Source organism: Rothia nasimurium, assembly GCF_004569295.1.
GTDB classification, from domain to species: domain Bacteria; phylum Actinomycetota; class Actinomycetes; order Actinomycetales; family Micrococcaceae; genus Rothia; species Rothia nasimurium_B.
In genome coordinates, this window is the sequence record NZ_SPQC01000004.1 from 1 (window position 1) to 89,407 (window position 89,407).

The window sequence follows — 89,407 nt, forward strand, 5'->3', positions numbered from 1 at the left end:
GCAGACCGCACAGCACAGCAAGAGATTATCGACATTGCCAAGGCACTATCGGGCGTAGGAGGACTACAAGCGTGCGGAATCGTTATTTAGGACAGCATCGAACCCAGCGAACTCTCTCTTACATAGCTATGATTTTGGCAGGAATAGCTCTTATACAGGGTGAAGGTCTCCAAAATTTTCAACTTCTAGGAGTTGCACTAGGACTCGGGGGTATCGCAGGGATTATTTCAGAAATCCGTGACACCATTCTCCACCAACACCCTAACCGTGGGGCTGACGCCGCCCCCCCCGCGCAAGCTCCGCGCTTGACCGGCTGCCGCACAAAACCCCCGCCCTCTTTGACGCGCAGAGCGCGACAAAGAGGGCGGGGGTTTGCTTGCCCCAGGACCCCGTGGGCAAGTGAGGCAGTGATTGGGTAAAGGGCTACAGTTCTAGAGATGCAGGACAGGGCAGCGTGTGCCGACCTAGACCACAAGTAAGAGGTCTACCACCGCAGAAAATCTAGATACTCCAGCGCCCTGGACCCTTACCATCACGTACCTGCACCCAACGAAAGAAGATAAGCACCACCGCATAGAGCACAAACGCGAAAAACTGGTACTGAGTTACCTTTTCAAAGAAGGGCACCAGAAACGAGCTGCCAATACTAGCAGAGAACCGCATTGCCAGCACTACCAGACCTGCAAAGGAAACAGCCCAAGGAATAAAAATTCGGGTAACGAACCAGATGAGATGGTCAGCTAGTGTCAGCTGCCCAGTAGCAGGAACCTGCCCCACACCAGATGGTAGTGACTGGGACACTGAGGCAGCAGGGTCTTGACTCTCTTCAGGCTTAACACCATTGCGGTAGTCCTCAAGGGACTTCCTAAAAACGCTGACCTCTTGATTCTTGTCCTGTTCATTCACGATTAAATCTCTTCCTACTCTTTACTTAATTACTCAACACCACCAGCAGGAACACTTCAGGAAAGCTACTATGCTCCACCTTGTTATCCGCCCTGATACCAGGTGCTGGTTTTAGTGTCTTATCTACAAAAATCTCTATCTGTGATAAAAATACCGTATTACTGCGTGAGGTCGTTACCAGCTTCAAGCACGGTTTTTGCTACTGCGCATAGACGCTCAAACCTAGCCACCGCGTGCCGTACTGTCACCGGAGCATATCCAGTTGCCTCCGCCACTTTCTGAACCAAAGTATCACGCTCTACAGCAAAAGCCCCCACACCCATCACCGCCAAAGGAATAATCCGCAACCACGTACGCTCCATATCATTCTCACCATCCTGCGGGAAACAAGCCAGAACCTCCCTCACCGTCACCGGCGCGTCCTTATCCACCCGCTCATAATGCCCTTTCAAGGCCCGGTCTACCACCCGCGCTATCTCCTGAACATTCCGATGAGACTCCCTCAAGGCTGCAACTTCCAACCCCATACGAGAAGCAGCCACCGAAGCCTGCCCCTCATAATCACGAATCAAACTCAACGACCGGGCATAGAGCTGAGGCTCAACAGCCAGCTTGACCACCTTCAAAACATGAGAAATATTAACGGCAGTATCTAGCCGGGCAATCACACCATCAGCAATATCATCAGCCACGGTATGCATGTAACTCGATACCACCTGGGAGTCCCCGTAGGCCTTGTACTCCAAAAGAGTCTGACGGTTCTTCTGCCTCAGATATGCCCGAGCTTGACGCTGAGCGATACCAGTAATCCACTGCGCGAAAGACCCAAGGGTAGGGTCAAAGCGATCATAGCCGTCCTTGGCTGCCAAGTAGATATCTTGATGAACATCATCAACTGCCCCCTGATGAGAGGGGCCAAGGATGCGCGCTATGACAGGACGTGTTTTCTGCCAGGCAGTCAGATTTTCTTCACCCCAGCTAAGGTTGCGAGGTTCCATGAAGGAGCACCCTTTCACTCACTCAAGATTATTTCAGGTATTTTTTCTAATAAGTGCATAATTCAGGCTTCTAGTGGTGAGAATGCCAGTGGCTCTTACCCACCCAGCTACCTACCACTAACCGGCCTAGAGACCCTACTCGTCAAACAGACCAGGTTCCCACTCTTTCAAAAGCTTCAATTTATTTCGAGCGGTTTTAGCTGACTTTCCGATAACGGCTGCTGCCTCTACGCCAGTTATTTTCTGCCCGGCTTCCTGCTGAGACCGAACCCACTCCCGCAGTTTCACCACATCCTCATCCCCGCCCTCGGCCTCATCCTCATGTAGGTTTGCTCCAGCGTCATCTTCTACCATCTCTGGCGAACCTTGAATCTGAGATACCCCAGCAGCTGCCTCAATAGCGGCCGTAACCTCATTCTTTTCGAGCTCAGCAAATTCTGCCGCACCGGGTACACCGCCAGGGCCCAGAACTTTCTTCTCACCAGCAGCTAGCAGCTCACGCTCGAACTTTCCTGGGGACAGGCCAGCAGCAGAAGAACTACCCCCATCAGCATCCGCAAAGCTCCGTTCGTCCTCAGGCTTACCAAAAGCCAAACGCGATAGCTCCTCAGTGGCGGCAAAAACGCTCAAAGGAGCAGCAGCGGCAATAGCAGCACCAATCCATGACTGAGCAGCAGACTGCCCGCCCCCAACAGTTAGGGCATGAGCGCCGTTAGCGAACACCGAAATCAAGGTAAAAACCATCAACGTCCCCCAGGTCAGGGCCACAGCCTCACCACGGGCCCGGTGAATCACCGCCGCCATCGAATAGGCCAAAATCGCGATATCAATAAAAACTGGAACCGTCCACCGCAGCCAGGGCGGCAGCCCCACCCAGGAGGCCACATCATGCAGCCCATTGAAGGAGACCATAAAGGAGGTCACCCCCAACAGGAGAACCAGCAGGACAGTGAACCAGAGCACAGCCCTGGAGTCCGGATTGATTCTTGCCTGATTCTTAGTATGAGTATTTTTCATAGAAAAGCTGTCTTTTTCTTGTTAGACTGGTGGGGTCAAGAAGAATATGGGTCACGTCACCTTACCCAAGGGCTACGCATATTTTTCTTACGTTTTCACTGTGTCCCCTTCCATCCGGAGGAAGGGGGCACTTTCATGGACGGATATACCGATTGTTAGCTACGCAGGTGCAGCAGCTGGGTATCAAGATGAGAGACCACAGTCTCTAGCACATCCGCCACTTTGCTGTCTTGCCCTAAAAGGTCAGGTTCAAGATTCAAGCGCGCCAGCAGGTGAGAGAGCGACCCTAAACACAGCAAGGTCTGCTCAATAAGGGCATAGGGGTAATCCTGGGAGGCAAAAGGCCCCTTAGCTTCATCCTCAATACCCAGGGCTTTGATACTTTCATTCAGGTGCCCCATGATCCCTTGAAGTTCAACAAAGGCAGGCTCACCATCTTGTGCAGCACCTGCTGCTTCTGCCGGCTGTGAACTAGTCTTCGGGGCTGATGATATACGACCCTGGGGGCCCGGAACTTTCTTCTCAGCAGCAGGGGGTTTCTCCCGCTTCTTCTGTGGTTTCAAGGAGCCGATACCGACCTCAACGGCAGGGGTATCAAGCAGCTCATCGGGCAGGTCAAAAAGCTCCCCACCAGGGCCAGAGCTCCCATGAGGTTCTGCCTCCTCTTCTTGCCTGTAGCTACGCACCCGCCCATCTAAGCCAAGGACAGGGATCTCTTCAAGCTCCCCTGTCTCTTTGGCCTGTTTCAAGGTACGGCTGACGGTATCTTTAGACAGACCGGTTGCTGCAGCGATAGCCCTTGTGCTCATCCCGGCTTGATAGTAGCCAGCTAACACACCGGCGCGCTCTTCTTTCAGTGGGCCAAGTTTCAAATCAGCGAACTCACCTGCCACATACTCATTCCAAGACTCATAACCAAGAGAGAGCCAGACCTTTTTGCGGAAGGCTTCAATCATCATCTCTTGGATACCGGTCAGTGAGTCACGTAGTTTTTGGGTGATTTCTTGTGCTTCGTGTCGGCCCGCAATCTCAAGGGCCTGCGGGCTACCGGGTAGCGGTTCTAGGGTGTGCGATTCAGCTGCCATGCTCTTTTTTTCCTGTCCTTTACGCCTCAGTGGCCTTGCCAGACACACCAAGCGAAGCTGTACCCAAGGGGGCAGATTCAGTAACCCGAGATGAGCGCGAAATCTTGAAAATCCTACGGGTACACATCACGGCTGCGAATGCACTGTAGCAGCAGGCCATATAGAACATAGTCATCAGGATGATCTCGATGTTTTGCTCTGAGAGGGATTCAACGTAGCCAGGGTCCCCGGTGATGGCAGCAAACAGAGGCGGGATAATGAAGGGGCCTGCTGCAAGGGTGTAGGTGGCAAAAGCAAGGACCTTGAAGAGGGATTTTCCTAGTTCTTTGAATACTGCTATCAGGGTTGTAAGCCTGTGTTGCTCTTCGGTGAGATTGGCTGGCTGATTGTCCCAGGGGTCGCATTCTTCATACTCGTTTCCGGTGTATCGATCCCAGGTAATGACGGCCTTTTCTTGAGGAGTTGTCTTATCTTCATCCAGGTGAAGACTGAGATCTTGCGCGCCGGTCACAGGCGCTTTGTCGAAGATCTCTTCGACGTTGAAGTGCTTACCGATGGGGGTTTCTTTGTGGGGTGTGGGCATGATTTTTCTTGTCCTTTCTGTGTTTGATAAGGCATAACGGCGAGGGAACGTTATGTACGCTGTGGTTTTATATTGTTCCGTTACGTTGTGTTCTATGGTGTTGTGTTTTGTTGTTTTCTATTCTGTGCTGTTTGGCTTATCCGCCAGGTGCCCCTACCGGCCAGCCAGTTCAGCTACCCGCTCTTCTGCCAGGCCGGTAATCATGGCGATGGCTTGTACGCCCATGCCGTAGGAGGCGTAGAAGGCGATAGCCTCGGCCTGCTTTTCCGGGCGTGGAGTCAATTCCAGGGACATGAATTCGCACTCGAGATAGTCCTCAAAGGAGTCGTAGTCCAGGATTTCCCAGGTTCGAGCCAGGTAGGCCAGTACCGGCAGCATGGAGGTGCCTGTGTAGTAGATTCCGCCGCGTAGTTCACTATGTAGGCGCAGGGCTTCGTCATGGTTCAGGTGTGCGGAGGTCCAGGTGCTGGTGGCAGTAGTGGTGGTTGTGGGTGTGGTCATGGTGGGTGTCCTTTGTGTGAGTGGTGGCACGAAGTGGAAAAATCTCAAGAAATCTTATTTTCTCTTCTAAGTGCCTATTTTTGTTGCGGTGGTGTCATCACCCCAGGGAGAGGGTTTAGCGCCTTAGAGGGGCGCTTATGGCCTTATGAGGGGTATGCCTGCGCCTAATGGTGGGTCTTCTTTCAGGGTCCGCGCCACCGGGAGGCTGTTTTGGGACTCTTCCAGGGCTGCCATGCGTGGATTGGAACAAACTGGGCAAGCGGCGGAAGTGTATTCGCGGTTGTGCAGCTGGCACCAGGAGGGCTTGACCCGCTTGGGTGCGCCGGAGGTAGCACCAGTTGCAGCAGGGTCTTGAGTCTCAGCAAGGGTGGCTTGAGCCAGTGAGAGCAGCTCGTAGAACTCTTTGGTGATGCAGGAGTAGGCGAATCGCTGGGGGCTACGCACAGGCTGGGTGGCGCGGGAGAAGACGATGGTAATCATCTGGGCCAGTAGCTTTTCGCTGATGCCGGTGGTCTCTAGCAGGGCCTGGTGCAATTCCTGGCGGAGAGTGGCGTGGTTGACCCCGCGGGTAATCCAAGCCGGGGAAGCGGAAGCAGGTGACTGCGGGGCAGGGTCAGCTGGCTCCGAGGCAGCCGGTGTTGCCATAGCTGGGTTCGAGGTAGGTGCATCAGGGGCGATTGGCTCAGGGCTGATTGGCTCGGAGGCAGTCGGTGAGAATTTTTCTTCGAGATTCCCCCGGCCGGTCAGTCCGTCAGTCTGCGAGTTATCCACGGAGGCGGGTTCTTTAACCGACTGACTGACTGATGGGTTATTTAAAGGGTTAAGACGCGCGCATGTTCCTTTTAAGGCAATCGGTTTTTCATGACCATTTTTGTCCGGTAAGACGTCCGTTTTTGTCCGGTAAGACATCGGATTTGTCTCACTATATGACTTACCGGACAAATTGTCCCCTAAATCCTGACTAGGGGAAACTCTTTTACCGGACAATTTGTCCGGTAAGACATTTTCAAAGTTATCCACAGGCTTGTTGAGAAGAAATGGGTTAGGGAGTTGGCCTGGAACGTCATCCTCAGAGTCATACACTTGGACGCCCTCCACGCCCCGAACATTTAGAAAAATAACGTCGATTGCCCTACCGCGCGACCACTTACGCTGGCGGCGCCCAGTCATCATGTAATTCTCTTCAACCAGCACATTGATGTGGCGCCGCAGAACGCGAGCTGCATTATCAATCTCTTCTGGGCCCGCCGTTTCATCAATCCCTGCAACTTTCATAGCCAGCTTGGAACGCCCCAGGAAGACCATTCCTTGATCGTTTGATTCATCTGCAAGAGCCATCAGCGCGAGTTTTGGCCCAGCCTTGAGAGGCTGCTTCCATGCCCAATCTTGAATTTTGTTGGACATTAGCTAGCCACCGCCTTTGCGAAGGCAGGTGCGGGAGCTACAAGCACTTCAATGGGCACGTCAAGAAGCAGGGCAATTTTCTCCAGTTCACTGATCTTGAACTCGATTTTCTCGTTCATGCGGCGACTAACAGCAGCGGATGAAATCCCTAAAATTTGAGCAATGTCATGGCTTGTTACCCCGCGTCGTGAGGCTTCAGCTCTAACGTTGGTGGCGACGGTTTTTGTGTAGGTCATGAGGTTAAAACTACAGATAAAGATTCTCTTTTTCAAGCCTTATTCTTGCTCTTCACGCAAGTTTTAGATGTGAATGATTGACTATTTACTCCAAAGGGGATAGATTGGAGGCATGAACAAGCAGTTGCTCACTCCGCGCCAGGCGCTGGCCCAAGAAGTAAGAGTATGGATGTCTCGTGCAGGCATGAAACAATCTGAGCTTGCTGAGCTTCTTGGCGTAAGCCTTGGTGCAGCTTCACGCAAATATAACGGTTCCAGTGTCTTCACTTTTGAAGAACTACTAGCTATTGCTGGCCATATGGATATTTCCCTAGGCGAGCTTCTAGGTGCTGGGATTCTTAATGCCAGAATCCCCAAGTCAGAAGTGCTCGTAGGCAACGGAAAAGGGCAAAAAAATGCCCCGGTCGGTTTTATACCGAACGGAGCGTCTTATGAGGTGGCTTTGGTCGACTCAGAACTCAAAACACAAAGTAATCGCGTTTAAAGCCCAGCCAATCTATAAGGCCTCGAGTTATGCGATTTCGTTCGCTAAAGCGAAGAAACTCGTCTACAACAACTCGATCTAGCAGCCTGAAGTCTGTAGACCGGGGTACCGTCTGACTCTCCGAAATTGAGTTGAGGATTCGGTAAAAGAACCTTGACCCTTGGGTCTTGAAGAAGCCACCAGCATCGTTCGAGCGCACACCCACCACAACCTGGGCGCCAGCTTCCCAACGGGATAGAAAATCACTGATATAGGCAGGTGGGTGTTGGCTGTCCGCGTCCATAATAAGGACGGCCTGCCCGAGGGCAACTTCGATACCTGCCGTTGTAGCGATTTCTTTACCAAAGTTCCGCGACAGATTAACTACTCTTGTCGCAGTGCTCCCCTGGGCAAGCTCCTGGAGCTTTTCAAGGGTGTTATCTGTGCTTCCATCGTTCACATAGATAATCTCGTAGGGGTCAGCTCCCATGGAGCGCTCAGCAAGACGCTCCGTAACAGCAGCTAATGCTGGAAGTAGAAGTGTCTCGTGAAACGTTTGGATTCCCGCGCTTTCGTTATACGCGGGCACGACGATTGAGAGCACAGGGGCAGCGGGTGAACGATGTGAGGAGTGTGGCACAAAACCATCATACGGCATACCCTAGAACACCTTCTGGAGTGGCAAGACGGATAAGCTAGAGATACTTTCCTTATCGTCATAGAAGATAGAGATTCCGTGAGCGAAGAACATACCGAAGCTGTGATTAGTCGCGGCCAGTCGCTTTTTATTACGGCTTCATCCATTATTAGCGCGGGTACTACTTTCTTGGTGACCTGGCTAGCTGCCCGATCTTTAACGGTCGAAGACAACAAAGATTTTTTGGTTTTTTGGTCTCTTACTTCTTTGGTGTTCGCGACTTTGTTGGGGGTTCAACAAGAGTCAGCACGCCTCATCGGCTCTCATCATTTGAGCAAGGGGAACTCTGCTTCTGTCTCCCGTCAGAGAACCTACAACCCGCTCGTGGTAGCGACCTGGGTGGGTCTCACCTGTGCTCTCATTTTTGCAGCTCTTACACCGGTGTGGCTCGGCACCGTTCTACCAGCAGGAGACTGGAGAACAGTACTTCTGATTACCCTTGTAACGGCTGTATACGCCTGCCACGTCTACTGCATTGGGGCGATGGCCGGCACCCGTTCCTGGACAGAATATGCCCTGTTGATTTCAACCGGCGGTATTTTCTGTTTCCTATGTACCCTGCTTGCATCTGTGGCTGGGGGTGGCCTGCTCGCCTTTCAGCTTTCTTTCTTGGCAACAGCCTTCCTCTGGCTCATTTTTATGGCTTTCTCACCCCGGGTACGCTCAGCGACTCGCTTGCGTCTGGTAGGACGCCCAGGCGCGGCATACCGGAGCATGCTTTTAGCTGTGGGGACCGCGGTAGCTATGGCTGCTATGTCTACGGGCTTTCCTATCTTCTTGGAAGCAACAAGTTCAAAGGCTGAAACAGAGTCCGACGCACTTCTGGCCGCGATTATTTTGGGTATCTCCATCACACGCGCGCCCATCATGATGCCCCTGCAAGCTTTTCAGGGTGTCGCGGTATCTTATTTCCTGGCCCATGCCCAGCGCCCTACCACTGCCCTGCTTAAACCTGTAGGGGCCTTGCTAGCTCTGGGGGCGGTAGGAGCCGCAGCAGCTTATCTGCTGGGTCCCTGGCTTTTCGATGAAATCTACGAGAAGTATGCCGGGCAGCTCGACGGGGCTTTCCTCGCGGCTCTCACTTTTGCGGCGGCTCTGCTAGCGGTGACAACGCTGTCAGGCACGGCGGCCCTGGCGATGGGCGCTCACCGCATCTACCTTGCAGGCTGGGTAGTTACCGTTGTGGTTGCTTTCGGTTGTCTGCTGCTACCGTTGGATCTTGAAACTAAAACCATTGTGGCGTTGATGGCTAGCCCGGTCATCGGTGCGGCAGCGCACCTTGCCGGTATGGAGGTACTGAGCCGAACACAGGCGTCCGCACCAGCCATCTAACAGTGCATAAAACGTGAGGGGCAGCTGAGCTGCCCCTCGATGTTTTAAGAACGTTTGAAGTAGGTGAAGTACTCGTGCAGGGGGCGGATAAGCCCGGACGCCCGCACAAACTGGACGCTGCGCCACAGCAAGTGCGGGGGTAATGCCAGGACGGAGGGAACGCCAAGAGTCTTCGCGAGCTGGCGGCGGCCACTGGTAACTGCCTCGATGTGATCGCCACGGGCTCCCGCCCCCTTACTGATATTGGTAGTGTGCACTCGGTACTGGATTTCATTCCCCTGCAACATCGCTACAGGCCCTAGCACTGCCAAACGCAGGAAGAGGTCATAGTCTTCGAACTGAGCGAGATCCTGACGGTACTCTTTTGCCTGGTGATAGGCTGCCGCCCGGAACACCACCGATGAATGCGGGATAGGGTTGAACAGCAACATGCTACGCCGAACATCGTCACCGGTCGGCGCTTTGAGTTCACCCGTCACTCGGCCATTTTCATCAATGAGGTCTCCCCCAGTACCCACAAGAACACATTCAGGGTGGGCGGCTAGGTAGTCTAGCTGACGGCGAAACTTTGTAGGAGTGATAAGGTCATCCCCGTCAACATTGGCGATAAAAGCTGCCCGGGCGGCATCGCAGCCTGCCCGCATCGCGTTACTGACACCAATATACCGATCAAAGCGCAGGACGGTCAGGCGCGGGTCTGCGAGCCAGGGGTAGGCTTTTTCATCGGCGGCGCGGCCCTCGGAGCCAAGAGTAATCGTAGGACCGTTAAGCACCAGAATTACTTCGAGATCAACATCGTAGCTAGCCAGCACCGAATGTACCGTGCTTTCAAGCCACTTATTCAAAGCCCCACTTCGTATAACAACAGATAGCTCAGGCAAAGATGTCATTTCTAAGCTCCTGACCCGTTAGTCAACGTACGCAAAACCTGCTCATAGGTCTTACCCTGGCTAGCCCACCCCCACCGCTGGAGGTCTTCTACAGGGTAAGCCTGGGGGCCCTGCTCAAGCTCAGCACGTACAGCTGCCGCCAACTGGGGTACACCCTGCTGCTCGACAATGTGAACCCGCACCCCGGCGTCCTTAAGCACCCGGGCACTTGATACATCATGGGTAACGATCGCTGCCTGTGAAACGTAAGCATCGATGATAGTGGTTTGGAACCCTTCAGCCGCCACAGTGGGGTTGACCAGGGTCGCCCCGCGAAGCTCACAAGCTACAGTTGCATGATCGACGAAGCCCTTGAAATCTACTGCGTCAGAAATACCCAACTCAGCGGCATAAGCTTTAGCCTTCTCTAAATCAGCCCCAGCCCCCAGCACTACACCGGTAATCTCAGCATCTTCTGCATGGAGTTGCTGGACGGTTTCGAGAAAAGCCCGCCACCCCTTCACCTCAACTACACGGGCTAAAAAGACAAGCTTTTTCCGCTGGAAGACAACATCTTCAGGGGCAGCCATAGGCAGGGGGGAAACGTTATAAAAAACCTCAGCATCTACACCTGAAAGCTTTTTAACAAAATCACAGGAGGGCTGAGAAACACCCAAAACCTTAGAAGCTGCACGGAGTGTCAGCACACCTAATGTACGGTCTACCAGCTGACTTGCTAGACGAATAACAGCCTTCTCCGAGACCACAAAGCCCGAACCGTGCTCGGTATGGACTACGGGAATCTTCATCATTTGGCCTAAGGCAACCCCAAACCAGCTCATGCTAAAGAAGCGGGTATGAACCGAGATGACATCGATATTCTCGCGCTTCAGCACCTTAGCGAGGCGGGTAAGACCCACTAGAGATGGGAAACCGAGGATGCCGTCGACGGTGAGGTATTCCTTGAGCCGATAAACCTTGATACCGTTTTCAACGCTCACACCGGGTGCATCTGAGAGAGTCACGATAGTGACCTTATGCCCTAGCCTGTGCAGCTCAGCTGACAGGGCAGAAACATGCTGTTCAAGGCCACCCACCTTAGGGGGGTAGTTATTGATAACGAAGGCGATATTCATAGTTTCTATTTGCCCTCTTCTTCTGGGCGGCTTTCAGTAGGCACGGGGTAGCGGGGGTGCTCAGCGTTTCCCTGCTCTAGCTGGGCTCTGAGCATCGCCACTTCTTCAGCCAAGGTTCTGGTATCTTCCCCCAGTCGTGAGAAATCTAGAGTCAGGTGCAGGCAAATACCGATAAGCATAATAATTGCCAGCATGAAAAGCAGGTTGACGGGCACGATGACGCCTGTCAGGTCAGCAAGTGTGCTCAGCAGGTGGGGGAAGAGAGCCAGCACAATAATAGCTGCAGACACTAGCAACCACAGGGCAGCGTACTTTTCCTTCATCTTCTGGTTGCGTACCTGGGCGAAGACCATGACGAAGATGAGAACCGACAGGATCAGAAAAAAGACATTTGACGGCATGCTTAGCCCTCCCCGGCTGTTTTCTTACGCGTCATGGAAATACCGAAGGCGAAAAAGGATCGCACCAGGTAGATAGCTGATTTTAGAGGCCCTGATGAGGGAGTGCCGCCCTGTCGTTCCCTCATTTCTACCGGTACCTGGATAACCTTGCAGCCAGAACGAATGGCCATCACGGTTGAGTCGATGGTATCCCCTAAGTACTCAGCAGGGAAAAATTCACAGTACTGTTGGATACCCCGGCGGTTTAACGCACGGAAGCCGCTGGTAACATCGGTAAATTTCTCACCCGAGATACGGGTGAAGAGGAAGGAGAGCAGGCCCATTGCCCATTTACGGGGGCCTCGTACCTTGTAGGTGTCAGAGGCTGCAAAGCGGGAGCCGATAACGATATCGGCCCGGTTCAGGCCTTCAATGAGGGTGTCGATAAACTCAGGTGGGTGCTGGCCGTCCGAATCCATCTGCATAGCAATGTCGTAGTCCATACGGCGGGCATACCGGTACCCGGTTCGCATGGCAGCACCAACCCCCATGTTGTAGGGCAGGTCAATGACGAAAGCACCGGCCTGGCGGGCCACTTGGGCCGTGCTATCTGTAGAGCCGTCATTAATGACGACCAGGTCAACCCAGGGAGCCTTGGCCCGAAGGTCAGCAATCGTCGCTCCGATAGCCTCTTCCTCATTCCAGGCGGGCATAATCACCAGAACGCGCGGACGCTCCTGCGGTGCAGATTCACTGTTCATCTGTGGGCTGGCTTTCCTGTCTCGTGCATCTATCGGCCGATAGGTAACATGCGTATGGCCCAGTCTATCAGTTTGGGGTAGCCCGACTTAGGGCGCTGAGCAGGCCGTGATCTTGTATAGAACAGCATCACCTTCACGATGAACCTCGGTCAGCACTCCAGACTCAGCTAGCCCCTCAAAGCCCGCGTACCAGCTACTGTGGTCATGCCCGCTGACTTCTGCACGACCGAAGTCAAGATAGTAGTCAGCATTGAGGTTATCCAGGGCGCGGCAGACCTGAGGGTCCGTGAGAGCCTGATTCAGGTGATCCTGAACGTACTTCACATCGTTATCTGCTGAATAGATAGTGTGGTAGGCAGTCACGGGACGGTCTGCTATTGCATAGGCCAGAGCAGCGCCGGTGAAAGGCTGCACTACAACGGTCTCGCCTTCAGGCACATATTCATCGAGCGCCTCAAGCATGTCGAACTCATCGGTGTTCAAGAGGTCAGATTCAGGGTCAGGGGCATACTCGTAGTAGTTGGCCTCAACCTGGTTCTGCAAAGCGGTGCTGGTTTGGCCAAACCCAACTACAGCAAACAGGGCTACAGCACCGACTACTAGCATGCGTCGGGCACTCTCCCACTGGGTTCGCTGCCACCAACGGCTAGCAACCAGTTTTTCCGCTACCCAGTGCACAGCCAGGGCCAGCATAGGAATACTCATGACGGGCAAGAGGGCGGCCAGACGGAAAGAGTCGTGGTACCAGAGACCTACGACTTCATAGCGGCCGTCCTCCCACGCCAGGGAGCGGGCAGCTACATAGAAGTAAACAACCACAGCCCAAGCACCCAGCACCCAGAGGGAGTAAACATTGGCACGGCGGGTGAACGTATACAGGCCAATTACAAAAACAATAGCCAGGAACCACTGGGGCTTAAAGCCCATCGCGGCAAAGGTAAAGGGTTCCCCTAGCGCCTGCCCCTGGGTGAGGACGGGGCCCCACACTTCGCCTGCTGCCTGGGGCGGACGGACCACGCCCCACAGAATATTCATCACGATGAAAATCAGCGCAACGCTTAGGGCTGTGGCTCCCGCTGCACCCCAGTAGGCACGGTGCTTAAAGCTAGTAACGAAGTTAAGAATGACGCGGCCGAGCAGCAAAGGAATAATCATTACCAGGAGCGACATGATCGCGTTGGGGTGGGCAATCGCAATAGCCAAAGCCACCCAGACCCCTAAGACCACCGACTGCAGGGTTGAGATACGGCGAACCGCTACCATGCGGAAGAGCTGCGCTACCAGACCGATACCGGCAGGCATCAGGGCAATACCTAGCAGGTTCGGGTACAGCACACCGAAATCAAGCAACAGAATAGGGTAGGCAGTAAAGGCAGCTGCGAAAGCGCCCACCACCATGATGCCTGCGGTGTTCAGCTTAAAAATTTGGCGCACCATAAAAACTGTGCTGAGAGGCCAGATAATAGCCGAAACCACTACAGCCATAGTGTTAGTTGCCACCGGTATATCAGCGCCTGAGCCCATCGTAATGAGCAAAACGATAGCGTGCCAAGCTCCGGGATAAAAGGTAGATTCCCCTTCAACCGTTGTCATTGCACCCAGGGTGAGGGGCGAGGCGCTACCTGTATCTTCCATGAAACGCACTGCGTTGAGATGGAAGCTGTTATCCCAGGTCTGAGAAATCCATTCAGGCTGACCAATAGCATTCGTAACGTTGCGCCACAGCAGGAGGGCACCCACAAGGAAGCTGCCCCAGTAGGCTATCTGATCTTTCGACCACCAGGCGCTAGCCACTACGGAACGTTGAGGAGGAAGCCACCTCCCCTGATGTGAACGAGCTGGGGCAGAGCCAAGCCCAGCCCAGCGTCCTACGAGAACCACAAGCAGAATAACGGCAGCAAGCACTACAGCCGAGGCAAACGGAACCCATAAAGCCCAGCGAATACCGAGCATAGGGGTCACGGTTGCACCCAGCATAATAGCTGCCACAGAAAGCGCCGGGGCTAGACCAAAAGCCTCAAACCCGCGTAGCCGGGCAGCCGCCGAAATCAGCAGGCCCGGAACAAAAAGATAGATAAGCCCAACCAGTAGAGGCATTGCAATCTCGAACCAGCTCATCGTTCTCCTTGTTTGTTGCCACAGCGGGGGTAAAGCGTCTTCCCCAAGTCTAGTAGTAAAGCCCGGTAAGGAGGTGCTGAAACCTTTAAACAAAGGTCACAGGTGCTAGATACAGTGATTCTGCACGCCAGTCTAAAACTCAGGCGCTCGGCGCCCAATGGTGGGGCGGGCGAAACCCACTACACTGGAAGGTAAATGGCACAGGTCACACAGCCTGTTTTACCTAGTACAAGGAGTCAATGATGACCTATACCGTGGGTAACTATATACTCGATCGTCTGGCTGAGCTGGGCGTAGATAAGGTCTTCGGTGTGCCCGGGGACTTTAATCTCTTCTTCCTCGACGATGTGCTGGCGCACGAAAAGCTGGATTGGGTGGGTAACGCAAATGAGCTCAACGCCGGGTATGCGGCGGACGGCTACGCCCGCATCAAGGGCCTGGGCGCCCTGGTGACCACCTACGGTGTGGGTGAGCTGTCAGCTATCAACGCGACTGCCGGCTCCTACGCTGAGAACGTGCCCGTGATTCACATTGTGGGTGCACCCAGCCTGTCGGCCCAGAATTCTCACCTGCGCATGCACCACACTCTGGGCGATGGGGATTTCAAGCATTTTATGCGTATGGCATCCGAAGTATCTGCCGCCGTTGCGGCCCTGCACCCGGCGACCGCTGCGACCGATATTGACCGTGTCATCCGCACCGCCGTCATCCACCGTAAGCCCGGCTACCTGATGCTGCCGGTTGATGTGTCGACTATGCTGGCCACTCCCCCGTCGCGTCCGCTCGATGTGGATAGCCACGTTTCTTCGACCGATATTGAGGCCCTCTTCAAGGACGCCGTCACCGACTTCATGAGCGGCAAGAGCGTGACGGTACTGGCAGATATCATGGCTGAGCGCCTGGGGGCAGTGCAGGACGTCCGCGCCCTGGTTACCGAGACCAAGTTCCCCTTCGCGTCCCTCATGTGGGGCAAGGCTGTACTGAACGAAACCAAGCCCAACTTTGCGGGCATCTACGTGGGCGGCCTGTCGGCTGAACATACCCGTGCGGTAGTGGAAGATGCCGAGGTGTTGGTCTGCGCTGGCGTGGAATTTACAGATACCACAACCGGCATATACTCACATCAGATAGACTTTGGGCGGGTTATTAACATCGGCGCTGAGAGCACCAGCATCGCCGGTCACCACTATGCCCCGCTCACCATGTCCAGCGCCCTGAACATCGTTAAAGAGGTATCTCTTGAGCTCGGTCTGAAGGGCACCCCCTTTGAGGCGCCCACCACCGACGAGCCCCTACCTGAGATTACCGACGAAGCCCTGACCCAGGACGTCCTGTGGCGGGTTCTCTCATCAAACCTGGACGAGAAGAACACCGTTGTGGTCGATATGGGTACCTCTTTCTTCGGTATGGCAACCCGCAAGTTCCCGCGGGATTCCCGCTTTATCGGCATGCCCCTGTGGGGTTCTATCGGCTACTCCATCCCGGCCCTGCTGGGTGCGGCTATGGCCGATACCGATTCCCGTGGCGTGCTGATGGTGGGTGACGGCTCAGCCCAGCTGACGATTCAGGAGATTGGCACCATTATCCGCGAGGGTGTGAACCCGGTGGTCTTCTTGATTAACAATGAGGGCTACACCATCGAGCGGTCGATTCACGGTGTGGAGTCTGAGTACAACGACATCACCGCCTACGACTGGTCGAAGATTCCGGCGGCTTTCGGCGGCACCGATTCTAATACCGTCACGCTACGCGCTGCTACGGTTCGCGAGTTCGACGAGGCCTGCCGGGTGGCTAAGGAGAACCGTGACAAGCTGGTTTTCATTGAGGTAGTCACTGCCCCTATGGATATGCCTGAACTGCTTGAGAAGTTCGGCGCCCAGGCGGCCCAGCTTAATAAGAAGAAGTAATACGAGAGCCCGCAAGGACGCGCCCGCCCTGCCTTCACCTACGAAGGCGGGGCGGACGCGTCCGGCTATGGCCCACAGGCAGCTAAAGCAGGCTAGCGACCCCAAACACGGCCACGGCACCGGCAAAACCTACGATGCCAATGAGGGTTTCCATCACCGTCCAGGTTTTGAGGGTAGTCTTCTCGTCCATATTGAAGAAGCGGCTGACCAGCCAGAAACCTGAGTCGTTGAAGTGCGAGAGCACCACAGAGCCTGCGGCGACCGAAACGACAAGGGCAGCCAGCTGGATAGAGTTGAAATCTACTGCCAGAACACCGGGGGTGATGAGACCTGCAGCGGTGGTCAGGGCTACGGTCGCTGACCCCTGGGCGACGCGCAGAATTGCGGCAATGAGGAAGCCCGCAACGATGAGGGGAACACCCAGGTCACCCAGTACATCGGCGAGAGCATCGCCGATTCCTGAGGATCGTAGCACGCCACCGAACATACCACCGGCGCCGGTAATCAGGATGACGGAGCAGACCGCGGGAAGTGCGCCGTCCATAGTCTGCTGGATACCTAACGCGTGATCCTTACGTTTGAAGCCGAGCAGGTACATGGCAACGAGGGAGGTAATGAGCAGAGCAACAGGGGTCTCGCCGAGCAGGCGCAGGGTTTGGAACCAGGTTTCATCTGCTGCACTTTCAGGCAGCATGCCTCCCTTCGCCAGAGTGTTGAGGCCGGTGTTAAGGAAGATGAGGAACATGGGGAGCAGGAGCACGAAGAGAACGGTGCCGAAGGAGGGCGGGTTGAGGGGCTCGTCCTGGGTTTCTTCGTGGCCCATGAGGGCGGGTACGGGAAGGTCGATGCGCTTACCGATGAACTTTGAGAAGAGGTAAACGGCAAGGTACCAGGTGGGCACCGCGATGATGAGGGAGACAAGCAGTAGAGTACCGACGTTAGCTTCGAAGAAAGAGGCTGCGGAGACCGGCCCGGGGTGAGGCGGCACGAAGACGTGCATGACGGAGAATGCGCCTACGGCGGGGATTCCGTAGAGCAGAAGGGAGCCACCAACCCAGCGAGCGACGGAGAAGACGATGGGGAGCATCACGACAAGGCCGGCATCAAAGAAGATGGGGAAGCCAAAGAGCATAGATGCCACGCCGAGGGCGATGGGGGCGCGGTCTTCACCGAAGACCGAGATGAGTTTGTGGGCGAGCACCTGGGCACCGCCGGAGTATTGGATGAGGGCACCCAGCATGGCTCCAAGGCCAACGAGCAGGGCTACGGACGCCAGGGTTGATCCGAATCCGCTGAGCATGACGGGCACGACGCTGGCGACGGGGATTCCGGTGGCGACGGCGGTGAGCAGGCTGACGATAATGAGGGCAGGGAAAGCGTGGAGTTTGAATTTGATGATGAGGAGCAGCAGGAGCAGGATTGCGCCGGCGGCGATAGCGAGCAGGGGCCCAGCAGTGAGGGTTTGGGCCCAGTCTTCGGGGAGAGGCATAGTGGTGTGCTTTCGTGTGCTGTTTATAGAGTGGGGCGCAGAGCCGCTAGCGCCGCGGTCGCAACCTGTTCCGGGATGCCAGAGATGTCAACGAGTACCCCGGCTTCGTCAGCTTCAAGGGGTTCGAGGGTGGCGAACTGAGAGTCGAGTAGGGAGGTGGGCATGAAGTGGCCTTCGCGGTGCTTCATGCGTTCTGCGATGGTTTCTCGGGGTCCGGTGAGGTGGACGAAGAGGACGCCGGGGGCAGCTTCACGCAGCACGTCACGGTAGGCGCGCCTGAGGGCGGAGCAGGTGACGACCGTGTGCTCGCCGCGGGCGTCCGTGTCCTTGATCCAGGTGGCGATACTGGCAAGCCAGGGGGCGCGATCTTCGTCGGTGAGGGGAATCCCGGCGCTCATTTTCTGGATATTTTCAGCAGGGTGCAGGTCGTCGCCTTCGACGAATGGCCACCCTAGCTGGTCGCGCAGGGCGTGGGCGATGCTGGTTTTGCCAGTACCGCTCACACCCATCACGACAATGTGATGTGTGTTTTCCGTTGTCATGTCTATTATTGTGCACCCATTTAGTCTATATACCGAATGGACGGAGCACTAAAGACGTGCAGGCTAAATAGGTACACAGCGAAGCTGCTGGCTGGGGCTGGCGTGAATCGCAACGAGCCCCCGGGCGAGAAGCGAGAGGGTCAGCAGCAAGCGTGTGCCTGCTTAACCTGTTACGACCTCTACTCTTTATTACAGCCTAAGCGCGTAACAGTGTCACAGTTCTACTCATAGGGGCAATATGTGAGAAAGGCTAGGGTTTGGTGCACTTGAAGTCCTAGGCTGAAGACCAAGCGCTCCCGGCGCTGTAGTCCCCAAGCAGCCGCACAAAGGAAAACCAACCATGACCACCCAGGTAAATATCAGCGAGAAGACCGCCACCGAACTTTTCTGCGAGGCTTTCGGCGCCCAGGCAGCCGGCGTTGCCATCATCACCGCTGAGGGCTCCGACGGGCTGCCGGGTGGCCTGACCATCTCGTCCCTGTCATCGGTTTCCGCTGAGCCTCCCATCGTGTCTTTCTCTTTCAAGGACCGCACCGGTTCGGCTGCCCGCATTATCGACGCTGACTCCTTCCTGATTCACCTGATTGGTGCCGATAACATCGAGATTGCAAAGCTCTTCTCGATCAGCAAGGCCGATAAGTTTGGCGATACCTCCACCTGGGATCGTCTGCCCACCGGCGAGCCCCTGCTGCACGGGGTGAGCCGGGTGCTGCGCGTCCGTCCCCTGGGTACCCTCAACGCGGGCCCTGCCGTGGTCTTTACCGCTGAGGTCACCGACTTCATCCGCCACGACGCCAACGCCGCCCCTACCGTTTACCACGCCCGCCGCTTCCATGGCTTGGGCGACCACTCAGCCCTGTAATCTAGCGCCCCGGCAGGCCCGGGGTTTTAGACTGGTGCTATGACACTCCCTGCATCTCTTCCCTGGATTGAAAAGCTTATTGCCGCGCAGTCCATCAGCCAGACCAGCAACCGCCCCGTGCTCGACCTGCTGGCGGCTGAGTTTAAGGCTCACGGCCTGACCCCGCACTACACCTATAGCGAGGACGGCGAGCGCGCCAACCTCTTCGTGACCGTACCCGCCGCTGACGGTGGTACGGACGGCGGCGTGGTGCTGTCGGGGCATACGGACGTGGTGCCGGTTGAGGGCCAGGCATGGACGGTCACTGACCCTTTCACTCCCCTGGTGAAGGACGGCAAGCTTTACGGGCGCGGGGCGTCGGATATGAAGTCTTTTATTGGGTCGGCTATGTGGCTGCTGCCCCAGTTGCGTGAAGCGGAGCTGGTGAAGCCCGTTCATTTCGCTTTTTCCTACGATGAGGAAATTGGCTGTGTGGGTGCGCCTGCTATGGTCAGGGATTTCAAGGCCCGCGGTATTAACCCTGATTTTGCGGTGATTGGGGAGCCGTCCATGATGCAGGTTATTTCTGCCCATAAGGGTGCCCACCGCGGCCGGGTGACTTTCAAGGGTATCGCCAAGCATGCCTCCTTGGGCCCGCACGGGGTTAATGCCCTGGCTCAGGCGGCGGAGTTTATTACTTTCTTTGAGCAGTTGGCCGGTACCTGGCGGGCTGAGGGTCCCTTTGATGAGGGTTTTGTGGTGCCCTATTCCACCGGTGGGGTGAACTTTGCCCGCGGTGGTATTCAGTACAACATTGTGGGTGAGCACGTGGTGCTGGAGTATGACTTCCGCACGGTTCCCCAGATGACCACCGACGAGGTGCTGGCCCTGGTTAAGGCGAAGATTGACGACGACCTGCTGCCTGCGCTCAAGGCGCGGGCGGCGGACGCTGAGGCCCTGGCTGGCGCTGCACCCGGCGAGTTCGTGGACGCTGTGGGTATCACCCATGAACTGCTGGCTGCCGTCCCTGCCCTGGGCATCGCTGACAGTGCTGAGATTATTGCCCTGGCCAACGAGTGGGCGGGACGCTCTGGTTCTGTAGAGGCCCAGAAGGTTACCTACGGCACTGAGGCTGGCCAGTTCGCCCTCTACGGCGGGGTGCAGGCGGTGGTGTGCGGCCCCGGTGATATCGCCCAGGCCCACACCCCCAATGAGTGGATTGAGCTGGCCCAGGTTGAGGCCTGCGATTGCTTCATGCTCAAGGTGCTGGAGTGGGCTAGCCAGGAATAGGGCCGGGTATCTGAATTAATGCTCGGTATCTAGTGCAGACTTTTTGGGCTGCGTGCAGAGAAAACCCTGCACACAGCCCAAAAAGTCTGCACAGCACCGAGTAGGAGGCTACTCCCAGAAAGCCCTCTTCTGCACGACCGGGATTTTGCCGGTGGGCGGGCAGGTGGCGGCGACGGACGCGGCGGTAGCCTCGGTGTCCTCGCTCTGGGGTAGTACCTCAGCCGACTTAGACCGGTACATGTGCTTGTTAGCCCACAGGCCAAACCCGAGCACAACCAGGGTCAGCACTACACCGGCCACCTGGAAGATAGAGAACTGGCCGTCGTAGTAGAGCTTGAAGAAGGATCCGCCCATCATTCCACCGGCGATGGGGGCGCACACCGGCACCCAGGCGTAGTACCAGAGGGAACTTCCCTTACCGTGGATAGGCAGCAGGGCGTGCATGAGGCGGGGGCCAAAGTCGCGGGCCGGGTTGAGGGCAAAGCCGGTCTGGCCACCCAGACCAATCACCAGCACAGTGACCAGGAAGCCAAAGGCCAGGGGCTTGAGCACGTGATTGAGATCGAGCGCCAGGGCTGAACCTTCGAGCACGGGGGTGAAGTTAACCCCCACATAGAGGGCTGAGAAGACCAGCAGGAAGGTGCCGATAATCTCAGACAGGGCGTTCGTGAAGTAGTTGTGGATAGCCGGTACAGTCGCAAAAACACCGAGCTTGATTTTGCGGTCGGCGGTTGCCTTCCAGTGGGGCAGGTAGTTGAGGAAGACGAAGCCCGCGCCCACCATGGCACCGGCAATCTGGGCGAGAATGTAGCCGGGCACCATGGCCCAGTCGAACTCCCCGTAGGCGGCTAGGCCGATGGAAACAGCGGGGTTGAGGTGGCCGCCGGAGTAGGCGTGGGAGGCGTAGACGCCGAAGGTGACGGCAAAGCCCCAGCCGAAGGCAATGGTGAAGAAGTTGTCGCCGTGGCCTTTGGAGCGGCGCAGTTCGACGGTGGCAATGACGCCGCAGCCGATGGTCACCATAATCATGGTGCCTAGGAATTCAGCGAGGTAGGGGCTGATGGTATTCACGTGTTTCTCCGCAAGTGTCGGGGGCTAGTACGCCCAGGCAGGTGCCGGATCCTTCAGCCCATAGTTTGCTTCACTTGGCTTTAAGTGTGAATGATTGGGTTTTATGCGGCAAAGCTTAGGGGTAAAAGTGCCCTAACACTTAAGCGGTTTACCGCCCTCTTTTCCGAACGCTGTGACCAAGCACCCATCAACCCCGCCCACCAGCTAAGACAGCGGTAGACAGGGCGGGCGTCCACGCGGGCCAAAGAAGGCGGACGCACCGCCCCACTAGCGCCCGAAGAGGCGGCGCAGCTGCCCCGGCAGGGTATGGCGGTGCTGCCAGGCGGCGAGGGCGCCCCAGCCCAGTACGGCACCCAGGGTGTTGTTGAAGATGTCTTCGGCGTCAAAGGTTCGGGTAGCGCAATCGTAGTAACCCCAGATACCGGTCAGCTGGGTCAGCTCAATCGCGAGCGAAGTGCCAAAGGCAGCAAAGAGCACGGTGCGAAAACTAGCTCCCCAGCGCCAGCGGGCCAGCAGGCCAAAGGGCACAAAGAGCAGCACGTTCAGCAGCATCTGCAGCACATAGATCGAAAAAAGGGCACCGAGCAGGCCGTCATTGGCGGCGATGGCGAAGTCAATACTCCAGCCCAGGAAGAAGCGGGGGTAGGTGCTGCCCCAGCCATCGGGGCAGACAAAGACGTCGTTATCGGGCAGGGGCAGGAAGGTGTAGGCGATGACCCCGGTAGCGTAGAGCACCAGGATGCCCGTGGCAGCTATGCGGCGCAGGAGCCTGCGGGCGGGCAGGTGGCGGCCAAACCACCAGAGGGCGGGCACGATAAACACCATGAGCAGGACCCAGAGGGAAAGCGCCTGCTGGAGCACGGGAATCGAGAAGTAGAAGTAGTACCGCATAGCCTCATGCCGAAGGGGTGGATGGGCTGTTTATTGTACCGATGCTTACTGAACTTTTACAGGGAGCGGCGGGCGGCACGACCCCAGGGCAGGGGCTGCTCTTCGCGGGGGCGCAGGGTAACCCAGGCCAGGGCGATAGCAGCCCCGATGAGCCCACCGGTGGTGTTGGTGATGAGGTCGTCAACGTCGAAGATGCGGTAGACGCAGAGCCAGAGCCCCCCAGACCATACCGGTGTAGCCGAAGTTTGCCCAAGTACTCATGTGTCTCCTGTGGTGCGCTGGTCTTTCTTTTAGATTCCCACAGGGGTATGAGAGCTAGGGCAGGGCGGGCTGTGTGCCTGCCCTAGGTGAGGGCGGTCAGGGCTAGCCCGGCCGCGGCGGCAGCGGTTGCGGCAAGTAGTTGGCCGAGGGGTCAGGACGCCGGTGGCCAGCTTACCGGAGGCTCGTAGGGTTTCGAGCAGGGCGGTGGAGAAGGTGGTGTAGCCACCTAAAAAGCCCATGCCCAGAATGAGGGTGAGATTTTCTGTAATTACAAAAGTTTCCGCGCCGGGAATAAGCCTGATATGGGTAGCAAGAAGGCCGGTAAGGCAGCCCAGAAGAAAGGACCCGGTGACATTAATAAAGAATGTTCCAAACGGCATAGATACTTGCCAGAGACTTGATGCGAGGGCCTTAACCCAGGTATCGACCCACAGGCGCAGGGCGGCGCCTGCTCCACCACCCAGAAAGACGAGCCAGGTTGCGCGGAATGTAGGGGGCCATTCCCCCAGCCTACGCCCCCAGCAGGGGCAGACGCACCGTAAACTCGGTACGCCCCGAGCGGGAGACTACATCGATAGATCCCCCGTGGGCTTCTACGATGGCCTTGGCGATAGGAAGACCCAGGCCGGTAGTACCATCGGAGCCGGAGCGGGCAGCGTCCGCCCGCGTAAAGCGGTCGAAAATCTTGCTCTTGAACTCGGAGTCAATGCCGGGGCCGTTGTCACTCACGCTCATGATGGCCTCGCGGCCGCTGGCAGAAATCGACAGGGAGGCGGTCACCGTGGTGCCCTCGTCCGTGTGCTTCCGAGCATTCGAGAGCAGATTCAACAGCACCTGCTGGAGCTGGGATCGGTCGCCGCGCACCTCCACCACGCCCTCGGGCAGGTTGAGCTGCCAGATGTGAGAGGGGGCTGCCACTTGCAGGTCCATGACGTTTTCGACCAGCAGTTCGGTCAGGTCCACCTCGGTCATTTCAGGCTTGCGCCCCTCGTCGAGGCGGACCAGCAGAAGCAGGTCTTCGACCAGGCGCGACATGCGTTCGGTCTGCGAGTTCACGCGCTCTAGGGAAGTCTTACCCTGGTCGGTGAGGGTTTCGGTCCAGCGAATCATATCCGCATACCCCTTGATAGCCGCCAGGGGCGTCCGCAGCTCGTGGGAGGCGTCCGCCACGAAGACCCGCATCTGCTCCTCGGTGCGCGAGCGTGCTTCGAGGGCCGACTGCACGTTGTCTAGGAGCTGGTTGAGGGCATACCCAACCGCTCCTACCTCGTCGCCGGGGTGGGCGTCCGCGCGCTGCACGCGGGTCGCCTCAGGCAGGGTTTCGAGGGCCAGGTCCATGTGGGCAACGCCCGCAGCGACCTGCGAGACCCGCTCAAGGGGCTGCATGGTACGGCGGATAATCCAGGAGCCCAGCACACCGGCACCAATCATCACGGCAACCGAACCGGCAGCGATCACAGCTACCAGCACAGCGAGGGTGCGGTGGGTTTCTGCCAGGGGTACGCCGGTGACGATGATGCCCTCGCTGACCGGGTTATCCTGCATGACAACCAGGTATTCGCCCACCTCAAGGTCTACTTCAACGGTTCCGTCAGAGGTAGAGAGTGCCAGCAGGGTCTGTTGGTCAGCGTCACTGAGGGTCTGGGTGGAGCCGACCGAGTCGAGCATGCCAGCCACCACGGTCTGGCCGTTGGCGGTGCACAGGCTCAGGGTGCCGGGGCCCTGGCCGGGTGCGTCGAGGGTGGTGCGGCCGTTGAACTGCTGGCAGCCGTCTACCTCGGTGCTGCTGCTTTGCCCGGCGGGCCCACCGGGTTTGAAGGAAACAGCTCGGTGGGCGGCTTCGTCGAGCTGCCCGTAGGCCCGGTCCATGAGGGAGCTAGAGAGGGCGATGTAGCTGGAAACGCCAATAATCAGGCAGGCGATACCCAGCATGGTCACCAGAATGGCGATGAGCTTGGTGCGCAGGTGGGGGGCGGTGCGCAGCCCGGTGGGGGCTGCGTCCTGGGTCTGCTCCTGCCCCGAAGCGGGCGCAGGGGTGCCCGCAGGCTGTGAAGGTGCTGCCATGAGCCCTACTGGTTGACGGGCTTAATGACGTAGCCTGCGCCGCGCACAGTGTGAATCATGGGTTCACGGCCCACGTCAATCTTTTTGCGCAGGTAGGAGATGTAGAGTTCCACAATGTTGGCCTGGCCGCCGAAGTCGTAGTTCCAGACGTTATCGAGAATCTGGGCTTTAGAGACCACTCGCTTAGCGTTTTCCATGAGGTAGCGCAGCAGGTCGAACTGGGTTGCGGTGAGCTGGATTTCTTCGCCGCTGCGGGTGACTTCGCGGGTGTCCTGGTTGAGCACCAGGTCGCCGACCACGAGCTCAGCATCGCTAGCTGCTGCTACGCCGGAGCGCTGCACCAGGCGGTGCAAGCGGATGATGACCTCTTCCATGGAGAAGGGTTTGGTGACGTAGTCGTCGGCGCCAGCTGCCAGGCCGACAATGCGGTCATCCAAGGAGTCTTTGGCGGTGAGGAAGAGGCAGGGCACCTCGGGGTAGAGCTTGCGGATGCGGGAGAGCAACTCAACACCGTCGAAGCCGGGCATCATGATGTCGAGCACGAGGACGTCGGGGCGCCAGTCACGTGCGATAGCCAGGGCTGCGGGGCCTTCACCCGCTGATTTGACCTCCCAGCCAATCATTTTGAGTGCCACACTGACTAGCTCTTCGAGCATGAGCTCATCGTCTACCACGAGGGCGCGGATGGGCGACCCGTCGGGGTGTTCAAGGGCCGGAAGGTTCTTGGCGATATCGGTTGCTGTGCTGCTCATACTTCTAAGGGTAGCTAACCGCGGGAGTTTAGGGGTACCTTAATCGCTATTTGGGGGCTTTGGGAGCTGTTTTCACAGGCGATTCTTATGCGAGTGTGAGCGGGAGCAAACTGGAAGCGGGGGTCCTTATAGAAGCAAGTGAGAGGCTGTTTTGTGTCGCATGAATGACACAGAGATGTAATGTTTCACAAAGACCTGCCATTATGAGCACCGCGGGTTTATTTCCTGGACTTCATCGGGTAGAGTTTTGAGCAGGCTGTCAATTGTTTATTTTTGAAGAAACTTTATGACGGGTTGCCTAGAGGCTTTCTAAGTTTGAGTTGAATGAACCACCTCGCAACTCGTTAGACGGGCTCGCGTTGATGGTTGTGGTTCCCCTCAGCGCGAGCCTCTCTACAGCAAAGGGTCTTGCCCCGCAGATGCGGGAGCAAGACCCTTTCTTTTTGCCCTCCTAAGGGGCCGGTGCGGTGCCCGACTTAGCGGGCGGACGCGCGGCGGTGCTGTACCAGGTCGATGGTGGCACCGATGAGGGCGGCAATCAGAGTGGGTACGAACCAGCCCAGGTCGTAGGCGTGGGCGGGTGCCCAGCCGATGAGGGGCTCGATAATGCTGGAGCCAACCCCCTGGGAGTTGAGGGTCATGAGCAGGGCCCAAATCACCGAGACCAGCAGGGCGAAGCGGTGGGTGAGGTTCACCCAGGGGGCGCGCAGGGCAGCCTCAAGGAGGGTGAGGACGACCAGGGTCAGGGCTGGCGGGTAGAGGGTAGTGATGATGGGGATAGCGAAGCTCATCAGCCCTTCAAGGCCGAAAGAGGCCAGCACGAAGGCAATCAGGGTGAAGATGATAGCCCAGGTACGGTAGGAGACCGAGGGAACCAGCTTGTTGAAGAAGGAGCTGGTTGCGCCGATGAGGCCCACCGAAGTGGTCAGGCAAGCTAGCATCACAATGAGGCCGAAGACGACGGCACCGGGGCCGCCCATGGTCTGGGCTGCAGCGTCGGTGAGCAGGGCTGCGCCGTCCTTGTAGCCCTGGCCGTCCGCGATGTGCTCGCCAATGTAGCCCAGGCCCAGGTAGACCGCACCCAGTAGCAGACCAGCAATACCGCCAGCCAGGGCGACGCTGCGGAGCATTTCGGTGCGTCCGCTGATGCCCTTTTCGCGCAGGGAGGCAATCACAATGATGCCGAAGGCCAGACCTGCCAGGGAGTCCATGGTCATGTAGCCGTTGACGAAGCCGGTGGCAAAAGCGCCGGTGGCATAGTCTTCAGTCGGTGCAGCCGAGGGGGTGCGCAGGGTAATGAAGCTCATCACGACCAGCACGCCCAGCAGGATCACCAGGGCGGGAGTCAGGTACTTACCCAGGGTGTCGACGATGCCGATGGGGTTCATAGCCAGCAGGTAGGAGACACCAAAGAAGACAGCAGAGAAGATGAGGGTAGGCACCATGCCGTCCACCGACAAGTAGGGGTCTACGGCCATGGCGTAGCTGACGGTGCCGGTGCGCGGCAGGGCGTAGAGGGCGCCGATGGAGAGGTAGACCAGGGGCGGGAAGATGAGGGCGAAGATTTTTCCGCCACGGGCCGCCAAATCTTGCAGGTCGCGGCCGGTGACGGCGAGCGCGATAACGGCCAAGATAGGCATGAGGACGCCGGTCACCAGGAAGCCTGCGATGGCGGGGGTGAAGTTTCCACCGGCTTCTGCACCGAGCATGGCGGGGAAGATGAGGTTGCCTGCGCCGAAGAACATGGAGAACAGCATGAGGGCTGTGACCACGATGCTGATGAGCGGTGATGATTTAGTGGGTGCTGAATTCATAAGTGTGGGGGGTAGTTCTCTATTCGTACGAAAGGGTTTAGTTTACTCCTCTTTATTGGGTGGGTTGCGGGCGAGTGGGGCCCGCGGGTGGCAGTGGGTCGGTAGACTAGTAAGGATATTCGCGCGTTTTGAACCTGAGGCGAAAGGGGGTCACGTTGCGCATTTCACGTATTTATAACAACAATGTGGCTCTGGCTCAGACCTATACGGGCGAGCAGATGGTGGTTATCGGTCGCGGCTTAGCGTTTGGTAAGCGCAAGGGCGACATGGTTGACCCCACCTTCATTGAGCAGACCTTCGTGCCGGAGCACGGCACCCCCGATGAGCATTTGGCGGGGTCGCTGGCGAAGATTCCGTCTGAGATTCTGGGTTTGGCGACCGAGCTTGAATTTTTGGTCAAGGCCGAGGGTATTACCATTTCTCATTCCTTTATTGTTCCGGTGGCTGACCATATTAGTTATGCGGTGGTTCGGGCCCGGGAGGGGCTGGCGGTGGATTACCCGCTGGCTCTTGAGGTGTCCCAGCTCTACCCGCAGGAGGTTCGGTTTGGCCACCGGGCACTGGAGCTGGTCAAGGAGCGTCTAGGGGTTGAGCTGCCTGAAATTGAGGCGATTCCCCTGGCTATGCATCTGGTGAATTCGCAGTTTGCCTCGGAAGATATGGGCGGCACCTACCGCATGACCGAGGTTTTTGCCCAGATTTTTGAGGTGATTGGGGCCAGCTTTGGCGGCCCGGTGGATCGTTCACTGATGAGCGCTGCCCGCTTCGTCACGCACCTGCGCTATCTCTTTGTACGCGCGGGCGCTGCCCAGACCGCGGACGCCGGCACGAGCGTCCCCCTGCTCCTTGAGAGTTTGAAGGACGCCCACCCCCGCGCCTTTGCTACGGCGGTGAAGGTGAAGCTGGTGCTTGAGATGCATCTGGAGCAGAACCTGACCGATGATGAGCTGACCTATCTGACGATTCATATCGCCCGCCTGGCCCGGGACCAGTACGGAACCTCCTAACGGCGTCCGCCCTATTCTTTTTCTCTTCACCCCGAGATAATCCCTAGGGTCATGAGAGAAAGAGTAGGGTCATTGGTCTGTTGCCCGGACGCCGAGGTGACGCAACCTCGAGATCAACAGTTCCGGGCGCTGCGCCAGGTCACCCCAGGTGGCACGAATAACCGTCCACCCCGCCAGTTCTAATTCCCGTTGCCGCAGCGCATCATTGCGTAGCTGCTCACCGGTTGCCCGGTAGGCTCCGTAATACTTGTGCAGACCGTCCACCTCAAGAAGCAGTTTAAGGTGGGGCCAGGCAAAATCAGCACGGTACAGGCGCCCGGACGGGGTAATAATTTCAAACTGTTGAATAGGCTGCTCGATACCTCCCTGATAGAGACGAAGCCTGGCAAAAGACTCTAGAGGGGATTCGCTCAGCGGGCTCATCAGAGCAGCCACAACACGTAATTTCTGGGAGCCTCGCCCCGCACAGTGTTCAAGCTCTTCTCGTGCAGTGTCGAGTTCAAGATTCCCGTGTTTTAAAAAGAAATCTGCGATAGCTAGCGACTCTTGCAGAGGCATGGTTTTTCCGCAGTCTATGACGGTTGTGAGCGGGTTCGTGACTCTAACTCCGCCTAAATCAGTAGCCAGGGAACATTCTTTTACCTTATGGCTATGCAGGATTGCCTGTGGGTGCCCCGACTTATTGATACCCAAGAGGGAAAGGTGCACTTTAGGGGGTAGGGCCATCAGCGGCGCACCCCACAGCAGGGCGGCTGACTGATGACTCACTACGGCTGTGGGGCGGGTTTTCTGAAGGGCTACCGTCACAGCTTTGGCTCGGTCGCTGCCTGTGCAGTGTCGTGCGATATCACCTTTGAGATAGACCCCGCGGGTCAGGCGTATAAGCTCGCCTCTACGGTGCTTCGCACTGATGAGGTTGTTGCTCATGCCTGCTTCTTTGAGTTCGCGGTGAGTGTGCATCGCTGAACAGATGTGTGAGAGGTTGAGTTCCATGCCGCTACTGTGGCAAAAAGGTGCGGGTGCTTCAAGTGACCCCACGTGCACCTGTGGATAACCCTTATTTTCGCTCGTCAGATGCCTGTGGACAAGAAGACACGAGATGGCCTCTACATCGTCACAAAGAATAGGGCGGCAGGTCTTCAAAGAAGCCACCCCGGTCTATACCCACGAGGTGCAGTGCACGGTCTTTGAGGGGCTAGACCCCGACATCGCCCGGGCCCAGGCCCACTTTTCCCGCAGTGTGCTCGGCAAGGTTGCCTACCCCGAGCGCAGGCGGGTAAGAGCCTAGAAGATACACAGAGGGGCGGACGCCTGTAAGCGTCCGCCCCTCGTCTTTGCTCTGCCGGTAGGCAGAGCAAAAAATTTTAGATTTTTACTGCTGGTCGGCAGAACCGGGCTTCTGGCCCTTGGGGATGACCCCAACCCGCTGGGCCTTGTAGAGCTGCTCGCGGTTGGCAAGTACCACCAGGGCCAGGGCGTTGAGGGCCAGGCCGATGATGAAGATAATCCAGCCAATCACCATCAGGGCGGTACCGCTCAGAATCGCACCAACAATCAGGGCAGCAACGGAAACCAGGTAGGCGGGGGAGAGAAGAAAGCGGGTATCCATGGGATCCTCTCGGTGGTTCTAGCGGACGTGCGGGCGCGGGGCGCGGGAGCGGAAGATACGCTCGTCGCTGGAGGCAGCAGCACTTGGGGCTGCGGCTGAGACCAGGGGCTGGGACTCGGTAATGGCCTCGGGCTCGTAGAGGTAGGGGTCAGAGGGCGCGCCCTCTTCTTCTTCATACTCTACCTGGGCGTCGGCGTCCGCACCGGCGATCATAGCGGGCAGGGGCCCGCCCTTGAGGCGCTGTACCATCACCAGGGTGGCAAAGACGTTCAGGCCCATACCTGCCAGCAGCGCGACCCAACCCAGCACGGATACCCAGGTGGAACTCGCACCCACCATTAGAGCGCCTGCAAAAAGGGCTGCGAGGGAGGTGAGATATGCCGGGGAGAGGTCTTTGGTGTCCATTAGTCCTGATTCTGTGAGAAAACCTAATATTCTAATTTCAGAATATATTGCCTGCGTGCCCACCCATCCTGAGAAGCCCGCGTCAACCTGGGGCCCACATAGGCCTATAGCGGAATAAGCACTTACCCATAGTAGGTGATGATTCTGCAAATTTCTTGAGTATCACCTAGCCGGTGCCTCGAATCACTCCCGCTCGCGGGCATCCGCACCACCAACTACAGGCAGCTGGCGGGTTGCGACCCGCAGGGCCTCATCGTCCAGCTCCTTTTGGGCCGAGATAATGCGCATCTCGGTGGTCTTAAAGAGCTGCTCCGCCTTCTCACGGTCCAGCTTGTGCTCGCCGCTGATGAAGGACTTATGCAGCGACATGGTGAGCGCCCCGGGGCCCTGCTCCATGGCGTCCTGGGCCTGCACCTGCACGTCAATCTGGTAGAGCACGCTGCTCACCACTTCGTAGTCGTACTTGTTGCGCACATCGAGCACCGCAGCCTGGGCAGCCAGCACCGATTTCTGCCGCACCAGGTTCATGAACTCGCGCTGACGCTGACGTTCAGCCCAGCGCTCCTGGAAGTCACCGGTCTTCTGGCCCTCCTCGATACGGTCCATCATGCTGGTGACCACGTGCTTGAGCTGCTCGAAGGACTGCAAATCCCCACTCTCAGCAACCGTCTTATACATAGACTCCCACATGGCCCGCTGGGCAATCTGCAAGAGCTCCTGCTCCTCGTGGTCGTCCTTTTCAGCCGTGGCGCTCACACCCAGCACCCGCACCAGCCAGGGCAGGGTCAGGCCGGGGAAGACCATGGTGAAGAAGAGGACGGTCAGCACGATAAAGACAGCCTCGGTGCGCAGGCCGTCGGCCATCTCGGGCAGGCTCAGCGCCAGGGCAAGAGTGACCAGACCGCGCATACCGGCCCAGGTCATCACCAACACCTCAGCAAAAGAGCGCGGGGTGGTGCGGCGGGAGCCCCGCCAGCGGCCCCACAGCCACATGCCGGTCAGCCAGGCCAGGCGCGTACCGATAGCAACGGCCGAGATGAGCACTCCGTGCCAAATCATGGTCAGCACGTTACTGTCTGCGCTGTAGAGCAGCTCGCCGGCCTGCAGGCCGATGAGGCCAAAGGCCAGGCCGGTCGCGAGCATTTCAAGCACGTTCCAGAAGGCGGTGTTAGCTAGGCGCTCTTCAGCGGTGAGGTCGGCGCTGTAGCTGGCCATCTGAATTGCCGCAATCACCACGGCTACCACACCCGAGGCGTGCAGCTCTTCGGCGATGATGTAAACACCGAAGGGAATGACCAGGGTTAGCGCGCTGCGCGCCACAGTGTCGGAAAGGTTGCGGCGCAGCAGGCTACCGCCCCAGCCCAGGGCTAGGCCCAGGGCCACAGCAACGAGAGCGCTATAGGCGAAACTGCCGAGGGCAGAGAGGGGCTGGGGGTCAGTGCCAGCGGTCAGGGCAGCGAGAGCGATTTGAAAGAGCACCAGAGATACGGCGTCGTTGAAGATGCCCTCGGTCTGCAGGTTGGAGATGACGCGGCGGGGAATACCCACCGGCTCAGCCACAGCTTCTACCGCCACAGGGTCGGGCGGGGCGACGGCCGCACCGATAGCCAGTGCCAGGGCGATGCTAATGCCGGGCACAATCATCCAGGTAGCCCACCCCACCACCAGGGCAGAGACAGCGGTCAGGGCAATGGAATAAATCAGGACGCTGCGCCAGCTTCTGCGCAGCATGCCCCACGAGACGCGCTGGCCAATAGCCCACAGCAGGGGCGGCAGGAAGATGGGCAGAATAATCTCGGGCTCAATGTGCAGGCTGGGCATCTGCGGAATCACGATGACCACGGCAGTCACCAGCGTCAGCAGCACGGGCCAGGGCAAGTTTAGCCTGTCTCCCACGCTCACCAGCACCACCGTCGCCAGCAACAGCACCACAATCACAATGAGGACTTCCACGCCCACCCCTTCACAACCAGCCTGATGTACCAGCTTTTAACTCTAGTACCTCAACCTAGGGTGAACCTGTGCAGCAGGTGCGGTTTTGAGACGCCCGCTGGGCTAGAAGTTGGGGGTGGCGTCCGTCCCGACCCCGCGGCGGCGAATTTCGGGTACCAAGACCTCGGGAGCCCGCTGCCCACCAGCGGGGCGGACGCCGGCGTCCGCCTCCCCTGCGGACGGGTGGGTCCCGCAGGCCCCGGAGCTACACCCACCGCAGCCACCGGACGCCCCGCAGGGCGCGGGCGCAACAGCAGTTTCCTGGGCGAGGTCTACTCCGTGGGCGCGCAGGTAGTCTTCGTGTTCGGCGACCAGGTCACGGTCTTCGGCGCCGAGCACCACGAACCCGCCGTCCCGAATCATCTTCAGGTCGTCGAGGGCTGACTGACCGGTCGAGGTGAGATAGTCACCCAGGAAGAGGGAGTTGACCACGTGCAGGGCTAGGGGTTGCAGGGTGCGCAGGTGCATTTCGCGTCCGCCTGCCATGCGGAGCTCCTTATCAGGGGCTACCAGACGCACGGTGGCGAGAATACGTAGGCAGCGCATGGGGGTGAGCTCCCAGGTGCCAGCCAGCGGGGTGCCCTCAAAGGGCATGAGGAAGTTGACGGGGATGGAGTCACCGTCCAGGTCACGCAGGGCGAAAATCGCATCGACCAGTTGCTCGTCGGTTTCCTTCATACCCACAATCAGGCCGGAGCAGGCCGAGAGCCCGGCGCTCTGGGCCTTATCGACGGTGGCGAGGCGGTCGGCGTAGGTGTGGGTGGTGCAGATATCGGCGTAGTGGTCTTCGCTGGTGTTGAGGTTGTGGTTGTAGGCGTCCACCCCGGCCTGCTTGAGACGATCGGCCTGGCCGTCCTTGAGAATACCCAGGCAGGCGCAGACTTCCACCTGGGGGTGTTCTTCTTTGAGGTCTTCGACCATGGTGGCAACGCGCTCGACGTCGCGGTCGGTGGGCCCCTTGCCCGAGGCGACCATGCAGACGCGGGAGGCTCCACCCGCGATGCCGTAGCCGGCCTGTTTGACGGCTTCATCGGTTTTGATCCAGGAGTATTTGAGCACTTCAGCTTCGGAGCCAAGGCGCTGGGAGCAGTAGGTGCAGTCTTCGGGGCAGAGGCCGGACTTGAGGTTGACCAGGTAGTTCACCTTGACGGTGTTCCCGAAGTAGTGGCGGCGCAGGCGGGAGGCGGCGTCGACGAGGGCGAAGGTTTCGGCGTCACTGGCGGTCAGGGCGGCAAACGCTTCGTCGCGGCTTGCGGGCTGGCCAGCCAGGGCGCGGTCGGCGATGGCAGAGAAGTCAATCATGGAACCAGTCAACACCGATTTTGAACGGTGTTCAAATTGTTACTTCTCCCTACACAGCTCACAACAGCCAAGGGGACCGCAAAACTTAAAAGGGACCTCGCGTTATGCGGTCCCTTTTAAGTTTTGCGGTCCCCTTGCAGAAGGCGCTAAGAGCCGCAGCCCCCAGAGCCACAGGCACAGTTGCCGCCGCAACCACCGCCGGACGCCGCACCCGCCAGGGCGACCTGGGCGTAGGTGTCCGCGTCCTCCACCCCGGCAGCACGCAGGTGCTCTACATACTCAGCTACCAGGTCGCGGTCGCCCGCATCGACAATGGTGAGGCCAGCGCCCACAATGAGCTTGAGGTCCTCAAAAATCAGGCGGGGCTGGGCGGAGTCTACGGTCAGCACCAGTGAATCCAGGGCACCGACCGCCAAAGGTTGCAGGGAGCGCAGGGTCATTTCGCGGCTCTCCCCCAGGTGCAGGCTTTTTGCGGGTGCGGACAGGCGGGCGGCAGCCAGCACGCGCAGGGCCTCCATGGGAGCCAGGGCGGGTACACCCACAAAGTCCATGTCGATGCGCTCCACCGTAGGGTCGACTGCCAGGTCAGCAAGAGTAGCGGCCAAGGCGTCAGCGTCAAGCGGGGCTGCTACCTCTACAAGGGAGGACGCCACCTGCCGCGCGGGTGCGCCCAGCAGGTTGGTGGCGGTAATGGTTGATCCGAAGTGGGTGGCGCGTAGTTCTGCAGCCAGGTCCATGAGGGCGAAGGTGGCGGCAGGGCTGGCGGTCAGCACGTCGTGAAGGTCGGCCGGTGAGGCAGGTTCGCCTGCGCGCAGGCGGGCGGCAAGATCTGAAAAGTTGAGGGTCATGGGTTCAAATCTACTCCTCTTCGAGGGAACAGTGCCCGCCGCCAGCTGTTGCCGGGAGCGAAAGTAGGTCACAATGAGGGGGTGGCTTTATCCCGTGAGAAGATTCTTGACACCGCTTTTGGTGTACTGCGCCAGTTTGGCTTAGCCGACCTTTCGATGCGTCGACTGGCTACCGAGCTGGGCGTGGCCCCCGGTGCGCTCTACTATCACGTCAAGAATAAGCAGGAGCTTCTGGCCTCGCTGGCCTCCCGCATGCTGGCAACGGTAGAACGACCCAGCACCCCAGCCACCCCCGACACCCTGCTCATCACCGGGCAAAACACCTACCGGCAACTTATTCCGGTTAAGGAATGTTCCGAAGTCATCCGCCTAGCCCTGGCCCTTCACCCCGCAAGCCTCACCCCCGATAGGCTAACCCTGCTCGACACCCTTGAAACTGACTTTGAAGCCGCCACCGGCACCCCGCAACCAGCCCAGGCCGCCGAAATTTTCATGCACACCTGCCTGAGCCTCATCGAGCAGGAACAAACCCGGGCCCTGCTCACCGACAGTACCCCGCCCGCTGAACCACCGGCGTCCTACACCTCCGCCCTCACAGCCATCATCATGGGCTTCACCGCCTAACCAACCCCACTCAGCCAAGCCCCGTAGAACGAAAAGATAAGACCGTGACCCTCCGTGTTGAGCCCGCCTGGGCTACCCTGCCAGACCACCGCGCCGAAGTTGAGGCAGCCCGCGCTGCTTTTGTTGAAAAGTACGGGGTGGAGCCCGACGGGGTATGGTCAGCGCCCGGGCGTCTCAATCTACTGGGTGAGTACATCGACTTCCTCGGTGGGTCCTGCATGCCCATGCCCCTGCCCTACCGCACCTATATGGCGGGTAGGTTGCGCACCGACGGGGTGCTGCGGGCGGCATCCTTGCAGATACCGGGGGACGACCGCACGGTTGTGATTCGTGAAATCACCCCGGGCACTTTTAAGGGCTGGTTTACCTATGTGGCGGGCGTAGCCTGGGCCATGAACCGGGAGGGCGGCAAAGATATCGCCCTGCCCCATAATTTTGGGGCTGACCTGCTGATTACCTCCCAGGTGCCGGTGGGCGGGGGCCTGTCGTCCTCTGCCGCCCTGGAGTGCTCCACAGCCCTGGCCCTGCTGGATCTTTCCTGCCCCCTGCGCCAGGGGTGCGATTGCACTGAGGCTCTGCCCTCTGATCTCTCCCCCGCTAACGACACCCTGCGTGCCCGCCTGGCCCAGGTCTGTATTCGTGCCGAGAACGAGGTAGCGGGGGCCCGCACCGGCGGTCTTGACCAGACCGCTTCGCTACGCTCGGCACCGGGGAAGGCCCTGGTGGTGGACTTCCGCGATTTCTCTATCAACCCGCTGACCGTTGATGTGGCGAGCGCCGACCTAGGCTGGCTGATTATCAACACCAATACCCCCCACGAGCTGGCGGGGGGTGAGTTTGCTGCCCGCCGCGAGGCGAACGAGGCGGTGACCGAAGCGATGGGGCTGGATTACCTGCGCAATGCCCTGCCCGAGGATCTCACCTGTGCCGGTATGAGCGAGCGCGAGGCTAAGCAGTGCCGCCTGGATTTGGTGGATCAGACCGTCAACCGCGCCCTGGTTGCCCTTGAAGAGACCGGCCAGCCCCACACCTTCCCGCGCGGCTGGGTGCGCCACACCCTGCACGATATGACCCTGGTGGAGCGGGCAGCCTACCTGCTGGGCCGTAAGGACGCCGGTGAGCAGGTTGAATGGAGCGAGCTGGGCAGGCTCTTTACCGAGAGTTTTGTATCGATGCGCGATGAGCTGCGCGTTTCGCGCCCCGAAATTGATGTGGCAGTTGATACCTGTCTGGCGGCCGGAGCTCTGGGTGCCCGTATTGTGGGTGGCGGTTTTGGCGGGGCTGTGATGGCCCTACTGCCGACCCACCTGTTGGAGTCGGCAGCAGAGCGGGTGGCTCTAGCCTACGCCCAGCACGGCTATGCCGACCCCGAATTCCTGCCCATGGTAGCAGGCTTCCCGGCAGACCGGGATACATAGAGCTCTTTTATTTCAAGGTGCCTCAGGGGCAGTCATCAGAATTTTCTCAGCCTACTGGGTTTCTTTTTGCAGCACTAGTGCGTAAACTTATCAATAAGGGAAGCCTGCGAACTATCCCTGTATTCCAAACTCGCGCAAGCGAGAGACGAAAGGAGCCCACCATGGCTGCAGAAGACAAGATTGAAAACGGCCTCGACAACCTCGCTGGCAAGGCCAAGGAAGCCGGCGGCAAGCTGACCGGCGATAACCGTCTCGAAGCTGAGGGCAAGGCCGACCAGGTTCAGGCACAGGCTAAGGACAAGATCGACGAAGCCAAGCAGACCATCTCAGACGGTGTTGATAAGGCCAAGGATGCCATCAACGGCATCAAGGATTCCCTCAAGAAGGACTAATCCTCCCCCTTTCAGGCGCTAAACTGCTAGAGGGTACCCATTTCGGGGCCCCTCGCACCGCAAAAGAAAGGTGAAACCCATGGGTTTCGATTTCAACAGCGCCATCAACGAGAAGGCTGGCAAGAAAGTTGTCAGCGAAGAAAACGCTGAGAAGGCTCAGGAAGTCGCTGCTGACACCGCCACCAAGCTCACCGAGAAGTTCGGTAAGTAAAACCGTCTTTTAGGTTTACCGTTATCGCCGGGTGCTCACGATGTATCGTGGACCCCGGCGATAGCTGTATCTCCCCACCTCACTTAGGCCTTGCCGCAAAAAGTGGGAATATCAGGCCCCTCACCGCGTTGTACCGGCTACCCTACCATTTTTGAATAAGGAGTTTTCTATGCCGAGCGTATCTTCTACCCACGCCGCTGCCGAGCAGTTTGTCGCCGAAGGCGGCGTCGCAATTTATTGGCGCCCGGGTTGCCCCTTCTGCCAGCGCCTGGATGCCGGTCTTGGCGAGGTGGGCGAGCGGGCTATCTGGGTCAACATTTGGGAGGACGCGGACGCCGAGACTTATGTAAAGAGCGTCAATGACGGTAACGCTGTGGTGCCGACCGTCCGCACCGCGGAGCGGTCTTTTGTTGCTTCAGCGGCAAGGGCCCCGCAGACCGTAGCTGAGCTCATTGAGGCATCGGGCAAGTAAGGGCTTAAGCCTTATTTTAATGTTAGCTTCATGTGGGCCTGAGAGAATGGGGTCATGATGTTTTCTGTGAAAAAGACTGCTCTTGTGTCCTCCGGCGCGGTCTGGCACTGGCCCTTGCGGCCTGCGGGTCAGATAGTGCCGAGACGAGCGCCCCGCGAACTTCTGTGGCAACAAGCAGTGCAGCTGCTGATAGCCAGGTAACTGCATCCGCTAGCCCCTCCCCCACCATTGAGGGCCCTGCTGAGACCAGGGCCCTGTTCGCCGCCATTGAGCAGGGTCTAGCTGCCCGCCCGGGTGGCACCGTGGTGCAGATGGATGAAGAGGATGAAACCCAAGATAGCTTCGACCTTGCCATAGTGGTTGACGGAATCAAGCATGAGTTCACTCTCTTTGCAGATGGATCTGTGGCTGATGAGAAAACCAGCGAGGATGCCGAGGATGTAGCGCGTGCCGCCGCTGCCCAGGTTCTGGCTGCGGACGCCGTCCGCACCGCCGCTGAGGGGCGCGGCGGGCAGGTTGCCACCGACCTTGATCTTGATGACCAGAACGGCGCCCTGGTGTGGGAGGTTGATTTTGAGGACGCCCGCGGCAACGACCTGGGCTCGGTCAAGGTTGATGCCCTCACGGGTGAGGTAGTACCTGCCGAGTAGTTCTTTTTTGAAATTCTAGGTTTTCTACACCCTGCGGATAGAAGTTATCCACAGGTGGGGATAAAATTGGGGAAATCTCTTACACTGGTGTAATTACAGGCGGCAGTTAAAGCTTTTTGGTGCTGTGCACAGGTTTTTAACATCTGTGGAATTACACCCCTGTAGTTATTAACAGCTGTGGATAAATCCTGTGGACAAAGAGTGAGGGCCCACCGTAATAGTGGGCCCTCACTCTTTTTTGTGCTGTTTTTACGGTCTACGCGGGCGGCTCGGTAGCCGGTCGAGAACAGCAGCGACCAAGGCGCCGGTCACCAGGCCGCCGAGGTGGGCTTCCCAGGAGATGCCCGGCATGAGGAAGCCGAAAGCGAAGTTGATTGCCACAAGAATCACGATGCTGCTGGTGCTCTGCTGGCGGGCCCGGGAGAGGGCGAAGAAGGCCCCAAAAAGACCAAAGACGCCGCCAGATGCACCCAGGGTGCTCACGTCCATACCGCCCAGCACTGAGGCCAACAGGTGTACGGCTACAGACCCGCCAATGATTGAGAGTAGGTAGGTTGTGAGGAACTTCCCTTTCCCCATTAAAGGTTCTAGGGCCTGACCGAAGAGGTAGAGGGTAAACATATTGAGCAGCAGGTGGCTGATGTTATCGGATGAATGCAAGAAGCCCGAGGTCAGCAGACGATACCACTGCCCCGTGTACTCCACGTAGAGGGGGTTGTAGATACCGAATACCGTGACCTGAGGGAAGATAAATTGCAGAATCCACACCACAACATTTATACCGATAAGGGCATATGTAATAGTGGGGTAGGCTTTAGCGTAGCGAATCCGCGGGGCTGAACGCTGCGTTTCTGCCAGGCAGTCCACGCACATCATTCCTGCCTCAAGCGGTACTTGGCACTGCCCGCAGGCTAGCCGCCCGCAGCGTCCGCACCGCACATAGGTCACATGGTCAGGGTGGCGGGGGCACACCGGAGTCTCATCACTGGAATAGCCGTACCTGCCGATCTGCTCGCTCACGCGCTCGTCCTTTCAACTGCGGCGTTAGCCGCTCAAAAAAATTTTTCTAGGGTAGAGCAAAGGCCCACCCAGGAAGGGGCGGGCCTTGCACTAACCTGTGGAAGGTTTAGAGTTCTTCAATGTCGATGGAGGAGATAACGACGTCCTCGACGGGGCGGTCCATAGCGCCGGTTGCTACACCTTCAATGGCGTCAACGACCTTCTTGGAGTCCTCATCTGCAACCTCACCGAAGATGGTGTGGCGGCCGTTGAGCCAGGGGGTCTCAACGGTGGTGATGAAGAACTGGGAGCCGTTGGTGCCGGGGCCTGCGTTAGCCATAGCCAGCAGGTAGGGCTTGTTGAAGCTCAGTTCGGGGTGGATTTCGTCCTTGAACTGGTAGCCGGGGCCGCCGATACCCTGACCGAGGGGGTCACCGCCCTGGATCATGAAGTCGCGGATGATGCGGTGGAAGATGACGTCCTTGTAGAGGGGACCTTCCTGCACTTCGCCGGTGCGGGGGTGGCGCCATTCCTGGGTGCCATCTGACAGGCCGATGAAGTTCTTGACGGTCAGCGGTGCGTGGTTACCGAAGAGGTTAACGACGATGTCACCGTGGTTGGTATGAATAGTTGCTTTTGCAGTTGCAGTCATGCCCCTATTCTCGCACGGGCAGGTGGGCAGCCGCTAGATATGACCTGAGCTTTTGCGGTGAGTGAAAGGGGCGGACGCCGGGGCGCAGCTCTGCCTACAGATCCCCTTCTTTCGCAGGTTTTTAGGGATAGCCGATAGTAAAACAGCTTGTCAGAGATACATCTAAATCTTTCTAAGGCTTTCTAAAATATTTTAGAAAGCCTTAGAAAGATTTAGAACCGCATATTCCCCGAATGTGACTCTCCGTCCCGAGCGTCCGTTCAAACAACACCCGCTCGGGAATTCACGTCGCATTCGCGCGGGCGCGCCCCGACGTCCGCGCACTCTTCAGAAGCCCTTAACTTTAGCGGGCAGAGAAACACGAGGGTTTTTGCGCCGTCTCAAAGCACTTTTACGGTTTTAGAAAGTAAGCTGATACTAAATGTAAGTTGCTTGCCACCGCACTCTACTCAAACTCACGAGTTAGATTAGGGGCAGCCCCACACATGGAGGAAACAACCATGGCACTGTGCAAGAAGAGCAAGGCTAAGAAGGCTCAGAAGCAGGCAGAGAAGTTCTTCTCAAAGGCCGCTAAGAACACCGGCAAGAAGGCTGACAAGCTGACCGCCCTGGCCGAGAAGAAGGCTGCTCGCGCCGAGAAGCTGACCGGCAAGAAGGTTTCAGCGCTGCAGAAGGCTGCTGAGAAGCAGGGTAAGAACATCTCAAAGGCAACCCAGTCTGTTGCTAAGGACAGCTCCAAGAAGCTGGAGAAGGTCCAGTCCACTCTGGCTGACAAGATTCAGCACACCATCGACGACGTCACCCCCGCCGTTGAAAACGCTGTAGCTACCGCCCGCGTCAAGGCTGCCGACGTTGCAAGCACCGTTGCAGACAAGCTCTCTGACGCTGAGGTTCCCACCCAGGTTGAGACCGTTGCTGCTAAGGTCACCGGTGACAAGAAGGCCCTGAAGAAGGCTCAGAAGGCCGCCGTTAAGGCTGCTAAGGGCTACGCCAAGGAGCAGAAGAAGGCCGCTAAGGGTGGCAACAAGGGTCTGCTGGTCTTCGGTCTGATCGTTGCTGGCGCTGTTGCCGGTGCGGCTGCTTTCAAGGCTTCTCGCCCCGTTGAGGATCCCTGGAAGACCCCCGCCGCCTAGTCCTCACAAATACACCAGCCCGCGTCCTTAGCTCGCTCACCGCGCGCGAGCGCGGACGCCCGGCCCCGGCTCCTGCTCAGGGAGGCCGGGGCCTTTGCTGTAGGGGGGCTTATTCTGAGGTTTCTGATGCGTAGACGTCCCACCGGCCCTCGAAGTAGTAGGCCGAGGTGGTGGCGTCCAGCAGGTCAAGGGTAAAGGCGCTACCAATCGCCGTTCCCTGCACGCCTTCGACCATGGCCTGGCGGGCGGCGTCCGTATCGCCCGTGTAACTCTCAAAGCGGGCGGTCACAAAGTAGTCGGTAGAGTCCCGGTATTTGTTGATGCTCACGACTTCTAGACCCTCGGTGTGCGCCGCAAATGCCTGGGCAACCGGGGTGGCAGAACGTGACCAGACCTGCGTCTCGCTTAACGGGCCGAAGACGAAAACCTGTATCGTCTCGGTATCATTCTGCGTTTCATCCACGTACGAGACGCTCTCAAGGTCTGGCCCATCCAGGAGCTCCCAGCTGGCCATATCAGCAAGTAGGGCCTGCTGGTCTGAGTTCTTATCCCCGTAGAGGTAGTATGTGACCTCAACCCAGGTAGCCTCGGTTTCGTATTCGTCAGCCCCGCGAGCGGAAACGCGCACCGACCCCATGCGCTCGTCAGACGCCCGTGTGAGGATTTCCTGCCAGGTCTCGACTAAGAGGGTGATGGGGATTTCCTCGTGGCTGTCGATGCCGATGGAGCCACCGCTCGGCAGGTGAATATAGGTGGAGTGGGTGGATTCTCGCTGGAAGATTCCGCTGGTGCCGCCGAGCTGCGGCACCGCTTGGACTAGGTGCTCTGCGAGCGCCCTCGACTCTATGCTGCCGGTATCGGCAACGCTGAGCCAGGTAGCGTCTGAGTTTGAGGAGCCATCATTAGCCAGCATCGACGAATCCCAGATGCTCCCACCGCCCAGTGTCATGTGGCTACGGGATCCCGCGAAATAGGCCACGAGCGCCAGAACCAGCACCGTAGGAACAGCTAGCACACCCAGCAGAATCAGAATATTACGCCGTGTGTAGGACCTGTTGTCGATTTCGTCGGGGTTGCGAGTACCGGGCACCGTGGCAGGCACTGCTTCAGCCGGCGGAGGCGGGGCGGACGCGGTTTCCCCAGGTGGGGTGCTCAAAGGCTGTTCTGGGTATGGGTGGGTCATGGTGTTTTCAGCCTAGCAGAGCCCCCTTTCCCCGCGGCGGGGCACCCGGGCCGCGCCTAAGCGTCCTTAGCCTTGACCTGCTGCATCTGCTGGGTGTGGCGCTCGCGGTCCTTCATCTCTTTGGGGCGCAGGAAGATGAGCCCCACCGCGATGGAAATAATGAAGATGGCGAGCATGACGAAGAAGAGGGACCAAATCCCGGTCAAATAAATGACGGGGACGGCCAGGGCCGTCACCAGGCCACCGCCAAAGAAGGGCTCGAAGACCAGCTGCTTGTAGCCGAAGGCTTCGAAGGCAGGGGATTCGCCCTTGGGGTCAACAACGCGCATCAGAATCAGGCCGGTGGCGGTGACACCCATAGACTGGCCGAAGTCGCCGATGCCGCGTTCGAACCAGTAACGGCCAATCAGGCGCGGGGCCAGCCAGAGGAAGATAGCCACGTTGAAGCCGATACCGGCTACCGCCAGAATGGCGAAGAGCGCCTTCGCCGAAGCCCAGGTCTTCCATGACGCAGCGCATACCGGCAGCGGTTCCGTGCCCGCCCTCGAAGGCGATTTCGATTAGGGCGCCGGTCATGGGCGAGGCTGTAAAGACGGGGACGAGTACCAGGGCGGCAAGGAGCAGGCCCACGACGTACTGGCCCGACCCTAGAGCCACGCCCAGGGGTAGCTGGGGGCCGGCGAGTTGCACGGCCCGCTTGGGAGTGGGGAGTTCCTGGCCCAGGAACATGGTTGCGAAGATGACGCTCCTGGAGGGCGCCCCAGGTGGTGAGCATGGCGTCGGTAAAGAGGCCGTTTTCATCCCAGGGGCCGGAGAACCGGCCGAGCACCTGGGGCCCGAGCAGGAGCAGCAGAACGCCCGCCACGATGGAGTTGGGCAGGAAGAGGGCTTGCACCCAGCCGACTTTGACTCGAATAATCTTGCCGATGAGAAGGGCTACGCCGAGAATGAGGAGGGCTACGCCGAGAATGAGGAGGGCGAAGCCAACTGCTTGTGGTGATATGGTTTTGCCTTTGTTCTCGCTGGTGCGTCCTTGCACCTGCAATCACAGAGATTGCAATACTACTTACTTTTGAAGTGTTTAGTTTACCTATACAGGGTTACCTCTGGCTATTTATGACAGGGGCGGACGCGAGCGTGCACCATATCGCTGAGCGTGCACCCACCCTGCGCACGCTCAGCGATATCACGCACGCTCACCAAAAAAACTGCGCACATAAAAAGGAACCCCAGTCTTTCGACTGGGGTTCCTTACCACATTTAATTCGGCAATGACCTACTCTCCCACACCGTCGCCAGTGCAGTACCATCGGCGCTAAGAGCCTTAACTTCCGGGTTCGGGATGGGACCGGGTGTTTCCCTCTTGCTATAATCACCGAAGAGTGGAGGCGAGGGGACTCGAACCCCTAACCCCCTGCTTGCAAAGCAGGTGCGCTACCAATTGCGCCACGCCCCCGTGGTGTTATGCTTCTACTTTACTACAGGTTTTTTGCACGCGCAAACTAATTCTACCAAATGTTCGGTTAGCTCCGCCACAGGTTGAGGGTGAAGGTCTGAAAAATAGGCGATATACCCCGGTTTATCCAAGGTGGTGCAGGTACATATCGGGGTCATCGAGCATATTGCGCCAGTGCGTGGTCATATCAAGCTCAGCCCAGGCCAGTCTCTGGATACCCCACTCCCCTATTTCCCACACCAGCTCATTGCGGCGCGTAGCGAGCGCAGCAAGGAGTGGGCTATGGGTGCAGAGCACTACTTGCCCGCCTCGCTCAAGAAAGGCGAGGACGCGGGCGCATAGTTCAAGCTGCCCCGAGAAAGATAGGCCTGATTCGGGTTCATCAAGGATCCAGAGGCCGTAATCATCGAAGGATTCTTCAAGTAAACGCTGGGTGCCCTCCCCGTGGGAGAGGCGCAGAATATCGGCTGCCTGCTGTGATTTGAGGCTGGCCATATGCTCCAGGTGAGCCAGCATTCCCTCAGCTCGCAGGAAGAGCCCTGCCCGGCGTCCGGCGGCCCCGCGTATAACCTGTAAGTCAGTGCCAAAAGCGGAGGCCTGCTCATAGGTAGGGCGGGCAACCCGGTTATCCCCGCCGCCGAGGGGCAGGCCGTAGGCTTCTGCGATGGATTCCACGAGGGAGGATTTACCGGCCCCGTTTTCTCCCACAATGATGGTGAGTTGACCAAAGGTGAGCCCTGCGAGCGCCACCCGGGTGACCGCAAGGTGATAGGGCCAGGTATGGGCGCGGACGCCGGTGGGCGGCTCGAAGTCGCTACGGGCGGTAATGCCGTGTAGGGGGAGGCCGCTGATAGTCGAGACTGGATTTTTCATTTAGTGACGTGCCCGGTCTGGCATGCTGAGCACAATGAGCACCAGCCCGAAGAGGGCAATTCCTAGCCAGCCGGTCAAGGCGAGACGCTCACCAACAACGATCACAGCAAGCAGGGTGGCTACAGCAGGTTCCAACAGTGTAATTGCGGTGACGGTTGAGGCTGGTAGGCGAGACAGACCATACCCGAAGAAGAGGTAGCCCAAGAACATGGGGACGAGCACCATATACCCCACCACAGCTACGTGGGTAGAGGATTCAAGGATTGACCTGCCAGTTGCCAGCAGCACAGGCATAAGCAGCACTCCTCCAAGCCCAAATCCGGCTCCCATTGCGGCCTGGCGGCTTATTCCCTTGGTCATGAGTAGGGCAGATGACCACGAATAGGTGGCGTAGGTGGCTCCTGCTACAAGACCTAAGGCGATACCGGGCATCAGCTGGTTCCCGGAGCTTCCGTGAGAGCTAAGAGAGGAGCTCAGCAAGAGCCCTGAGCCGGTGAGCCCGAGCATGGTGGCTACCATCCAGCGAGATAAGAGCTGACGTTTTTCTAGCGCCCATTCCACGAGCCCCGAAAAAATAGGAGCAGAAGCTAGTGACACCACTGAGCCAATAGCGACGCCGGCCGTAGACATCGAGGTGTAGAAGGCAAGGGGGTACACCATGATTGCTACCGCCCCCAGGATTACGAGCTTCTTTTCAGCCCGTAAAAGAGCTGATTCCCTCTTCAGCTGGGGCAGGGCCACTAGGGCTAGCAGCAGGCCTGACAGTCCCAGCGCAGCTGCCCCAACGGCTAATGAGCTGAGCTGGGGAGCGTACGCTGCTACGGTCCCCGTCGTTCCCCACAATATGGACGTAACAACAACTGCTAATATTGCCCTTGCTGGGCTAGAGGGAAGCCGGCCAGTAGAAGAGGGAGTCATACTTCGTTATTGTATCCCCAGCAGACCCAGCCGCTGGCGCCCCTAGCCCACCAGCCCCCGCCGTCTATGTACAGAATCCTTTAGCCTGCAGCTCCCAGGAAGTTGAAGCCGGTGTAGGCGTAGATGAAGTCCTTGGCAATCCAGAGAATACCGCTCACAACAGCCAAAGCCAGCACCGCAAACAGCACGTAGGCGGCAGCGCGGGCCACAGGGGCAGGCTCAGTGTAGACAGTGCCCTCGGGGGTCTCTACAGCGGTGCCGCTCATCAGGCGCACACCCAGGGCGTAGAGAATCGGCAGGCCAGCACCAAAGCCCAGACCGGCCAGGAAGACGGGGTAAATCTTGTGGAAGATATCAACAATCAACATTTAGAAACCAGCCTTCACGGTGGGAATCGACTCGGTGTGCACCTCGCGGGTGGTGACAGCCTCACCCGAGTGCATATCGATGTGGCTGACGGCGCTCTTGCGGGAGTGGGCCCACATCCAGAAGCAGAAGCCGACCAGAATGAGGAAGACGGTTGCCTCGCCCATCCAGGCGCTACCGGTCATGGAGTTGATGCCGTTACCCACGAACCAGGTCAGCGCACCGACGGAGCCAGCGGCGGGCAGGGTGATAATCCAGGCGATGACCATACGGCGGGCGGTTGACCAGCTCACCTTGGCGCGACGGCCGATGCCGGAGCCGATGATAGAGCCGGTTGCCACGTGAGTAGTAGACAGGGCCATGCCGAAGTGAGAGGAGGTCAGGATGATAGCTGCCGAGGAGCCGTCCGCTGCGAAGCCCTGGGGGCCTTCAATATCGACGATACCCTTACCCATGGTCTTGATGATGCGCCAGCCGCCCAGGTAGGTACCCAGGGCGATAGCCAGGGCGCAGACCAGGCGGACCCAGAAGGGGATATCTGCTTCGGGGTTGATTTCGTTGGCAGCAACCAGGGCCAGGAAGATAACGCCCATGGTCTTCTGTGCATCGTTGGTGCCGTGCGCCAGGGACATCAGGAAAGCGGCAGAAATCTGGCCGAAGCGGAAGTTCTTCTTTTTCTGGTCGCCGGGCACGCTCTTGGTCAGCGCGTAGATGATGGCAGCGCCGATACCGGCAACCACACCCGCGATGAGCGGTGCCATCAGGGCGGGGACGATAATCTTCATCAGCACACCGTTCCAGAGCACGCCACTTGTACCCAGCGATGCCAGGGTTGCACCGATCAGGCCGCCAAAAAGGGCGTGAGAGGAGCTGGAGGGCAGGCCCAGCAGCCAGGTGAAGACGTTCCAAAGGATTGCGCCCACCAGGCCGGTAAAGACAATTAGCATGAGGCTGGGGCCGCCGCCGGCGGTTTCAAGGTCGATGAGGCCGGAGCCGACGGTCTTAGCTACCTCGATGGAGAGGAAGGCCCCGATGAGGTTAAGGACGGCTGAAAGAGCGACAGCCGCTTTGGGCTTGAGGGCGCCGGTGGCGATAGATGAGGCCATGGCGTTAGCGGTGTCGTGGAAGCCGTTGGTGAAGTCGAAGGCTAGTGCGGTCAGCACTACGATCACCAGAATGATGAGTTCTGTAGTCACGGTTTCTATTCTTGTGGGCAAGGCAGGTTTTGGGAAACATCAGGCAACTGAGGAGTTAGGCAGGGATGGAATATTGCTTAAGTTTCTTCAAACCCACAAGAAGCATATTTTGAGCAAGGACGCCCTCTGCAACAGAGAGGGGAATACTTTCGTTTTACCTGGCTAGGGAGTATTTTCTGCAATACACCCCATTAGGGGAATATGGTTTTACATGGTTTTCCCCGAGCGGGCAGCCCCTTCCATCATGGGAAACCCACACTCAGAGCGAGGTTGTTTACCATTTGTTCACTTTAAGACCCCGTGGGGTTGCTCATAAACTGCTACAAAAATTCAAGGTTTACTTGAACCCTATTTTCACACCCCACCCACCCCAGAGCGAAGCAGCTAGACAAAAAGGAACCCCAGTCTTTCGACCGGGGTTCCTTACCACATTTAATTCGGCGATGACCTACTCTCCCACACCGTCGCCAGTGCAGTACCATCGGCGCTAAGAGCCTTAACTTCCGGGTTCGGGATGGGACCGGGTGTTTCCCTCTTGCTATAATCACCGAAGAGTGGAGGCGAGGGGACTCGAACCCCTAACCCCCTGCTTGCAAAGCAGGTGCGCTACCAATTGCGCCACGCCCCCATCGGGTGCTACCTATGAAATTTTATCCGTAGCTTCTTCCCAAGTTTTTTTATTCTCCTGAGAATCCTTAGCCTTCTGTACTGCCACTACTGTTGCCAGCGCAGCGAGCGTGATTGCCATAAATTTCTTCATGTCAACCTTTCAACCAAGGTGAGTGGGCGTACCAGGAATTGAACCTGGGACCTCTACATTATCAGTGTAGCGCTCTAACCGTCTGAGCTATACGCCCTTGGTGTTCATCAGAACGAGATATAACTCTACACAGGTTTTGACACCTTGCCAAATCGAAATAGCGTGTTCTGAGACACACGCCCTGAAAGGATGTTTATAAAGCTTCGTAGCGCCCTGAATCTGCAAGGCACCACGAAGCTGAACAGGGGTTTTGGTTTATTCGTCGGTGAGGGTTACGCCCACGCCGCCGACCAGCTTGGCTGCCACGTTGTAGAGCATGGCTGCCAGGGTACCGAGCAGGGTGAAGAGCACGACGTTCACCACGGAGATGATGGTGCTGTAGAGAGCTACCTGACCCAGTGAGAGGTACTGGGAGATGTCCACGGCGTCGCCGGTGGTACCGAGTAGGGTCAGCAGGTCATTGAGGCTCTGGAAGGCGCCGGTGGCCTGCATGACGAGCCAGAGAATGACGGCCGCAACCACGGTGGCGATACCGATGGCGACCGAGAGCAGGAAGACGAGCTTGGCAACCGAGAAGGTATCTACCTTGGCAACGACCAGGCGAGCGCGACGGATCTTGGAGCGAGGGGCGGGGCGCACCAGCGGCTTGCGCTGGGCACCTGCGGACGCCGTACTCTGGGGGCGTGCCTTACCTTGGGCAGCGCGCGGGGTGCCGGCTCGCGGCGCTGGCCGCGGTGCGGTTCCGGTGCTTTTAGTGCTCACTCTTACCTCCAAGTGCGTCTGCGGTGTCGGCTACTGCCGGGGTGGTGTTGTTTTCTAAAGGTACTTCATCCGCCGGCTTTTCGGAGCTTTCGGCGCCATTTTCGTCGGTGTCGTCTACCTCATCGATGCTGCGCTCGTAGTTGCGGGCAACTTCGAGGATCTCGTCATTCTTGCCGGGCTTGGCGAAAATGACGCCCATGGTGTCGCGGCCCTTGGCCGATACTTCTGAGACCGAAGTGCGCACGACCTTGCCCGACTGCATGACGACCATGACCTCGTCCTCTTCGCCCACAATCAGGCCACCGACGAGCTCGCCGCGGTCTTCTGCCAGCTTGGCGACCTTGATGCCGAGGCCGCCTCGGCCCTGCACACGGTACTGGTCGACCTGGGTGCGCTTGGCGTAGCCGCCAGCGGTGACCACGAAGACGAAGGAGTCGTCGGTGACGACGTTGGCTGAGAGCAGTTCGTCGCCGTCGCGGAATTTCATGCCGGTCACACCTGAGGTTGCGCGGCCCATGGGGCGCAGGGCCTCGTCAGAGGCGTTAAAGCGCAGGGACTGGCCCTGGCGGGAGATCAGCAGCAGGTCGTCCTCGGCGCTGGCCAGCTGGGCTGAGACCAGCTCGTCGCCGTCACGCAGGTTGATGGCGATGACGCCGGCGGCACGGTTGGTGTCGTAGTCCGACAGGGCGGTTTTCTTCACCAGACCGTTCTTGGTGGCCAGAATCAGGTAGGGGGCGTCCTCGTAAGACTTGAGCTCCATGACCTTGGCAATGGTCTCATCAGGCTGGAAGGCCAGCAGGTTAGCCACGTGCTGACCCTTGGCATCGCGGCCGGCTTCCATGAGCTCGTAGGCCTTGGTGCGGTAGACACGGCCCAGGTTGGTGAAGAAGAGAATCCAGGAGTGGGTGGAGGTGACGAAGAAGTGCTGAACCACGTCATCCCCGCGCAGGGAGGCACCCTTGATGCCCTTGCCACCGCGATGCTGGGAGCGGTACTGGTCGCTGCGGGTGCGCTTGACGTAGCCGCCACGGGTGATGGTGACGACCATTTCTTCCTCGGGGATGAGGTCTTCCATGGACATGTCACCGTCGTAGCCCATGAGAATCTTGGTGCGGCGCTCATCGCCGAAGCGGGCGACGATTTCGGCCAGCTCTTCAGAGATGATGGCGCGCTGGCGATCCTCAGAGGCGATAATCGCGTTGTACTCGTCGATCATGCGCATGAGCTCGTCGTGGCGGTCCTGAATCTTCTGACGTTCCAGGGCAGCCAGGCGGCGCAGCTGCATGTTCAGAATCGCCTGGGCCTGGGCCTCGTCGATGTCGAGGAAGTCCATCAGGCCGGTGCGGGCATCGTCGGCGGTGGGGGAGCGACGAATCAGGGCGATGACCTCGTCGAGGGCATCGAGGGCCCTGAGCAGGCCGCGTAGGATATGCGCTTCTTCTTCAGCCTGACGCAGACGGTAGCGAGTACGGCGGACGATGACTTCGAGCTGGTGGTTGACCCAGTGGCGAATAAAGGCGTCCAGGGAGAGGGTGCGGGGCACGCCGTCCACAATCGCCAGCATGTTGGCTGAGAAGTTTTCCTGCAGCTGGGTGTGCTTGTAGAGGTTGTTCAGCACCACCTTGGGCACAGCGTCGCGCTTGAGGACGATCACCAGGCGCTGGCCGGTACGGCCGGAGGTTTCGTCGCGCAGGTCAGCGATGCCGGTGATTTTGCCGTCCTTGACCAGTTCGGCAATCTTGATGGCCAGGTTATCAGGGTTGGCCTGGTAGGGCAGTTCGGTGACGACCAGGCAGGTGCGGCCCTGGATTTCTTCGACGTTGACCACAGCGCGCATGGTGATGGAGCCACGGCCGGTGCGGTAGGCCTGCTCGATACCCTTGTGTCCCAGGATGGTTGCGCCGGTGGGGAAGTCAGGGCCTTTGATGCGGGCAATGAGGGCTTCGAGCAGCTCTTCATTGGAGGCTTCGGGGTTCTGCAGGAACCACTGCACACCGTCGGCTACCTCGCGCAGGTTGTGGGGCGGAATGTTGGTGGCCATACCGACTGCGATACCCGATGAGCCGTTGACCAGCAGGTTGGGGATGCGGGAGGGCAGGACGACCGGTTCCTGGTTCTTGCCGTCATAGTTGGGCTGGAAGTCGACGGCATCCTCGGTGATATCTCGTACCATTTCGATGGCCAGGGGGGCCATCTTGGTTTCGGTGTAACGGGGAGCTGCTGCGCCATCATTACCGGGGGAGCCAAAGTTACCCTGACCGAGGGCCAGGGGATAGCGCATGACCCAGTCCTGAATCAGGCGCACCAGGGTGTCGTAGATAGCGGCATCGCCGTGGGGGTGGTACTGCCCCATGACTTCGCCAACCACGCGGGCGCACTTGTTGAAGGAACGCTCGGGGCGGTAGCCACCGTCGTACATGGCGTAGATGACGCGGCGGTGCACAGGCTTGAGGCCGTCACGCACATCGGGCAGGGCACGGCCGATAATGACAGCCATAGCGTAGTCCAGGTAGGAGCGCTCCATCTCGGAGCGCAGGTCTACAACTTCAACGTTGCCGCCGGCAGGTGCCGGGGTTGCGTCGGTTGCAACGATATCGCCCTCGACGGGCTGGGGTGAGCTGGTGGTGTTCTCGTCGCTCATAAGTTCCTCGTTTTTCGTCCTTGATTTTTATATTCCATATTGGCTATATAGCGCTTAATTCACACTAAAAAGCCCTAGATATCAAGGAAGCGGATATCCTTTGCATTCTGCTGGATGAATTCTCGGCGAGCCTCGACGTCCTCACCCATCAGCACGGAGAAGATCTGGTCAGCCGCGGCAGCGTCTTCCATCTTGACCTGTAGCAGGGTGCGACGCTCGGGGTCCATAGTGGTGTCCCAGAGCTCGGTGTAGTCCATCTCGCCCAGACCCTTGTAGCGCTGGATGCCGTTATCCTTGGGGATGCGCTGGTTCTTGGCGTAGCCGGCTTCCAGGGCAGCGTCGCGCTCGGCGTCAGAGAAGACGTAGTCGTGCGGGGCATTAGACCACTTGATGCGGTAGAGCGGGGGCTGGGCCAGGTAGACGTAGCCGGCTTCGATGAGCGGACGCATGTAGCGGAAGAGCAGGGTCAGCAGCAGGGTGGTGATGTGCTGGCCGTCCACGTCCGCATCAGCCATCAGGACGACCTTGTGGTAGCGGGCTTTCTCGATGTCGAAGTCCTCACCGATGCCGGTACCGAAGGCGGTAATCAGTGACTGGATTTCAGCGTTAGACAGGGCGCGGTCGAGGCGAGCGCGCTCGACGTTCAGCACCTTACCACGCAGGGGCAGAATGGCCTGGGTTTCGGGGTTGCGGCCGCGCACAGCTGAACCGCCCGCAGAGTCACCCTCCACCAGGTAAATCTCTGAAATTGAGGGGTCCTTGGAGGAGCAGTCCTTGAGCTTGCCGGGCATGGAGCCGGTTTCGAGCAGGCCCTTGCGGCGGGTGGTTTCGCGGGCCTTGCGGGCAGCCAGGCGGGCCTGGGCTGCGGTGATAGCGCGGCGGACGATTTCCTTACCGGTACCGGGGTTACGCTCCAGCCAGTCGCCTAGCTGGTCCATGGTCTCGCGCTGAACGAAAGCCTTGGCTTCGGAGTTACCCAGCTTGGTTTTGGTCTGGCCCTCAAACTGGGGCTCGGAAATCTTGACGGAGACCACTGCGGTCAGACCTTCGCGAACATCCTCACCGGTGAGGTTGTCGTCCTTCTCGCGCAGCAGCTTGTTGTCGCGGGCGAAGCGGTTGATCAGGGTGGTTAGAGCGGTACGGAAGCCCTCTTCGTGGGTGCCGCCCTCGTGGGTGTTGATGGTGTTGGCGTAGGTGTGTACCGATTCCTTGTAGGCGGTGGTCCACTGCATGGCCACTTCCAGGCTCATCATGCGGTCGGAATCTTCGGTTTCGAAGGCGATGATGTCATCGTGCACGGTGGTGAGCTTCTTGGAGGTGTTCAGGAAGTTCACGTAGTCGAAGAGGCCGTCCTTGTACATGTAGGTGACGGTCTTGCAGCCGTTGGCGTCGGCGCCTACCTGGTTGAGGGGCAACTTCTCGAGCTTCTCTTCGCCGGTGACTTCGTCGCCCTCGTGCAGCTCACGTTCGTCGGTGAGCTGGATGGCCAGGCCCTTGTTCAGGAAGGCCATCTGCTGGAAGCGGGCGCGCAGGGTCTCGAAGTCGAACTCAACGGTTTCGAAGATTTCGGGGTCAGGGTAGAAGGTTTGAGTGGTGCCGGTTTCGTCGGTGGCCTCCCCGCGGGTAAGGGGCTTGACGGTGTGTCCACCGTTGGCGTAGCTGATGTGCCACTTGTAGCCCTGACGGCGCACCTCGGTTTCGACCTTGGTCGAGAGCGCATTAACAACGGAGATACCCACGCCGTGCAGGCCGCCGGAGACCGCGTAGCCGCCGCCGCCGAACTTACCACCGGCGTGCAGGATGGTCATGACGACCTCGACGGTGGGCTTCTTTTCGGTGGGGTGTTCATCGACGGGAATGCCTCGCCCGTTGTCGGCAACTCGTACTGCGCCGTCCTTCTGAATGACGACCTCAATCAGGTCGGCGTGCCCTGCCAGGGCCTCATCGACGGAGTTATCAACGACTTCGTAGACCAGGTGGTGCAGGCCGCGTTCGCCGGTTGAACCGATATACATACCGGGGCGCTTGCGCACAGCTTCAAGGCCTTCGAGGACCGTGATGTCGGCGGCGCCGTATTCGTGGGAGGTTTCTTCAGTTGCCACAGGTAGTTAGGCTCCTTGCATGGTCGGTCTCGCACCGGCGGACGTTCAGCGCGGACGCCCGCACTCGAGGCGGCGGGGTGGGGCTGCTGTACGGGCGGGCAGGCGCGCGTATTCTGCTCTCAATTCTACCGCACAGGGCTATTTTTGAACCTGTTTTGTGATGTTTTAGAGGGGTACTTAGGGCCAGAAGAGCCCTAGCTCGCTGCTAGAGCGCCCGGAACCCCGATGCTGTGGGTTCTCACAGGGTCAGGGGGTCAGAGGCACAGAAACGATTTTTGTAATTTGCACCCCTGGGTTTTCTACCCGTAGGTATCGCGGGGGCCGCGCCCGCCGGGGGCAACCCGCCGTCCTTTTTTCCAGGAGGGGGCTGCTGGCCCAAAGGCGCGCACGTCTTTGACGACATCGTCCCCCAGCTCCCCGTTGAAGCGGCGCATGATGTCGTATTTCATCTGGCGAATCTGCACGGCCCAGGCGGTTGATTCGCAGCGGACGGTCATCACCCCGTCCTCAAAACTCTCGGGGGTAGCTTTCGAGGCGATTTGGGGGCCAACCAGTTTGCCCCAGCGAGCCATGACTGAGGAAACCGCCAGGGGAGTGGTCCAGCCCCGCTCCATAATGACGCGGTCGAGCAGGCCGCCGAGGCTCTGCGGGTCGCGAGCACTTGGGCCGGCTCCGGTGTAGCCGCCCAGCTGGCCGGTAGGTTCTGTTGAGGCATAGCGGCGTACTTTGGTGCCGGGCTCAGCGTTCATCGCACGGCCGAAGTCCTTGATAATTTTCCGACCGGCAGCGCCCTGCACCCGGTGTTCGCCGCGGGCTTCTTTGGCAGCCCGGATGCGGCTGAGTAGGGCATGGGGGGCGTCTACAGCCTCCGCACCATATTCCGTTTGAGCCATATTATCCCGCACAACAATTTATTCCTTTTCTAGAATATTAACTAGTGGCGAAGGGTCTACCCAGGCTCGGCCAGGTTCCACCCGCACCAGGGTGATATGGCCCAGCTCCTCCGGAATATCGCTGGCGACAGCGCAGGTCACCAACACCTGCTCAGCACCGGCAACAATAGCGCCCAGCTTATGGCGGCGGGCAGTATCGAGCTCAGCAAAGACGTCATCAAGAATCAAGATGGGGGAGGCACCGGGGGCATCGTTATCTGCCAGGTGCACGTACCAGGAGGCCAGTTTCAGAGCCAGGGCATAAGACCAGCTTTCCCCGTGCGAGGCAAAACCCTTGACCGGGATGCCACCGAGTTCCAGGGCAAGGTCATCGCGGTGGGGTCCCACCAGGGTCACGCCGCGCTCCAGCTCTTCCCGCTGCTTATCGGCAAAACCGCGCAGCATAGCCTCCCGCAAATCATCTACCCCCATCAGAGCGGCAGTCGGCAGAAGGTTAGCTGAAATTGGCGGGAAAACAGTAGAGTCGTACACCAGGCTCACGCTCTTGGAGCCGTCCGTGAGCTCGGTATAGGCCCTCTGTATTTGCGGCAGAAGCAGGGCCAGGGTTCGCAGCCGGGCCTGCAAGAGGTGGGCACCGGCGTCCGCTAGCTGCTTGTTCCAGACCTCCAGGGTGTAGGCATCCTCTGGCCCGGTGCTGCGCCGCGAGCGCATGGACTTGAGCAGGGAATTCCGCTGGCGCAAAACCCGCTCATAGTCCGCCCGGTAGGCGGCAACAGAGGGGCGCAGAGATACCGCCAAATCATCAAGAAAACGGCGCCGCCCGGCGGGGTCTCCCTTCACCAGCTGCAAATCCTCGGGTGAGAAGAGCACGGTGCGGGTAACGCCCAGGGCTTCACGGGCACGAACGGGAGCCGCCCGGTTGATGCGCACCCGGTTGCTTTTACCGGGGGCTAGTTCAAACTCAAGAACGGTCTGCTGGTTGCCGCGGACCGTGCGGGTGCGGATGTAGGCGCGGTCAGCGCCCACACGTACCAGCGGGGCGTCCTGACTAACCCGGTGAGAAGCCAGCTGCGCGGTGTAGTCAATGGCTTCAACGATATTGGTTTTGCCCACTCCGTTTGACCCGAGAAAGACGGTGACGCCGGGGGTGAGGGGGAGAGCCAGGAGCTGGTAGGTGCGGTAGTCCATCAACGAAAGGTGGTCGATGTACAGCGCGCCCTCCTTGAGATAGCGGTTTGACCTGCGGTTTTACTGGTTCTGCAGGCGGATAGGCATGAGCAGGTAGTGGTAGTTCTTCTCGTCCTCAGCCTGCCAGTCGTCCTGTTCAGAGAGCACAACGGGCTTGCGGGGGTCGGTGAAGGAGAAGCGCACGAACTTGTTGGCTGCGAAGGTGTGCAGACCCTCAGAGAGGTAGCTGGGGTTGAAGGCTACGGTGATGTCCTCGCCGTGCAGGTGGGCTTGCAACACCTCTGTTGCCTGGGCGTCCTCGCCGGTGCCGGCGTCCAGGGTGACCTGGCCCTGGCTGAAGGCCAGGCGGACGGGAGTGTTGCGCTCAGCGACCAGGGAGACACGGCGGACGGCTTCCATCAGGTCTGAGGTGCGGACGATCGCGTGGACGGGGGTGACTTCGGGAAAGAGGGAACGAATCTTAGGGTATTCGCCGTCGACCAGCAAGCTGGTGGTGCGGCGGGAGTCAGATTCAAAGCCAATGAGCTCGTGGGCATCTGACAGGGCGATGGACAGTTCCCCTGCACCGCCCAGGGTCTTGGCGACCTCAGAAAGAGTCTTGGCCTTGACTAGCGCAGCAGTTGAGATAGAAGCATCTGCGGGGTTCCAGGTCAGCTCGCGCATGGCCAGACGGTAGCGGTCAGTTGCGAGCAAGGTGATCTGGTCACCCTCGATTTCCATGCGTACACCGGTCAGAATCGGCAGGGTGTCGTCTTTGGAGGCTGCTACAGACACCTGGGTAACAGCCTTAGCGAATTCAGAGCCCTCAACGGTACCTGATACTGCAGGGAGGGCAGGCAGCTCGGGGTAGTCAGCTACAGGCATGGAGGAGAGGTTGAAGTTAGAAGAACCGCAGGAGAGGTGAACCTTGCCCTCACGCAGCTCAAAGAGTACATCAGACTTGGGCAGCGAACGGCAGATGTCGGCAAGCAGACGGCCAGATACCAGGGCTTCGCCCTCTTCAGCGATATCGGCTGCGATGTTGAGCTTAGCTGAGGTCTCGTAGTCGAAGCTGGCGATAGACACATCACCGGCCGCTGCCTTGATGAGCAGGCCAGAGAGTACAGGTACAGGTGGACGGGGGGAGAGGGAGCGGGCAGTCCAGCTGACGGCCTCAGCCAAAGTATCGCGTTCGACAGTAAATTTCACCGGAGCACCTTCCAAAGCTTTAAACATGAGAAGCCCTTAAGCGGGCACAGTTCAGGTGTCCAGTCTACCGGACTACCTCGGTACCAAAGCTGTTTTTCTGTAATTACAAGAGCCCAACCCCGCCCGGCAGCATAAACACAGATTTTTTGTTATTTGACGTTTTTTCTTTAAGAATCGTAGTGTTAATAACCCTTGTGAAAACTGTGGAAAACCCCGTTTGGGCCCGGAATCTCAACCAAATACTTGTGGGGCGCCTGTGCAGAAAACCTGTCTCCACTGTGAATGAATAGTGGATGGATATTTATGCAATTATCGAACTGCACAGACTTTGCATATTCATGCACTTAACATCCACATTAAAACCCCTTAAGTCTCAAAGTTATCCACAACCTTGTGACTAGGCCTTTTAGGGTTAGGATGCGTCGCGCGACCCCTGCTTAATACGGTTGGTAAGCTCTGTGACCTGGTTAAAGATAGGTCGACGCTCCGCCATGAGGTTACGAATCTTGCGATCTGCGTACATCACGGTGGTATGGTCGCGGTCGCCCAGCTCCTGCCCGATACGGGGCAGCGACATATCGGTGAGCTCTCGCAAGAGATACATGGCAATCTGACGCGCGTTCACCAGAGTACGGCTACGGGACTTCGAACGCAGATCATCAATCGTCACATCAAAGTACTCTGCCGTCGCCTGCAACACCTGCGATGCTGTGATCTCCTGGGCACCGTCGTCCAGCAGCAGATCCTTGAGCACCTGCTCCGCCAGCTGCATGTCCACCGGCTGCCCCTGCAAAGAAGCAAAAGCGGTCACACGAATCAGTGCGCCCTCCAGCTCACGAATGTTGGTGGAGATATGCGAGGCAATATATTCCATCACATCATCGGGCACATCAAGACCCTCGTTCTGGGCCTTCTTACTCAGAATCGCGATACGGGTTTCGAGCTCCGGCGGCTGAACATCGGTAATCAAACCCCACTCAAAGCGCGAGCGCATACGCTCTGCAAAACCGGTCAGCTGCTTGGGCGGCAAATCAGAGGTAATGACCACCTGCTTCTGGTGGTTGTGCAGGGCGTTGAAGGTATGGAAGAACTCTTCCTGGGTGCTATCTTTCCCAGCCAGGAACTGAATATCGTCGATTAGGAGCATGTCGACATTGCGGTAAATCTGCTTAAAGGTAATACCGTTGTTGTCGCGAATGGAATTGATGAAGTCGTTGGTGAACTCCTCAGAGTTCACGTAGCGTACCCGCAAACCGGGGTAGAGGCTCTTGGCGTAGTGGCCGATGGCGTGCAGCAGGTGGGTCTTACCCAGGCCCGAGCCACCGTAGATAAAGAGGGGATTGTAGGCAGACGCCGGGGTTTCGGACACCGCGAAGGCAGCCGCGTGGGCAAAACGGTTGGACTGGCCAATCACAAAGCTATCGAAGGTGTACTTGGGGTTCAGGCGCGCGGTGGAGTCCCAAGTCTTTACGTCCCCCGGCTCCGCGGGGGCCTCGACCAGCTCCCCTGCCTCAACAGGCTCTTCAAGGGGCTCTACCTCATGGTTGACCTGGGCAAACTCGAGAGCTGCCGGTGCCTGCCCAAAGGCGGGGGTAGCGTCCGGACGCTGGTGGGCAGCTTCGTCGAAACCGGCGCGGGAAGCCGGCTCCCGCTCAGCGGGCACAGGGAAAGACAGAGCAGCAGGACGCTCCGTTGTGGGCATCGCTACCTTCTCAGGAGAATTCTCGAGGCTGGTATCAATAATGAAAGCCTCAGTCACCCCCTGTCCAAAGGTCGCGGTAATAGCCTCCTGCAGGATCTCCTTCAACTCGTGCTGAAAAATATCGCGGGTAAACTCGCTCGGCACTGCAATCAGCAGCACATTACCCATAAAAGCGTGAGGCTGAGCCAGGCCAATATGTGCGCGGTGACGCTGAGCCACCGAGTTATCTGCCCGCAACAGGGTTACCAGGTGCATCCACTTCTTCTGAAGCTCCGGGTCCATATAATCGCCCACTGGCTCTCCTTTAATCTCAGGTCACGCAAAAAAACTTACCCACAGCTTAGCCGCAGGGCCCACCGATTTATCACCATGTTATCCACAGGGTGGAAAACTTGTGATTTAACGAGGGGAGTACCTGTTTACAGTATGTGATTAAACCGCGCACCGCTAGCTCAAAGCCGCAGTTTTTGTAACTTACAACTTTCCCCGGTGCGCCTGTGGATAACTCTCGCTAGGGCGAGCGCGCTCGCAAGCTATCCACAGGTGTGGGCAAACTCTCCCACCTACCTGTGATTAAAGACCTACCCCTAGCGGGCTTGACCTTATATCGCAACCTCTTCTAGAGTTGTTTAGTCAAAGTGTGCTAGGACTATGCCTATATCTAAGGCCTGATATCTGCCCCTCAGCGGCGGAGCTAACACACGAGCAAGAAGCGTCAACCTGTTCGAAGAACTGTTGAAAGGTTGGCCCCCGTACCAACCATTTTTGGAGTAACCAAATGAGTAAGCGGACTTTCCAGCCGAATAACCGCCGCCGCGCCAAGAAGCACGGCTTCCGTCTTCGCATGCGCACCCGTGCAGGCCGCGCCATCCTCGCGAACCGTCGTTCAAAGGGCCGCGCAAGCCTCTCAGCATAAGGCTTCATATCTCCTCGCCTCGGCCTAGCCCCTTGTGCAGGCCAGCGTGATTACGCAGCCCGCCGAGAGACGACCGAAAAGACAAAGGAGACTACGTGCTGGCACAACAGCACCGGATGCGAGCTTCGGCTCAATTCTCAGCAACTACACGTTCCGGCGCCCGCTCAGGGCGTCGGAACTTAGTTCTATATACAGCCAAAACAGGCGAAGAACCAACCATCATCGGTTTCATCGTCTCCAAGGCCGTCGGTAACGCCGTTACCCGCAACAAAACCAAGCGACGCCTCCGCGACATCATAGCCCCCTTCGTCGCCGAAAACCCCACCGGCTACCGTGTGGTTGTGCGAGCCCTGCCGCCGGCAGCGTCCGCCCCCTACACTGACCTCGAAACAGATCTGACCAGCGCGCTGGCCACCACCCTCAAAAAACTCGGTGCCACCGCCCGAGAGGAGCTCTAACCCATGGGCACCTCCCACCAGCACCCCGCCGGGGCACCCGCGGACGAAGACGTCCTGCTAGATAAGGCCCCCCACGAATTCGTCGTCCCCACCACCATCGTTCAGGCAGCTATCACCCTGCCCCAGAACGTCCTCATCGCTTTCATCAAGGTCTACCGCGCCATCGTCTCGCCGCTCTACGGCAACGTCTGCCGGTACTATCCGAGCTGCTCAGCCTACGGGCTCGAAGCGCTCACCACCCACAGCGCCATACGCGGCCTCTCACTGACCGTCCGCCGCCTACTGCGCTGCCATCCTTGGGCCACCGGAGGCCTCGACCCGGTTCCATCCGGGCGACGTACCTTCGCACCCGGCACCGAACCCAAAATAATACTTCTAAACCACCCGCACCAGCACCTGAACCACTAACAGGTACTGGCTACAGTCCACCACAACCGGCTCACACACCCGAGCCAGGGAGAGAACTATGTTCGACATCATTCTCTGGCCCTTCAAATGGATCGTCTCGGCGATTCTCTGGGCATTCCACGAACTCTTCACCGCCATCGGCATGGACCCCGCGTCCGGCGTCACCTGGGTACTGGCTATCATCGGCCTGACCCTGGTCATGCGAACCCTCACCATCCCGCTCTTCATGAAGCAGATCAAGGCCATGCGCGGCATGCAGGAGCTGCAACCCGAACTGGCCAAGCTTCAGGCTAAGTACAAGGGCAAAACCGACCAGCTCTCCCGCCAGGCCATGGCCCAGGAGCAGATGGAACTCTACCGCAAGACCGGCTCCAACCCGCTGGCTTCCTGCATGCCTATCCTGGTGCAGATGCCCATCTTCTTCGGCCTCTTCCAGGTGCTCAACGGCGTACCCACCGCAGCGGCTAACAACACCGGTATTCTGGTGCTCGACAACGCCAAAATTGAGCAGTTCAACGACGCCTACATCTTCGGTGCCCCCCTCTTCTCCACCATGATGAACCCCGGCAACGGCAACCACACCGCCACCATCATCATCGCCGCCATCATGGTTGTGCTCATGAGCGCTACCCAGTTCTACATCACCAAGCAGCTCTCTGCGAAGAACATGTCGGACGTCGCCAAGCAGTCCCCCATGTACCGCCAGCAGCAGATCATGCTCTACGTACTGCCCCTCATCTTCGCTATCTCGGGTATCAACTTCCCCCTGGGCGTTCTCGTCTACTGGACCGTCTCCAACTTCTGGTCACTGGGCCAGCAGTACTGGGTCATCAAGAACAACCCCACTCCCGGCTCTCAGGCCGAGCGTGAGCTCAACGAGCGTCGCGCCGCCAAGGGTCTGCCCCCCGTTGGTAAGACCAAGGAAGAGCACGAAGCTGAGCTCGAAGCCCAGCGTGAGCGTGCCAACCGCGGTCAGCGTCAGCAGCCTATGAGCAAGAAGCGCCAAAAGCAGCAGAACAAGAAGAAATAGCGGCAGCTACAGGAGGAACCCATGACTGAAGCCTACGAAGAAACCGCCGCAGACAGCGTCCTTGAAGACGCCGCAGAGCAGGGCTTTGAGGACGAAGGCGACATCGCCGCCGACTACCTCGAAGAACTTCTCGACATCGCAGACATCGACGGCGACATCGACATCGAGGTGCGCAACGGCCGCACCTACCTCTCGGTTGTGACCGAGGATGGCAACAACACCGAGCTCGCCGCCCTCGTGGGCGAGGACGGCGAAGTGCTGGACGCCCTGCAGGAGCTCGTGCGCCTCTCGGTACTGGCCGCCACCGGCCAGCGCACCCGCCTGATTCTGGACATCGCTGAGCACCGTGCCGGCCGCCAGAAGGCCCTCGTTGACATGGCAGAGACCGCCATTTCCCGCGTCAAAGAAACCGGCGACGAGGTGCATCTGGAGCCCCTGGGCTCCTACGAGCGTAAACTCGTGCACGACATCGTGGCAGCCCACGGCCTCTACTCAGAGTCAGAAGGCGCTGGCCCCGACCGTCACATCGTCATCATGCCGGCGGAGGACTAAACCATGAGCGAAGCAACCACCGACCTTCCCGAACTTGCTGGCCCTGCCCTGGTAGCTGCCGACCAGATTTTCGGTGACCGCCTGCCTCTGGCAGAGCGCTACGTGGAGCACCTGGCTACCAGCGGCATTGAGCGCGGCCTGATTGGCCCCCGTGAGGTTCCCCGCCTCTGGGAGCGCCACGTGCTCAACTGCGCTGTGGTTGAGGAGTTCATCGAGGACGGCGCCCGCGTCGCCGACGTGGGCTCAGGAGCGGGCCTCCCCGGCCTCTGCCTGGCCATTGCCCGCCCCGACCTCAAACTGACCCTCATCGAGCCCCTGGAGCGCCGCGTCATCTGGCTGACCGAGGTTGTGGACGACCTCGGGCTGGATAACGTCAAGATCCTGCGTTCCCGCGCCGAGCAGGCCGTGGGGCAGATCGAGGCTGACTACGTGACCGCCCGCGCCGTTTCTGCCCTGGTAGGCCTGCTGGACATCACCCTGCCGATTCTGCGCGGCACCGGCCAGCTGCTGGCCCTCAAGGGCCGTAGCGCGGCTGACGAGATCACCAAGGCTAAGAAGAAACTCAACAAGTACGGCGCTCGCGAGACCGAAATTCTGGTCGCTGGCGAGACCCTGCTCGAAGAGCCCACCACCGTGGTGCGAGTAAGCCTCTAGGCTTTAGACCAGGACGGCACAGCCCGGCTTCCCCGTAGAGGGAAGCCGGGCTTTTTATGTGGAACCTATCGGGGGTCTCTTCTGAAAATGAACTCGTAGTCTTGAGTGGAACCGACCGTGAAGTAGTAGTCACCAACACGTGCAAAGCCGTAGCGCTGGTAGAGGCGCTGGGCACCGTAGTTTTCAGACCAGACCCCCAGCCAGAGGGAACGGCGGGGGTACTCGCCCTCCAGCCACTCCAGGGCTGTCTCCAACAGTCTGGTGCCCAGCCCTGAGCCCTGCTGGTTCGCTAAGACGTAGAGGCGTTTGAGTTCACCGTCCTGGTTGCTGCAATCAGGGTGGGGGAGGCCAGCAGAGCCTGCCATGACGTAGCCCAGTGGGGGGCGTCCGTATCTTCTGCCAGCCAGATGGCGGTGCGGGGGGCTGCGAGATAGGCGAGGTAGTTTTCGGTGGTATAGGTGGTGGAGAGGTAGTGCTCTAGGTCTTCGGGTAGGTAGTAGTTGAAGGTCTGTGCATAGGTGGTGGCAGGCAGGGCTGCTAGGGTCTGGGCGTCGTGGGGAGGGGTCTGCGAATGGTGATCATGGTCAGTGATTATAGGGGTGTGCAAAGTGTTTCACGTGAAACACGGGTTTTTATCTGTAAAACAACTTAATTATGGTGTTTATTTTTCGATGTTTCGAGAGGTGGGAGAGAGCGGGTAACCTTAGATAAGCGAGACCACCACACCTACCGAGGGAGCATAGCCGGTGTCTACCATCTCCAACATCCCCGATTTTGGGCTGCCACCTGAACCCCAGAACGCCCTAGCTAAGCCTGACCGCGGCTCACATGTTTCACGTGAAACACGTGAAAAGTTGGAGCGCACTGACGCTGCGGCCGCTCAGAATAATCCCATCACCCAGCAGGCTCGCTCGGCCAAACAGCAGTTCGAAGAGCTAGCCAGCGAAACCCTCAACCGCCCCCGAGAAACCCGCATCTTCACCATCTCTAACCAGAAGGGCGGGGTGGGTAAAACATCAACCGCAGTGAACCTTGCCGCGGCGCTCGCCCTCAAGGGCATGAATGTGCTGGTCATAGATAACGACCCCCAGGGTAATGCCTCGACCGCGCTGGGCATAGAACACGGGGTGGAGGTTCCCTCTACCTACGATGTGCTGATCGATGACAAGCCCCTGGCAGACATTGTGCAGCCCTGCCCCGATATCGAAAACCTCTGGTGCGCTCCAGCTAATATCGATCTTGCGGGAGCTGAGATTGAGCTGGTTTCTATGGTGGCTCGAGAGACCCGTTTGAAGACCGCTGTCTCTGATTATGCTGCCGCTCGAGAAGCTGCCGGGCTGCCGCGTCTGGACTATATCTTTATCGACTGCCCGCCTTCCCTGGGGCTGCTCACCATCAATGCCTTCTGCGCGGCCCGGGAGGTGCTCATTCCCATTCAGTGTGAGTACTACGCCCTGGAAGGTCTGAGCCAGCTGCTCAAAAATATTGGCATGATTCAAAAGCACCTCAACTCTGAGCTGCACATCAGCGCTATCTTGCTCACCATGTACGACGGCCGCACCAACCTCTCATCTCAGGTGGCTGACGAAGTACGTGAACACTTCCCTGAACAGGTACTTGAAACCGCTATCCCCCGCTCTGTGCGCATCTCTGAAGCTCCCAGCTACCAGCAAACCGTGATGAGCTATGACCCCGCATCACCCGGTGCCGTGGCCTATCTGAAGGCTGCTATGGAGATGGCAAAAGAGTATAAACACCTTTTCTAGGATGGTTTGGATGTGTTTTATAAATAAACGGCGCCCTGCGTTTGAACAGGGCGCCGTTGGTCTATGCGGGGGAGCTGACTCCACTAGACTTGGGTGAGGAAAACTTTTGAGTACGGAGGTCAACGTGGCAGAGAAGAAACGCGGTCTAGGTCGTGGATTGGGAGCTCTCATTCCAGAGAGCGCTAAGCCCCCGGTGGAGCAGAAAAGCACCGAGTCGGTAGAGAATGAACAGCTAGATTTGGATCTAGGTGTAGAGGCTCCTGCCCCCGCCCAGAAGAGCGTTTCACGTGAAACATCAAAGAAGAAGCGGGCAGACATGGGAGCTGCCCTGCGCACCGCAACCGGTTCCCGGCGTCCTGTCGATTTCTTCTTTGGCGATGAGACTGCCGCTGCAGGTGATGGTCTGGTACCTGTGCCCGGTGCCGATTTTGCTACCCTCAACGTCACCGATATTCACCCTAACCGTAAGCAGCCCCGTACCGACTTTGACGAGCACGATATGCAGGAGCTGGTGCATTCCATCAAGGAAATCGGCGTACTGCAACCGATTGTTGTGCGCCCCAGCCGGGAGGGCGGCGCTGAAAAGTACGAGCTTATTATGGGTGAGCGTCGCTGGCGCGCTACCCAGCGCGCGGGCCTGACCACTATTCCGGCGATTATTCGTGAGACCCAGGACGAAGACCTGCTGCGGGACGCCCTGCTGGAGAACCTGCACCGGTCGCAGCTTAACCCCATTGAAGAAGCTGCCGCCTACCAGCAGCTCTTGGAAGAGTTTGGAACCACCCAGGAACAGCTAGCCCAGCGTATCGGTCGTTCTCGCCCGCAGATTTCAAATACTATCCGCCTGCTGAAGCTACCTGCCTTGGTGCAGCGCCGGGTTGCCGCCGGTACCATTTCTTCTGGCCATGCCCGTGCCCTGCTGGGGTTGAAAAAGGCTGCTGATATTGAGACTCTGGCTCAGAAAATCGTCAATGAGGGTTTGTCTGTGCGTGCCGTTGAAGAGCTCGTAGCTGCAGGATCTTCGGTTGAGCCCGAGCGCACCAAGAAGGGTGCCAAGGTTCAGGATCACTCTGAACGACTGGACTATCTGGCAGATGCCCTCGCAGACAAGCTGGATACCAACGTCAAAATTAATCTGGGAGCCCGTAAGGGCAAGATGACCATTGAGTTCGCCTCGGTGGATGACCTCAACCGAATTCTTGACATCATTGATCCCAAGCTCAAGAAAAAATAGGGGAGCAGTCAGTTTGGACTGGTTGGCCTGCCTATGAGACCTGGAAGCGGTACCTGTTCGAAGTGCAGGTACCGCTTCTTTATGTTTCACGTGAAACATGACGTATAGGGGGGCGCCCCTAAGTGGAAATCTAGGTTTTTTGGGCTTGCGGAGAGGTAAAAAAGCGCTGTACGGCCACCTGAGGACTTTAAAGAGGGTACAACTTACTCGAATGCCGATTAAGCCACGTTAGGCGCTGAGATTGGCTTCCAGAGCTCCAGTTTTTGCGGTAGGGACCAAAATTCTCCTGATTTCCTTGATGTGTGCGTATACGATCGGAACTAATCTGATCCCTTCTCGTGGGGAGACTCTGATTTCTCTAACTCGCAGTAAATATTGTGTGGGGTTTGGATGAGGGAGGTTGTTCTATGCTGGGGGTATCACGAGGAGGTGATAATGGTGAATTTTTTCTATGAATTTATTTCCTGGTTTGGCGTTTTCATTATTTCCGGTTTGATGTTTCTTGCCTTTGTCGTCATTGTGCGTCGTGTAGTTATTAAGGAAAAGCCTAAAGTGGGAAATTCTAAAAATAAACCTGCTGCTAGTAAAGGTGATATATCTTCTGGCGGTAAATCAGCAGTGGGTGATAGTTTAGCCCAGCCCATGGAGTTATACGGTTCTTCTTTTGCTCCTGGGCAGTCGGCCAGATTTGAAGCGCCCCAGAAAGTGGTCGGGAGAGCTCGTCAATCCATGATTCTGGAAAAGACCCTCTAGAATCTTAAAAGCACCCCATAAAGGTTGAGTTTGTATAAACTTCGAGATTTTTTGCCGTTTCATGTGAAACATCACCCGATTTTTGAACCACCCTTTGCTGAATATGTGTCATGTATGGAGGTTGATAATATGTCTAAAAAATTATTTTTTATAGCCCTATCCGTATGGATATTTGTTGCCTTTATTGAAGTATTTGTTTTTCTCGTATGTTTACTTCGTGCCCAACAAATCTAGATTCAATCTATGGCGATGCTGGAGTTTCTCTTATCTATAGTTAGAAACTGCGTAGCACCGTGAGGTTTATTCAAAAGGGGTTCTGTAGGTTCGTGCTCATTGCCTATCACCTAGCCTGGTTCGCTGTCGCTCACAAGGTCGATTCACACCAGCCGACAATCCAGCAGTTTCGCAGCGAACCTGGAGGCTTATTCATAAGGTCCGACCAGCAGCCAAAAACACCAACCCCCGCACCACCGAAAACACCCGCCCATACGACCCAAACGGCCGCCTGAACCCAGTATGAAGAATCCGCCAGGTCTTGACGTGAGTAATCACCCGCTCAACCACCGACCGCAAACGATTCAGCACCCGATTATTCGTCTTTAGCTCCCGATTCAACCGTTGGCCAGGCCTACGCTTGGTCGGGGTAGTTAGCCCCAGGCCCACATAGCCCTTATCCGCCAAAGTCGAAGAATCCAGGAATTCATCTAGCTTGTGGGCTCTGAACGCATGGGCGTCATGCCTAGCACCAGGCAGCGGATCGGTTATCGCCAGGAGTCTGCCATCAAGCGTGCAGATAACGTGGTGATTGAATCCTGCGCGTTTGTGCTTGCCTGAGAAGTTTGTTTTACCTAATGAACGCCAGTTCCAGATGGGAACTAAAGTGCCATCCACCACAAGGGAACCAGGCGCTTTAAGGCTCTCTTTAAGAGGTCGAATCAGCGGGGTAAGGACTTTTTCTAGGGCCTTCTCGATTGTTCTAATCGTCCGTGAGACAGTTGGCTGTGAGACCTCAAAAAGGTGGGCGAGGGCTTCTTGGATGAGGTTGTGCCGGTAGCTGATTAGCGTGATTTTAGTCCCTGGGCCAGGGCGAGTCTGTGGGGTTTTTGGCCTGGTTTGACCCAGGTGAGGGTTGTTAGGAGCGTGGTGGTGAGCCCGGTTGCACGCTGGTATGGCAACGGTTCTTCCCGGTTGGTTTGAGGTTATTTGTAGAGATTTAACGCTCATATTTTGCTGCTTGGTGGGGCCGTTGTCTAGTTGGTGGGGTTGGGGTGTGGACTCCCTTATGAATAAGCCTTAAAAAACCAGCTCACGGTTCTAGTAAAAACCCGTGAACTGGTTCCTGAGTGATTAGAGAAATACCGCAGTAATTATCATATAATTCCCTGCACTGCTAAGAGCGCCAATGAAATAGATGCAGCAGATGTAACTGTTGCTAATAAACCAAAAATTATGTTTACCTTTGTTTTATTATCCCATTGTGCACCTAGGTAAAACAATCCCAAGCTTAGGCCAATCATTACACCAGAAATCACTGATAATATAGGTAGACCTGTTTTTATAGCAGGAACAGAGGTGAAAATTCCACCAAATAAAAGAGATAGAGCGGCACTTAGAATATTAAAACTTTTTATATTTCTGTATATTTTTTGCATTTCTCTATCTCCATATTTCGAGTGCTACTACTCTCCTAACACCACATGCTACCTACAGCGAAATTGTTCCAGTCAACAACCCGCCTCCGGCAGCTGCAATGGCAGCTGGAGGGGCAACGGCCGTAAGGCCTGCCGCAGTCCACAGCACACTATTGGCAACACCAGCAGCTGTAAGAGTAATTGAACAAGCGTTCGGAGCGTAAGGTACCATGCCAGGTTTTGGATTATCAAGGGAAATAGGGATTCCTATCTGCGCCTGGTATAGCATTTTGACTTTGCCCATGGTTGTGGATCCCATCAGCTTCCCATCAGGTCCATAAATTTTTGATTGAGTTGTCCTTCTTATTCCACTGGACTTTATATTATTTGCCCTCAATCACCTGAATCTCAGTCACAATGTTCGACTGTGTATTGGTAGCTGATGCAACCTGACTGGGTGATGTGATTGCAAAAGAAGGGGAGGCTACACCTCCCATAAGACCAATAGCCAAAAGACCGGCAGTGAGACCTGTTGAGACCTTCTTCATGATAGCCATGAATAATTCCTTTCCGTATAACAGCATCTTTGCTGGAGGAATGCTATATGATACCTTCGTCGTAGTGATTAGCAACACATGCATTCTATTGCTATAGAAAAAATAAGTCAATTCATAAGGTATCGAGGGGAACGATAGATACGTCTCTTTGAGTTATTTTGCTCTACCCTCTTTACGTATACAGGACAGAGTCACTGGGCGATGGTTTGGTTTTGTTTCATGCCGTGTCTTGGGATGTGGGGTGCAGGTGGGTAAGTCGTTAACCGCCACAGATGTGGCGGTGGAGCGTTTCAATGCCAGACGTGTTTAAGAAAAAAGTTCCTGTAAACCGGATCAGAGCTGATGGGATAAGTGTGTGGATCTAGCTGCTGCTGGCTGGTTCTGTATCCGTCGTGTGTCTGGTGTTCTTTACTGCTGTTGCCAGTCTTCTTTGAGGCTTATTCATAAGGGAGTCCACACCCCAACCCCACCAACTAGACAACGGCCCCACCAAGCGTAGGCCTGGCCAACGGTTGAATCGGGAGCTAAAGACGAATAATCGGGTGCTGAATCGTTTGCGGTCGGTGGTTGAGCGGGTGATTACTCACGTCAAGACCTGGCGGATTCTTCATACTGGGTTCAGGCGGCCGTTTGGGTCGTATGGGCGGGTGTTTTCGGTGGTGCGGGGGTTGGTGTTTTATGCGGCCGGGAGGACTTTTGAATAACCCTCACCATCTGTTGCACGTGTGTAACAGATATTTTAGGGTGGGACATGTGGATATACCTGGACTCATCCGTGAAGCAGCTAAACAGCCTTCCCAAACAGCGCGAAAAGCCGGTATAGCTCGCTCAACCTTGCTCCGCATAACCCAAGAAAAAACGGAGCCCAAACCTGCGACCCTGCGCGAAATAGCACTAGCTCATGGGTATGATCTCATCTGCTCCCTCAGGCCAGGCTCAGACCCCTGGGCTGTTACTGCAGCTCGTTATCTTCTCGACCCCACCCTGCCAGAAAACCTGCCTCAAGCTCGTCCTGAAGTAGCCCAATGGTTAGCTCGCTATGAGCGGTGGGGAATTACCCCAACCACCCCAGAAGCTCCCCTCGACCCTGAAAAAAATTGCTGAAAAAATCGCTCCTTACGGAAACCTGGCTCAGCGGCGGGGAGTGCGTTTCTATGCACCAGCTTCTTCGATGTCACTAGCCGAACTTGCCTTGCGTGTAGCTTCAGCAGGAGATTAAAGCAAAGCCTCCTGGGCTCTCTCTGGTGCCCCCCTTGCCTCGCGTCTTTTGGGGAAGCAAGCTGTTTTGGCTCCCATCATTCTCTGGGTAGCAGAAAACCTTGAGCTAGCAGCGCAGAATCTTTCTCTAAACCTGGCTGAAGCAACAAATTTTCAACCTGTAGGAATTGTTCTAGCGCAGGCTGAAACCTATGAGCTCGAAGGAGCCACTCAAGAAGGAGGCATAAACCTAGTTTCCCCTGTCCAGGGCATACTTGACCTGCACTCTCTTAGCTTTGGAGCATTAGCCCGCCAGATAACAAGCCAGTGGGGTGAAAACTAACCATGAGTCTCCCTCCGCGCCGCATATATTGGGGCAACGACGAGGAGCAAATTTTTGCCTTGAGTGAGGGCTACAACTTCGTTGCAGAGCATGTTGAGCCGGGAACATTTGAACTGGCCGGGGAGTTCTCCAATCAGGTTCATGCCCTTGTTGCCCGGCATGAAACTATCGAGAGCGGTTCCTTGCCTACTTTTGCTCCGCAGTGCGATCTCAGTTCTATTTTGATGGAAACAGCGGTCAAGCTGCTGAGTTTCACGTGAAACACTCCGACCTTCTTCTGCGATGTCTCTGGCAGCCTTCTGTGGCTACAATCAAGCCCCTCAGCAAGAAGCTGAGGGGCTTGTCAGGGGTATCTAGAGAAGAAGCAGGGCCTACTTGAGGAACTCCGCAAACTCCTGCTCCAAGGCAGCCTTGGGCTTAGCGCCGACGATCTGCTTGGCAACCTCGCCGTCCTTGAAGACGTAGATGGCGGGGATAGAAGTAATGCCGTACTTCATTGCGGCGGCAGGGTTGTTCTCAACATCGAGCTTGAGCACCTTGACCTTATCGCCGTACTCTTCACCGAGCTGGTCGATGATGGGGCCGACCATGCGGCAGGGGCCGCACCATTCAGCCCAGAAATCGACGATGACGGGCTTGTCTGACTTCAGAACCTCGTCAGCAAAAGTAGCGTCAGTAACCTGCTGTGCCATGATAAATAACCTTTCGTAGAGGGGGCTAGGGGAGGCTTAGAGAGCCTCAAGATAGTGCTGGGCATCCAGGGCCGCAACGCAGCCTGAACCGGCTGCGGTGATGGCCTGGCGGTAGGTGGGGTCGATGACGTCGCCTGCGGCAAAGACACCGGGAATAGAGGTGCGTGAAGAGCGGCCCTCTACGGCGATGGTGCCAGCTTCGGTGAGGTCCAGCTGGCCCTGCACCAGGGAGGTGCGGGGGTCGGAGCCGATAGCAACGAAGACACCCTCAACATCCAGGGTGGTTTCTTCGCCGGTCTTCACATTCGACAGGGTCAGGCCAGAGACCTTCTCGTCGCCGTCAATGGTCTTGACGACCGAATCCCATATAACCTCAATCTTCTCGTGAGCCAGGGCGCGCTGGGCCATGATCTCAGAAGCGCGGAAGGAATCGCGGCGGTGGACCAGGTAGACCTTAGACGCAAAAGCGGTCAGGAACAGGGCTTCTTCGAGGGCTGAGTCGCCACCGCCGATAACAGCTAGCGCCTTCTCCTTGAAGAAGAAACCGTCGCAGGTAGCGCACCAAGAGACGCCGTGGCCAGAGAGACGGGATTCACCGTCCACACCCAGCTTGCGGTACTCAGAACCGGTAGAAATAATGACGGTCTTCGCCAGGTGAACTGACCCGTCGGTCAGAATAACCTTCTTAACGTCACCCTCGAGCTCAACCTCGGCGACGTCCTCGTAGCGAATATCTGCGCCGAAACGCTCTGCCTGGGCTCCGATGTTGGTCATCAGCTCGGGGCCCTGAATACCGTTGATGAAGCCGGGGAAGTTCTCAACCTCGGTGGTGGTCATCAGGTCGCCGCCGGGGGAGATCGATGAGGCGAAGAGGACGGGCTTGAGGTTGGCGCGGGCGGTATAGATGGCGGCAGTGTAGCCGGAGGGGCCTGAGCCAACAATAATGACGTTGTGAACGGTCTGGGCGTCGTTTTGGGCGGTGGCGTCGGGGGCGGTAGCGGTGGCTGAGCCTGCCAGGTTGAGGCCGGCAGCGGCGCCGCCGAAGAGGCCGCCGAGTGCGTTCTCGGTCATTGTTCTCCTTGGTGTTGGTTTGGTGCGCTATGGGTATGGAACGGCGGGTGGGTGGGGTTTATTCCCAACCCACCCGCCGGCGGTAGATGTGCTGTTACTTGACGGAAATTTCTGCCAGTCGCAGGCCGTAGACGTAGCCCGATACGATGGGCTGGCTCAGCTGCGGTGCGCTGGTGAACTTAACGATGATGTATTTGGTCTTACCGGCCTGGGCATCCTTATTGAGCTGGACGGTAGTGTCACCGGTGGCTGCGAAGCTACCGGAGCCGATTTCTGTAGCTCCCTGAACAGAGGCTGAGTCGTTGGCGTAGACGGTGAAGGCGCCACCTACACCCGATACCTGGTTGATGGTGATGCTGTTGACGGTGGTTGCCTCGTCGAGCTTGGCTGAGAGGTAGAAGGAATCGGTGAGGCCGCCGAAGTTAGCGGACCCGAAGGCCAGGGATAGCCAGGTGGTAGAGGTGTTGCCGTCGGTCAGGTTGCCTAGTAGGGAGTCGCTTTCTGCCATGAGGGTGGGAGCGGACGGTACCGTGCGGGTGAAGGTGCCCTCAATCTTGGGGGTGGGCAGAGCGGTGGGGCTGGGAGTGGCTGATGCGGACGCGCTCGCTGAGGCACTGGGTGACGCAGTGGTGGCTACGGCGCTGCCGTTGGTGTTGAGTACCTGCTTTGAGGCATCAGAATCTACCATGCTGCCGAGGCTGGCAAAGACGGCTCCGGCGCCGATAACGAGTAGCAGGACGGCCGCAATACCAACGACCCACATGCCACCGTTGCGTTCGGTGGGCTCGTCACCCTCGTAGTAGCCCTCTTCTTCGGCGTCGTATTCTTCGAACTCGTCGGCGGGTTTTTCCTCTACGGTGGAGAGGTTGCGGGTGGCAGAGATGGCGGTTGCACCCGCTACCGTTGCGGCACCTGCTGCCGCGCCGGCGTCCTGACCCTGCTCAGCGGTTTTTTCCTTAGCCACCACGTAGGTATTGGGGGCGGTCATAGAGCCGGTGTCGCCAAAGATTTCTTCGCCGAACTCTTCAGCGGAGTTGCTGCCGCCCTCGGTCAGGAGTATGTCGAGCAGGGTGTCGGGGCGGGAATGGGAGGTAATCAGGTAGGTGCGCTCGCTGTGGTTGCCCAGGTCGAGCACCTGCACAGCGGAACGGGAAAGCGTGCTGGAGTTGCGGGCATTGGTGACCAGCAGACGATTGTGGTCGGGGGCAGCTACAAGGATGGAGACCTTGCGGCCGAGTACCGTATCAAGGCCGTCTAGCACGGCGTCGCCGCTGGCTGTGTCGAGCAGGTGCGCGGTGACTTTGTAGCGATCTCCCAGCAGGGTGTTGAGGGGAATCTGCTGTGTCAAGTGGGGCCTCCCGTTGCGAATGGGTGAGTGATTGGTTAGGTTACTGAGTTTACCCTCTGTGGCGGGCAGTGGGGCGGCGCATACCGATTTTCGCCATAATCGGGTTCATGAGGGTGTCGAGTTCGCGCACGCGGAAGAGCATGAGCATGGCGTAGTAGGCAATCGCCATGACGACGCCGCCTGTAAGGACGGTGATGAAGGCGCTACCTCGTGAGGCCCAGGCGAAGCCGTCGAAGGTGTAGCCGCCCAGCAGGTAGAGGGCGGCGGCGCCTGCTAGACCTGCGCCGATAGAGGCGAAGGACACGCGGGCGTGGGTTGAGACGAGTTCGCGCACCCCGTAGTCGCCGAGGCGGCGGGCAAGGACGCGGTGGTTCAGGTAGACCGCCAGCACGTTCTGCAGGGCGTAGGTGAGGGCCAGGCCGTAGATGATGTGCTGGGAGGCAAGGCGGGAGGCGATGAAGCCCATCGCCATGATGACGACAGCTGAGAAGAGCTGAATGTAGAAGGGGGTTTTGGCGTCTTCTTGGGAGTAGAAGACACGGCCCATCATGAAGGCGATGGTGAGGAAGGGGCCACCCAGGGCTATGACGGCGATGGTCTGGCCGATCACAGCGCCTGCCTGCTGGGAGCCGCCGCCGAAGATCATGCCGATGGGCCCGGCAAAGACGATGAGGGCTACAGCGCAGAAGATGGTGGCGATAGAGGCGGTACGCAGGCCGGACGAGAGCGTGGTGGCTACCGAGGTGTGGTCGTCGTCCTGCGAGGCAGCCGACATGCGGTTGAAGAGGACCGTGGCGATGGAGAGGCCAATGACGCCGTGGGGCAGGGAGTAGAGCATAGAAGAGTAGTTCAGGGCTTGCACGCCGGGAATCTGCACGCCCATGGCCAGGAAGTCCTCGCGGGCGCCGACAACACCGGCCGCTACCTTAGCCAGGTAGAGGAAGGCCAGGTTGGAGATGATGCCGGTGGCCAGCGTCCACCCGGCTAGGTTGGCTGCGGTGCCCAGGCCGATGCTTCGCCAACCAAACTTGGGGCGCAGCTTCAGGCCCACCTTGCGCAGGGGGATAAAGAGAATCAGGGCCTGCAGGGCCACACCCAGGGTCGCTGAACCGGCCAGCACCAGGGTCTGGGCGGACGTCCAGCTCTCCAGGTTGTGGAAGGGCGGGTTGGTGGTGACGTCTTGGGGGCCAAAGGCCATGATGAAAACGACCAGGGCGGCGATAGCCACCACGTTGTTGAGGACGGGGGCCCACATATACCAGCCGAAGGCCCCTCGGGCGTTCAGCACCTGTCCCAGCACCGTGTAGAGGCCGTAGAAGAAAATCTGGGGCAGACACCAGAGGGCGAAAATCCAACCGAAGTGCTGCTGCTCGGGCGTCCACTTACTGCCCATGACCGCAATGATGGGCCAGGAGAAGGGCAGAACCACAGCGGTCACCGCGGCGATACCGCTGATCGCCAGCGTCACCAGACGTGAGACGTAGTCGGAGCCGCCGTCATCGTGCTTAGCTGCCTTGATAATCTGCGGCACCAGCACAGCATTAAAAATACCGCCAGCCACCAGCACATAAATCAGATTGGGCAGGGTGTTAGCGGTTTCAAAAATATCGCCCACGGTGGTTGTAGCACCGAGAGCAACAGTAATCAGGAAGGTTTTAACGAAGCCGAGAACCCTCGAAACGAGCGTACCAGCGGCCATAATTGCGCTGGATAAAGCACCGGAACGTGCCACGGGAATCCTTATCTACTCAGTCAGCTAGGAGAGCTGGTGAATGATGTACTCACGGGCAATCTCAGCGATGCGCCGCTCGTTGGGGAACGAGAGTCTACGCCCCAAATCGTCAATATTGACCCAGGCGACGTCAACCGCCTCGTGGTCAGGGTCGTTCTCGGTGGTGAGCTCGCCACCGGTCGCAGAGAACAAGAAGTGGTGAACCGTCTTATGCACACGGTGCCCCGAAACGTTGAACCAGTAGTCAATGGACCCCAGCGAGGTAATCACATCGCCAGAGATGCCGGTTTCTTCTTCAATTTCGCGGGCCGCAGCTGCCGCCTTGGACTCGTCCCCCTCGGGGTGGCCCTTGGGTAGGCACCATTCCAGACGCCCGCCGCGGTTGATGCGGGCGATGATGGCAACGGGCAGGTTGCGGTCGTCAAAGTTGACGATGACGCCGCCTGCAGAGACCTCCTCAACCGTGGGCATGGCAGCAACGGGCGTGAAAGCCCGCTTCTTTGGTGCCCGGGGAATAGGAAAAGTCATGTCTTTACCTTAACCGATAGAGAGGGGTGATGTTTTAAAAGTTGAGGGTGTAAGTGGTAACTTATGCGGTTTGCTGGCACGATTGAAGGGTTATGGCGCATGTTTTTGATACTTCCCTCATTCACCCGGTAGCACTTGAGGCGGGCGAGTTGTTTGCCCGCGCTGGCTTTGAGCTGGCCCTGGTGGGCGGGCCCGTCCGTGACCTGTTTTTGGGGGAAACCTCGGTAGATTTGGACTTCACTACCAACGCCACTCCCGATGAAACTCTGGCTGTGGTGGACGGCTGGGCTGACGCTACCTGGGAGATTGGCAAGGAGTACGGCACCATCGGCATCCGCAAGGGCAATGAGATGGTTGAAATCACCACCTACCGTGCTGAAAAGTACGACCCTGATTCTCGTAAGCCGGTCGTTGCTTTCGGTACAGATTTGAAGGAAGACCTCTTCCGCCGCGACTTCACCATCAACTCTATGGCCCTGCGTCTGCCCTCCCTTGAACTGGTTGACCCCTTTGGGGGGCAGGAGGACCTGCACAAGGGCATTATCCGTACCCCCGGCACCCCGCAGGCGTCCTTTTCGGACGACCCGCTGCGCATGATGCGCGCCGCCCGCTTCGCCTCCCGCCTGGATATTGACCTGGCCCCCGAGGTCTTTGAGGCCATGGTTGATATGGCTGACCGGATTCAGATTATTTCGGCTGAGCGCGTGCGCGACGAGCTGGTCAAGCTCATCTGCGGTGCCGCCCCCCGCCGCGGCGTTGATCTGCTTGTGGAGTCGGGGCTGGCGTCCTTTGTTCTGCCCGAAATCCCGGCGCTCAAACTGGAGGTCGACGAGCACCACCGCCACAAGGACGTCTACCAGCACTCCCTGACCGTCATGGAGCAGGCAGCTGCCCTCGAAACCGGTGCGGACGGTGCAGTGCCCGGCCCCGACTTCATCCTGCGCTTTGCCGCCCTCATGCACGATATTGGCAAGCCCGCCACCCGCAAGTTTGAGAGCAACGGGGCCGTGAGCTTCCTGCACCACGACGTGGTGGGGGCTAAGCTCACCAAGAAGCGCATGCGCGAGCTGCGCTTCGATAACGACACCATCAAGGCCGTTGCCCGCCTGGTAGAGCTCCACATGCGCTTCTACGGCTACGGGGACGCCGGCTGGTCGGACTCTGCGGTGCGCCGCTACGTACGCGACGCCGGGGACCTGCTGGAGCGCCTGCACCGGCTGACCCGGGCGGACGTCACCACCCGCAACAAGCGCAAGGCCAACCGCATCGCGTCCGCCTATGATGACCTGGAGCGTCGCATCGCAGAGCTGGCCGAGCAGGAGGAGCTGGACGCCATTCGCCCCGATTTGGACGGCGAAGAAATCATGGCGATTCTGGGCATCAAGCCTGGCCCTCAGGTGGGGCAGGCCTACAAGTTCTTGCTTAACCTGCGCCTGGATGAAGGCGCCCTGGGCAAGGAAGAAGCAACGGCCCGCCTGCTGGAATGGAGTAAAAAGTAAGGCCAGAAACTTGGGTATAAGCATATAGCCTTATATATGAATATATAAGGCTATATGCTTATCTTATGTTTGTTCTGACTGTTGACCAGGTGGGCTCATCCGGTGATAAGGACCGAATCCCCGACCTCTTTACCCTTGTCGATGGGCTAGAGGGTGGTGGCGCCCCAGTCTGTCCATTCCAGCGCACCGCAGGCGACGAAGCCCAAGCGGTGTTCGACGACCCAGCTGCTGCGCTTGTAACCGCTCTTGCTCTGGTGCGTGCCGGTCACTGGTACGTGGGCATAAGGGAGGGCTCGGTAAACGTCCCGCTACCTGCAGAAACTCGGGCAGGGGCCGGGCCTGCCTTTGAGTACGCCCGCAGAGCGGTTGAGCGGGCTAAAAAAACAAAAGGACGCTGCTGCTTCGCTGGGTCTGTAGCGGTAGCTCAGCTGGTTGATAGAGCCCTGAGCCTGCTCGCCCGTCTTGAAATAGACCGGCAAGAAACCCGCCAGCAGGCAGGAGAAATGGCTCGTCAGGGGTTGTCTCAGAAACAGATAGCTGAAAAACTTGGGATAAGTCAGTCTGCCGTGAGCCAGCGGCTCAGTGAGGGCTACTGGTCTGAAACACGAGCTCTGATAGACGAACTGGTAGAAATCCTGCGGTAGTCCATACATCTGCTCCATTCCTAAGGTGCATGAAGAACTCACCCCGCAGGCTGATGTTTTCTTCAGTCTGACCCCCTAGTGTTAAAAGTGATACCGTCACGCACAACAAGGGGAGACCCATGCTCGAGGTCAGAAACCTCACCAAAACCTACGGCCCTAAAACGGCCGTCAACGACATCAGCTTCACCGTGCCCAACGGCCGAGTTACCGGCTTTCTCGGCCCCAACGGCGCAGGCAAATCCACCACCATGCGCATGCTGGTAGGACTAGAAAGGCCTTCCAAGGGCAGCGCCCTGGTCGACGGCCAGCCCTACCGCTCCCTCAAAAGCCCGCTCACCTCTGTCGGCGCCCTCCTCGACGCCAAAGCCATGCACCCCGGGCGTAACGGGGCAGCCCACCTGCGCTCACTGGCGCTGACGCACGGCATCCCGAAATCCCGTGTTGACGAGGTTATTGAGATGACTGGCCTGGCCGCTGTCTCAAAGAAGAAGGTCAAGGGCTTCTCCCTGGGTATGGGCCAGCGCATGGGCATTGCAGCCGCCCTGCTGGGTGACCCCCAGAACATCATCCTCGATGAACCCGTCAACGGCCTTGACCCCGAAGGCGTGATCTGGGTGCGTAACCTGGCCCGCCACCTGGCCTCTGAGGGCCGGGCCGTGCTGATCTCTTCCCACCTGATGAGTGAGATGTCCCAGACTGCCGACGACCTTATTGTGATTGGCCGCGGCCGTTTGCTGGCTAACTGCTCCATGGAAGACTTCCTGAAAATCGGTGATGAAAACAAGGTTCTTGTGCGCACCGACGCCCGCGATACCTTCGCTACCGCCCTGAATGAGGCCGGCCACACCTTCACCGCCCTCGAAACGGATGGCCTGATGGTGGAGCAGGCGGACGTCCGCGACCTGGCCCGCCTGGCCCAGGAGGCCGGCGTACTGCTGCACGAGCTCACCCCGCAGAAGTCCACCTTGGAGCAGGTCTACATGAATATGACCCGCGACGACGTAGAATACACCTCGGCTAGCTTCGCTACCCCTCAGCCCGACGGCGGTACGGACGCCCCCGCCAGCTCCCAGCTCCCGGCGGGAGTCTCCGCCCCGGCAACCCCCTGGTCCTCAACCTCAGCACAGGAGAACTAACCATGACCACCGCATCTGTTTCTCCCGCGTCCGCGCAGGTCAACCACTCCCGTTTTGCCGAACGCAAGCTGACCTTCTGGGGTGTGCTGCGCTCTGAGGTGCTGAAGTTCCGCACCCTCACCACCAACTGGGTTATGACCCTGGTTCTGGTTGTGGTCATGGTGGGTATGGCCCCGCTGTACTCCCTCATGTTGAACTCCATGGCAGAGAGTGCTGAGATGATGGCTCAGGCCTCTGAAGGTATGGCTCAAACCAACGCCGGCATCGAATCTATGACCAATATGGCATATGCCCTGGGTGCCTCTGGCGTTGATCTAGCTAATATGCTCATTGCGGCTGTCGCAGCTGTATTTATCGGTGCTGAATATGCCACTCGGTCTATACACACTAGTCTAATCGTTGTTCCCCGCCGCTCATCGCTCTACATCGCCAAGCTACTGGTTCTGAGCGTCTACGGCTTCGTACTGGGCTTTGTACTGGCTGCCCTGGCCTATGCTGCCGGCTACCTCGTGCTTGATTCAGCTATCCGAGACACCCTGGAATTCACCGACGGGCTGGTACTCAACTGGGCGGCCGTGGGCATTTACTTCATGTTCATGACCTGGATGGGCTACGGCTTCGGTGCCCTCTTCCGCAATAACGCCGGCGGCATCGTCATGGTGGTCTTCCTGCTCTTCGTACTGCCCATCATTGCCGCTATCTTCATGGGCCAGTTCGAGTGGGTAGCGGACGCCTACAACTACCTGCCCTCGGGCTTGGGCCGTGTCATTCTCACCTACGACCTGAGTTCAGACGCCGACATCAGCTACCTGGAAGGCGGCGCCTGGTTTGCGCTCTGGGCCGCTGTGCCCGCCCTGCTGGGCTACCTGCGGTTTACTCTCACCGATACCCGCGGCTAAAAAGCTAGCCCTGAGACACAAGAGCCGGTTACCCTCGACGGGGTAACCGGCTCTTTTCTGCTTACTGAACTAAGGCTCTCTGTCCTTCGCAGTAGAGAGGCTATTCAAGATGCAGGGGGCCTACCAGACGCATCTCTTCGATGTCGTAGCGGTCCATCATCTCAATCAGGGCTTTATCATCAATTACTCCCCGGTCGCGCAAAAGAATGGACTGCTCGCGTGAAGCCCGAATGACCCTCAACCTCAGGTCGTTTTCAACCGCCAGTTCTTCAGAAGCTGCTGCGGCGGTTTCGGGCTGCTCGGCATGCTGGCCGAAGTGGCGGATCCACTCTTCCCGAATTTTCTGTTCCAGTTCAGGGGATGCACCCGCTTCTTGGGCAAGCTGAGGGAGCTGGTCCATGACCTTGTGGTAGGTGACGGTGTAGGCCTCTTGAAGTTCTTCTTCTTCGCTCCGCTGGTGGGCTTCTGCGGGGTTGGGGGTGGCGGCTGACCAGCGGACGGCCAGGGGCAGCAGAGCGCCCTGTACCACCAGGGAGAGAATCACGATACCGCTGGTCACGAAGAGGATGACGTCGCGGTAGGGGAAGGGGTCACCGAAGATCCAGCGGGCGGACATCATGGCCAGGTAGAGCACCACCGTGGCGAAGAGGGCGTGTGAGAGAGTATCGCTGCTGAGCCCCCTGACCGTGGTGGGCAGGTGCAGGCCAACGAGCAGGAAGAGGAAGGCATTGAGCACATAGGAGGTAAGGCCCCAGACCGGGCGGCTGAGCACACGGGACTGGGTGGTGCTGACGCGGGGGCAGCGCTGGGCCTGCTTAATGCCGCGCAGGGAAATATTCTGAGCCTCCCAGAACAGTAGCAGGGGCAGGAAGACGCTCAGGGCAACTTCGACCATGAACAACTTTCGGGCAGAGAAAAAGCCGGCCGCAGGTGGCTGCGATACCGGCTTTGGTCAGACAGATACTTCAGTGGTAAGGTGCAACCCAGCCTGAGCGGGTAAAACTTTTACCCGTCTCACAGGTTGGCAAACCTGGCCTCTCAACCCCTACCGCAGCCCTTACCTCGTAAAATAGAGCCATGGTTGAGCGTAAACAGAACGGCGACAGGTGGCTGGCCAGTGCCGCCGCGCACGCCACACCTGATGCTGTGCGCGACACCTTCACCACCTCCATCCAGCGAGTAAGCCGAATCCCCGGCCAGGTTGGGGAGTTCTCCGGGCGCGCCGCCGGCGTCCTTACCCGCAAGGACGCCCGTACCGTCCGCGTCCGCCTTACCCTCACCACCCTCTTCGTCACCCTGCTCGCCATACTGGTCGCCGCTGTAGGCAACTACCTCTCCCTCACTCACACCCCCGAAGACAGCGTAGACCGATATATGAGCGCCCTCGAACGCGGCGACTACATCGCCGGTATCGACCGCGGTGCCTACAGCGACTTCACCTACACCTACCTCACCAACTCCATCTACCGCGCCACCCAGGGGCGCGTAGAAAACTACACCATCACCGGCACCAGTCAGGACGCCACCGGGCAGGTCACAGCCAGCGTCCTCGCCACCGTTGCCGGGCAAGACCACCAGCTCACCCTGCCCCTCACCCGGATACCCCGCACCGGGCCCTTCAACGACAGCTGGCAACTTGCCACCCCAGCCCAGTCCTACCTCACCCTCACCGCGCCGGTGGCGCTCGCCGGGGTGCAGGTCAACGGCCAGTCCCTCGACCTTCCCGTTACGCGCCGTACAGAAACAGAGGCAGGCTACCAGTGGGTTATCCCCACCCTGCCTGGCACCTACGATTTCACCCTGCCCAGCAGCTCCTACTACACCCTCAGGCATGCCGACCACACCGTCACCGCACCCCTGCCAGGTAGCGGAACAAGCACTCAGGAGCTCACCCTCGACGTGCGCCCCTCCCCCCGCATGTGGAACGAAACTAACAACCTCATCACCTCCTGGTTGGAACGTTGCGAAAGCGCCCGCCGCCTCGATGTTGCTGGGTGCCCCACCTCGGCCCTGCACGGGGAAGACTCCACCGCCACCATCAGCAACGTCATCTGGAAACTCACCGACCGCCCCGCCTTCTACCTGGTACCAGACCGCACCGACCCCCGAGTCTGGCGGGCCGCTCGCTACCGTCAAGCCACCTTCGAAGTTACCTACCTGGCTAACGGTAAAGCCCAACGAGAAATCATCCCCTTCTATATCAACGCTGAGGTAGTCTCAGATGGAGCCCAAGCTAGCATCAGCGTGGGCCTGGGCGGCAGCGAAGAAAGCGAAGCCCAGCTGCGCCAAGCCATCAACAGCGAAGACGCCGCCAAATCCACCCTCCAAAAATTTGTGGCCTCACTCTAGGCCCACCTTCTAAAGGCAGGAGACCATGCCCGAACAGCCCCAGCACTACCAGCCCACCTATATCAACAACCCCGGCCGCGCCCGCTCCTTTGCCCAGGGCCAGCCGGTCTACATCGTGCAGGCCAAGTCCACCCTGGTGGCCTACCTGCTTTTCTTCTTCCTCTGGTGGCTCGGGGCCCACAAGTTCTACCTGCGCCAGCCCTTCATGGGTATCTTCTACATCGTGGGTAACTTCATCGCCGGCGGCATCACCGCGGCCGTGCCCTTCATTGGCTGGATCTTCTACATCCCCCTAGTCATCGTCATGATCTGGGACCTCTTCACCATCCCCGTACGCGTCGGCTACCTCAATACTTTGGCCAACCGCCGCATCTACTAATGGTGCTGTGAACAACACCGCTTTAACCGCGCCACCCCTACCCAAACCGGGCGTCCTGCGGTAAAGTTGGTCAAGTCTGTGCTGGCACTCGGCCAACACCTGAGACCGGCCAGACCGTACGTAATCTCCTGCTATGGAAATCCCATAGCCGCTTAGCCCAAAGGAGGGGTTTAATCATGCGTGCATACGAACTGATGGTTATCCTCAACCCCGAGGTAGAGGACAAGGCTGTAGAGCCCACCCTCACCAAGTTCCTCGAAGTTGTCACCAAGGACAACGGCACCGTTGACAACATGGACATCTGGGGCCGCCGTAAGCTCGCTTACGAAATCCAGAAGAAGTCCGAAGGCATCTACGCCGTCGTTAACTTCACCTCAACCCCCGAGACTGCAGCTGAACTGGACCGCGTTCTGAACCTGAACGAATCCGTCATGCGCACCAAGATCATCCGCCCGGAAGATCAGCAGATCTCCTCCAAGTAAATGTTTGAGATGGGGCCCTATTCACTAAAATGTCAGACCCCCGTGCAAAACTTCAAATACTTACTCTTATTACGACTGGAGGCATCACATGGCTGGCGATACCGTCATTACCGTCATCGGTAACCTGACCGGCGATCCTGAGCTTCGCTTCACCCCCAACGGTGCAGCGGTAGCTAACTTCACGATCGCTTCGACTCCCCGCAACTTCGACCGCGCATCCGGCGAATGGAAAGAAGGCGAGACCCTCTTCCTGCGCGCCAGCGTCTGGCGTGAAGCTGCCGAGAACGTCGCCGAGACCCTGAAGAAGGGCATGCGCGTTATCGCGCAGGGCCGTCTGAAGTCTCGCTCGTATGAAACCAAAGAAGGCGAACGCCGCACCAGCATGGAGCTAGAGATCGAAGAAGTCGGTCCCTCACTTCGCTTCGCCTCCGCTAACGTATCCCGCAACCAGCGCCCAGGTGGCAACTTCGGTGGCGACCAGGGCTTCGGCGGCGGCTACGGCAACCAGCAGGGCAACGGCTTCAATGCCGGTGGCCAGGGTGGTTACGGCGGCGGCGCAGGCTACGGCAACCAGGGCGGCTTCGGTGGCAACACCGGCGGCGCACAGCAGGGCAACTTCAACGCTGCCCCTGCCGCACCCGCAGCAGCCCCCCAGGCCGCACCTGCCCAGCAGGCACCCGCTGCTGACCCCTGGGGCCAGCAGTCCGGTGGTAACTACGACTGGGGATCCGGCGCAGACGACGAACCCCCTTTCTAAACCCCGGGTAGGCACCGCCTGCACGGCAGAAGGGAAGGGGCGCCCGGCGTCCTTCTTTGAACCAAGATAAAATATTCATCCATCCCGCGGTTTATCCCGCGGGCTCCCACCAGAAAAAGGAGCACCACGATGGCTAAGGCTGAAATCCGCAAGCCCAAACCCAAGCAGAACCCCCTGAAGGCTGCTGACGTCACCGTAATCGACTACAAGGACGTCGCACTTCTGCGTAAGTTCATCTCCGACCGCGGCAAGATCCGTGCACGTCGCGTCACCGGCGTGACCGTTCAGGAACAGCGCAAGATCGCTCAGGCAATCAAGAACGCCCGCGAAGTTGCACTGCTGCCCTACTCAGGCGCTGGCCGCTAAATCGATAGGAGAGTAGAAGAACATGGCTAAGATCATTCTTACTCAGGAAGTCACCGGTCTCGGTGCCGCTGGCGACGTCGTCACCGTAAAGGACGGCTACGCACGTAACTACCTGCTGCCCCGCGGCTTCGCAGTCACCTGGACTGTAGGTGGCGAAAAGCAGGTTGAGTCCATCCGCGCAGCACGCGCTGCTCGCGCCAAGGCTAACCTCGAAGAAGCAAAGGCAACCGCAGCTGCTCTGTCAGCAAAGCCCGTTGTCGTTGCTCACAAGGCTGGCGCTGACGGCCGCCTCTTCGGCACCGTCAAGGCTGAGCACGTTGCTGACGCCATTGAGGCATCAGGCGCAGGCTCCGTCGACAAGCGTGCGATCAACCTCGGTTCCGCTATCAAGCGCACCGGCGTTTACACCGTTTCTGTGCGTCTGCACGAAGACGTTGTAGCCAACGTTGAGCTGGACGTCGTAGCCGAGTAATTCCCTTGAGGATTATTCGCTAGGTTTCTAGCATCATTAGGACGCCCCCGTTCCCCCCTTCTTGGGGGAGCGGGGCGTTCTGCGTGTGGTGGGCTTGCGGTTTTTACAGGGGAGTCTGGCATGCTAGAGGGTATGGCTTTACAATCGACACCTCCTTCTGTCCGTACCCGCCGCCCCCAGAGCACCCAGACCCTGATTGCGGCTGCGGTCACCGAGGGCGTGGCGGTACTGACGCTGGTGTTGGCTTTTGTGGTGAACGTGGGGTCGCCCTCAACGGTTCTAGCGACCTTCTTAGGGTTCATGGCGATTTCTGTTGTGGCAGCTACCCTGGCCTTTGTGCTGGCCCTGGTGGGTCTGCTGCGCTTTGCCCGGCATACGCTCTGGTTCATCGTGATTCTGGTGGTGTCTGTGCTGGCTAACCCGGTGCTCTGGTTCTTCCTGATTAGCTACTTCTCCTAGAAGTTCCCCGGGGTGGCCGGTGCCTGCCCGCGCCCGGGAGGTGCCCACGGGCGTCCGCAAAAATACCCAGCTTGCTCCCAGGCAACTCAAAACCCAGTTCAAGCCTAGTGCGGTTATATAGATGTAACAGCTCGAAAGGCTATAAGAAGCGAATGTGTGTGTGCTTCGAAAAGCGGGTAATGCTGAACCCGGTTTTCACTCACCGATGGCGAGACCAGTATGGGGGTCTCGCCATCAGTGTTTAAAGCGTTTTTCACCCGCCCGGCGGATGTGTCCTAGCGCCGTTTTCTCTAGGGTAGAAGCAGAGACCCCACACACGAAAGGTAGCGATGGAGCGCCCACACCAGACCCTTCAGCCCCAGTCCCCTCAGACTCTTCCTGCACCTCGCATGCTTGTGCCCGATGTCGCCCGAGGGCTGATGCTCTGGGGCATCGCGGTGGCTAACGTGACCACCGCCTGGGTGGTCTTTGCCGGTGGCCCGGCCTCGATGACGGGCCGGGTGGTAGATGGCAGCTTCTGGGACAAGCTGACCATCATGTTCACCACCTCCTTCGTGCATGCCCGCGGCTTCCCCATGTTCTCGACCCTGCTGGGCTTTGGTGTGGGGCTGATCGCTGCCAGTCTCTATCGGCGCAGCTACCCGCTGCCTAAGGCCCGCGGAGTGATTGCCCGCCGCTACGGTATGCTGGCGATCTTTGGAGTCCTACACATGGTCTTTCTTTTCTGGGGCGACATCATGCTGGCCTACGGCCTGATTGGCCTATTCATGGCCTGCTTAATCGCGGTGCGCACCAAGGTCTTGCTCTGGGTGGCCGGTACGCTTTTTGCCGTGACCAACCTGGTAGCTCTGGCCGGGGTGCTCCTGCTTGAGGCGGTGCTCGGTGCTGGCCAACTCCAGGAGCTACTGAACGGGGGTAGCAGCGGCGGCCTACTGCCCATAACGAGCTACTGGTCGGTACTGCTCAACGGCCTGATTGTGCTGCTCGGTAGCTTCCTTAGTGTGCCGTTGCAGGCTTTTATGTTGCTCCCGCTGATGCTGCTGGGGTTTGTGTTGGCGCGTGAGGGCGTGCTGGCTGACCCTGCGCGTCACCGCCGGGTGCTGGTGTGGCTGGCCGGGGTGGGCCTGGTTGCTGCCCTGGGCACCGGTATTCCTGCCGGGCTTGAGGCCCTGGGTGTGCTGCATACCGGCGTTTTCGGGGTGCTCACGATGACCCTGGGGGTTCTGGGTGGCCCGGGCTTTATTGCCCTGCTGGCGCTGGCACTTGCCGGGGTTCAGGAGCGCACGGACGCCGGTGCCCCCGTCACCGCCCCGCTTCGGCCCCTGATTGCCCTGGGTAAGCGGTCTATGACCGGTTACGTGTTGCAGTCGGTGATTTTCTTAGTGGTCTTCGGCGACTTTGCCCTGGGGCTCTTTGCGGACGCCGGTGCCTCCGTGCTTCTGCTGGTTGGCACCGCTGGGTGGCTGGTGACGGTTCTTGCGGCGGTGACTCTTGAAGCGGCGGGCAAGCCCGGCCCGCTAGAGGCCCTGCACCGCAGGATGTCTTACGGTAAAGGCGGGCTGAATTAGCTGAGGGGCAGAGGCTTCGCCCGCGGCCTGGGGTGCTGTCTAGGTTTCTTGGCGTGTGTGCACGTTTTTCTCTGCACACGAGCTAAGAACCCTAGACAGACTACCGCTCCACATTCCCAGCTGGCACACAGGAACGATATATAGGAGCTTAAGAAGGCTCCGCCATACTAGAGGTACAAGGTTCGAAAGAGCAGCTGCCCGCAGGGTGGCACTGGAGAATCTCAAGAAAGCAGTAGTGTGTGTTTCTTGCATGGGGCCTAGCCCCGATGTGTAAATGTGTGTGTATTGATGGGGCTGGGTCGGGGGACCCGGCCCCATCGTTTTCGCAGCGATGTATGTGGACCTGCGGAAGAGAAAAAGGCGAGCAAAACGATATTCTGTCATTCTGCTTAAATATCCCAAGCAATCGCCGAATCCCCTCATCCAGCACAAGTACATATCAAGTTACTGGCCGGCAGGGGTAGGAGCTGGCATAGGGGCTATCTCTACGAACCCCTGGCTGGGGTACTTGCCTGATACGCCTTTGAGTTCAATCCAGATTTCCTGGCCTTGGCCGGTTAAAGCTGTAGCCATGGTGGTTTGTTGAGGTAGGCAGGGTAGACCCTGCGACATGATGAACCCCTGAGCGTCCCATACTTCTGCTGAGAAGCCCCCATGGTCAGAGCACCAAGCGATGAGGTAATAGTCCACACCTTCGACAGCAACACCAGGTTGCCCCTCAATTGTTTCAGAGTCAAAGGTGATACGTGTTGCTGCTTCATCTGATGGAAGGGGTGGGGTGACGCTGGCAGATGGGGTAGATGTATGATGTGTTGTTTGGCTGGGGGTGGGAGTGCTTTGAGCGCTGTTACTATCTGAACAAGCAATAAGCAACTAGCTAATAGAACCGAGGGTAAGGGCTTAAACGTTTTCAAGGCTAATCTTCCCAGTAGTATCAACCTACTCTGTTGGTGTCAGGGTAAATAATGGTTCCTGACTCAAGAACAGTCGTTGTGCAGTCGTGGTTAACTTCAAACTTCTCAATTTTTCATATGCGGTGCAAAACACTTTATCAACCTCTTTTTAATAAGCAAGATTATTTATATAACAAGTTGGCCTCAAAAAGATTGCGCTTTGGTCTCGGCGTGGGGTATCTAGGTGGAAGTATGGAGGGACGCAGGCTGCCCCTCTTCTTGCTCATGATTGTGGCAGGTGTTGTGGGGCTGAAAGTCACCTCCTAGAGAGGCAGGCGCATAATAGACCCATGAAGGTTTTAATCGCTGTCGATAAGTTCAAGGGCACTCTCACCGGCGCGCAGCTCACCGAGGCGCTCGCCGCCGGGCTAGAGGGGGTTGACGGGTGCGAGGAGATCATCACCTGCCCCATTGCAGACGGCGGCGACGGCACCGTAGACGCCGCCCTGGCTGCCGGCTACAGCGAGGTCACCTGCACCGTCACGGGCCCCTTCGCTGGCCAGCCGGTGACCGCCCGCTACGCCTACTCGCCAGCTGAACGCACGGCCGTCCTCGAAATCGCTGAAGCGGGCGGCATTGCCCGCCTGTGCGAAGACCAGCTGGATACCTGGCGGGCCACCTCCTTTGGGGCCGGTGAGCTGATTCTGCACGCGGTGGGCGCGGGTGTGCGGACGCTCGTGGTCGGCCTGGGTGGATCGGCTAGCACCGACGGGGGAGCGGGGCTCATGCAGGCGCTCGGTGTGAAACTTCAGGACGCCGCCGGGCGCGAGCTTGCCCCCGGCGGCGGAGCGCTGGGGCAGCTAGCTTCTGTTGATATGGCCGGGCTTGATGAGCGCCTATCCGGGGTAGAGATCATTATGGCGAGCGACGTGACTAACCCGCTGTGTGGCCCGTCCGGCGCTGCTGTGGTCTACGGGCCCCAGAAGGGGGCTACCGAAGAGCAGGTGCCCCAACTTAACCAGAACCTGCAAAAACTAGCCGATGCGGTAGAAGAAACCCTCAATGTTTCACGTGGAACATTCGCTGATTCTCCCGGCGCAGGTGCCGCCGGTGGCCTGGGCTTTGCCTGCCTGTCGGTGCTCGGGGCCACCATGCGCCCCGGTGTGGATGTCTGTTTCGAGCTCACCGGCTTCCACCGGGCCCTTGAGCAGGCAGATATCGTCATCACCGGTGAAGGGAAATTCGACGAACAAACCCTCCAGGGCAAGGGCCCGGCAGGAGTCGCGGCAGAAGCCTCCGCCCGCAACCTGCCGGTCATTGCCGTCTGCGGAATCAGCGAACTCTCCCCCAGTCGGGCCCGCGAAGCCGGCTTCACCGCCGTCTACTCGGTCGTGGGCGACACCCTGGCTACTCTGGAAGAATCCCTGGCTAACCCGCGTCCTTACCTTCACGAACTAGCGGCCACCATCGCCAGCACTCACCTGCGCTAGCCCCTTCTCCCTACCGCGGCGCGAGGGCTACTTCTTCTTCCAGTAGCCCTTGGCATAGCCGTGCCCCTTGGGCACGCCCAGCTCCCGCCGCGCCCAGATACGCAGGGGGTGAATAGACCCGGACTCACCCGCCAACCAGGTACACACCGACCCCTCCGGCAGGGGGTAAGCCATCACGGCCTCAGCCAGAGCCCCGCGCCGGGCAGAATCCACCCAGACCACCTCAAAGTTCTCAGGAGCAGCAATCACCTGCTGCGACGCCTCCCCGGGCACCTCAATCACGGCCACACCCCGGGCGCTCGCGGGCAGGCTCTCGATCCAGCGGGCCATACCGGGTAGGCCGCTTTCGTCCCCGGCTAGCAGGTAAAAGTCGTAGTCGTTGCTGATGGAGTACCCCGACTTCGCCCCCAGAAAATGGGCACTATCGCCCACGGCAACGGTGCGGGCCCAGGTGGTTCCAGCCCCGTGCTCGTGCAGCATGATGTTGATTTCCAGCGCCCCGGTGCGCTCGTCAAAGTTCCTGACCGTGTACTTGGCGGTGGTGGTCGGCTGGCTCCATCGCGCCTTGCCCTTCTCAAAGGTCGGCACGGTCAGCACCTCCCCTTTCTTGCCGGTCACCAGGTAGACGTACTCACCCACCAACCCCTGGGCCTCAACCCGCTTGTCACCCACTGGCTCAGCAACTACCCGCATGACGGTGGGTGTCAGCTGCCCCACCTCGGTCACCCGATAGTGGGAGTAATCGCCCCGGTACTTGCCCGACTTCATCGGCTGGGGGTAGGACGCTCCCGCCC

General features: G+C 58.4%; 98 protein-coding genes, 3 tRNA genes and 2 rRNA genes. 41 read left to right on the plus strand and 62 right to left on the minus strand.

Annotation, left to right across the window (positions count from 1 at the left end; translation table 11 throughout):
* Nucleotides 1-501 precede the first annotated feature (501 nt).
* The 8 genes from E4U03_RS01595 to E4U03_RS01630 all read right to left on the minus strand — a co-directional run bounded on the left by E4U03_RS01595 (nucleotide 502) and on the right by E4U03_RS01630 (nucleotide 6,730).
* A complete protein-coding gene (locus E4U03_RS01595; protein ID WP_135011246.1) occupies nucleotides 502-906 on the minus strand; it encodes a hypothetical protein in 405 nt (134 codons plus the stop codon).
* 158 nt (nucleotides 907-1,064) lie between these two features.
* Nucleotides 1,065-1,904: a sigma factor gene (locus E4U03_RS01600; RefSeq protein ID WP_135011247.1), complete on the minus strand. Its 840-nt coding sequence runs from the start codon at nucleotides 1,902-1,904 to the stop codon at nucleotides 1,065-1,067.
* A gap of 135 nt (nucleotides 1,905-2,039) precedes the next feature.
* Complete coding sequence (locus tag E4U03_RS01605) at nucleotides 2,040-2,921, minus strand: DUF2637 domain-containing protein (RefSeq protein WP_135011248.1); 882 nt, start codon at nucleotides 2,919-2,921, stop codon at nucleotides 2,040-2,042.
* A gap of 155 nt (nucleotides 2,922-3,076) precedes the next feature.
* Nucleotides 3,077-4,006 carry a helix-turn-helix domain-containing protein gene (locus tag E4U03_RS01610; RefSeq protein ID WP_135011249.1) on the minus strand — a complete coding sequence of 310 codons (930 nt, stop codon included), beginning with the start codon at nucleotides 4,004-4,006 and terminating at the stop codon, nucleotides 3,077-3,079.
* Nucleotides 4,007-4,025: 19 nt separating this feature from the next.
* Nucleotides 4,026-4,589 carry a hypothetical protein gene (locus E4U03_RS01615; protein ID WP_135011250.1) on the minus strand — a complete coding sequence of 188 codons (564 nt, stop codon included), beginning with the start codon at nucleotides 4,587-4,589 and terminating at the stop codon, nucleotides 4,026-4,028.
* A 153-nt stretch (nucleotides 4,590-4,742) separates the two neighbouring features.
* Nucleotides 4,743-5,090: a hypothetical protein gene (locus tag E4U03_RS01620; protein ID WP_135011251.1), complete on the minus strand. Its 348-nt coding sequence runs from the start codon at nucleotides 5,088-5,090 to the stop codon at nucleotides 4,743-4,745.
* Between the two features lie 135 nt (nucleotides 5,091-5,225).
* Nucleotides 5,226-5,861, minus strand: coding sequence for a hypothetical protein (locus E4U03_RS01625; protein ID WP_135011252.1), 636 nt, complete (start codon nucleotides 5,859-5,861; stop codon nucleotides 5,226-5,228).
* A 632-nt stretch (nucleotides 5,862-6,493) separates the two neighbouring features.
* Nucleotides 6,494-6,730 (minus strand): helix-turn-helix domain-containing protein, encoded by a 237-nt coding sequence (locus E4U03_RS01630; RefSeq protein ID WP_167752221.1) that lies wholly within the window; start codon nucleotides 6,728-6,730, stop codon nucleotides 6,494-6,496.
* A 112-nt stretch (nucleotides 6,731-6,842) separates the two neighbouring features.
* On the opposite strand from E4U03_RS01630, the gene E4U03_RS01635 reads away from it, so the two are divergent.
* Nucleotides 6,843-7,214 (plus strand): helix-turn-helix domain-containing protein, encoded by a 372-nt coding sequence (locus E4U03_RS01635; RefSeq protein WP_135011254.1) that lies wholly within the window; start codon nucleotides 6,843-6,845, stop codon nucleotides 7,212-7,214.
* Here E4U03_RS01635 and E4U03_RS01640 read toward each other — a convergent pair.
* Complete coding sequence (locus tag E4U03_RS01640) at nucleotides 7,189-7,851, minus strand: glycosyltransferase family 2 protein (protein WP_135011255.1); 663 nt, start codon at nucleotides 7,849-7,851, stop codon at nucleotides 7,189-7,191. The two genes, E4U03_RS01635 and E4U03_RS01640, sit on opposite strands and share 26 nt — an antisense overlap.
* Before the next feature lie 78 nt (nucleotides 7,852-7,929).
* Here E4U03_RS01640 and E4U03_RS01645 point away from each other — a divergent pair, with 78 nt between their 5' ends.
* Nucleotides 7,930-9,222, plus strand: a complete 1,293-nt coding sequence (locus E4U03_RS01645; protein WP_135011256.1) for a hypothetical protein — start codon at nucleotides 7,930-7,932, stop codon at nucleotides 9,220-9,222.
* 44 nt (nucleotides 9,223-9,266) lie between these two features.
* Here E4U03_RS01645 and E4U03_RS01650 read toward each other — a convergent pair whose 3' ends face one another.
* From E4U03_RS01650 to E4U03_RS01670, 5 genes are all read right to left on the minus strand, one after another.
* Nucleotides 9,267-10,067, minus strand: a complete 801-nt coding sequence (locus E4U03_RS01650; RefSeq protein ID WP_167752222.1) for a glycosyltransferase — start codon at nucleotides 10,065-10,067, stop codon at nucleotides 9,267-9,269.
* Nucleotides 10,068-10,114: 47 nt separating this feature from the next.
* On the minus strand, nucleotides 10,115-11,227 hold the full coding sequence (locus E4U03_RS01655) for a glycosyltransferase family 4 protein (RefSeq protein ID WP_135011258.1): 1,113 nt from the start codon (nucleotides 11,225-11,227) through the stop codon (nucleotides 10,115-10,117).
* A 5-nt stretch (nucleotides 11,228-11,232) separates the two neighbouring features.
* Nucleotides 11,233-11,628, minus strand: a complete 396-nt coding sequence (locus E4U03_RS01660; protein ID WP_135011259.1) for a DUF2304 domain-containing protein — start codon at nucleotides 11,626-11,628, stop codon at nucleotides 11,233-11,235.
* A 2-nt stretch (nucleotides 11,629-11,630) separates the two neighbouring features.
* On the minus strand, nucleotides 11,631-12,368 hold the full coding sequence (locus tag E4U03_RS01665) for a glycosyltransferase family 2 protein (RefSeq protein ID WP_135011260.1): 738 nt from the start codon (nucleotides 12,366-12,368) through the stop codon (nucleotides 11,631-11,633).
* A gap of 87 nt (nucleotides 12,369-12,455) precedes the next feature.
* On the minus strand, nucleotides 12,456-14,486 hold the full coding sequence (locus E4U03_RS01670) for a DUF6541 family protein (RefSeq protein WP_135011261.1): 2,031 nt from the start codon (nucleotides 14,484-14,486) through the stop codon (nucleotides 12,456-12,458).
* A gap of 239 nt (nucleotides 14,487-14,725) precedes the next feature.
* On the opposite strand from E4U03_RS01670, the gene E4U03_RS01675 reads away from it, so the two are divergent.
* Nucleotides 14,726-16,393, plus strand: a complete 1,668-nt coding sequence (locus E4U03_RS01675; protein WP_228065697.1) for an alpha-keto acid decarboxylase family protein — start codon at nucleotides 14,726-14,728, stop codon at nucleotides 16,391-16,393.
* 82 nt (nucleotides 16,394-16,475) lie between these two features.
* Here E4U03_RS01675 and E4U03_RS01680 read toward each other — a convergent pair whose 3' ends face one another.
* Together E4U03_RS01680 and E4U03_RS01685 are read right to left on the minus strand one after the other, a co-directional pair.
* Complete coding sequence (locus E4U03_RS01680) at nucleotides 16,476-17,882, minus strand: GntP family permease (RefSeq protein ID WP_135011262.1); 1,407 nt, start codon at nucleotides 17,880-17,882, stop codon at nucleotides 16,476-16,478.
* Nucleotides 17,883-17,905: 23 nt separating this feature from the next.
* Nucleotides 17,906-18,424, minus strand: coding sequence for a gluconokinase (locus E4U03_RS01685; protein ID WP_135011263.1), 519 nt, complete (start codon nucleotides 18,422-18,424; stop codon nucleotides 17,906-17,908).
* Between the two features lie 340 nt (nucleotides 18,425-18,764).
* Here E4U03_RS01685 and E4U03_RS01690 point away from each other — a divergent pair, with 340 nt between their 5' ends.
* Together E4U03_RS01690 and E4U03_RS01695 are read left to right on the plus strand one after the other, a co-directional pair.
* Nucleotides 18,765-19,286 (plus strand): flavin reductase family protein, encoded by a 522-nt coding sequence (locus E4U03_RS01690; RefSeq protein ID WP_135011264.1) that lies wholly within the window; start codon nucleotides 18,765-18,767, stop codon nucleotides 19,284-19,286.
* Between the two features lie 39 nt (nucleotides 19,287-19,325).
* Complete coding sequence (locus E4U03_RS01695) at nucleotides 19,326-20,555, plus strand: acetylornithine deacetylase (RefSeq protein WP_135011265.1); 1,230 nt, start codon at nucleotides 19,326-19,328, stop codon at nucleotides 20,553-20,555.
* A gap of 108 nt (nucleotides 20,556-20,663) precedes the next feature.
* On the opposite strand, the gene E4U03_RS01700 is transcribed toward E4U03_RS01695, so the two are convergent.
* The 6 genes from E4U03_RS01700 to brnQ form a co-directional block, all read right to left on the minus strand.
* Nucleotides 20,664-21,626: an MIP/aquaporin family protein gene (locus E4U03_RS01700; protein WP_135011266.1), complete on the minus strand. Its 963-nt coding sequence runs from the start codon at nucleotides 21,624-21,626 to the stop codon at nucleotides 20,664-20,666.
* Nucleotides 21,627-21,893: 267 nt separating this feature from the next.
* Nucleotides 21,894-22,517 (minus strand): VanZ family protein, encoded by a 624-nt coding sequence (locus E4U03_RS01705; protein ID WP_135011267.1) that lies wholly within the window; start codon nucleotides 22,515-22,517, stop codon nucleotides 21,894-21,896.
* A 290-nt stretch (nucleotides 22,518-22,807) separates the two neighbouring features.
* Entirely contained in the window at nucleotides 22,808-23,287 is a 480-nt protein-coding gene (locus tag E4U03_RS01715) for a fluoride efflux transporter FluC (RefSeq protein WP_228065703.1), read from the minus strand.
* A gap of 1 nt (nucleotide 23,288) precedes the next feature.
* Nucleotides 23,289-24,842: a sensor histidine kinase gene (locus E4U03_RS01720; protein ID WP_135011268.1), complete on the minus strand. Its 1,554-nt coding sequence runs from the start codon at nucleotides 24,840-24,842 to the stop codon at nucleotides 23,289-23,291.
* A gap of 5 nt (nucleotides 24,843-24,847) precedes the next feature.
* A complete protein-coding gene (locus E4U03_RS01725) occupies nucleotides 24,848-25,594 on the minus strand; it encodes a response regulator transcription factor (RefSeq protein WP_135011269.1) in 747 nt (248 codons plus the stop codon).
* A gap of 476 nt (nucleotides 25,595-26,070) precedes the next feature.
* On the minus strand, nucleotides 26,071-27,408 hold the full coding sequence (gene brnQ / locus E4U03_RS01730) for a branched-chain amino acid transport system II carrier protein (protein ID WP_135011270.1): 1,338 nt from the start codon (nucleotides 27,406-27,408) through the stop codon (nucleotides 26,071-26,073).
* A 155-nt stretch (nucleotides 27,409-27,563) separates the two neighbouring features.
* Here brnQ and E4U03_RS01735 point away from each other — a divergent pair, with 155 nt between their 5' ends.
* On the plus strand, nucleotides 27,564-28,415 hold the full coding sequence (locus tag E4U03_RS01735; RefSeq protein WP_135011271.1) for a PRD domain-containing protein: 852 nt from the start codon (nucleotides 27,564-27,566) through the stop codon (nucleotides 28,413-28,415).
* Between the two features lie 69 nt (nucleotides 28,416-28,484).
* Here E4U03_RS01735 and E4U03_RS01740 read toward each other — a convergent pair whose 3' ends face one another.
* Nucleotides 28,485-28,973 (minus strand): endonuclease domain-containing protein, encoded by a 489-nt coding sequence (locus E4U03_RS01740; protein WP_209304105.1) that lies wholly within the window; start codon nucleotides 28,971-28,973, stop codon nucleotides 28,485-28,487.
* Between the two features lie 541 nt (nucleotides 28,974-29,514).
* On the opposite strand from E4U03_RS01740, the gene E4U03_RS01745 reads away from it, so the two are divergent.
* The gene (locus E4U03_RS01745; RefSeq protein ID WP_135011273.1) at nucleotides 29,515-29,703 is read left to right on the plus strand and encodes a hypothetical protein; all 189 of its coding nucleotides are present in this window, start codon (nucleotides 29,515-29,517) and stop codon (nucleotides 29,701-29,703) included.
* An 84-nt stretch (nucleotides 29,704-29,787) separates the two neighbouring features.
* Here E4U03_RS01745 and E4U03_RS01750 read toward each other — a convergent pair whose 3' ends face one another.
* From E4U03_RS01750 to E4U03_RS01770, 5 genes are all read right to left on the minus strand, one after another.
* Nucleotides 29,788-30,024 (minus strand): hypothetical protein, encoded by a 237-nt coding sequence (locus E4U03_RS01750; RefSeq protein ID WP_135011274.1) that lies wholly within the window; start codon nucleotides 30,022-30,024, stop codon nucleotides 29,788-29,790.
* Nucleotides 30,025-30,042: 18 nt separating this feature from the next.
* The gene (locus E4U03_RS01755) at nucleotides 30,043-30,429 is read right to left on the minus strand and encodes a hypothetical protein (RefSeq protein WP_135011275.1); all 387 of its coding nucleotides are present in this window, start codon (nucleotides 30,427-30,429) and stop codon (nucleotides 30,043-30,045) included.
* A 183-nt stretch (nucleotides 30,430-30,612) separates the two neighbouring features.
* Nucleotides 30,613-32,382: a cation:proton antiporter gene (locus E4U03_RS01760; protein ID WP_167752226.1), complete on the minus strand. Its 1,770-nt coding sequence runs from the start codon at nucleotides 32,380-32,382 to the stop codon at nucleotides 30,613-30,615.
* A 102-nt stretch (nucleotides 32,383-32,484) separates the two neighbouring features.
* Nucleotides 32,485-33,723: a biotin synthase BioB gene (gene bioB / locus E4U03_RS01765; protein ID WP_135011277.1), complete on the minus strand. Its 1,239-nt coding sequence runs from the start codon at nucleotides 33,721-33,723 to the stop codon at nucleotides 32,485-32,487.
* Nucleotides 33,724-33,869: 146 nt separating this feature from the next.
* Nucleotides 33,870-34,571 carry a hypothetical protein gene (locus tag E4U03_RS01770; RefSeq protein WP_135011278.1) on the minus strand — a complete coding sequence of 234 codons (702 nt, stop codon included), beginning with the start codon at nucleotides 34,569-34,571 and terminating at the stop codon, nucleotides 33,870-33,872.
* 81 nt (nucleotides 34,572-34,652) lie between these two features.
* Between E4U03_RS01770 and E4U03_RS13515 the strand changes: the two genes are divergently transcribed.
* The 6 genes from E4U03_RS13515 to E4U03_RS01800 all read left to right on the plus strand — a co-directional run bounded on the left by E4U03_RS13515 (nucleotide 34,653) and on the right by E4U03_RS01800 (nucleotide 38,338).
* Nucleotides 34,653-35,195, plus strand: a complete 543-nt coding sequence (locus E4U03_RS13515; RefSeq protein ID WP_135011279.1) for a TetR/AcrR family transcriptional regulator — start codon at nucleotides 34,653-34,655, stop codon at nucleotides 35,193-35,195.
* 44 nt (nucleotides 35,196-35,239) lie between these two features.
* Nucleotides 35,240-36,613: a galactokinase gene (locus tag E4U03_RS01780; protein ID WP_135011280.1), complete on the plus strand. Its 1,374-nt coding sequence runs from the start codon at nucleotides 35,240-35,242 to the stop codon at nucleotides 36,611-36,613.
* A 161-nt stretch (nucleotides 36,614-36,774) separates the two neighbouring features.
* Complete coding sequence (locus E4U03_RS01785) at nucleotides 36,775-37,005, plus strand: CsbD family protein (RefSeq protein WP_135011281.1); 231 nt, start codon at nucleotides 36,775-36,777, stop codon at nucleotides 37,003-37,005.
* Nucleotides 37,006-37,084: 79 nt separating this feature from the next.
* Complete coding sequence (locus tag E4U03_RS01790; RefSeq protein ID WP_135011282.1) at nucleotides 37,085-37,216, plus strand: ribosome recycling factor; 132 nt, start codon at nucleotides 37,085-37,087, stop codon at nucleotides 37,214-37,216.
* 169 nt (nucleotides 37,217-37,385) lie between these two features.
* Nucleotides 37,386-37,688, plus strand: coding sequence for a glutaredoxin domain-containing protein (locus E4U03_RS01795; protein ID WP_135011283.1), 303 nt, complete (start codon nucleotides 37,386-37,388; stop codon nucleotides 37,686-37,688).
* 164 nt (nucleotides 37,689-37,852) lie between these two features.
* Nucleotides 37,853-38,338 (plus strand): PepSY domain-containing protein, encoded by a 486-nt coding sequence (locus tag E4U03_RS01800; protein WP_135011284.1) that lies wholly within the window; start codon nucleotides 37,853-37,855, stop codon nucleotides 38,336-38,338.
* A gap of 249 nt (nucleotides 38,339-38,587) precedes the next feature.
* Here E4U03_RS01800 and E4U03_RS01805 read toward each other — a convergent pair whose 3' ends face one another.
* Together E4U03_RS01805 and E4U03_RS01810 are read right to left on the minus strand one after the other, a co-directional pair.
* The gene (locus tag E4U03_RS01805) at nucleotides 38,588-39,358 is read right to left on the minus strand and encodes a rhomboid family intramembrane serine protease (RefSeq protein WP_135011285.1); all 771 of its coding nucleotides are present in this window, start codon (nucleotides 39,356-39,358) and stop codon (nucleotides 38,588-38,590) included.
* A gap of 106 nt (nucleotides 39,359-39,464) precedes the next feature.
* On the minus strand, nucleotides 39,465-39,989 hold the full coding sequence (locus E4U03_RS01810) for a peptidylprolyl isomerase (RefSeq protein WP_135011286.1): 525 nt from the start codon (nucleotides 39,987-39,989) through the stop codon (nucleotides 39,465-39,467).
* A 500-nt stretch (nucleotides 39,990-40,489) separates the two neighbouring features.
* On the opposite strand from E4U03_RS01810, the gene E4U03_RS01815 reads away from it, so the two are divergent.
* The gene (locus E4U03_RS01815; protein WP_135011287.1) at nucleotides 40,490-41,122 is read left to right on the plus strand and encodes a hypothetical protein; all 633 of its coding nucleotides are present in this window, start codon (nucleotides 40,490-40,492) and stop codon (nucleotides 41,120-41,122) included.
* 109 nt (nucleotides 41,123-41,231) lie between these two features.
* On the opposite strand, the gene E4U03_RS01820 is transcribed toward E4U03_RS01815, so the two are convergent.
* Both E4U03_RS01820 and E4U03_RS13300 read right to left on the minus strand, forming a co-directional pair.
* Nucleotides 41,232-42,278 carry a hypothetical protein gene (locus E4U03_RS01820; RefSeq protein WP_135011288.1) on the minus strand — a complete coding sequence of 349 codons (1,047 nt, stop codon included), beginning with the start codon at nucleotides 42,276-42,278 and terminating at the stop codon, nucleotides 41,232-41,234.
* Nucleotides 42,279-42,361: 83 nt separating this feature from the next.
* A complete protein-coding gene (locus E4U03_RS13300; protein WP_228065698.1) occupies nucleotides 42,362-42,745 on the minus strand; it encodes a hypothetical protein in 384 nt (127 codons plus the stop codon).
* Between the two features lies 1 nt (nucleotide 42,746).
* On the opposite strand from E4U03_RS13300, the gene E4U03_RS13520 reads away from it, so the two are divergent.
* Nucleotides 42,747-42,869, plus strand: a complete 123-nt coding sequence (locus E4U03_RS13520; protein ID WP_265588544.1) for a hypothetical protein — start codon at nucleotides 42,747-42,749, stop codon at nucleotides 42,867-42,869.
* 175 nt (nucleotides 42,870-43,044) lie between these two features.
* Nucleotides 43,045-43,305: a hypothetical protein gene (locus tag E4U03_RS13305; protein WP_228065699.1), complete on the plus strand. Its 261-nt coding sequence runs from the start codon at nucleotides 43,045-43,047 to the stop codon at nucleotides 43,303-43,305.
* 263 nt (nucleotides 43,306-43,568) lie between these two features.
* Here E4U03_RS13305 and rrf (E4U03_RS01830) read toward each other — a convergent pair.
* The 17 genes from rrf (E4U03_RS01830) to dnaA all read right to left on the minus strand — a co-directional run bounded on the left by rrf (E4U03_RS01830) (nucleotide 43,569) and on the right by dnaA (nucleotide 58,632).
* A 5S ribosomal RNA gene (gene rrf / locus E4U03_RS01830) occupies nucleotides 43,569-43,685 on the minus strand.
* A 3-nt stretch (nucleotides 43,686-43,688) separates the two neighbouring features.
* Nucleotides 43,689-43,761 (minus strand) — tRNA-Ala (locus E4U03_RS01835).
* 123 nt (nucleotides 43,762-43,884) lie between these two features.
* A complete protein-coding gene (locus tag E4U03_RS01840) occupies nucleotides 43,885-44,634 on the minus strand; it encodes an ATP-binding cassette domain-containing protein (RefSeq protein ID WP_135011289.1) in 750 nt (249 codons plus the stop codon).
* On the minus strand, nucleotides 44,635-45,552 hold the full coding sequence (locus E4U03_RS01845; RefSeq protein WP_135011290.1) for a DMT family transporter: 918 nt from the start codon (nucleotides 45,550-45,552) through the stop codon (nucleotides 44,635-44,637).
* 80 nt (nucleotides 45,553-45,632) lie between these two features.
* Entirely contained in the window at nucleotides 45,633-45,920 is a 288-nt protein-coding gene (locus tag E4U03_RS01850; protein ID WP_135011291.1) for a hypothetical protein, read from the minus strand.
* Nucleotides 45,921-47,114, minus strand: coding sequence for an inorganic phosphate transporter (locus E4U03_RS01855; RefSeq protein ID WP_135011292.1), 1,194 nt, complete (start codon nucleotides 47,112-47,114; stop codon nucleotides 45,921-45,923).
* A gap of 435 nt (nucleotides 47,115-47,549) precedes the next feature.
* Nucleotides 47,550-47,666: ribosomal RNA gene (rrf, locus tag E4U03_RS01860) — 5S ribosomal RNA — on the minus strand.
* A 3-nt stretch (nucleotides 47,667-47,669) separates the two neighbouring features.
* A tRNA-Ala gene (locus tag E4U03_RS01865) sits at nucleotides 47,670-47,742 on the minus strand.
* Nucleotides 47,743-47,754: 12 nt separating this feature from the next.
* Nucleotides 47,755-47,862, minus strand: coding sequence for a DLW-39 family protein (locus E4U03_RS13075; RefSeq protein ID WP_209304106.1), 108 nt, complete (start codon nucleotides 47,860-47,862; stop codon nucleotides 47,755-47,757).
* 35 nt (nucleotides 47,863-47,897) lie between these two features.
* Nucleotides 47,898-47,971 (minus strand) — tRNA-Ile (locus tag E4U03_RS01870).
* 158 nt (nucleotides 47,972-48,129) lie between these two features.
* A complete protein-coding gene (locus tag E4U03_RS01875) occupies nucleotides 48,130-48,636 on the minus strand; it encodes a DUF3566 domain-containing protein (RefSeq protein WP_167752227.1) in 507 nt (168 codons plus the stop codon).
* On the minus strand, nucleotides 48,626-51,277 hold the full coding sequence (gene gyrA, locus E4U03_RS01880; protein WP_135011294.1) for a DNA gyrase subunit A: 2,652 nt from the start codon (nucleotides 51,275-51,277) through the stop codon (nucleotides 48,626-48,628). Before gyrA ends, E4U03_RS01875 begins: the two co-directional genes overlap by 11 nt.
* A 74-nt stretch (nucleotides 51,278-51,351) precedes the next feature.
* Nucleotides 51,352-53,379 (minus strand): DNA topoisomerase (ATP-hydrolyzing) subunit B, encoded by a 2,028-nt coding sequence (gene gyrB / locus E4U03_RS01885; RefSeq protein ID WP_135011295.1) that lies wholly within the window; start codon nucleotides 53,377-53,379, stop codon nucleotides 51,352-51,354.
* A gap of 299 nt (nucleotides 53,380-53,678) precedes the next feature.
* Nucleotides 53,679-54,272, minus strand: coding sequence for a DUF721 domain-containing protein (locus tag E4U03_RS01890; RefSeq protein ID WP_135011296.1), 594 nt, complete (start codon nucleotides 54,270-54,272; stop codon nucleotides 53,679-53,681).
* An 18-nt stretch (nucleotides 54,273-54,290) separates the two neighbouring features.
* On the minus strand, nucleotides 54,291-55,484 hold the full coding sequence (gene recF, locus E4U03_RS01895; protein ID WP_135011297.1) for a DNA replication/repair protein RecF: 1,194 nt from the start codon (nucleotides 55,482-55,484) through the stop codon (nucleotides 54,291-54,293).
* Nucleotides 55,485-55,520: 36 nt separating this feature from the next.
* A complete protein-coding gene (gene dnaN / locus E4U03_RS01900; RefSeq protein ID WP_135011298.1) occupies nucleotides 55,521-56,648 on the minus strand; it encodes a DNA polymerase III subunit beta in 1,128 nt (375 codons plus the stop codon).
* A gap of 412 nt (nucleotides 56,649-57,060) precedes the next feature.
* Nucleotides 57,061-58,632: a chromosomal replication initiator protein DnaA gene (gene dnaA, locus E4U03_RS01905; protein ID WP_135011330.1), complete on the minus strand. Its 1,572-nt coding sequence runs from the start codon at nucleotides 58,630-58,632 to the stop codon at nucleotides 57,061-57,063.
* Nucleotides 58,633-59,128: 496 nt separating this feature from the next.
* Here dnaA and rpmH point away from each other — a divergent pair, with 496 nt between their 5' ends.
* From rpmH to rsmG, 6 genes are all read left to right on the plus strand, one after another.
* The gene (gene rpmH, locus E4U03_RS01910; protein ID WP_083091541.1) at nucleotides 59,129-59,266 is read left to right on the plus strand and encodes a 50S ribosomal protein L34; all 138 of its coding nucleotides are present in this window, start codon (nucleotides 59,129-59,131) and stop codon (nucleotides 59,264-59,266) included.
* A gap of 95 nt (nucleotides 59,267-59,361) precedes the next feature.
* On the plus strand, nucleotides 59,362-59,724 hold the full coding sequence (gene rnpA / locus E4U03_RS01915; protein ID WP_135011299.1) for a ribonuclease P protein component: 363 nt from the start codon (nucleotides 59,362-59,364) through the stop codon (nucleotides 59,722-59,724).
* A 3-nt stretch (nucleotides 59,725-59,727) separates the two neighbouring features.
* Entirely contained in the window at nucleotides 59,728-60,132 is a 405-nt protein-coding gene (gene yidD / locus E4U03_RS01920) for a membrane protein insertion efficiency factor YidD (protein ID WP_135011300.1), read from the plus strand.
* 58 nt (nucleotides 60,133-60,190) lie between these two features.
* Nucleotides 60,191-61,162, plus strand: a complete 972-nt coding sequence (gene yidC / locus E4U03_RS01925) for a membrane protein insertase YidC (RefSeq protein ID WP_135011301.1) — start codon at nucleotides 60,191-60,193, stop codon at nucleotides 61,160-61,162.
* Between the two features lie 21 nt (nucleotides 61,163-61,183).
* Complete coding sequence (locus E4U03_RS01930) at nucleotides 61,184-61,714, plus strand: protein jag (protein WP_135011302.1); 531 nt, start codon at nucleotides 61,184-61,186, stop codon at nucleotides 61,712-61,714.
* A 3-nt stretch (nucleotides 61,715-61,717) separates the two neighbouring features.
* Nucleotides 61,718-62,368: a 16S rRNA (guanine(527)-N(7))-methyltransferase RsmG gene (gene rsmG / locus E4U03_RS01935; RefSeq protein WP_135011303.1), complete on the plus strand. Its 651-nt coding sequence runs from the start codon at nucleotides 61,718-61,720 to the stop codon at nucleotides 62,366-62,368.
* Nucleotides 62,369-62,433: 65 nt separating this feature from the next.
* On the opposite strand, the gene E4U03_RS13080 is transcribed toward rsmG, so the two are convergent.
* Together E4U03_RS13080 and E4U03_RS13085 are read right to left on the minus strand one after the other, a co-directional pair.
* On the minus strand, nucleotides 62,434-62,775 hold the full coding sequence (locus E4U03_RS13080; RefSeq protein ID WP_209304108.1) for a GNAT family N-acetyltransferase: 342 nt from the start codon (nucleotides 62,773-62,775) through the stop codon (nucleotides 62,434-62,436).
* Nucleotides 62,658-62,975 carry a hypothetical protein gene (locus tag E4U03_RS13085; protein ID WP_209304107.1) on the minus strand — a complete coding sequence of 106 codons (318 nt, stop codon included), beginning with the start codon at nucleotides 62,973-62,975 and terminating at the stop codon, nucleotides 62,658-62,660. The genes E4U03_RS13080 and E4U03_RS13085 overlap by 118 nt, the downstream gene beginning before the upstream one ends.
* Before the next feature lie 367 nt (nucleotides 62,976-63,342).
* Here E4U03_RS13085 and E4U03_RS01945 point away from each other — a divergent pair, with 367 nt between their 5' ends.
* From E4U03_RS01945 to E4U03_RS01955, 3 genes are all read left to right on the plus strand, one after another.
* Nucleotides 63,343-64,134 (plus strand): ParA family protein, encoded by a 792-nt coding sequence (locus E4U03_RS01945; RefSeq protein WP_245207636.1) that lies wholly within the window; start codon nucleotides 63,343-63,345, stop codon nucleotides 64,132-64,134.
* 124 nt (nucleotides 64,135-64,258) lie between these two features.
* Nucleotides 64,259-65,368, plus strand: coding sequence for a ParB/RepB/Spo0J family partition protein (locus tag E4U03_RS01950; RefSeq protein ID WP_135011304.1), 1,110 nt, complete (start codon nucleotides 64,259-64,261; stop codon nucleotides 65,366-65,368).
* Between the two features lie 435 nt (nucleotides 65,369-65,803).
* Nucleotides 65,804-66,121 carry a hypothetical protein gene (locus E4U03_RS01955; protein WP_135011305.1) on the plus strand — a complete coding sequence of 106 codons (318 nt, stop codon included), beginning with the start codon at nucleotides 65,804-65,806 and terminating at the stop codon, nucleotides 66,119-66,121.
* Between the two features lie 426 nt (nucleotides 66,122-66,547).
* On the opposite strand, the gene E4U03_RS13670 is transcribed toward E4U03_RS01955, so the two are convergent.
* The 3 genes from E4U03_RS13670 to E4U03_RS12710 form a co-directional block, all read right to left on the minus strand.
* Complete coding sequence (locus tag E4U03_RS13670) at nucleotides 66,548-67,345, minus strand: transposase family protein (RefSeq protein ID WP_135011306.1); 798 nt, start codon at nucleotides 67,343-67,345, stop codon at nucleotides 66,548-66,550.
* A gap of 146 nt (nucleotides 67,346-67,491) precedes the next feature.
* The gene (locus tag E4U03_RS01965) at nucleotides 67,492-67,773 is read right to left on the minus strand and encodes a hypothetical protein (RefSeq protein WP_135011307.1); all 282 of its coding nucleotides are present in this window, start codon (nucleotides 67,771-67,773) and stop codon (nucleotides 67,492-67,494) included.
* A 362-nt stretch (nucleotides 67,774-68,135) separates the two neighbouring features.
* Nucleotides 68,136-68,309 carry a hypothetical protein gene (locus E4U03_RS12710; protein WP_167752228.1) on the minus strand — a complete coding sequence of 58 codons (174 nt, stop codon included), beginning with the start codon at nucleotides 68,307-68,309 and terminating at the stop codon, nucleotides 68,136-68,138.
* Nucleotides 68,310-68,752: 443 nt separating this feature from the next.
* Here E4U03_RS12710 and E4U03_RS13675 point away from each other — a divergent pair, with 443 nt between their 5' ends.
* The 3 genes from E4U03_RS13675 to E4U03_RS01980 all read left to right on the plus strand — a co-directional run bounded on the left by E4U03_RS13675 (nucleotide 68,753) and on the right by E4U03_RS01980 (nucleotide 70,109).
* On the plus strand, nucleotides 68,753-69,013 hold the full coding sequence (locus E4U03_RS13675; protein ID WP_135011332.1) for a transposase family protein: 261 nt from the start codon (nucleotides 68,753-68,755) through the stop codon (nucleotides 69,011-69,013).
* A gap of 581 nt (nucleotides 69,014-69,594) precedes the next feature.
* Entirely contained in the window at nucleotides 69,595-69,849 is a 255-nt protein-coding gene (locus E4U03_RS01975) for a hypothetical protein (RefSeq protein ID WP_135011308.1), read from the plus strand.
* 2 nt (nucleotides 69,850-69,851) lie between these two features.
* Nucleotides 69,852-70,109, plus strand: a complete 258-nt coding sequence (locus tag E4U03_RS01980) for a hypothetical protein (protein ID WP_135011309.1) — start codon at nucleotides 69,852-69,854, stop codon at nucleotides 70,107-70,109.
* Between the two features lie 111 nt (nucleotides 70,110-70,220).
* Here the strand turns inward: E4U03_RS01980 and trxA are convergent, their stop codons facing one another.
* From trxA to E4U03_RS02005, 5 genes are all read right to left on the minus strand, one after another.
* A complete protein-coding gene (gene trxA, locus E4U03_RS01985; RefSeq protein ID WP_135011310.1) occupies nucleotides 70,221-70,541 on the minus strand; it encodes a thioredoxin in 321 nt (106 codons plus the stop codon).
* Between the two features lie 36 nt (nucleotides 70,542-70,577).
* A complete protein-coding gene (trxB, locus tag E4U03_RS01990; RefSeq protein WP_135011311.1) occupies nucleotides 70,578-71,612 on the minus strand; it encodes a thioredoxin-disulfide reductase in 1,035 nt (344 codons plus the stop codon).
* Between the two features lie 94 nt (nucleotides 71,613-71,706).
* The gene (locus tag E4U03_RS01995) at nucleotides 71,707-72,960 is read right to left on the minus strand and encodes a serine/threonine protein kinase (protein ID WP_135011312.1); all 1,254 of its coding nucleotides are present in this window, start codon (nucleotides 72,958-72,960) and stop codon (nucleotides 71,707-71,709) included.
* Between the two features lie 49 nt (nucleotides 72,961-73,009).
* Nucleotides 73,010-74,692, minus strand: a complete 1,683-nt coding sequence (gene murJ, locus E4U03_RS02000) for a murein biosynthesis integral membrane protein MurJ (protein ID WP_135011313.1) — start codon at nucleotides 74,690-74,692, stop codon at nucleotides 73,010-73,012.
* 24 nt (nucleotides 74,693-74,716) lie between these two features.
* On the minus strand, nucleotides 74,717-75,220 hold the full coding sequence (locus E4U03_RS02005) for an NUDIX domain-containing protein (RefSeq protein ID WP_135011314.1): 504 nt from the start codon (nucleotides 75,218-75,220) through the stop codon (nucleotides 74,717-74,719).
* A 92-nt stretch (nucleotides 75,221-75,312) separates the two neighbouring features.
* Between E4U03_RS02005 and E4U03_RS02010 the strand changes: the two genes are divergently transcribed.
* From E4U03_RS02010 to E4U03_RS02025, 4 genes are all read left to right on the plus strand, one after another.
* On the plus strand, nucleotides 75,313-76,719 hold the full coding sequence (locus E4U03_RS02010) for a CCA tRNA nucleotidyltransferase (protein WP_135011315.1): 1,407 nt from the start codon (nucleotides 75,313-75,315) through the stop codon (nucleotides 76,717-76,719).
* A 65-nt stretch (nucleotides 76,720-76,784) separates the two neighbouring features.
* The gene (locus tag E4U03_RS02015) at nucleotides 76,785-77,363 is read left to right on the plus strand and encodes a helix-turn-helix domain-containing protein (RefSeq protein WP_135011316.1); all 579 of its coding nucleotides are present in this window, start codon (nucleotides 76,785-76,787) and stop codon (nucleotides 77,361-77,363) included.
* Nucleotides 77,364-77,482: 119 nt separating this feature from the next.
* Nucleotides 77,483-78,499, plus strand: coding sequence for an ABC transporter ATP-binding protein (locus tag E4U03_RS02020; protein WP_135011317.1), 1,017 nt, complete (start codon nucleotides 77,483-77,485; stop codon nucleotides 78,497-78,499).
* A 2-nt stretch (nucleotides 78,500-78,501) separates the two neighbouring features.
* Nucleotides 78,502-79,398 (plus strand): ABC transporter permease subunit, encoded by an 897-nt coding sequence (locus E4U03_RS02025; RefSeq protein WP_135011318.1) that lies wholly within the window; start codon nucleotides 78,502-78,504, stop codon nucleotides 79,396-79,398.
* 100 nt (nucleotides 79,399-79,498) lie between these two features.
* Here the strand turns inward: E4U03_RS02025 and E4U03_RS02030 are convergent, their stop codons facing one another.
* Nucleotides 79,499-80,293 carry a hypothetical protein gene (locus E4U03_RS02030; RefSeq protein ID WP_135011319.1) on the minus strand — a complete coding sequence of 265 codons (795 nt, stop codon included), beginning with the start codon at nucleotides 80,291-80,293 and terminating at the stop codon, nucleotides 79,499-79,501.
* 182 nt (nucleotides 80,294-80,475) lie between these two features.
* Between E4U03_RS02030 and E4U03_RS02035 the strand changes: the two genes are divergently transcribed.
* From E4U03_RS02035 to E4U03_RS02070, 8 genes are all read left to right on the plus strand, one after another.
* Complete coding sequence (locus tag E4U03_RS02035) at nucleotides 80,476-81,747, plus strand: hypothetical protein (protein ID WP_135011320.1); 1,272 nt, start codon at nucleotides 80,476-80,478, stop codon at nucleotides 81,745-81,747.
* A gap of 25 nt (nucleotides 81,748-81,772) precedes the next feature.
* On the plus strand, nucleotides 81,773-82,126 hold the full coding sequence (locus tag E4U03_RS02040) for a TM2 domain-containing protein (protein ID WP_135011321.1): 354 nt from the start codon (nucleotides 81,773-81,775) through the stop codon (nucleotides 82,124-82,126).
* A 176-nt stretch (nucleotides 82,127-82,302) separates the two neighbouring features.
* Nucleotides 82,303-82,608 (plus strand): 30S ribosomal protein S6, encoded by a 306-nt coding sequence (gene rpsF, locus E4U03_RS02045; RefSeq protein ID WP_135011322.1) that lies wholly within the window; start codon nucleotides 82,303-82,305, stop codon nucleotides 82,606-82,608.
* Nucleotides 82,609-82,696: 88 nt separating this feature from the next.
* Nucleotides 82,697-83,365, plus strand: coding sequence for a single-stranded DNA-binding protein (locus E4U03_RS02050; protein WP_135011323.1), 669 nt, complete (start codon nucleotides 82,697-82,699; stop codon nucleotides 83,363-83,365).
* Nucleotides 83,366-83,494: 129 nt separating this feature from the next.
* The gene (gene rpsR, locus E4U03_RS02055; RefSeq protein ID WP_004005948.1) at nucleotides 83,495-83,731 is read left to right on the plus strand and encodes a 30S ribosomal protein S18; all 237 of its coding nucleotides are present in this window, start codon (nucleotides 83,495-83,497) and stop codon (nucleotides 83,729-83,731) included.
* A 22-nt stretch (nucleotides 83,732-83,753) separates the two neighbouring features.
* The gene (gene rplI / locus E4U03_RS02060; RefSeq protein ID WP_135011324.1) at nucleotides 83,754-84,203 is read left to right on the plus strand and encodes a 50S ribosomal protein L9; all 450 of its coding nucleotides are present in this window, start codon (nucleotides 83,754-83,756) and stop codon (nucleotides 84,201-84,203) included.
* Between the two features lie 132 nt (nucleotides 84,204-84,335).
* On the plus strand, nucleotides 84,336-84,662 hold the full coding sequence (locus E4U03_RS02065; protein ID WP_135011325.1) for a hypothetical protein: 327 nt from the start codon (nucleotides 84,336-84,338) through the stop codon (nucleotides 84,660-84,662).
* Between the two features lie 329 nt (nucleotides 84,663-84,991).
* Nucleotides 84,992-86,230 (plus strand): DUF418 domain-containing protein, encoded by a 1,239-nt coding sequence (locus E4U03_RS02070; RefSeq protein WP_135011326.1) that lies wholly within the window; start codon nucleotides 84,992-84,994, stop codon nucleotides 86,228-86,230.
* Between the two features lie 444 nt (nucleotides 86,231-86,674).
* On the opposite strand, the gene E4U03_RS13525 is transcribed toward E4U03_RS02070, so the two are convergent.
* A complete protein-coding gene (locus E4U03_RS13525) occupies nucleotides 86,675-86,803 on the minus strand; it encodes a hypothetical protein (protein ID WP_265588546.1) in 129 nt (42 codons plus the stop codon).
* A 670-nt stretch (nucleotides 86,804-87,473) separates the two neighbouring features.
* On the opposite strand from E4U03_RS13525, the gene E4U03_RS02075 reads away from it, so the two are divergent.
* Nucleotides 87,474-88,613 carry a glycerate kinase gene (locus E4U03_RS02075; protein WP_135011327.1) on the plus strand — a complete coding sequence of 380 codons (1,140 nt, stop codon included), beginning with the start codon at nucleotides 87,474-87,476 and terminating at the stop codon, nucleotides 88,611-88,613.
* Between the two features lie 27 nt (nucleotides 88,614-88,640).
* Here the strand turns inward: E4U03_RS02075 and E4U03_RS02080 are convergent.
* A partial coding sequence (locus E4U03_RS02080) for a siderophore-interacting protein (RefSeq protein WP_135011328.1) occupies nucleotides 88,641-89,407 on the minus strand: 767 nt, incomplete at its 5' end.

Excerpts from the sequence above, each read along its gene's own strand:
- E4U03_RS01635 (WP_135011254.1), top strand. The coding sequence starts at position 6,843 with ATGAACAAGCAGTTGCTCACTCCGCGCCAGGCGCTGGCCCAAGAAGTA.
- E4U03_RS02070 (WP_135011326.1), top strand. The coding sequence starts at position 84,992 with ATGGAGCGCCCACACCAGACCCTTCAGCCCCAGTCCCCTCAGACTCTT.
- E4U03_RS01670 (WP_135011261.1), bottom strand. The coding sequence starts at position 14,486 with ATGAGCTGGTTCGAGATTGCAATGCCTCTACTGGTTGGGCTTATCTAT.
- trxA (WP_135011310.1), bottom strand. The coding sequence starts at position 70,541 with ATGGCACAGCAGGTTACTGACGCTACTTTTGCTGACGAGGTTCTGAAG.
- E4U03_RS02050 (WP_135011323.1), top strand. The coding sequence starts at position 82,697 with ATGGCTGGCGATACCGTCATTACCGTCATCGGTAACCTGACCGGCGAT.
- E4U03_RS01610 (WP_135011249.1), bottom strand. The coding sequence starts at position 4,006 with ATGGCAGCTGAATCGCACACCCTAGAACCGCTACCCGGTAGCCCGCAG.
- E4U03_RS13670 (WP_135011306.1), bottom strand. The coding sequence starts at position 67,345 with ATGAGCGTTAAATCTCTACAAATAACCTCAAACCAACCGGGAAGAACC.
- E4U03_RS01685 (WP_135011263.1), bottom strand. The coding sequence starts at position 18,424 with ATGACAACGGAAAACACACATCACATTGTCGTGATGGGTGTGAGCGGT.
- E4U03_RS02020 (WP_135011317.1), top strand. The coding sequence starts at position 77,483 with ATGCTCGAGGTCAGAAACCTCACCAAAACCTACGGCCCTAAAACGGCC.
- E4U03_RS01640 (WP_135011255.1), bottom strand. The coding sequence starts at position 7,851 with ATGCCGTATGATGGTTTTGTGCCACACTCCTCACATCGTTCACCCGCT.
- E4U03_RS01740 (WP_209304105.1), bottom strand. The coding sequence starts at position 28,973 with ATGCCTCTGCAAGAGTCGCTAGCTATCGCAGATTTCTTTTTAAAACAC.
- E4U03_RS13525 (WP_265588546.1), bottom strand. The coding sequence starts at position 86,803 with ATGGCTACAGCTTTAACCGGCCAAGGCCAGGAAATCTGGATTGAACTC.
- rsmG (WP_135011303.1), top strand. The coding sequence starts at position 61,718 with ATGAGCGAAGCAACCACCGACCTTCCCGAACTTGCTGGCCCTGCCCTG.
- E4U03_RS02075 (WP_135011327.1), top strand. The coding sequence starts at position 87,474 with ATGAAGGTTTTAATCGCTGTCGATAAGTTCAAGGGCACTCTCACCGGC.
- E4U03_RS01810 (WP_135011286.1), bottom strand. The coding sequence starts at position 39,989 with ATGACTGCAACTGCAAAAGCAACTATTCATACCAACCACGGTGACATC.
- rplI (WP_135011324.1), top strand. The coding sequence starts at position 83,754 with ATGGCTAAGATCATTCTTACTCAGGAAGTCACCGGTCTCGGTGCCGCT.
- E4U03_RS12710 (WP_167752228.1), bottom strand. The coding sequence starts at position 68,309 with ATGGCTATCATGAAGAAGGTCTCAACAGGTCTCACTGCCGGTCTTTTG.
- E4U03_RS01605 (WP_135011248.1), bottom strand. The coding sequence starts at position 2,921 with ATGAAAAATACTCATACTAAGAATCAGGCAAGAATCAATCCGGACTCC.
- E4U03_RS01705 (WP_135011267.1), bottom strand. The coding sequence starts at position 22,517 with ATGCGGTACTACTTCTACTTCTCGATTCCCGTGCTCCAGCAGGCGCTT.
- E4U03_RS01815 (WP_135011287.1), top strand. The coding sequence starts at position 40,490 with ATGGCACTGTGCAAGAAGAGCAAGGCTAAGAAGGCTCAGAAGCAGGCA.
- brnQ (WP_135011270.1), bottom strand. The coding sequence starts at position 27,408 with ATGAATTCAGCACCCACTAAATCATCACCGCTCATCAGCATCGTGGTC.
- E4U03_RS01930 (WP_135011302.1), top strand. The coding sequence starts at position 61,184 with ATGACTGAAGCCTACGAAGAAACCGCCGCAGACAGCGTCCTTGAAGAC.
- E4U03_RS01750 (WP_135011274.1), bottom strand. The coding sequence starts at position 30,024 with ATGGATACCCGCTTTCTTCTCTCCCCCGCCTACCTGGTTTCCGTTGCT.
- trxB (WP_135011311.1), bottom strand. The coding sequence starts at position 71,612 with ATGACCGAGAACGCACTCGGCGGCCTCTTCGGCGGCGCCGCTGCCGGC.
- E4U03_RS13305 (WP_228065699.1), top strand. The coding sequence starts at position 43,045 with ATGACGCTCCTGGAGGGCGCCCCAGGTGGTGAGCATGGCGTCGGTAAA.
- E4U03_RS02015 (WP_135011316.1), top strand. The coding sequence starts at position 76,785 with ATGTTTGTTCTGACTGTTGACCAGGTGGGCTCATCCGGTGATAAGGAC.
- E4U03_RS02025 (WP_135011318.1), top strand. The coding sequence starts at position 78,502 with ATGACCACCGCATCTGTTTCTCCCGCGTCCGCGCAGGTCAACCACTCC.
- E4U03_RS01600 (WP_135011247.1), bottom strand. The coding sequence starts at position 1,904 with ATGGAACCTCGCAACCTTAGCTGGGGTGAAGAAAATCTGACTGCCTGG.
- rpsR (WP_004005948.1), top strand. The coding sequence starts at position 83,495 with ATGGCTAAGGCTGAAATCCGCAAGCCCAAACCCAAGCAGAACCCCCTG.
- E4U03_RS01965 (WP_135011307.1), bottom strand. The coding sequence starts at position 67,773 with ATGCAAAAAATATACAGAAATATAAAAAGTTTTAATATTCTAAGTGCC.
- E4U03_RS01890 (WP_135011296.1), bottom strand. The coding sequence starts at position 54,272 with ATGGCTCAAACGGAATATGGTGCGGAGGCTGTAGACGCCCCCCATGCC.
- E4U03_RS02005 (WP_135011314.1), bottom strand. The coding sequence starts at position 75,220 with ATGACTTTTCCTATTCCCCGGGCACCAAAGAAGCGGGCTTTCACGCCC.
- rpmH (WP_083091541.1), top strand. The coding sequence starts at position 59,129 with ATGAGTAAGCGGACTTTCCAGCCGAATAACCGCCGCCGCGCCAAGAAG.
- E4U03_RS01680 (WP_135011262.1), bottom strand. The coding sequence starts at position 17,882 with ATGCCTCTCCCCGAAGACTGGGCCCAAACCCTCACTGCTGGGCCCCTG.
- dnaA (WP_135011330.1), bottom strand. The coding sequence starts at position 58,632 with ATGGACCCGGAGCTTCAGAAGAAGTGGATGCACCTGGTAACCCTGTTG.
- E4U03_RS01980 (WP_135011309.1), top strand. The coding sequence starts at position 69,852 with ATGAGTCTCCCTCCGCGCCGCATATATTGGGGCAACGACGAGGAGCAA.
- E4U03_RS01845 (WP_135011290.1), bottom strand. The coding sequence starts at position 45,552 with ATGACTCCCTCTTCTACTGGCCGGCTTCCCTCTAGCCCAGCAAGGGCA.
- E4U03_RS01660 (WP_135011259.1), bottom strand. The coding sequence starts at position 11,628 with ATGCCGTCAAATGTCTTTTTTCTGATCCTGTCGGTTCTCATCTTCGTC.
- E4U03_RS02030 (WP_135011319.1), bottom strand. The coding sequence starts at position 80,293 with ATGGTCGAAGTTGCCCTGAGCGTCTTCCTGCCCCTGCTACTGTTCTGG.
- rpsF (WP_135011322.1), top strand. The coding sequence starts at position 82,303 with ATGCGTGCATACGAACTGATGGTTATCCTCAACCCCGAGGTAGAGGAC.
- E4U03_RS02040 (WP_135011321.1), top strand. The coding sequence starts at position 81,773 with ATGCCCGAACAGCCCCAGCACTACCAGCCCACCTATATCAACAACCCC.
- E4U03_RS01690 (WP_135011264.1), top strand. The coding sequence starts at position 18,765 with ATGACCACCCAGGTAAATATCAGCGAGAAGACCGCCACCGAACTTTTC.
- E4U03_RS01755 (WP_135011275.1), bottom strand. The coding sequence starts at position 30,429 with ATGGACACCAAAGACCTCTCCCCGGCATATCTCACCTCCCTCGCAGCC.
- E4U03_RS01840 (WP_135011289.1), bottom strand. The coding sequence starts at position 44,634 with ATGAAAAATCCAGTCTCGACTATCAGCGGCCTCCCCCTACACGGCATT.
- E4U03_RS01695 (WP_135011265.1), top strand. The coding sequence starts at position 19,326 with ATGACACTCCCTGCATCTCTTCCCTGGATTGAAAAGCTTATTGCCGCG.
- E4U03_RS01655 (WP_135011258.1), bottom strand. The coding sequence starts at position 11,227 with ATGAATATCGCCTTCGTTATCAATAACTACCCCCCTAAGGTGGGTGGC.
- yidC (WP_135011301.1), top strand. The coding sequence starts at position 60,191 with ATGTTCGACATCATTCTCTGGCCCTTCAAATGGATCGTCTCGGCGATT.
- E4U03_RS02010 (WP_135011315.1), top strand. The coding sequence starts at position 75,313 with ATGGCGCATGTTTTTGATACTTCCCTCATTCACCCGGTAGCACTTGAG.
- E4U03_RS02035 (WP_135011320.1), top strand. The coding sequence starts at position 80,476 with ATGGTTGAGCGTAAACAGAACGGCGACAGGTGGCTGGCCAGTGCCGCC.
- E4U03_RS01785 (WP_135011281.1), top strand. The coding sequence starts at position 36,775 with ATGGCTGCAGAAGACAAGATTGAAAACGGCCTCGACAACCTCGCTGGC.
- E4U03_RS01745 (WP_135011273.1), top strand. The coding sequence starts at position 29,515 with ATGGCCTCTACATCGTCACAAAGAATAGGGCGGCAGGTCTTCAAAGAA.
- E4U03_RS01620 (WP_135011251.1), bottom strand. The coding sequence starts at position 5,090 with ATGACCACACCCACAACCACCACTACTGCCACCAGCACCTGGACCTCC.
- E4U03_RS01795 (WP_135011283.1), top strand. The coding sequence starts at position 37,386 with ATGCCGAGCGTATCTTCTACCCACGCCGCTGCCGAGCAGTTTGTCGCC.
- bioB (WP_135011277.1), bottom strand. The coding sequence starts at position 33,723 with ATGATTGACTTCTCTGCCATCGCCGACCGCGCCCTGGCTGGCCAGCCC.
- E4U03_RS01665 (WP_135011260.1), bottom strand. The coding sequence starts at position 12,368 with ATGAACAGTGAATCTGCACCGCAGGAGCGTCCGCGCGTTCTGGTGATT.
- E4U03_RS01615 (WP_135011250.1), bottom strand. The coding sequence starts at position 4,589 with ATGCCCACACCCCACAAAGAAACCCCCATCGGTAAGCACTTCAACGTC.
- E4U03_RS01675 (WP_228065697.1), top strand. The coding sequence starts at position 14,726 with ATGATGACCTATACCGTGGGTAACTATATACTCGATCGTCTGGCTGAG.
- E4U03_RS01725 (WP_135011269.1), bottom strand. The coding sequence starts at position 25,594 with ATGAGCAGCACAGCAACCGATATCGCCAAGAACCTTCCGGCCCTTGAA.
- E4U03_RS13075 (WP_209304106.1), bottom strand. The coding sequence starts at position 47,862 with ATGGCAATCACGCTCGCTGCGCTGGCAACAGTAGTGGCAGTACAGAAG.
- E4U03_RS01770 (WP_135011278.1), bottom strand. The coding sequence starts at position 34,571 with ATGACCCTCAACTTTTCAGATCTTGCCGCCCGCCTGCGCGCAGGCGAA.
- E4U03_RS01955 (WP_135011305.1), top strand. The coding sequence starts at position 65,804 with ATGGTGAATTTTTTCTATGAATTTATTTCCTGGTTTGGCGTTTTCATT.
- E4U03_RS01790 (WP_135011282.1), top strand. The coding sequence starts at position 37,085 with ATGGGTTTCGATTTCAACAGCGCCATCAACGAGAAGGCTGGCAAGAAA.
- E4U03_RS02065 (WP_135011325.1), top strand. The coding sequence starts at position 84,336 with ATGGCTTTACAATCGACACCTCCTTCTGTCCGTACCCGCCGCCCCCAG.
- gyrA (WP_135011294.1), bottom strand. The coding sequence starts at position 51,277 with ATGAGCGACGAGAACACCACCAGCTCACCCCAGCCCGTCGAGGGCGAT.
- E4U03_RS01630 (WP_167752221.1), bottom strand. The coding sequence starts at position 6,730 with ATGACCTACACAAAAACCGTCGCCACCAACGTTAGAGCTGAAGCCTCA.
- E4U03_RS01850 (WP_135011291.1), bottom strand. The coding sequence starts at position 45,920 with ATGTTGATTGTTGATATCTTCCACAAGATTTACCCCGTCTTCCTGGCC.
- yidD (WP_135011300.1), top strand. The coding sequence starts at position 59,728 with ATGGGCACCTCCCACCAGCACCCCGCCGGGGCACCCGCGGACGAAGAC.
- E4U03_RS01720 (WP_135011268.1), bottom strand. The coding sequence starts at position 24,842 with ATGGCAGCACCTTCACAGCCTGCGGGCACCCCTGCGCCCGCTTCGGGG.